71 protein-coding genes (1 of these 71 running past the window's edge) are annotated in these 94,129 nt (G+C 45.1%); 44 read left to right on the top strand and 27 right to left on the bottom strand.

Annotated features, from left to right (window positions below):
• The first annotated feature begins 155 nt into the window (after window positions 1-155).
• The 8 genes from LZG72_RS25255 to LZG72_RS25220 all read left to right on the top strand — a co-directional run bounded on the left by LZG72_RS25255 (window position 156) and on the right by LZG72_RS25220 (window position 15,953).
• Entirely contained in the window at window positions 156-2,546 is a 2,391-nt protein-coding gene (locus tag LZG72_RS25255; RefSeq protein ID WP_233877924.1) for an ABC transporter permease, read from the top strand.
• 125 nt (window positions 2,547-2,671) lie between these two features.
• Window positions 2,672-5,050 (top strand): ABC transporter permease, encoded by a 2,379-nt coding sequence (locus LZG72_RS25250; protein WP_233877923.1) that lies wholly within the window; start codon window positions 2,672-2,674, stop codon window positions 5,048-5,050.
• A gap of 76 nt (window positions 5,051-5,126) precedes the next feature.
• Window positions 5,127-5,354: a DUF433 domain-containing protein gene (locus LZG72_RS25245; protein WP_233877922.1), complete on the top strand. Its 228-nt coding sequence runs from the start codon at window positions 5,127-5,129 to the stop codon at window positions 5,352-5,354.
• Between the two features lie 14 nt (window positions 5,355-5,368).
• Window positions 5,369-5,719, top strand: coding sequence for a DUF5615 family PIN-like protein (locus LZG72_RS25240; protein ID WP_233877921.1), 351 nt, complete (start codon window positions 5,369-5,371; stop codon window positions 5,717-5,719).
• 171 nt (window positions 5,720-5,890) lie between these two features.
• The gene (locus LZG72_RS25235; protein ID WP_233877920.1) at window positions 5,891-8,350 is read left to right on the top strand and encodes an ABC transporter permease; all 2,460 of its coding nucleotides are present in this window, start codon (window positions 5,891-5,893) and stop codon (window positions 8,348-8,350) included.
• Between the two features lie 157 nt (window positions 8,351-8,507).
• Window positions 8,508-10,928 (top strand): ABC transporter permease, encoded by a 2,421-nt coding sequence (locus LZG72_RS25230; protein ID WP_233877919.1) that lies wholly within the window; start codon window positions 8,508-8,510, stop codon window positions 10,926-10,928.
• A gap of 34 nt (window positions 10,929-10,962) precedes the next feature.
• Window positions 10,963-13,377, top strand: a complete 2,415-nt coding sequence (locus tag LZG72_RS25225; protein ID WP_233877918.1) for an ABC transporter permease — start codon at window positions 10,963-10,965, stop codon at window positions 13,375-13,377.
• 200 nt (window positions 13,378-13,577) lie between these two features.
• On the top strand, window positions 13,578-15,953 hold the full coding sequence (locus LZG72_RS25220) for an ABC transporter permease (RefSeq protein WP_233877917.1): 2,376 nt from the start codon (window positions 13,578-13,580) through the stop codon (window positions 15,951-15,953).
• A gap of 69 nt (window positions 15,954-16,022) precedes the next feature.
• Here the strand turns inward: LZG72_RS25220 and LZG72_RS29525 are convergent, their stop codons facing one another.
• Together LZG72_RS29525 and LZG72_RS25215 are read right to left on the bottom strand one after the other, a co-directional pair.
• The gene (locus LZG72_RS29525; RefSeq protein WP_409017746.1) at window positions 16,023-16,184 is read right to left on the bottom strand and encodes a type II toxin-antitoxin system VapC family toxin; all 162 of its coding nucleotides are present in this window, start codon (window positions 16,182-16,184) and stop codon (window positions 16,023-16,025) included.
• Window positions 16,185-16,409, bottom strand: a complete 225-nt coding sequence (locus LZG72_RS25215; protein WP_233877916.1) for a DUF2281 domain-containing protein — start codon at window positions 16,407-16,409, stop codon at window positions 16,185-16,187.
• 210 nt (window positions 16,410-16,619) lie between these two features.
• Between LZG72_RS25215 and LZG72_RS25210 the strand changes: the two genes are divergently transcribed.
• On the top strand, window positions 16,620-16,994 hold the full coding sequence (locus LZG72_RS25210) for a hypothetical protein (RefSeq protein WP_233877915.1): 375 nt from the start codon (window positions 16,620-16,622) through the stop codon (window positions 16,992-16,994).
• A gap of 50 nt (window positions 16,995-17,044) precedes the next feature.
• Here the strand turns inward: LZG72_RS25210 and LZG72_RS25205 are convergent, their stop codons facing one another.
• A complete protein-coding gene (locus LZG72_RS25205; RefSeq protein ID WP_233877914.1) occupies window positions 17,045-17,566 on the bottom strand; it encodes a hypothetical protein in 522 nt (173 codons plus the stop codon).
• 8 nt (window positions 17,567-17,574) lie between these two features.
• A complete protein-coding gene (locus tag LZG72_RS25200; RefSeq protein WP_233877913.1) occupies window positions 17,575-18,126 on the bottom strand; it encodes an RNA polymerase sigma factor in 552 nt (183 codons plus the stop codon).
• Window positions 18,127-18,277: 151 nt separating this feature from the next.
• On the opposite strand from LZG72_RS25200, the gene LZG72_RS25195 reads away from it, so the two are divergent.
• Both LZG72_RS25195 and LZG72_RS25190 read left to right on the top strand, forming a co-directional pair.
• The gene (locus LZG72_RS25195) at window positions 18,278-18,616 is read left to right on the top strand and encodes a DUF6249 domain-containing protein (protein ID WP_233877912.1); all 339 of its coding nucleotides are present in this window, start codon (window positions 18,278-18,280) and stop codon (window positions 18,614-18,616) included.
• A gap of 240 nt (window positions 18,617-18,856) precedes the next feature.
• Window positions 18,857-21,298: an outer membrane beta-barrel family protein gene (locus tag LZG72_RS25190; protein ID WP_233877911.1), complete on the top strand. Its 2,442-nt coding sequence runs from the start codon at window positions 18,857-18,859 to the stop codon at window positions 21,296-21,298.
• 62 nt (window positions 21,299-21,360) lie between these two features.
• Here the strand turns inward: LZG72_RS25190 and LZG72_RS25185 are convergent, their stop codons facing one another.
• The gene (locus LZG72_RS25185) at window positions 21,361-22,566 is read right to left on the bottom strand and encodes an ATP-binding protein (protein ID WP_233877910.1); all 1,206 of its coding nucleotides are present in this window, start codon (window positions 22,564-22,566) and stop codon (window positions 21,361-21,363) included.
• Between the two features lie 347 nt (window positions 22,567-22,913).
• Between LZG72_RS25185 and LZG72_RS25180 the strand changes: the two genes are divergently transcribed.
• The 4 genes from LZG72_RS25180 (at window position 22,914) to LZG72_RS25165 (ending at window position 32,881) form a co-directional block, all read left to right on the top strand.
• Window positions 22,914-25,316, top strand: coding sequence for an ABC transporter permease (locus LZG72_RS25180; RefSeq protein ID WP_233877909.1), 2,403 nt, complete (start codon window positions 22,914-22,916; stop codon window positions 25,314-25,316).
• 109 nt (window positions 25,317-25,425) lie between these two features.
• The gene (locus LZG72_RS25175; RefSeq protein WP_233877908.1) at window positions 25,426-27,858 is read left to right on the top strand and encodes an ABC transporter permease; all 2,433 of its coding nucleotides are present in this window, start codon (window positions 25,426-25,428) and stop codon (window positions 27,856-27,858) included.
• Window positions 27,859-27,979: 121 nt separating this feature from the next.
• Window positions 27,980-30,349: an ABC transporter permease gene (locus LZG72_RS25170; protein WP_233877907.1), complete on the top strand. Its 2,370-nt coding sequence runs from the start codon at window positions 27,980-27,982 to the stop codon at window positions 30,347-30,349.
• A 150-nt stretch (window positions 30,350-30,499) separates the two neighbouring features.
• Window positions 30,500-32,881 (top strand): ABC transporter permease, encoded by a 2,382-nt coding sequence (locus tag LZG72_RS25165; protein ID WP_233877906.1) that lies wholly within the window; start codon window positions 30,500-30,502, stop codon window positions 32,879-32,881.
• A gap of 21 nt (window positions 32,882-32,902) precedes the next feature.
• On the opposite strand, the gene LZG72_RS25160 is transcribed toward LZG72_RS25165, so the two are convergent.
• Complete coding sequence (locus LZG72_RS25160; protein WP_233877905.1) at window positions 32,903-34,060, bottom strand: hypothetical protein; 1,158 nt, start codon at window positions 34,058-34,060, stop codon at window positions 32,903-32,905.
• A 389-nt stretch (window positions 34,061-34,449) separates the two neighbouring features.
• On the opposite strand from LZG72_RS25160, the gene LZG72_RS25155 reads away from it, so the two are divergent.
• The 10 genes from LZG72_RS25155 to LZG72_RS25110 all read left to right on the top strand — a co-directional run bounded on the left by LZG72_RS25155 (window position 34,450) and on the right by LZG72_RS25110 (window position 56,534).
• A complete protein-coding gene (locus tag LZG72_RS25155; protein ID WP_233877904.1) occupies window positions 34,450-36,849 on the top strand; it encodes an ABC transporter permease in 2,400 nt (799 codons plus the stop codon).
• A gap of 115 nt (window positions 36,850-36,964) precedes the next feature.
• Window positions 36,965-39,379, top strand: a complete 2,415-nt coding sequence (locus LZG72_RS25150; protein ID WP_233877903.1) for an ABC transporter permease — start codon at window positions 36,965-36,967, stop codon at window positions 39,377-39,379.
• A 135-nt stretch (window positions 39,380-39,514) separates the two neighbouring features.
• Window positions 39,515-41,944 carry an ABC transporter permease gene (locus LZG72_RS25145; protein ID WP_233877902.1) on the top strand — a complete coding sequence of 810 codons (2,430 nt, stop codon included), beginning with the start codon at window positions 39,515-39,517 and terminating at the stop codon, window positions 41,942-41,944.
• Between the two features lie 96 nt (window positions 41,945-42,040).
• A complete protein-coding gene (locus LZG72_RS25140) occupies window positions 42,041-44,419 on the top strand; it encodes an ABC transporter permease (RefSeq protein ID WP_233877901.1) in 2,379 nt (792 codons plus the stop codon).
• Window positions 44,420-44,581: 162 nt separating this feature from the next.
• Entirely contained in the window at window positions 44,582-46,966 is a 2,385-nt protein-coding gene (locus LZG72_RS25135) for an ABC transporter permease (RefSeq protein WP_233877900.1), read from the top strand.
• Between the two features lie 150 nt (window positions 46,967-47,116).
• Window positions 47,117-49,510 carry an ABC transporter permease gene (locus tag LZG72_RS25130; RefSeq protein WP_233877899.1) on the top strand — a complete coding sequence of 798 codons (2,394 nt, stop codon included), beginning with the start codon at window positions 47,117-47,119 and terminating at the stop codon, window positions 49,508-49,510.
• Between the two features lie 146 nt (window positions 49,511-49,656).
• Window positions 49,657-52,062 (top strand): ABC transporter permease, encoded by a 2,406-nt coding sequence (locus LZG72_RS25125; RefSeq protein ID WP_233877898.1) that lies wholly within the window; start codon window positions 49,657-49,659, stop codon window positions 52,060-52,062.
• A 66-nt stretch (window positions 52,063-52,128) separates the two neighbouring features.
• On the top strand, window positions 52,129-53,625 hold the full coding sequence (locus LZG72_RS25120) for a capsule assembly Wzi family protein (protein WP_233877897.1): 1,497 nt from the start codon (window positions 52,129-52,131) through the stop codon (window positions 53,623-53,625).
• Window positions 53,626-53,814: 189 nt separating this feature from the next.
• Complete coding sequence (locus tag LZG72_RS25115) at window positions 53,815-56,214, top strand: ABC transporter permease (RefSeq protein WP_233877896.1); 2,400 nt, start codon at window positions 53,815-53,817, stop codon at window positions 56,212-56,214.
• A 32-nt stretch (window positions 56,215-56,246) separates the two neighbouring features.
• On the top strand, window positions 56,247-56,534 hold the full coding sequence (locus tag LZG72_RS25110; protein WP_233877895.1) for a hypothetical protein: 288 nt from the start codon (window positions 56,247-56,249) through the stop codon (window positions 56,532-56,534).
• A gap of 170 nt (window positions 56,535-56,704) precedes the next feature.
• Here the strand turns inward: LZG72_RS25110 and LZG72_RS25105 are convergent, their stop codons facing one another.
• Together LZG72_RS25105 and LZG72_RS25100 are read right to left on the bottom strand one after the other, a co-directional pair.
• Window positions 56,705-57,175 (bottom strand): GNAT family N-acetyltransferase, encoded by a 471-nt coding sequence (locus tag LZG72_RS25105; protein ID WP_233877894.1) that lies wholly within the window; start codon window positions 57,173-57,175, stop codon window positions 56,705-56,707.
• 2 nt (window positions 57,176-57,177) lie between these two features.
• Complete coding sequence (locus LZG72_RS25100; protein WP_233877893.1) at window positions 57,178-58,461, bottom strand: hypothetical protein; 1,284 nt, start codon at window positions 58,459-58,461, stop codon at window positions 57,178-57,180.
• A 251-nt stretch (window positions 58,462-58,712) separates the two neighbouring features.
• Between LZG72_RS25100 and LZG72_RS25095 the strand changes: the two genes are divergently transcribed.
• The 4 genes from LZG72_RS25095 (at window position 58,713) to LZG72_RS25080 (ending at window position 64,315) form a co-directional block, all read left to right on the top strand.
• Complete coding sequence (locus LZG72_RS25095; protein ID WP_233877892.1) at window positions 58,713-59,282, top strand: RNA polymerase sigma factor; 570 nt, start codon at window positions 58,713-58,715, stop codon at window positions 59,280-59,282.
• Window positions 59,283-59,973: 691 nt separating this feature from the next.
• On the top strand, window positions 59,974-62,415 hold the full coding sequence (locus LZG72_RS25090; RefSeq protein WP_233877891.1) for a T9SS type A sorting domain-containing protein: 2,442 nt from the start codon (window positions 59,974-59,976) through the stop codon (window positions 62,413-62,415).
• Between the two features lie 110 nt (window positions 62,416-62,525).
• Window positions 62,526-63,962, top strand: a complete 1,437-nt coding sequence (locus tag LZG72_RS25085) for a GH1 family beta-glucosidase (protein WP_233877890.1) — start codon at window positions 62,526-62,528, stop codon at window positions 63,960-63,962.
• Entirely contained in the window at window positions 63,959-64,315 is a 357-nt protein-coding gene (locus LZG72_RS25080) for a hypothetical protein (RefSeq protein ID WP_233877889.1), read from the top strand. The genes LZG72_RS25085 and LZG72_RS25080 overlap by 4 nt, the downstream gene beginning before the upstream one ends.
• Before the next feature lie 11 nt (window positions 64,316-64,326).
• Here LZG72_RS25080 and LZG72_RS25075 read toward each other — a convergent pair whose 3' ends face one another.
• On the bottom strand, window positions 64,327-64,557 hold the full coding sequence (locus LZG72_RS25075) for a hypothetical protein (protein WP_233877888.1): 231 nt from the start codon (window positions 64,555-64,557) through the stop codon (window positions 64,327-64,329).
• Window positions 64,558-64,818: 261 nt separating this feature from the next.
• Between LZG72_RS25075 and LZG72_RS25070 the strand changes: the two genes are divergently transcribed.
• Together LZG72_RS25070 and LZG72_RS25065 are read left to right on the top strand one after the other, a co-directional pair.
• Window positions 64,819-65,862: a DUF4097 family beta strand repeat-containing protein gene (locus tag LZG72_RS25070; protein WP_233877887.1), complete on the top strand. Its 1,044-nt coding sequence runs from the start codon at window positions 64,819-64,821 to the stop codon at window positions 65,860-65,862.
• 134 nt (window positions 65,863-65,996) lie between these two features.
• Entirely contained in the window at window positions 65,997-66,956 is a 960-nt protein-coding gene (locus tag LZG72_RS25065) for a ComEA family DNA-binding protein (protein ID WP_233877886.1), read from the top strand.
• Between the two features lie 42 nt (window positions 66,957-66,998).
• Here LZG72_RS25065 and LZG72_RS25060 read toward each other — a convergent pair whose 3' ends face one another.
• Window positions 66,999-67,769: a TIGR00730 family Rossman fold protein gene (locus tag LZG72_RS25060; protein ID WP_233877885.1), complete on the bottom strand. Its 771-nt coding sequence runs from the start codon at window positions 67,767-67,769 to the stop codon at window positions 66,999-67,001.
• A 129-nt stretch (window positions 67,770-67,898) separates the two neighbouring features.
• On the opposite strand from LZG72_RS25060, the gene rpiB reads away from it, so the two are divergent.
• A complete protein-coding gene (gene rpiB, locus LZG72_RS25055; RefSeq protein ID WP_233877884.1) occupies window positions 67,899-68,330 on the top strand; it encodes a ribose 5-phosphate isomerase B in 432 nt (143 codons plus the stop codon).
• Here rpiB and LZG72_RS25050 read toward each other — a convergent pair.
• Complete coding sequence (locus tag LZG72_RS25050; protein WP_233877883.1) at window positions 68,327-69,742, bottom strand: hypothetical protein; 1,416 nt, start codon at window positions 69,740-69,742, stop codon at window positions 68,327-68,329. The genes rpiB and LZG72_RS25050 overlap by 4 nt on opposite strands.
• Window positions 69,743-69,872: 130 nt before the next feature.
• On the opposite strand from LZG72_RS25050, the gene rbfA reads away from it, so the two are divergent.
• From rbfA to LZG72_RS25035, 3 genes are all read left to right on the top strand, one after another.
• A complete protein-coding gene (rbfA, locus tag LZG72_RS25045; protein ID WP_233877882.1) occupies window positions 69,873-70,256 on the top strand; it encodes a 30S ribosome-binding factor RbfA in 384 nt (127 codons plus the stop codon).
• 18 nt (window positions 70,257-70,274) lie between these two features.
• Window positions 70,275-71,501, top strand: a complete 1,227-nt coding sequence (locus LZG72_RS25040; RefSeq protein WP_233877881.1) for an FtsX-like permease family protein — start codon at window positions 70,275-70,277, stop codon at window positions 71,499-71,501.
• A gap of 81 nt (window positions 71,502-71,582) precedes the next feature.
• Window positions 71,583-74,180, top strand: coding sequence for a M1 family aminopeptidase (locus LZG72_RS25035; RefSeq protein WP_233877880.1), 2,598 nt, complete (start codon window positions 71,583-71,585; stop codon window positions 74,178-74,180).
• 212 nt (window positions 74,181-74,392) lie between these two features.
• Here the strand turns inward: LZG72_RS25035 and LZG72_RS25030 are convergent, their stop codons facing one another.
• The 6 genes from LZG72_RS25030 to rplU form a co-directional block, all read right to left on the bottom strand.
• Window positions 74,393-75,454: a substrate-binding domain-containing protein gene (locus LZG72_RS25030; protein WP_233877879.1), complete on the bottom strand. Its 1,062-nt coding sequence runs from the start codon at window positions 75,452-75,454 to the stop codon at window positions 74,393-74,395.
• Window positions 75,455-75,864: 410 nt separating this feature from the next.
• Window positions 75,865-76,911: a ferredoxin--NADP reductase gene (locus tag LZG72_RS25025; RefSeq protein WP_233877878.1), complete on the bottom strand. Its 1,047-nt coding sequence runs from the start codon at window positions 76,909-76,911 to the stop codon at window positions 75,865-75,867.
• Between the two features lie 5 nt (window positions 76,912-76,916).
• Entirely contained in the window at window positions 76,917-78,026 is a 1,110-nt protein-coding gene (locus LZG72_RS25020; RefSeq protein ID WP_233877877.1) for a hypothetical protein, read from the bottom strand.
• An 80-nt stretch (window positions 78,027-78,106) separates the two neighbouring features.
• Window positions 78,107-78,703, bottom strand: coding sequence for a NifU family protein (locus tag LZG72_RS25015; protein ID WP_233877876.1), 597 nt, complete (start codon window positions 78,701-78,703; stop codon window positions 78,107-78,109).
• Window positions 78,704-78,854: 151 nt separating this feature from the next.
• On the bottom strand, window positions 78,855-79,142 hold the full coding sequence (gene rpmA / locus LZG72_RS25010; RefSeq protein ID WP_233877875.1) for a 50S ribosomal protein L27: 288 nt from the start codon (window positions 79,140-79,142) through the stop codon (window positions 78,855-78,857).
• A 73-nt stretch (window positions 79,143-79,215) separates the two neighbouring features.
• Window positions 79,216-79,527: a 50S ribosomal protein L21 gene (gene rplU, locus LZG72_RS25005; protein ID WP_233877874.1), complete on the bottom strand. Its 312-nt coding sequence runs from the start codon at window positions 79,525-79,527 to the stop codon at window positions 79,216-79,218.
• A gap of 286 nt (window positions 79,528-79,813) precedes the next feature.
• Here rplU and LZG72_RS25000 point away from each other — a divergent pair, with 286 nt between their 5' ends.
• The 6 genes from LZG72_RS25000 to LZG72_RS24975 all read left to right on the top strand — a co-directional run bounded on the left by LZG72_RS25000 (window position 79,814) and on the right by LZG72_RS24975 (window position 84,011).
• On the top strand, window positions 79,814-80,467 hold the full coding sequence (locus LZG72_RS25000; protein ID WP_233877873.1) for a thioredoxin family protein: 654 nt from the start codon (window positions 79,814-79,816) through the stop codon (window positions 80,465-80,467).
• A gap of 24 nt (window positions 80,468-80,491) precedes the next feature.
• The gene (locus LZG72_RS24995) at window positions 80,492-81,403 is read left to right on the top strand and encodes an SMP-30/gluconolactonase/LRE family protein (RefSeq protein WP_233877872.1); all 912 of its coding nucleotides are present in this window, start codon (window positions 80,492-80,494) and stop codon (window positions 81,401-81,403) included.
• A 92-nt stretch (window positions 81,404-81,495) separates the two neighbouring features.
• Window positions 81,496-82,179 carry a DUF1361 domain-containing protein gene (locus tag LZG72_RS24990; RefSeq protein ID WP_233877871.1) on the top strand — a complete coding sequence of 228 codons (684 nt, stop codon included), beginning with the start codon at window positions 81,496-81,498 and terminating at the stop codon, window positions 82,177-82,179.
• The gene (locus tag LZG72_RS24985) at window positions 82,154-82,528 is read left to right on the top strand and encodes a diacylglycerol kinase family protein (RefSeq protein WP_233877870.1); all 375 of its coding nucleotides are present in this window, start codon (window positions 82,154-82,156) and stop codon (window positions 82,526-82,528) included. The genes LZG72_RS24990 and LZG72_RS24985 overlap by 26 nt, the downstream gene beginning before the upstream one ends.
• A gap of 42 nt (window positions 82,529-82,570) precedes the next feature.
• Entirely contained in the window at window positions 82,571-83,683 is a 1,113-nt protein-coding gene (locus LZG72_RS29365) for a hypothetical protein (RefSeq protein ID WP_310590572.1), read from the top strand.
• Between the two features lie 31 nt (window positions 83,684-83,714).
• The gene (locus LZG72_RS24975; protein WP_233877869.1) at window positions 83,715-84,011 is read left to right on the top strand and encodes a transcriptional regulator; all 297 of its coding nucleotides are present in this window, start codon (window positions 83,715-83,717) and stop codon (window positions 84,009-84,011) included.
• Between the two features lie 132 nt (window positions 84,012-84,143).
• Here the strand turns inward: LZG72_RS24975 and LZG72_RS24970 are convergent, their stop codons facing one another.
• The gene (locus LZG72_RS24970; protein ID WP_233877868.1) at window positions 84,144-84,644 is read right to left on the bottom strand and encodes a DUF2911 domain-containing protein; all 501 of its coding nucleotides are present in this window, start codon (window positions 84,642-84,644) and stop codon (window positions 84,144-84,146) included.
• A 190-nt stretch (window positions 84,645-84,834) separates the two neighbouring features.
• On the opposite strand from LZG72_RS24970, the gene recG reads away from it, so the two are divergent.
• Entirely contained in the window at window positions 84,835-86,955 is a 2,121-nt protein-coding gene (gene recG, locus LZG72_RS24965) for an ATP-dependent DNA helicase RecG (protein ID WP_233877867.1), read from the top strand.
• Between the two features lie 3 nt (window positions 86,956-86,958).
• Here recG and LZG72_RS24960 read toward each other — a convergent pair whose 3' ends face one another.
• The 6 genes from LZG72_RS24960 to LZG72_RS24935 form a co-directional block, all read right to left on the bottom strand.
• Complete coding sequence (locus tag LZG72_RS24960; RefSeq protein WP_233877866.1) at window positions 86,959-88,302, bottom strand: FGGY-family carbohydrate kinase; 1,344 nt, start codon at window positions 88,300-88,302, stop codon at window positions 86,959-86,961.
• Between the two features lie 128 nt (window positions 88,303-88,430).
• On the bottom strand, window positions 88,431-89,126 hold the full coding sequence (locus tag LZG72_RS24955) for a GDSL-type esterase/lipase family protein (RefSeq protein WP_233877865.1): 696 nt from the start codon (window positions 89,124-89,126) through the stop codon (window positions 88,431-88,433).
• A gap of 72 nt (window positions 89,127-89,198) precedes the next feature.
• Window positions 89,199-89,894 carry a hypothetical protein gene (locus LZG72_RS24950; protein WP_233877864.1) on the bottom strand — a complete coding sequence of 232 codons (696 nt, stop codon included), beginning with the start codon at window positions 89,892-89,894 and terminating at the stop codon, window positions 89,199-89,201.
• Window positions 89,895-89,900: 6 nt separating this feature from the next.
• The gene (locus LZG72_RS24945; RefSeq protein ID WP_233877863.1) at window positions 89,901-90,578 is read right to left on the bottom strand and encodes a hypothetical protein; all 678 of its coding nucleotides are present in this window, start codon (window positions 90,576-90,578) and stop codon (window positions 89,901-89,903) included.
• Between the two features lie 181 nt (window positions 90,579-90,759).
• Window positions 90,760-92,070 (bottom strand): TolC family protein, encoded by a 1,311-nt coding sequence (locus LZG72_RS24940; protein WP_233877862.1) that lies wholly within the window; start codon window positions 92,068-92,070, stop codon window positions 90,760-90,762.
• Between the two features lie 17 nt (window positions 92,071-92,087).
• Complete coding sequence (locus LZG72_RS24935; protein WP_233877861.1) at window positions 92,088-92,750, bottom strand: ABC transporter ATP-binding protein; 663 nt, start codon at window positions 92,748-92,750, stop codon at window positions 92,088-92,090.
• A 274-nt stretch (window positions 92,751-93,024) separates the two neighbouring features.
• Here LZG72_RS24935 and LZG72_RS29205 point away from each other — a divergent pair, with 274 nt between their 5' ends.
• Complete coding sequence (locus LZG72_RS29205; RefSeq protein WP_255701108.1) at window positions 93,025-93,147, top strand: hypothetical protein; 123 nt, start codon at window positions 93,025-93,027, stop codon at window positions 93,145-93,147.
• 66 nt (window positions 93,148-93,213) lie between these two features.
• Here the strand turns inward: LZG72_RS29205 and LZG72_RS24930 are convergent, their stop codons facing one another.
• On the bottom strand, window positions 93,214-93,498 hold the full coding sequence (locus LZG72_RS24930) for a hypothetical protein (RefSeq protein ID WP_233877860.1): 285 nt from the start codon (window positions 93,496-93,498) through the stop codon (window positions 93,214-93,216).
• Window positions 93,395-93,814: an ABC transporter permease gene (locus tag LZG72_RS29520; RefSeq protein WP_409017747.1), complete on the bottom strand. Its 420-nt coding sequence runs from the start codon at window positions 93,812-93,814 to the stop codon at window positions 93,395-93,397. The genes LZG72_RS24930 and LZG72_RS29520 overlap by 104 nt, the downstream gene beginning before the upstream one ends.
• Before the next feature lie 107 nt (window positions 93,815-93,921).
• On the opposite strand from LZG72_RS29520, the gene LZG72_RS24920 reads away from it, so the two are divergent.
• Window positions 93,922-94,092, top strand: coding sequence for a hypothetical protein (locus tag LZG72_RS24920; protein WP_233877858.1), 171 nt, complete (start codon window positions 93,922-93,924; stop codon window positions 94,090-94,092).
• On the opposite strand, the gene LZG72_RS24915 is transcribed toward LZG72_RS24920, so the two are convergent.
• Window positions 94,082-94,129, bottom strand: partial view of a hypothetical protein gene (locus tag LZG72_RS24915; RefSeq protein WP_233877925.1) — the 3' portion only. Its footprint extends 27 nt past the window's final position; 48 of the gene's 75 nt are visible here — the last part of the coding sequence; its start codon lies off the right edge, out of view — the gene reads right to left on this strand; it ends in the stop codon at window positions 94,082-94,084. The two genes, LZG72_RS24920 and LZG72_RS24915, sit on opposite strands and share 11 nt — an antisense overlap.

The following is a 94,129-nucleotide window of genomic DNA, read 5'->3' as shown; positions in this document are numbered from 1 at the left end:
TCGCTGAAAATCCGATATTGACGGATCTTCAGTTTTGTACTTTTTTTCGAATTTAATTTTAAATCGCCCATGATAGTTTGCTCTCTGAAGGCAACCTATTTCAGGCAATGACAAAAAGCTAAAAGCTAAAAGCTAAAAGCTAAAAGCCAACAACCATGCTCAAAAACCACATCAAAATCGCCTTTCGGAATCTTTACAGTTCCCGACTTTTTACGGCTCTCAACATCATTGGACTCACCGGTGGGATGGTGGCGGGGGTTTTTATTCTGTTATGGGTTCAAAATGAGCTCAGTTTTGATACGTACCACAGAAAGTCGGACCGGATCAGCAGGATTATCACGCATTACTCGGTGAGCAAGCTGGAGACCTGGCACTGGCAGACCACGCCACTGCCGTTATCGGCGGAGGTAAAGAATTTACCCGAAATCGAATCGGTGACACGGGAAAGTTCTAAGGGGGACCTGTCTATGATCATCGATGGAAGAAAGGTCAACGGTGAAAATGCCACTTATGCAGATACGAACTGGTTCGAGACGTTTGATTACCAATTCGTGGACGGATCGCCAGCGGCATTCGCTTCCGGTATTCGAAATATAGCGATGACGGAGGCCAAGGCTATCCAGCTTTTTGGAAGGTCGAAAGTGGCCGGGGAAATTATCCGGATCGATACGCTGGACTACACGGTTTCGGCAGTTTACAAAAATAACCCCGCCAATTCCAGTTTTCAATATGACTTCATTTTGCCAATCTCGGCTTATCTGGCCAATCCTGAAACATTTAAAAGCGACAATACCTGGAACAACTTCAACTACCAGACTTTCATTGTCTTCAAGGAAAATACCGACCTGAAAAAGCTGGGCAAAAAGCTGACCGCTATCATCTCCAAGTTCAAAAAGAAAGACGACGGAAAATCGTCGACAGACACGGTATTGGAAGCCGAGTTGTTGACTGATATGCATTTCAACAACAATATTCAGAGCGCGGATCAAAGCAAGGGTGACCGGAAAACGGTCTATGTTTTCTTTGGTTTGGCATTTGTCATCCTACTTGTAGCCTGTATCAATTATGTAAATCTTACCACGGCCCGGGCGAGTGTGAGATCGAAAGAGGTAGGGGTTAAAAAGTTGCTTGGCGCAAAGCATTCGCATCTTTTTGGTCAATTTATGACCGAGTCGATTCTTACCTGCCTGATCGCATTGGTACTTTCCTTTTGTATGATTTATGTTCTGTTACCGGTTTTTAACAGCGTCACCGCGAAGACATTTGAAATATCATTTTTCAATCCGGTGTTGTGGGCCATTTTGTTGGGTACTACTCTTTTTGCTATCGTATTGACAGGCGTTTACCCATCGCTTTTGCTATCGTCCTTTAAACCTTTTGAGACCCTGAGAGGTACTAATGTACTAGGTGCCAGCAGTTCCGTTTTCAGAAAAGGATTGGTTGTCGTTCAGTTCACGGTTGCGATTGTTTTCCTTATTTCCATGCTGGTTGTGCAGAAGCAAATGAAGTTTATCCGGGAAAAGGAGCTGGGGTACGAACGTGCGCATACGTTTACATTCCGCCTGCCGTGGGGTATGCAACCGAAAATTGACCCGGCCACTGTGAAGGCCAGGTTACTCAATGAATCCAGCATTGCAGACGTCACCGTGAGCAGTCAGAGCATTGTCCAGATCGGCAGCAGTACTTCCGGTTCCTACGATTGGGACGGACGCCCGAAAGACTTTGCCCCAACCGTTTCGCAAATTGCCGTCGAAGATAATTTTCAAAAAATGTTTGGACTAAAACTGGTCGATGGCCGCTGGTTCGACGCAACCCGGCCCGGTGATAAAACCAATGTGGTACTGAATGAAACGGCCGTCAAAAAGCTCAATTTACCGAAGCCGGTGATCGGCCAAAGGTTTGACTTTCAGGGGATGAAGGGAAATGTGATCGGGGTTGTGAAGGATTTTCATTTCAAAAGTCTGCGGGAGAAAATCCAGCCGCTGGTTTTATTTAATAACACAAGCTGGAGTCTGGGGATTTATGTAAAAGCGCAGCCGGGAAAGGATGCGGAGGCCATTAAAGCGGCCGGCAAAGTATGGGACGAAATGGTCCCGAACTATGCATTGAACTACACGTTCCTGGACGAAACGTACGACAAGCTTTATAAAAATGAAGAGCGCACCGCTACGTTGTTCAACACCTTCACAGTCACTGCATTGCTAATCTCATGTCTTGGTTTATTCGGGTTGGCGACTTTCACGGCAGAGCGTCGGATCAAGGAAATCGGTATTCGTAAAGTACTTGGGGCATCGGTTACCGCAATCGTTTCGCTGCTTTCAGCGGATTTTATTATTTTGGTATTAATTTCAATCGCAATTGCCTCGCCAATAGGTTATTATGCCGTAAATAAATGGCTGCAAGGATTTGAATACCGAATTGAGATAAACTGGCCGATCTTCGCACTCGCCGCAGCTGCATCCATTATCATCGCAATGTTGACAATCAGTTATCAGAGTATAAAGGCAGCATTGATGAATCCGGTGAGGTCGCTGAGGAGCGATTAGCTGTTAGCTATTTGTCATTAGCTTTTAATCTTGCTTCTCGAAGCCGGCTAAGTACAAAATGTACAATGAAATAAACAAAGCTAACAGCTAACAGCTAAGGGCTGACAGCTAAAAAGCTAACCACCATGCTCCACAATTACTTCAAAATCGCCTTCCGTACTCTTTGGAAAAACCGGCTGTTTACCGGGATTAATTTGCTGGGGCTTTCGCTGGGGCTCGCCAGTGCCGGGGTGCTCATTCTTTTTATCCTGCGCGGACTTACCTGGGATACGTTTCATGAAGACAACGACCAGATCTATTTTGTCCAGACCGAGGGGAAAGATGGACGGTATAATCAGACTATGCACCCGATTCTTGGTCAACTGGTAAAAACGTATCCGGAAATAGAAACCGGTACTCATTTCCAGGGCTGGAATAACGTGTGGATCAATTACAAAGGCAAAGATATTCAGCGGAATACGAAATATGTGGATACGAGCTTTTTTGAGGTTTTTTCTTTTAAACTAAAATATGGGGATGCAAAAACGGCATTAAAAAGAAGAGAATCCATTGTCATCGATCAACAGGTTGCGCAAGCTCTTTTTGGTGAAAAAAACCCGGTGGGAGAGAATGTGGCGGTTAATGATACGCTGAATTTTACGGTTACCGGCGTTTTGGAACAGGTCCCTGAAAATTCATCCCTGCAATTTGATGTACTCCTGCCGATCTCGGTTTTGGAAGCAGATAAAAACTTCGCCGGCAGCGCCGACTGGTACAATACCTTCTCCACGGTGTATCTCAAACTGGATAAGAATGCGGATGTTACCAAGCTGGGAAAGCAGTTTCCACAGTTTGCCAAGGCACATTTTGGGTCAGAAACGAAGAGCCGGAAGTTGCATATTTTACCATTAACCGAATACATTCATCAGGAAAACCCTGGATTTAAATGGATGATTTATGGCGCCATCGCGATCTCTGTTTTTATTCTGTTGATTATCAGCATTAACCTGCTCAATCTAAATACTGCCATTGCATTCACCCGCGCGAAAGAAGTAGCGGTCCGGAAAGTGACGGGCTCGACTTTACAGCAGATCCTGTTTCAATTCTGGACGGAGTCGGGCATTGTGCTCGCTGCTTCTCTCGGACTCGCCATTCTCGTGGGCGTGACCTATCTCGTGCCGCAGTTCAACGAATTCCGGCAAGGCAGAATGCAGCTGGTATTAAGCTGGGAAAAGGATTATGCAACTTTTCTGACGCTGGCCGGAATGATCAGTCTGATCGCGGTCATCGCAGGGACTTACCCCGCCGTTTATCTTAATAAACTGGACTTACGAGATACCATTAAAGGGAAACTTTCGAATAAAACATCGTCAAAAGGCTGGACGCGCGGAACGCTGATCGTGGTTCAGTTTGTGATCGCATTCGGGCTGGTGATCGGTGCCATTACGGTGCGTAAACAGGTTAGTTTTATGCGCCAGGCCGATATGGGTTTCGAACACCGGGATGTGCTGGTGGTTTCTTCCAATCTGCAGTTTCGCAACGAGGAGTTGGCGACCAGCCAGTTCAAGCCCATTCTGGACGAGCTCAACCGGGATTCGCGGGTAAAAAGTGTGTCAACCTCAGGCGTAGTGCCGACCAAATACTGGAGTAATTACAACGTGTACCTGCCCGAGGGAGAAACGAATAAAGAAGTGCGGTTCAAACACGTCGGTGCGGGTGCGAGGTATGCGGAGACTTATGGAATTAAGATGGTTGAAGGGAGAGATTTTTCAGATGATATAGATCAAAAAGGAGAGAACCATCCGGTGGTGATCAACGAGTCGTCGATGAAAGCGATGGGCTGGAAAACGGCTGTCGGAAAACGGTTACGCCAGAAAAACAATCCCGAGGTGTACACGGTGATTGGAGTTATGAAGGATTTCCATTATCAGGAATTGAAGGAAAAGATCGAGCCGCTTTTACATTGGTATGAACCGACCGGGCTGAATTCCTATTTGAGTATCAAGCTGAATGATATCGGCCAGGCAAAAAGTATATTGGCAGGACTGGAAGCTAAAATGAAGAAAATTCCGGCCAGGAAACCGTTTTCGTCATTTTACGTGACAGACGAGCTGAGCAGGCAGTATAACCATCTCGACGGCATCTGGAAAATGGTCAATTTTGTGACTATTCTTTCCATTGTCATTGCACTGGCGGGTGTTTTTGGTCTGGTTACCCTGGCTGCAAACCAGCGTACCAAAGAAGTTGGGATCAGGAAAGTGCTCGGTGCAACTGTAAGTGAAATCGCATTGTTGCTGGCCCGTGATTTTGTGATTTTGGTTCTTTTATCGGTTTTAATTGGGTTGCCGGTTGCTTATAGTTTTGAGGTGAGCTATTTGCAAAGTTTTGATTATCATACATCTATCGGCTGGTATACCTACGCGATGGTGGGCGTCTCTGCTTTACTTTTAACTCTTTGCACGGTTGGTTTTCAAAGTATCCGGGCCGCGCTAATGGATCCGGTGAGGAGTTTGAAGAGTGAATGAAATAACATTTTGTTAGAAAGGAATAGAAAATTCCTTAATATCGTTGAGAGTATAGTTAATGTAAACAGTCAATGTCATGGAACTGAATCGTATAACATTTGATCCTCTCGTAATGGGTGGAAAGCCTACCATCAGAGGAATGAGAGTGACAGTAGGAACAATTGTTGGACTTGTTGCTTCTGGAATCAGTTTTGAAGAAATATTGATTGCCTACCCATATCTTGAAATGGAAGATTTGAGACAGGCACTTAGCTATGCGGCTTGGCGGTCAGAAGAAATCGAAGTTCCTTTTCAGGTAGCATGAAGGTTTTAATAGATATGAATCTGTCCCCACTATGGACAGATTTTTTTATTTTGAATAACATATATGCCGTTCATTGGTCGGCAGTTGGAATTGCGAAAGATCCGGACACACGTATTTTTGAATATGCACGCGTGAATAATTATGTCGTTTTTACAAATGATCTTGATTTTGGATCCATCCTCGCAGCTACAAATGCGAATGCTCCAAGTGTTTTTCAAATCCGAAGCCAAAATTTGATGCCCATTGCAGTTGGAAATGCGGTAGTAGCTTGTTTGGAAAATTACAAATCATATTTAGAGCAGGGAAGTTTAGTTACCTTCTTTGATCAGAAATCGAAGGTGAGAATTCGTCCACTCCGAGGTTAGCAGCCTGGCTCCCATTACCGAACAAAAGTGTCCGAAACCGGACACTTTTGTTGTTTTAAATGAAATATAAGTATCTGATAGATAAATATTTAAGGCCCCATTCGTATTTCTGGTATAATAATTCAATGCATGCTGACAGGACCTTTGCAAAGTCTTCTAGAACTGTTAGCCATGATCAGAAATTATTTGAAAATCGCGTGGAGAAATGTGCTTAAAAGCAAGCTTTTCTCTGCCATTAATGTCTTCGGGCTGTCCGTCGGGATGACCTGCTGTATGTTGTTGCTGCTCTACATTTTGAGTGAGGTTTCTTTTGACAGACATCAGGAATACGTCAATGACATCTATTTGCTGCGAAGTGAAAATGTGCAGCCGAATGGGGAGGTAATGGATAATCCGAGAGGCCCGGCTCCCTATGCGCAGACCGTGAAAGCGGAATTCCCTGAAGTAGTGCAGGTTACCAGGCTTTGGCAAAATTTCATGGAAGACAAGACTTTACTGAGAGTCGAAGAGTCGGGAAAAGCAGTAAAATCGTTTTACGAAACCAAAGGAACCAACGTCGATTCGACCTTCTTTGATGTTTTTACCTATCGTTTTCTCGAAGGCGATTCGCGGACTGCGTTAAATGATCCGCATTCTGTTGTGCTCTCGGAAGAAGTGGCGCATAAGTTGTTCGGAAATGAGCCCGCATTGAACAAAACGATCAAAATCGGTGGGAAAACCGGTAATAATGAGAATTTCAAAGTTACTGGTGTTTATGAAGACGAAAGTTCGCGTTCACATATTGATGCCCGTTACTTTGTTTCGCTGAAAGCGGGTTGGATAGGAGAATATCTGCGCCAATCGAACCTGGATTTTACCAGCAACAATATGTTTTACCATTATCTGCGTCTCCGGCCGGGTACAGATGCTGCCAAATTCAGTAAAAAGCTTCCTGGTTTCATCGAAAAATATGCTCGAAAAGATTTAAAGGCAGCAGGTTATGATAAGAAACTCGTGTTGCTTCCAGTGAAAGACATTCATCTTTTCAACAAAATCGACAGGATCGTATCTGCTACAATCAGCGCCACGTACCTGTATGTGCTGGCCTCTATCGCACTATTCACACTACTAATTGCCTGTATCAACTTTATGAACCTGGCTACTGCCCGGTCTGCGAAGCGTGCGGCGGAAGTAGGAATGCGTAAAGTAATGGGTGCCGGAAAAAGTGGATTGATTGGTCAGTTCCTGGGTGAATCCATGGTGCTGACTTTTATTGCATTGCTTGTTGCCGTGGTTTTCGTGGTATTGTTCCTGCCGGTTTTTAATCAACTATCGGATAAAACACTGAAAGTCTCAACCTTGTTTGAGCCTGAGATTGTACTTGCATTCATTGCACTTGCCTTAGTTACCGGCTTGTTGTCAGGAAGTTATCCTGCGTTTTATTTGTCGGTGTATAATCCTTTGGATGTGATAAAAGGCAAGTTTGTGAATTCGGTTTCAGCTTCCACACTTCGCCGCGGACTTGTGGTTTTTCAGTTTGTGATTTCGATCGGTCTGGTGGTTGCGACCATTGTTATTCAGGGACAGATCAAATTTATGCATGAGCAGCCGCTGGGTTTTAACAAAGATCAGCAGATCGTGATCCCATTCAGAAGCAAGGAGTCCAGAGAGGCTTATAGTGCTTTGCGGAACGAGTTATTACAGAACAATCAAATCAGCGCGGCATCGGGCACGTCGTACTATCCCGGTATTCTGAATCCCAGCGACATGTCGGTGTACCTGCCAGGACAAACTGTGAACGAGGATGGTCTGGTCAAAACGAACTGGGTAGCTCCGGATTTTATGAAAACAATGGGTTTTGAACTGAAAGCAGGAAGGATGTTTTCGGAAGAATTCCCCGCTGATACCAATATGAGGATCGTGGTAAATGAGGCAACTCTCCGGAAATTTGGCATACCCCTGGAAAAAGCGGTCGGCCAGAGACTCAACTTCGATGATCGTTACGACAATGTGACCAAAAGCATTGAGATCGTGGGTGTTGTGAAGGATTTTCATTTTCAGGATCTGCACCAGGTGATTGTGCCCTATGCGTTTTTCCTGAACCTGGATGGAAATCACAACTATATTGTCGCACACGTGAATACGAAAGATGTAACTCGCGTATTGCCATTTATTGAATCAAAATGGAAATCGCTGGTACCGGATGAGCCATTCACATACAGCTTTTTGAATGAGGATTTCCAACGGAATTATGCTGCCGACGCGCGTACTTCACGCATAGTGAATTCATTCACAGTGATTTCGATCCTGATTTCCTGTCTGGGATTATTTGGCCTCGCGGCATTTGCGGCCCAGCAGCGGATCAAAGAAATCGGCGTGAGAAAAGTGCTCGGCGCCTCTGTTTCAAGCATTGTAACATTGTTATCCGGCGATTTTATCAAACTGGTAATCATTTCAATCATCATCGCCACGCCGCTGACGTGGTATGTGATGAACAAATGGCTGCAGGATTTTGCTTATAAAATTTCCATTCAATGGTGGATGTTTGCCGCCGCAGGTGCGCTCGCCGTTGTGATCGCACTTTTAACAGTAAGCACGCAGGCCATAAAAGCAGCGATAACGAACCCGGTGAAGTCGTTGAAGAGTGAGTAGGTTTTTTTAGCTAATAGCTGTTAGCTGTTGGCCATTAGCTATCAGCACAACATTATCTGCGGATTACATAATGTCAAATAAAGACAGTTGCATTGCCAGGTTTAATAACAAACTTTTAAAAAGCTAAAAGCTAACGGCTAATAGCTAAAAGCTAAAAATGTTCAAAAACTACATAAAAATCGCTTTCCGAAACATCTGGAAAAGTAAAGGTTACGCCGTCATTAACATCGTCGGATTGTCAGTTGCATTCAGTATCAGCGTCTTTCTTTTCCTTACAGCATATTTTCAGCTGTCTTTCGACAATTTTCACAAGGATAAGGAGCGCATTTTCGCCACTTACTTTTTCTCCAATGATCCGGAAAGAGCATCAGGAACGAGCTCTATGCCGTTTCCACTCACGCCAGCATTAAAAGCGGAATTTCCTGAAATAGAAGGGATTACACGTGTAGTTAACGGAAGTGATGTGTTGGAATACAAGGGCAAATATTTTGATAAACAGGTCATGTTTATTGATCCTGATTTTCTAAAAATATTCTCTTTCCCGCTGGTCAAAGGCAGTGCTGAAACGGCGCTGCTGGACATGAGCAGCATCATTATCAGTGAAGAAATGGCGAAGGCTGTATTCGGGAAGGAAAATCCAGTCGGCAAATCAGTGCAGGTTGGGCTGGATGCAAAACGTAAGGAATATGTTGTGACCGGCGTCCTGAAAGATTTTCCCGAAAATTCATCGATCAAGTTTGATGCATTTGTGAGAACTGAAAATTCGGATGGTTACAAGCAATCGAAAGATCAATGGGACGCGCATTCACACCGCGTTTATTTAAAAATAAGCCCTAATGCCGATCCGATAGCTCTTGAAAAACGGCTGAAACCTTTTACAGCAAAATATTTCTCGGAGAGCATTGAAACTTTGAAAAAAAAGGGCGCAAAGCCTGATGATCAGGGGGACATATTTGCGCTGAGATTGCAGAATATCGAGAATCTGCATTTTGATACAAAACTTTCAGGTGGAGGAGCGGCCCCTATTGCGCTTGTCTATGCGTTGATGGGTATCGGGCTTTTTATTCTGTTAATCGCATGTATCAATTTTATTAATCTCAATGTAGCCAGATCGTTCATCCGCGCCCGCGAGGTAGGTGTCCGTAAGTCGCTTGGCGCATTGAAAAACCAGCTTTTCATTCAGATTTGGGGAGAAGCCGCGGTAATCTGCTTTTTTGGTTTTCTGACAGGCGTGGTACTTGCCGTCCTGCTTTTGCCGAGTTTCAATGCTACTTTCCAAAGCAAGTTGAGTCTGGATTACATGTTAGAACTCGATAAAATTGCGCTGCTTTTCGGGCTATTTGTTTTGGTAACCTTGATTGCTGGCGGTTATCCAGCCTGGCAAATGTCTAAATTTAATGCAGTTGAGGTGCTCAAAGGCAGGGTTACGCTGAAAAAACCGGGTATGCTCCGCAATTCGTTGATCGTTGCACAATTTACTTTATCGAGTTTGCTCATTTGCTGCACGATCGTGGCGATTCAGCAGGTGAATCATTTACGGAAACAACCTTTGGGCTTCCAAAAAGAAGAAGTGATCAGCATTCCGGTCGGTAATAAAATCGATGGTAAAAAAGTGTTGCAAAGAATGCGAAATGAGTTCAAATCCGATCCTAATGTACTGGGAGTGAGCGGAAGTGCTGTGAATCTGGGCGTCGGTATGGATAGGAGTACATCCAGAAGCGTAATAGGATTTACATATAAGGAAAAAGAAGTCGTAACTGACTGGCTATCCATTGACTACGAGTATATGAAGACATTGAACATCAGGCTGATTTCCGGGCGGGAGTTTAATCCGGCTTACCCCAGCGACTCTCTTGACCGTGTTATCGTTACGGAAAGCATGGCGAAAATGATTTCGGAAAAAGATCCGGTCGGTAAATACTTTCAAACCGATACTGCCGGCGTAAAATATCAGATCATTGGCCTGATTCCTGATTTTAGTTTGTACTCATCGAAAAATGAGAAGAAGCCGATCACCATGCATTTAGGTGGCGAAGGTTCGGTTAGGTATATTTTCGTAAGGATTACGCCGGAAAGTCTGAGTGTATCAATGGATAAATTGAAGGCGGTCTGGAAGAAAGTGGCGCCCGAAACAGAGTTTATCGGAACATTCGTGGATGAAAATACCAATGCCTGGTATAAAGAGGAGGAGAGGCTTTCGCAGGTTTTTAGTTTGGCGTCGGGAGTTGCAATTGTATTGTCTTGTCTGGGTTTGTTCGCTGTCGCGTTGATCGTTATGGAGCAACGTACCAAAGAAATTGGCGTGCGTAAGGTGCTGGGTGCGAGCATTTCAAATCTTGTATTTGTATTGTCAAAAGATTTTGTCAAGCTCGTGCTTATCGCAATACTTATCTCCACGCCGCTGGCCTGGTTCGCAATGCAAAAATGGCTTGATAATTACCCTTACCGCATTGAAATCAACCCATTGGTATTTGTTCTGGTCGGCCTGGCAGCTGTTTTCGTAGCAGTTGCAACTGTGAGTTTTCAAAGTATAAAAGCTGCATTGATGAATCCCGTGAAATCGCTAAAAAGTGAGTAGGATATAAAAGACAATATCAAAATTTCCCATAGCCATGATCAAAAATTATCTGATTACCTCGTTCCGGAATCTCCGGCGCAACTGGAATTTTACCATGATCAACATCGTCGGCCTGACGCTCGGCCTGGCCTGCTGCCTGCTCATTTTTTTTACCGTTCGCTATGAACTGAGTTTCGACCAGCACCATAGCCAGGTGGAACGGGTGTTCCGCATTGTGCAGCACAATAAGGAGGCTGGTGACAAGGGTTATAATGCAGGCATGTCGCTGCCTGCTCTTGCAGCGATCAAAAGCGACTACCCCGAAGTTAAAGATCTGATCTCCTGTACCTATGCGATGCGCGAAACGCTGATCACGATTGGTGAAGGTGCGGGACGCAAGAAGTTTTCAGAACCGTTTTACTCCGTATCTTTTATCGGTCCGGAATACTTCAAACTTTTTAACTACACCTGGTTAAAAGGTTCACCATCAACTTCATTGACCAACCCCGGCTCAGTTGTTCTCTCCGAAACGCAGGCAAAGAAATACTTTGGAAATGCTGATCCAATGGGTAAGACCATCCGTGTGTCCAATCGCAAGGATTTTGTGGTGACTGGCTTAGTTAAAGATTCGCCGCCCACTACCAGTTTTCCATTCAATACTTTGCTTTCTTTCTCATCTTTAAAAGATTACGGGTCATTTACAAACTGGGATGATTGGGTTAGCACATACGGGGGCGGACAAATGTACATGCGCTTGCCGGAGTCGCTCAGTAAGGAACGGATGGAACAAAATCTGGCGGCATTGTCCAAAAAATACAGAGATCCGAAGGATGCGGCGGAGACAGAAATAGTATTGCAGCCGGTAAATGACATTCATTTCGATAATCGTACGCAGAACTATGCGGGACGTACCATCAGCAAAGGTATGATCTGGTCTATGGTCCTGATTGGCGTATTCATTCTGGTAACAGCCTGTGTCAATTTTATTAACCTGGCAACTGCCCAGGCGCTGCGACGGGCCCGGGAAGTGGGCGTCCGGAAAGTGCTGGGAAGTACGCGTGGCCAGCTGCTCAGACAGTACTTTTCTGAAACCGGTATTTTAACGGTCATTTCGGTGTTACTTGCATTGCTCCTCGCCCAACTGACGCTCCCGTATGTGGCCGAGATATTGAACATCCAGTCCAAAGGTGTCATGTTCATTGCGGACCCGGTTATTCTCATATTCTTGCTCGTACTGGCAATTATTACGACGGTACTTTCCGGCGCATATCCGGCACTGGTAGTTTCCGGTTATCAGCCCATTCTTGCTTTGAAAGGTACGATGCGGGCAAGTGGAAACGGTCAGTCCAATCTGCGACGCGGGTTGATCGTACTCCAGTTTACCATTTCGCAGGTTGTTTTACTGGGAACATTGATCGCATACAGCCAGATGAAGTATTTCCGGACAATGGACCTGGGTTTTGAAAAAGATGCGATTGTAAGTATGCCCATTCCCGGACAAGGTCCCGGTCAACTTGAAACTTTGTATGCGAAGCTCAAATCGGAGCCGGGTATTAAGGATATGAGTTACAGTGCATTTACTCCCATGTCGAGGAGTAACTGGCAAACCGGCTTTACATTTGAAAACGATGCTGAAATGCTCGATTTCGAGGTGGTAATGCGGCCTGCGGATACGGCCTATGTCAAAACATATGGTTTGCAGATGATTGCCGGACGTATGTACCTGCCTGCCGATACCATGCGTGAATTTGTGATCAATGAGGCTTTTGTGCAGAAACTGGGATTCAAAAAGCCCGAAGAAGTGATCGGTAAGCGAATGGCAATCGGCGGATCAAGCGTGAAGCTGCCGATTGTGGGGGTCGTCAAGAATTTCAATACATATAGCCTGCACCGTGAAATTATCCCATGTGTGCTGACCACGGCCCGGGGCAACTATGGAACGCTTGGAATAAAGCTGGCTGCGGGCTCTAATCCTGCATTAATCGAAAAAATAGAAAAGGCGTGGTCCGCATCTTTCCCGGATTTTCTTTTTAAATATTCCTTTCTGGATGAAACATTAAACAGTTTTTACGAGAAAGAGGAAAAGCTGTTTGACTTGTTCAAAATACTTTCTGGCATTGCTATTTTCATCGGATGCCTGGGTTTATATGGCGTAGTCGCATTCATGGCAGAATCGCGAACAAAAGAAATGGGAATCCGTAAAGCAATCGGTGCAACGGCGTTCAATATTTTTAGTCTTTTCTCCGTGGATTTTGTAAAACTGGTTATCGTCGCCCTGATCATCGCCTCGCCCATTGCCTGGTATTTCATGAACGAATGGCAGCAGGACTTTACTTACAAAGTTAACATCAGCTGGTGGCTGTACGTCGCAGCAGGTATTTTCGCGATTGTAATCGCATTGGTTACCGTGAGTTTCCAGAGCATAAAAGCAGCATTGGTGAATCCCGTAAAGGCGCTGAGGAGTGAGTAGGTAATAGCTATTAGCTATTAGCTATTATCTGTTAGCAATTAGCCTTTAGCAATTAGCTTTTAGCTTTTAGCCCTTTTTTTTGATGAATATCATAAGTAAACGATACCAAAGAGACATTTTAAACAGCTAACAGCTAACAGCTAACAGCTAACAGCTAACAGCTAACAACTAACAGCTAACAGCTAACAGCCACCCCCGCCATGATCAGAAACTACCTCAAAATTGCCCTCCGAAACCTTTCTAAAAATAAGGTTTATTCATTTATTAATATCGTCGGACTTGCGGTTGGCATTGCGGTGGCGATGCTGATCGGGCTTTGGGTTTGGGATGAGCTGTCGTTTAACAAGTATCATAAAAACCATGATCGGATTGTTCAGGCGTGGATCAGCCAGACTTTTAACGAGCAAACCGGAAGTGGTACCGCGGTTTCTATCCCGGCGGTGACGGAAATGGCCACCAAGTATGGTTCGGATTTCAAATTCACCTCACTCGCTTCCTGGAACTTCGGGCATTTGCTGGCAAATGGGGATAAGAAGATCAATAAAACCGGAATGTGGGCGCAGCCTTCGTTACCTGAAATGCTGTCACTGAAAATGATACGGGGCGATTACAGCGCATTGAAAAATCCGGGTTCGATCGTGATCTCCGAATCGCTGGCGAAATCACTTTTTGGCGATCACGACCCGCTTAACAGAACCCTGAAACTAGATATCAAAAAGAATGTGAAAGTAACGGGCGTATATGAAGACATTCCGTTTAATTCTGCATTTAATGAGCTTTATCTAATACTGCCATGGAGTGATTATCTGAATGCGGAGAATTGGGTCAAAAGCGCTCAGGATCAATGGGGTAACCACTCGTTTCAGTTTTTTGCGCAAGTGGCCGATCATGCGGATATTGCCAAAGTATCGAGAAAAATCAGGGACGTGGAAATGCCCCATGCATTCTCCAAAACCGATAAGCCACAGTACTTTTTACATCCGATGAGCCGCTGGCATTTGTATTCGGACTTCAAAAATGGGCAGAATGTTGGTGGCGCCATTCAATTCGTTTGGCTGTTCAGCATTATCGGGATTTTTGTGTTGCTGCTGGCCTGCATCAATTTCATGAACCTGAGTACGGCGCGCTCCGAGAAACGCGCCAAAGAGGTAGGCATCCGAAAGTCGATCGGCTCCTTGAAAAGTCAGCTTGTATTCCAGTTTTTGAGCGAATCATTTCTCGTTGTCTCGTTTGCACTGGTACTGGCCATTTTGATTGTTCTTTTAGTACTTCCTGCATTCAATGATCTTTCTGGAAAACACGTCACGTTTCCATTTAACTACTATCAGTTCTGGCTCGCATTAATCATTTTCTCACTGTTTACCGGGCTCGTTTCCGGAAGTTACCCGGCATTCTATTTATCGTCTTTTAATCCGCTCGCGGTTTTGAAAGGCACATTTAAAGTAGGTAAATGGTCGGCGGTGCCGCGTAAAGTGATGGTGGTCATGCAGTTTACGGTCTCCATTACGCTCATTATCGGCACTATAATCGTATTTCAGCAAATTCAGCATGCGAAAGACAGGCCCGTTGGTTACGACAGGCAAGGATTGTTGCAGATCAGCATTTCACCAAATCTTTACGGGAAATATTATCCGCTGCGTGATGATCTTTTGAAATCCGGCGTGGTTTATGAAATGAGTGAATCTTCCAGTCCGACCACCGGAATTTATTCAAACCAGATCGGTTTTGAGTGGGAGGGAATGGAGGCAGGATCAGTTCCATTATTTGGTACCATTGCCTGCACTCATGATTTTGGTAAAACAATTGGCTGGAAAATTACCGACGGAAGAGACTTTTCACGCGATTTCTCTACCGATACTGCGGCATTTATTTTGAATGAATCGGCGGTGAAACTGACTGGCATTAAAGATATTGTTGGTAAAACGATCCGTTATAATGGCAAACCGAGACAGGTTGTGGGTGTGGTTAAAGATATGGTCATGCAATCGCCATATGAACCGGCAGTACCAACCATTTTTCTGATGGATTATGAATGGGCAAACCTGATCAACGTGAAATTGATTCCCGGCAAACCGGTGGATCAGGCATTAAAAAAGGTAGAAGCTATTTTCAGAAAATTTGATCCTGACTCTCCATTTGAATTCAAATTCGCTGACCAGGAATATGAGGCGAAGTTCAGGTCGGAGGAGCGCATTGGGAAACTTGCGAGGGTTTTCGCGGTGCTGGCCGTTTTCATTTCGTGTCTCGGCTTGTTCGGTCTCGCAGCCTACACTGCCGAGCAACGCACCAAAGAAATTGGGATACGTAAAGCACTGGGCGCCAGCGTCTCGCAAATGTGGGCGATGTTGTCCAAAGAGTTTATCTATCTCGTTTTGCTGTCCTGCGTGATCGCTTCACCCATTGCATTGTATTTTCTCAACGACTGGTTGAAAAAGTACGAATATCACATTGAGCTGAGCTGGGTTGTTTTTGCAATCTCCGCATTCCTCGCTGTCATCATTACTTTATTGACTGTCAGCTTTCAAGCGATCAAAGCAGCTTTGATGAATCCGGTTAAGTCGTTGCGTAGCGAGTGATGTGGTAAGTATCATGAACGTTATTTAAAGAAGATTTCACAATGGTTTCCGACAATGAATCAGGTAATTCTAATTTACCAATTGATAGTTAATAGAAATCTCAAACCAGGTTGCCGTACTGACGAAGACATTGTTCTTTATATCTTCAATTAAAAGCTTTGTTTTCTGGGAAAGTTTGGGATTGTCTTCAAGAAACCAAATTAGTGCGTGTGTATCTAAAAGTAAATTCATTTACATATAGTCATTAAGTTCAGTCAGGGGGTCATCAAAGTCGTCAGACATCTTCACTTTTCCGCTTGGCACGCCTGCCACACGCTTTTTTTGGATAGCTATTTTCTCGTCTATAAAGGTCACAATCACTTCCATACGCTTATTGACAGGCGGTTTTTCCAACAAAGTGATCTGGCCGTTTTCGAAAATCCCCTTAATAGCAGTTGACATTGTGGTATTGTTCATGTAGAAATCAAATATACAAATTATCTATTGTTGATACTTCAGAAGACAATAGATGCAGATTGGCAATGCATTAAGTAACCATTCGTCGATTAAAATGGGGTGACTGTCTGTAACTGTTTCCAGTTCGTAGATTGCGCTTAAAGTCGTTTAAACTTGAATGAGAAAATGGCCTCTAACCTACATTAACGAACAATTTTAAATTTAGAAACCATGAAAAAGACCATCTTAGCAATCGCGACAATTGTAACATTGACCATCGGAAACGGCTTTGCCCAACGTTACAAAAGCCATGAAATTCCGGCAACCGCTTCGAGAAATTCGAGAGTAGATAATTCCAATGAAGAGTTCCAGATCAATAAACTGGATAAGATCGTCGGACTTACCCGCAAGCAGGAAAACCAGATCAAGAAAATCGAGAACCAATATGACCGGCTGATGTCTTCAAACAGAAGATCCACCTACCAGAGTGTGCAGAGACTGGAAATGCAAAAAGAAAAAGAGATCCTTTCCGTTTTAACTCCGGTGCAGCGTCAGCGTTTGTACGCTTATCAGAATGCCGGAAAACGTAATACGTGGAGAGGATAAGCAAGAAATGCAGTCAGAATAAATTAGCCATGTAGTACTAGCCAGGTCCCTCAGGATCTGGCTAGTTTGTTGTTAACCGAAAATTTGTTGCGGAAAAAATAGTCGGCCAATATTAGTGCAGATAGGCCGATCAACGTCAGAATACCGATATGCAACGTACCTGTTTGGATATCCGGGATAGCCAGGATTGATGGCGTGCGTTTGCCGAGGAATGCAAGGAACTGCGGCATTGCTGCTGGTGTGGACGACGGGAACAAATAGCCTGCGAGCAATAATAACGTTACCGCAGCTGCAATTCCAAACCATGTTTTTACAGAAATGATCGGCTTGTAGTGAACCGAAGACGCTTTGGTGAGCTCATGAATGAGATTTACCCCGAAATCGGCAGAGGGTTGTTCGATCGCATTCTGCATCAGTACCAGTTTAAGTGACCATTCAGTTGCTGCCTGGATTTGTAGTTCAGTCTGAATACCTTTCAAAACATGCTCCGAAAAATGAAACGGAGCTCTTTCCTCACCGGCAGCCCGGAGCAGTTTCGATAAGTTTTCGTTCTTATTTTCCTCAGTCCCCATATCTGTCTTTATAATAGGAAATGTAACTCTTTCTCGAGAATCTTCCTCGCCCTGAATAACTTGACTTTCACGTTTGAAGCGGACAACCCTGTTATTTCGCTGATCTCCTCAACCGAATTCTCGCTCAGATAAAACAACGTAATTACGACTGACTCTGCTTTTGGAAGTCTTTGAATGGCTTCTTTTACAAATTTTTCCCTCTCGGCGGTCTGTAATTTTTCGATCGCATTTGACGAATAATCGTAAGCATACTCTTCACCTATTTCGTCATCCAGCGAGGCAAATTTAAACTTTCCTTGCTGCAATTTGGAAACCGCTGTGCGATACACAATGGTATAAAGCCAGGTCGAAAACTTGGATTTTCCCTGAAAGCTGCCAATCTGCAGATACGCTTTTATGAAACTTTCCTGCGCCACGTCCTCAGCCTCAAACGAATCGGACAAAATCCGCATGGCAATCGTGAATGCCATGTTTTTGTACTTATCAACAAGATACGTGTAGGAAGCCAGGTCTCCTCGTTTTACCTTTTCGATATAAGCCTGGTCATCCTTACTGGTCATGTATCAATACTTTGCTTTCGATGAGACTGGATAGTGGTTTGCCTGGTTACAATTCAGATGAATTTTTTTTAATAATTTTTTGCAAGAAACTGTAACCATTGATCCGTGAGTATTGTCCAATGGGCAGAACATCAATTTAAATTCAATCATCATGAATGGGGTAATCATATCGGTAGCGGCATTTTCGGCGATTTTCGGAATAGTATATGTTTTTCTTGTGTCGAGGCACAGAGAACGTATCGCTCTGATTGAAAAGGGACTTGACGCTTCGATTTTATCGGACAAAAATTACACATCTTATCCCACATTAAAATTCGGGATGCTTTTTGTTGGTATAGCGCTCGGAATCTTATTGGGAAACTGGCTGGACCATTATTATGATTTCAGTAAAGGCGTCGCTTTTCTGGCAATGGTATTTTTGTTGGGGGGAATTAGTCTCATTGTCAATTTCTTCATAGAGAGGAAATTAAGTAAAAAAAACCACGATTAGCTTTCATTTTTCCGTTCAAAAGCATAATACACCATCCGGTAAAAATAATTTCGCCTAGTACCTTGCATGACAAAGTACCTTACTATACATTTGTATTGTTAGTCCGTCTGACTATTGAGATCAATTTTTAAATACACCACCACTACCATCTGATTTTTAGTATCAAAGTTTTAAAAGAGCCAAAATCTCTTGCTGGAATTTCTTTGCCTTTTGAATCTATTAGCCATTTAAATCTTCATTATGAAAACATTACTCCTGTTCATCTTATCACTCCTGATCTCAGGACTGATTTGTATCAAGACTTCTTCCGCACAATCGGTACCGGCAGGCGGCCACATTAAAGGAATCGTCACAGACTCCGCCAACAACAAACCCATGGACTTCATTACGGTGAACCTGATGGTCGACAAAACCACAGCACTGAAAGCTGATTTCACCAAAACGGATGGGACATTTGCATTCGGTAAGCTCAAACCGGCAAAATATACAGTCGTAATAGTTGGTGTAGGTTATAAAACAAAAATGTTGGAAGCAGACCTCAGCGACAGCAGTAAAATCGGACTGGATCTCGGTACCGTTTCTCTGACTTCAACTGTGGTGGGATTAAAGGAAGTGACGGTGACAAGCGTTAAACAAATTGTGAAACAGGAAGTTGACCGGATCACCTATGACTTGCAGGCAGATCCTGAAAGTAAGATTTACAGTGTCCTCGATATGATGCGGAAAGTGCCATATCTGGCTGTGGATGCGGACGAAAATATCCAGTTAAAGGGAAATACGGATTTCAAAATCCTGATAAACGGGAAACCTTCGAGCATGATGGAGAGGAGTTACAAGGAAGTTTTGAGAAGCATGCCTGCATCGTCCATTGATCGCATTGAAGTGATTACAACGCCGCCTGCAAAGTATGACGCCGAAGGATTGGCGGGGATCATCAACATCATCACGCACAAGAAGATCGACAACGGGTACAATGGAACGGTGAATGTAAATGAGCGGTTTCCTGTCGGCGGGCCTGGATTTGGCGGGTCGTTTGCGGCTAAATTTGGAAAGCTGGGAATGACCGTACTTTTGGGAGGAAGCCAGTACCGCACACCCTCGACGATCAATCGTGTGGACAGAAACACTTTTGGTGACGGGGTAACAGATACATTTCAGGATGGTCTTGCCAAATCAGATAACAAAAACGGGTATGTGGGCTATGAGGTCAGTTATGAATTTGATACGCTGAATTTGTTGAGTGCCCAGATCAATGTGAATGGTAGTAAATCTGACGGTTCGGGTTACCAGGGCTCGCGCCTAAGCCGGAGCGGGGAAGTGCTGGAAGCTTACCGGGTCAGCAATATCAATTGGGGAGATGGCAATGGATTGGATGCCGCGGTCAATTTTCAGAGAACTGCCAAAGCTGATAAAAACAGGCTCCTCACTTTCTCTTACCGCTATTTTGGTTTCGACAACCAAAACAAAAGCAACCTGACCATTTCCGAACAGGTAAATTTCGACCTGCCAGATTACCGGCAGATCAACGCGCAAAGCTTTTCCGAGCATACGTTTCAGGTTGATTATGTATATCCTCTAAACAAATGGAGCATTGAGGCTGGTTTGAAAGGGATCATGCGGGACAACCGAAGTGATTTTCAGTACGATACTTATGATCCTGAAAGCGGCGAATACCAGATCAGTCCGGGGATGAGCAACAAATTCAATAATACCCAGAACGTTTTCGGGGCATATAATACTTATCAGTACAATTTGAAAAAATGGTCCTTTAAAGCGGGCGTGCGCATTGAGCAGACGGTGGTCGATGCGGATTTCATATCTACGGAATCAAAAGTGCGGCAGAACTATTTTAATGTCATACCTTCTGTTTCTATCAACCGGAAATTAAAAAATAACAATGCGTTGAACCTGGGTTATTCGCAGCGGATCCAGCGACCTGGTATCTGGCAGCTCAATCCGTTCATAGACCGGTCAAACCCGAATTTCGAAAGGACCGGTAACCCGAATTTGCGCCCCGCATTTGTGAATGACGTGCAGCTGGGGTATAGTATTAACAAAAAGGCTTCCGTGAATTTCGGGGTGGGCGTCACTGCATTCCGCGATCTGATCTTCCAGGTCGCAGTGTACAATCCGGAAACCAAGATTACCCGTAATTCTTTTGAGAACACCGGCACCGCCCGCCTGATCATGACGATGCTGAACGTGAATTATCCGATCACAAAAAAGTGGAATTTCAGTCTGAATATGCGTGCTGCACACGGAAAAGTGCAGGGAGTTGTAAACAACATTCCGGTTACAAACCAAGGCATTATGTCCCAGATCTCGGCTTCTACGGGCTATCGCCTCGAAAAGGACTGGCGGGTTAATGCAAATCTGAATTTCAACGGCCGGAGTATCAATTTACAAGGCATAAACAATTCAATGACAAGCTATTCGGTGAGTGTCAGCAAAGATATTATTAAGGATAAATTATCCCTTTCGGCGGCAGCCAACAACCCATTCACCAAGTTCAGAAACTTCCGGCGCGTCACGTCTGGCCCGGATTTCGATCAGGTTGATTACCGAAGAGATTATTTCCGGACCTTCAATTTTAGTCTTAACTACAAATTTGGAAAGCTGAAAGAAGCCATTAAAAAGAATAAAAGAGGCATTCGTAACGACGATGTGCAGAGCGGAAGTTAGTTAGTAGTTGGTAGTAGCAAACTTGGCAAGTCTTCATGACTTGCCAAGTTTTTTAATTTTTTTTACCCCAAAAAATCGTATGAAGGAATTGCTTTTACCACCTTCCCATTTCTTTCAAACAGGTCGCTTTGATGAAGTGTAATCAAAGACCCTTCTTTTAGTTTAAAAAAATCCATCGCCTCAAACAATCCGTCCAGCTCGCGGTCCAGATTGTCAGCTGATAATTCATAGCAAACCTGCACTAATTTTATTACAGTACCTTTTTGTACCACTACAAAATCGCATTCCCCTTTTTCGGAAAAGTAGTAGATCTCTCTGAAATCCCTGCGTAAATGCAAAAACACCATGTTCTCGAACTTTAGTCCGAAATCGTCGGAAAACGATCCCGAATTAGCATTAACCATACCGGTATCGGCCGCGTATATTTTCCGGGGGTTCACAAGTTGCTTTCTAGCCGAAGAGCTGAATTTCGGGATAAAATGAAAGAGGTAGGTGTATTCAAGATGCGAGAGATAATCCATGATCGTACTTGTCGACCCTACTTCAAACAAGCTCTTTAAGCGGTTGCCCGTCACAAGTTTACCCACATTCGAGACCAGGTATAACGCAAGCCTCTGCAACGTTTTTACATCACGGACTCCATAACGAACTGCAATATCTCTGATCAGTATGTCTTCAAAAAGATGATGCAGCACTTCTTCCAGTCCGAATTTTACATACTCAGGAAAACCACCGGTGTGGAGGTAAGCGAGAACAGTTTCTTCGGTTGATTCAGTTTTTCGAAAAGCTTTAAATTCATTGTATGAGAATGGGAACAGTTCCTTTGTAATGTGTCTGCCCGTCAATTTAGTACCCAGCTCACGGCTTAATAGCGAAGCATTCGAACCAGTGATCACCACTTTACAACCTTCGTCAAGTTTTTGTCTCACATACGTTTCCCAGCGATCTATGATCTGTATCTCGTCAAAAAACAAAACATTCGTTTCTGAATCCTTAATAATGGAGTCAAGTCGGGTAAAGTCGTTCGGCTCAAAATCATAAAGTCGGGTATCTTCAAAGTTGAGGTAAAGTGCTGCAGAATATTTTTCCTTTAGTAACTGATATAGCAAAGTACTTTTACCACAACGTCTTATGCCAGATACAATTAGGGCATGGGAAGTGATGTTTGGCAGCGTGTCAAGTGTTTCTCGTTTGAGGCCGGTATCCAGAATATCCAGGTTCGCTTTCTGCGCATCCATCACATGCGCGAGAACTGATTTAAGTATCATTTTGAAAGTATTTGATACAAAAATACAAACTTGTCTATTTCTATCAAACAATTTTGTCTATTACTATCGGACAGGTATGATGGGTCGGCAAACCTGGTAAGTCTTCAAGACTTGCCAGGTTCGCGTTCATCCGAAACAAAACTGTTCGATTTCGGACGTATAAATTATAGTAAATTTCTGTATTTGAGTTAGTTACGAGAGTGGCATAAATTTATTGTCTTTCTGGAAAGCTGTGCGTTAGCTTCTGGTTATCAGCCATTAGCTTTTGAGCCGGACAGTTCTTATTTTAAGATAATAACAAAATAGCTAGCAGCTAATCGCTAAAAGCTAACAGCCAAAACAAACTTATGCTCCGTAACTACTTCAAAATCGCAATCAGGACGCTTTTTAAGCATAAGACTTTCAGTTTTATCAACATATCCGGTGTGGCTCTTGGACTTACCTGTTTTTTGCTTCTGGCCATTTATGTCAAAGACGAACTGAGCTACGATCGTTACCACAAAAACGCCGACCGGATTTATCGTTTGTCGAGAACGTTCCTGTCAAAAGATGGAACGGAATCGCTGCGATTGGGGCATGCGGCACCGCCATTCGGGCCATTGATCCAGCAGGATTTTCCGGAGGTGGAGCAGGTTGTGAGGATGCTTGATGCCAGCTCACTGGTGAAATACAAGGAGAAGTCTTTTCAGGAGGAAAACATGTTCGCGGCCGAAAAGAACCTATTCAAAGTTTTTACTTTCAACGTCGAGGAAGGTAATCCCGACAAAGCATTGGAAAATCCGTTTTCCATTATGTTTTCAAGGCCTATGGCTGAGAAGTATTTTGGAAAAGAAGATCCGATCGGTAAGATTGTAAGATTGGATAACCAGCTGGATTACACCGTTACAGGCGTTTTTGAGCCACTTCCGGCACAGTCTCATTTTCATCCCAGTTTCCTTATATCATTTTCTACCCTGAATGACCCACGCGTTTACGGTGCCGAGGGGCTTCGTAACAATTGGGGGAACAACTCATTTTCGACTTTTTTGCTTCTGCCCCCGGGTTATGACCCTCAAAAGCTAACCAAGGCATTCCCTGCATTTCAAAACAAACATATTGACCAAAATGCGTCAACATACTCCGTATTGAATTTGATGAAACTGACTGATATCCACCTTTATTCACACCTGGATTCAGAAATAGAAGCAAATGGGGACATTCAATATGTATATCTGTTCTCGGCGATCGCGATTTTTATATTGATTATAGCCTGTATCAATTACATGAACCTGGCGACTGCCAAATCTGCGACCCGGGCCAAGGAAGTAGGTATGCGAAAAGTGATCGGAGCCGTACGTTCGCAGCTGATCAATCAGTTTCTGAGCGAGTCCATTATTCTGGTGTTTGTGTCGGTGGTGCTGGCCTTGTTGCTGGTGGTACTTTGCCTGCCCGCATTGAATAATTTTACTCAAAAAGAATTGACAATCAATGCGTTGCTTGATCCCGTTTTTCTGACGATCCTGCTAGGGATTACCCTTTTTACAGGAGTGATAGCAGGAAGTTATCCCGCATTTTTCATGACATCTTTCCAGCCGATCAGTGTTTTGAAAGGGAAAATTGCCTCTGCATTAAAAAACGGGAAGTTGCGCCAGAGCCTGGTTGTAATCCAGTTTGCGATCGCGGTTGTGCTCATTATCAGCACTACAGTTGTTTATAATCAAATGCGTTACATCCGGAATTACAAGCTGGGATATTCAAAAGATCAGATCATTACATTCAATATGCCGGACGATTCTGCGACTAATTTCGAAAGCGTCAGACAACGGTTCAAAGAAGATAACAGTATTAAAGAGGTGGGCCGTTCTTCACGCATCCCTTCCGGGCGTCTGCTCGATTCCTGGGAAGCGTATGTAATGAAAGGTGATTCGCTGGCACCGGCGGATATTACCATTAAATCGCTGTCCGTGGATGAAGATTTTATCCCGGCTTATCAGATTGAAATGGCCGCTGGCCGGAACTTCTCGCGAGATTATTCGACCGACAAAACGTCCGGTTTTGTGTTAAACGAAACGGCTGTGAAGTTACTCGGATACAAAAATCCGGCAGATGCAATTGGCGATCGGTTTGGATACGGAGAAGTTCGCGGCCAGATTATTGGTGTAACAAAAGACTATCATTTTGAATCCCTGCACCAGAAAGTCGCGCCGATCGCGATGTTCAACCAGCCTGGACGATTGAGCAGGATTTCGGTTCATGTCGCCGGTGCTAACCTGAAACGGGCGATTGGCCACATTGAATCCGTATGGAAAAGTCGTTTTCCTGAAATTCCATTTCAATATGAATTCCTGGATCAGCGATTCGGCCAGCTTTATGCGCGGGAACAAACGCAGCAGCTGCTTTTTGGAATATTCGCAGGCATTGCCATTTTCATTTCATGTCTGGGATTACTTGGTCTTTCGATGTTTATGGCCGAGCTGCGTACCAAAGAAATCGGCGTCCGAAAAGTACTTGGTGCATCTGTGGGCAGCATTGTAACGCTTTTGTCACAGGATTTCCTGAAACTGGTATTAATCGCCATCGTCATCGCCTCGCCGGTGGCCTGGTACGGAATGCGCAACTGGCTGCAGGATTTTGCATATCATACTGAAATAAACTGGTGGGTATTTGCACTGGCAGGTTTCGTCTCCATCGCCATCGCACTATTCACAATCAGTTTCCAAAGTATCAAAGCAGCATTGATGAATCCCGTAAAGTCGCTTAGGAGTGAATAGGAGCTGTTAGCTATTAGCAGTTAGCTTTTAGCTATTTGAAAAAAACAGGAAAATGTTTTAAACAAAAAAGCTAACAGCTAAAGGCTAATAGCTAAAAGCCATAACACCCATGTTCAAAAACCACCTAAAAATCGCTTTCCGGGCTCTGGTCCGCTATCGGAATTATACCGTTCTGAATATCCTTGGACTTTCTGTTGGTGTGGCGGCTTGTCTGCTTTTGTACGTCGTTTTTCACCATGAATCAGGTTTTGATAAGTTTCACAAAAACTACGACCGGATTTATCGCATTGTCCGGAAAACACAATTTGCAAACGGGCAGATCGATTATACTCCGGGCAGTCCACTTCCGTACGAAGCTGCATTAAAGGTCGATATCCCGCAGCTTGGAAAGATTGTCCCCGTTTACGGCACGGTCGACCCGCAGGTAACTGTGCTGGGGCAACGCACTGAGAGTCAGGTGGATGATAAAAAATTCAAGGAAGACAACGAGGGCTTAGTTACCGTTCCCGAATTTTTCGATTTGTTTGATTTTGCCTGGTTAATGGGTTCTAAAACCGTGCTGGCCGAACCAAATGTCATCGTGCTTTCTCAGAGAAAAGCGGAGAAATACTTCGGCAACTGGCAAAATGCGGTGGGTCAGTATGTGAAGATCAATAACAAAACCCTCATGAAAGTGGGTGGTATCCTGGCAAATCCGCCCTTGAATACGGATTTTCCGACCGATATTGTTATTTCATACGAATCAAAACGGAAACAGCCGCTTGCATTTGGCTGGGGTGGTTTCGACAGCTGGGGTGGCACCAGCAGCAACGATCAGCTTTTTATTCTCTTACCAGAAAAGGTCTCGGTTAAATCTATTGAAGATCAGTTTGTTAAGTTTATTGACAAACATTATAAAGACAAAAGTAACAACGCTAAAATCTCCCAGTTTCTCAGCCCGTTATCCGAATTGCATTTTGATAGCAAGCTCAGCAACTACTCCGATCACACGATCAGCAAAAATGTACTCTGGACCCTGGTCGTGATCGGAATTCTGATCATTTCGATGGCGTGTATCAACTTCATTAACCTGGCCACCGTGCAGTCTGCGCGCCGCTCGAAAGAAGTAGGCGTGCGAAAAGTGCTGGGAAGCAGCCGGAGGGAACTCATGCGCCAGTTTTTAAGCGAAACATTCCTGATTGTTACGTTTTCGGTTACACTGGGAGTGGTTATGGCCATGTTGTGCATGCCGCTGCTCGGTCGCATTTCCGAAGTTCCGGCCGGGCTGCCGGTTGTGAGTAATCCGGGTTTGTGGCTTTTTGTGCTGGCACTCGCACTGTTGGTCAGCTTCATTGCCGGGTTTTATCCAGCCGTGGTTATGTCTGGTTTTCAGCCGATCGAGGCGATCAAAAGTAAGGTTGGTACCCGCTCGCTCGGTGGGGTTTCTCTACAAAAACTGCTGATTATCGTGCAGTTTGGCGTTTCGCAGATCCTGGTGGTAGGCACTATTGTGACGATCACGCAAATGAATTTCGTGAGAGACCTGGATCTTGGTTTTGTAAAGGAAGGCGTCTATACCGTCGCGCTCGACGATGCATATAACAGCCGTCTACAAGCATTTAAAAATGAACTGATCAGCAATCCCGACATTCAGTCCGTCAGTTTTTCTTCCGATGTCCCATCTTCCGACGATAACTGGTCGGGGAATTTTGCATTTGGAAACCGGGGTAAGGATGAAGATTTTCAGATTTTCTACAAATTCGCCGATGAGGATTATTTGAAAACTTATGGCTTGCAATTCGTCGCAGGAAAAGGGTACGCAAAAGGCGACTCGATCGGTTCGTGCATAGTAAATGAAACTCTTCTTGCAAAGGTGGGGGTGAAAAACCCGCAGGATGCGATTGGTATGAATATCCAGCTTGGTCGCGGGAAATGGCAGCCGATCGTCGGCGTTGTCAAGGATTTTAAGGCTAATTCTGCGCGCGACGAGGCCAAACCCATGATGCTTGCACCAATGCCGGAATTTTACTGGAAGGGAGGGATCAAGATCCGCACCGGTAATTTGACCAAAGCTGTTGAAACCATTGAAAAAGCATATGCAAAGATCTTTCCTGAGGTCGCATTTCAGGGGAAGTTTTTCGATGAAAGCATTGAAGAATTTTACAAACAGGAAAAACAGTTGAGCCTCTTATACCAGATTTTTGCCGGACTTTCGATCTTCATCGCCTGCCTCGGATTGTTTGGTCTGGCCACGTTTATGGCGCAGCAGCGTATGAAAGAGATCGGTGTCAGAAAAGTGCTCGGGGCGTCGGTCGCTGGTATTGTAGGCTTGCTTTCCAAAGAATTTTTAATCCTGGTATTTATCGCCGTCGTAATCGCGTCACCGGTCGCCTGGTATGTGATGGATAAATGGCTGCAGGATTTCGAATACAAAATCAGCATCAGTTGGTGGATGTTCGCCGCGGGCGCATTCATGGCGACAGTAATTGCCTTTACAACAGTCAGTTTCCAAAGCATCAAAGCCGCGTTGATGAATCCCGTAAAGTCGCTTAAGAGTGAGTAGGGGCTGTTGGCTATTAGCTGTTAGCTGTTAGCTTTTATCAATTTGAGTAAGTAGGCACAGAATAATTACACTATAAAAAAGCTAAAAGCTAAAAGCTAAAAGCCACTAGCCAAAAAAAAGCATGCTAACCCACCATCTCAAAATCGCTTTTCGAAACCTTTTCAGGAATAAAACCTATTCGCTGATCAACATTGTCGGGCTGGCTTTGGGGATGGCGGTTTCGGTTTTGATACTGCTGTTTGTCATGCATGAATTCAGTTACGACAAATTTCATGCGAATCACGAAAAGACTTTCAGGATTTTGTCGAAGGTCAAGATGAATGGGAATGATCTGCAGCTGACCGGTTTTTCGCCGAATCTCGGACCGGCTTTGAAATCTTCAGGGTCAAATGTGAAGGATTTTGTGAGGGTTTTGCCTTCCTATGATAAAGTGGTGATCCGTAATCCGAAGAATAATCAGCTTTTCTACGAGGAGCATTTCATGTTTACCGATCCTTCTTTTTTCGATGTATTTTCTTTTAAATTAAAAGAAGGAAATGCGAAATCCATTCTGGAAAAGCCATTTACACTCATTATATCCGAACGCATTGCAAAGAAGTATTTCGGCAATGAAAATCCGATCGGGAAAACGCTTTTGTACGAGGGAAAACATCAGATGCAAATTGCAGGTATCGCCGAAGCCCCGCCTTCCAACTCCACCCTGGACTTTGATTTTATCACGTCGGTCGCAACTTATCCCCAGCTGAGTGAGCAAAACAAAAGCAATTTCGATACCTACGGCGTTTTCCTCACGTACCTTTTACTTGATTCGGAGAAATCCATTCCGGTAGTTGAAAAACTCATTCAAAAGCAGAATAAAGAGAAAGAAGCATTTGGAGAAACGGCGACTTATGCGCTGGAACCGCTCGCTACCATTCATTTAGGGAATAATTTTTCCGGTCCCGGCAACTCGGGCCTGATCTCGATCTTTGCTGGAATTGCAGTTCTGATCCTGTTTCTGGCTCTTTTCAATTATATGAGCCTTACCACGGCGCGGGCAACTTTACGCGCCAAAGAAGTTGGCGTTCGTAAAGTGGTGGGGTCGGGAAGGAAAGGACTGATGCAGCAGTTTTACACCGAGTCGGTTTTAGTCTGTCTCATTTCTTTTGCCTTGGCTTTTATTTTTGTTAAAATCCTGCAGCAGCCGTTTTACAATCTGCTAGACCTGCGCATTGATACCGCATTTCTGATTTCCCCCTCGTTTATCGGCCTGCTCGCTTCATTGCTGGCCATTACTGCATTACTGGCGGGAAGTTATCCGGCATTGATCCTATCGCGTTTTAGCCCATTGGAAGTATTGAAAGGCCGGTTTTCAGGAAGCCGGGGCGGGGCGACTTTACGCAAGGGTTTTTTGGTGTTTCAGTTTACGGTTTCCATTGCGCTCATTGTCTGCAGTCTCGTGGTAAGAAATCAGGTCAGTTTTATGCAAAACAAAAAACTCGGACTGTACAAAGACCAGGTTCTGGCAATCCCGATCACGCAGTCATTGCAAAAGCACTATTTCCCATTACGGGATGAAATTAGGGATCAGGCCGGGGTAATCAGCGTCTCGGCGACAAATTCGGGGCTTTTCAAAGGGTACAACTTGTGGTTTGTGAAGCATTTCACCACCAAGGCGGACGTGGGTTTAGTCAGTATGGTCACGGATAAAAACTTCGTGAATACACTCGATCTCAAATTTAAAATAGCCCCGATTGCCGGAAATTACAAAAACCGGAACTACGTGCTCCTTAATGAAATGGCGATCGAGGAACTGGGCATAAAAGGGGATCCCATCGGTCAGAAAGTAAATAATAGTGAGATCGCCGGGATCGTCCGGGATTTCGAATACGATTCTCCCAGACATGAAAAACGCGGTTTGGGGCTGTTCGTAATGGGCGACACCACCAATCTTTTCAATGCAGGTGGGGCACGTGGCGTCATATATGCGAGACTGGATACCAAAGCTAACATTCAGGAAAAGGTCGAAGCGATCGGGAAAATTTTCAAAAAATACGAGCTGGAAAAGCCCTATGAATACTACTTCCTGAACGACGCATTCAATGAGACTTTTGCGACCGAAATCAGAATGTCGAAGATGTTCTCCATTTTCACGGGGGTTGCGATTTTCATTGCCTGCATGGGATTGTTCGGCCTAGTTACATTCACAGCCGAAACACGGACCAAGGAAATCGGAATCCGGAAAGTATTAGGCGCCTCGGTGGCAGGCATCGTTGCATTACTTTCCAAAGATTTCATAAAACTCGTACTGATTTCGATCCTCATTGCATTACCCATTGCCGGTTATTTCATGGATAAATGGTTACAGGATTTTACCTATCGAATGACCATTCCAATGTGGATTTACCTGGCCGCCAGTACGTCGTCCATCGCAATAGCACTAGTGACAATTAGTTTCGAAAGTATAAAAGCAGCATTGGTAAACCCGGTGGAGTCGTTGAAGGGGGTGTAGGGGTTAGCTTGTAGCTATTAGCTGTTAGCCATTAGCTTTTTTACAATAGCTTTTAAGCAGCGAATTATAGGTCATTCATATAAGTGAATTAACAAGAGCTAAAGCTAACAGCCAAAAGCTAATAGCTAACAGCCAAACAGCCAAATAACCATGCTCACAACCTATGTCAAAATCTCCTGGCGGAACCTGATACGGGCCAAAGGGTATGCATTTATTAATCTTGCCGGCCTGGTGGTAGGCATGGCTGCTTCGGTTATGATCTTTTTGTGGATTCAAAGTGAACTGCAGTTTGATCGTTTTTATCCGAAAGCGGACCGGATTTACCAGATCTACAACCGCGATGCTTTCAATGGCGAACCGATGGTCTGGGGATCTACGCCGCCGCCGCTCGCACCTGAATTGAAAGCTACCTTCCCCGATATCGAAGGTGCGACACGTTATGCGCCCTTGACGTTGCTTTTGTCCGAAAAAGATAAAAATGTGAATGCCCGCGGAGCTTTTGCCGATCCGGACTTCCTCGAGATATTTGATTTTCCAGTAATCTCCGGAAATAAGAAGCAATTACTCAAGGAAACGAATGGCATTGTCATTACCAGAAAACTCGCGGAAAGCTTTTTCGGGACGCAGGATGTGATTGGTAAAACCATTCAGATGGATCATAAAGATAATTTCATGGTGCAGGGTGTTATAGAAAACCTTCCGCAAAATAGCCAGTTCAATGGGGTAGACTATTTATTGCCGTGGAGCTACTTTGTAAAACCTGGCTGGGCAACCATGGAATGGAACTCCAACAACTACCTCACATTCGTTGCTTTAAGAAAAGGAGTTTCGGAGGCATTGGTCAATCAAAAGATTAAAAAAGTCACGGCAAATCATCTGAAAGGCGCGATTGATAACGTCGCTAACCGGGAAATTTTTCTTCATCCTGCAAGTAAATGGCATTTATATTCCAAAGTTGAAAACGGACGATTGGTGGACGGCGGCATTGTTACCGTTCGACTTTTCGGGATCATTGCCGCATTTATCCTGCTGATTGCCTGCGTCAATTTTGTAAATCTGAGCACGGCCCGAAGTGAAAAACGTGCAAAAGAAGTCGGAGTCCGAAAAGTGGCCGGCGCGCCCAAAGGTTCACTCGTTTTACAATTCATTACTGAGTCGGTTATGCTCGCATTCATTGCGGGTTTAGGTGCGACTCTGGCCATTTTCGCCTTAACGCCCGCATTCAGTAATCTGGTCGGAAAACGTCTCAGTCCCGGTTTTGACTCCCCATACTTCTGGCTTTCCGCTGTTGGTTTCGTTCTTTTTACTGGCCTTCTGGCCGGAAGTTATCCCGCCTTTTTTCTTTCGTCATTTCAACCTGCCAAAGTACTTAAAGGCATTTACAAACAGGGTAATGCGGCGTTTTCGCCTCGAAAAGGCCTGGTTGTACTGCAATTTTCGTTTGCGATCATTCTCATTATTTCAACATTGGTGATCCGTAACCAGATCGATTACGGGCAGCAGCGCGACAATGGGTATGATAAAAACAATTTATTGATCACAGTACTGGCAGGTCAGCTGGAAGAGAATTACCAATTGGTCTGTCGGGAATTGATCGCCAGCGGGGCGGTGGTTTCGGCAACCAAATCGATGGGCCCGGCTATGTGCTTAAACACCCGCCAGTGGGGCGTCGCATTTCCCGGTAGTGTGGAAACGGATAAAAACGTCGAGTTCGACCTGTTCGGTGCAGATCAGAATTTCGTCAAAACTACCGGCGTAACATTGCTGGAAGGAAGGGAAATTGACATTGCCGGATTCCCGACCGATTCTACTGCCATTGTACTGAATGAAACAGCTGTAAAAGCAATGCGTTTGAAAAACGCGGTCGGTATGGTTGTCAACTATCAAAACATAGACTGGCACGTGGTGGGGGTAGTAAAAGACTTTATCTACGAATCACCTTATGCGCCGGTGAAACCGGCAATTATATCTGGTCCGGGCGGGGCGATCCCGCATCAATGGCTGAGTATGCGATTGAATCCCAAAAATACCGTTGCCGAAAATCTGAAAAAAGCCGAGGTGGTTTTCAAAAAATTCAACCCCGGATATCCGTTTGAATATTCTTTTGCGGATGATTCCTACAAAGCCAGGTTCGCCCAGGAGCAGCTTACTGGAACACTTACCGGAATTTTTACAGGTCTGGCGATTTTCATTTCGTGCCTGGGATTGTTCGGCCTCGCCGCCTACACTGCCCAGCAACGTACCAAGGAAATTGGTGTCAGAAAAGTACTCGGCGCGTCCGTAACCAGCGTAATTGCGCTGCTTACCAATGATTTCGTAAAACTTATCCTGATTTCCTTTTGCATTGCAGCGCCCATCGGCTGGTATGCAATGCAACAATGGCTGCTGGACTTCGACTACCGGATTACCATTGGCCCGGGAGTATTCGTTATCACCGTATTATCCTCGCTCCTGATTGTCATTCTCACAGTAAGTTTCCAGGCTATCAAAGCAGCATTAATGAACCCGGTGAAGAGTTTGCGGAGTGAGTAACAGCCAAAGGCTTCTTACTTCTCACTTCTTCCTTTTCAAACCAGCAACAACTTTATTTAAATCGAGAAAATAATGGAGACTAATTCGCGGGGCGGTAAAAAAACCGGATTCTGAGAAAACGGAATAGAAATTTGCAAAATGTCCTATTTCAAGGTTAATGCGTCGGTTATAGCTAATACCTCCCTGCATTCCAAGGAACATTTCCCTATGATTTTGATATACTCCGCTGTAATGAAAGCCAAGATAGGGCCGTATTTTACTTGATCCCATATAGCTCCCGAATGCTACTTCAAATGTTTTCAGGAATGTTTCCTCAGTGTAATTCCGATCATAACTGATCAGCACATTCGGTGTGAGGAAGATGTTAAATTTGAGATAACGGTTTTGAAATCTGCGGGGAAGATTAACCCTGATCCCTACTCCATAAGTAAATTTGTTTTTGATGTTCAAAGCATTTCCATTCCAATTTTCAAACCCGGCGTTGAAATCCAGATCATAAGTCAACCCGTTATCTTCTGCTTTGTAAATGGTGCTTATGTCCGAAAACGACTGGTTATACTTTTCGATGTATTGCTTTAAATGCTTTTCCTGATATGCGGGGACCGGGGTTTTAAATTTAGGAGCATCCCTGGACATTTCTGCCAGCTGTCTTTTGTACTCGTCATAGGTCAACAGATACTTTTTGTTGTCAACTTCTTTGTAAAACGGGTAGTTGTAAAGTTCTGTCAGTTGGTTATTCTTCTCGACAAAATAGTGAGATTGTTCCGCGGCGTTTACATACTCGTACAAAGTTGCTTTTTCACCTGCTACGATTTCCTGCAAAAAAAGACCGACCGAATCCCTGGTTTGTAACGAAGGCGCGGTTTTATAGATTTGGTCTAGCGAAATATTCAATAAGCCAATTCTTTTGCTTTTATAGATACTTTTGGCGGTCTCCATACCGAACGCCTGAATATCTTTGGTGAAAAACTCCACTTCTTCCGGTTCGTTTGCAGCCTTGAACCGAATCAGTGCGGGACTTTCCATCCAACCTTCATCTCTGACCAACCCACGAATGGTATCCTTTGTATTGGTGATGATGTAACCTTCAACCAACTTGCCTTGCGCGCTGAGCTCAACGGAACTAAGTAATTGAATTAATAAAAACAGAAAGGTAAAATAGTAAAATCGTCTTTTCATACAATGATGTTTAACAGGGCGGGGTTTAAACCTTTGATACGATAATGATGGAATGAGGGGCATTTACATGTAACCGGCAGCAAGTTAAAACTAAAGATGAACCTGCGTACGGAATTCCAACAAATATGAAAAGAGAATGCAGCCAATTCTTTGTTCCAAACCGGACAAATACTGTTCGATACTGAACAAGAAGATTTGAATGGTTTTTTGTTTAAAATATTGAGTATTAATAGGTTAAATGTATTTCTGATCTTGGCAAGCTATTTGACCTGGGGCGTATACAAGAGGTTGGCTATCGGCTCGCGGCCGTCTGCTATCAAATCGAATTGTCAGTGATTTTTTAATCCTAAAAAAGGCCGACAGCCGACAGCTGAAAGCCGACAGCCCCCATGCTCCAAAACTACCTCAAAATCGCTTTTCGCAGCCTGCAGAAAAACAAGGGATATTCTGCCATTAATATCGGCGGACTGGCAGTTGGCATGTCGGTAGCGATGCTGATCGGGCTGTGGGTTTATGATGAACTGACTTTCGACCGGTATCACCGCAATTATGAGCGGCTTGTGCAGGTGATGCAGCACCAGTCATTTAATGGAAGCAAAGGAACCGAGCGGTCGATCCCCATGCCGCTGGTTACGGAACTCCGCAACCGGTACGGCGCGGACTTCAAACATCTGGCGATGTCTTCCTGGCCGGGCGGGCATATCCTTTCTTATGGGGACAAAAAAATCTCGAAACCGGGAAATTACATGGATGTGGAAATGCCTGAAATGCTTTCCCTGGAAATGGTGAAAGGCGATTACAGTGCATTGAAAGAAACCAACTCCATTATGCTGTCCGCGAAAACAGTCGAAGCTCTGTTTGGATCAGCCGAACCCATGGGAAAGGTGATTAAAATGGACAACAAGCTGGACGTGCGGGTAACGGGAGTTTATAAAGACCTTCCATTTAATTCAGAGTTCCGGGACCTGACCATGATCGTTCCCTGGGAGCTTTTTATTGCATCACAACCGTGGGCTAAAAAGTCGCGGGATGAAGCTAAATGGGATAACAATTCCTATCAGCTCTATGCCGAAGTTGCGGATCACGTGGATGTGGAAAAGTTGAGTGCCAAGATCAAATTCGTAAAACTCAACCGGATGAAAAAGGATGAGATCGCCTCGAAGCCGGAGATTTTCCTTCATCCGATGAAAAACTGGCACCTGCGTTCCAACTGGGTCGAGGGAGAGAATACGAGCGGGTTTATACAATATGTCTGGCTGTTTTCCATTGTTGGATTGTTCGTTTTGCTACTAGCCTGTATCAATTTCATGAATCTCAGTACCGCCAGGTCCGAGAAACGGGCAAAAGAAGTCGGGATCCGGAAAGCAGTGGGCTCCCTGCGCAGCCAGCTTATCGGCCAGTTTTTCAGCGAATCTTTTCTGGTGGTGACCATCGCATTTTTCTGCGCCATAGTGCTGGCGACCAACCTGCTTCCGGCATTTAACGAGATTGCATCCAAGAAAATCGAATTCCCCTGGACACAGCCCGTTTTCTGGTTTATCAGCGCCGCATTTATCTTTACAACCGGCCTGCTGGCAGGGAGTTATCCGGCATTGTACCTTTCTTCATTTCAGCCGGTCAAAGTATTAAAAGGAGTAATCAGATCTGAGAGGTTTACTGCCGTTCCCAGGAAGGCGCTGGTTGTGGTCCAGTTTACAGTTTCCATCACGCTGATCATCGGTACCGTTATTGTTTATCAACAGATCCAGCATACCAAAAACCGTCCGATCGGCTATGATCACAATGGCTTGATTATGACCACCGTTGCTGCTCCGGAGTTTGCGCAGAAAGCGGATGTGATCCAGGAAGAGCTGATGAGTTCGGGTGCGATTGCCAACGTTGCATTGTCGTCCAGCCCACCTACCGGGATTTGGTCGAACAATGGCGGATTTAGCTGGAAAGGTATGGACCCGAACCTGCAGGCTGATTTCGGTACCGTATGGGTGACCAAAGATTTTGGGAAAACCGTTGGCTGGAAATTCAAAGAAGGCCGCGATTTTTCGAAGCAATTTTTAACGGATTCGACTGCGGTGGTCTTAAACGAAGCTGCCGTAAAATTCATGGGTATTAAAGATCCGGTCGGCAAAGTGGTACAATGGGGTTATGGAAAAGAGGCGGAGTTTTTCACGATTATCGGGGTAATCCAGGATATGCTCATGGAGTCACCATATGAGCCTGTAAAACAGGTCTTTTACTTCACCGGCAAGGCAACCAACTTTATGACTGTGAAGCTAAGTCCGGAAAAAAGTGCGACCGGGTCCATTGCGGTCGTTGAGTCGGTTTTGAAAAGACATGTTCCGGCTGCACCTTTCGAATACAAGTTTGTAAATGAAGAGTTTGGGAAGAAATTCGCCTCCGAGGAACGCATCGGAAAACTGGCCGCCATTTTCGCCGGACTGGCCATTTTTATATCCTGTCTCGGTTTGTTCGGTCTGGCTTCATTTGTGGCGGAGCAACGTGTGAAAGAAATCGGGGTGCGCAAAGTGCTGGGCGCGTCCATTCTGAATCTGTGGCAATTAATGTCCCAGGACTTTGTGGTACTGGTCGTTATTTCCTGCATCATCGCCAGCCCGATCGCCTATTACTTCCTGAACGACTGGCTTTTAACTTATAAATATCACACGACCGTGCAATGGTGGATCTTCCCCGCAGCAGCCGGATGTGCCATGCTAATCACCATCGCAACCGTAAGTTACCAGGCAATCAGAGCCGCATTAATAAATCCAGTGAAGTCGTTGAGAAGCGAATGAAAAATGGAGGAACGGGAGGAGGGAAAAAGGAAAGTCTTCTCATTTATCCTTTATCCCTTTTGTCCCTTCATCCCTTTTGTCCCTTCATCCCCTTCGTCCATTTTAACCTTTTTTTATGATCAAAAGCTACTTCAAAATTGCCCTCCGCAACCTGGCTAACAACAAGGTTTACAGCCTGATCAATATTCTTGGTCTGGCGATGGGGATTACTACTTGTATGTTGATATGCCTCTATGTGATCGATGAGGCCAGTTATGACAAGCAATTTGCGGATGGGGAACGTATTTTCAGGGTTGCTTCCGAAGTGAAAGGCGAGAAGTGGATGGCAGCTGCGGCTCCCGTTGCAGGCGGGTTGAAGAAAGATTACCCGGAAGTAGAGCAGGTGACGCGGCTTTTAAGAATGCCAGGTGTGGACAAGTTTCTGCTCAATTATGAGCCAAACCAAAAGAAATTTTACGAAACAAACGGATATTATGTCGACTCGACTTTTTTCCAGCTTTTTAATTACAACTTCAAATACGGCAGCAAGTTAACTGCATTCAACCAGCCCAACTCCATTGTTATATCCGAGGAAATTGCTTCCAAACTTTTCGGTAATACGGACCCCGTTGATAAAGTCATTAAAGTCACATTGCCATTCGGCGAGAGTAGTTATACCGTAAAAGGCGTGTTTGATAGTCAGGGTGGGAAGTCGCACATTCCGGCACACATGTTACTTTCGATGAATAACAGCGACGTGGGGCAATGGGTGAAAAGCCAGACCAGCTGGGCAAATAACAGCGTGTTTCATACCTACGTCAAATTAAAAAAAGCTGCTGATCCAGAGTCATTTGAAAGCAAACTGAGTGATTTTTTTGAACGAAACGGTATTCAGGAATTCAAAGCGGCGGGTTATACAAAAACCTTGTTCCTCCAACCTTTGCAGGACATTTACCTCCATTCGAACTTCGAATTTGAGATTGCGCCAAATGGCAATGTCAAATACCTCTACATTTTTGGCTCGGTAGCAGCCTTTTTGCTGTTTATTGCCTGCATTAACTTCATGAACCTGAGTACCGCGAGAAGTGAAAAGCGGGCGAAAGAAGTGGGGTTGAGAAAAACGATCGGCGCGGTAAAAAGTAGTCTGGTCGGACAATTTTTAGGTGAATCCATATTAATGAGCTTGTTGGCTCTGGTGATTTCGTTTGTTCTCATTCAGTCGCTCACGCCATTATTCAGTCAGGTCACCGGCAAGACGCTTTCCTTGTTCGATCATCCTGAAATATTTTCCTGGCTGCTGGCCCTCACATTGCTTACCGGCTTATTATCAGGCTTGTACCCGGCATTTTATCTCGCCTCGTTTACCCCGATCTCGGTTTTAAAAGGCAGATTGAAAAGTAGCTTTTCTGTGGTGATGATCCGAAAAGGCCTGGTGGTTTTTCAGTTCAGTATTTCAATGATCCTCATTCTTGGAGCCCTGCTCATAGGCCGGCAAATGGATTACCTGAGCAACCGGAATCTTGGTTTTGACAAAACTCAAAAACTCATTTTCCCACTACAAAGCATCGAAGCCGGTACGAACCTGAAAGTCCTGAAAAACGAGCTGGCTAACGATCCGGAAGTAATTTCATCTGCCAAAGGATCTACCTATCCGGGTATTGAAAACGTGCAGGGAATGCTTTTCTACGGCGAAGGAAAAGCGAGTGTGGAGAATTTTGAGATCAGCACGGCCAACATTGAAAACGACTACCTGCGTACACTCGGAATACAGCTTCTGAAAGGCCGCGGATTTTCTGAGGAATTCAAAGCCGATTCGAATGCCGTCGTTTTGAATGAAACTGCATTAGCTAAACTGGGCTATACCCCCGACAATGCAGTTGGGAAGAATATCTATTATGATTTTCAGGGCAAGCGTATTGCGATGAACATCATTGGTGTGGTCAAGGATTATCATTTTGAAGGCTTACAAAAGGAAATCCGGCCGCTCGCTCTCACGATTTCGCCGTTTTTCAGTGCGGCAAACAGTTACCTGATCGTAAATGTGAAAACCCGTGAATATTCGAAGTTGATCGGGAAGATTGGTCAGATCTGGCAAAAGGTAAACCCGAACACACCGTTTCAGTATTCTTTTCTGGATCAGGACTTTCAAAAAAACTATGAAAAAGAAGAACGTACCTCACAACTGATCAGCTACTTCGCATTCATCGGGATTTTCATTGCTTGTCTGGGATTGTTCGGGCTCGCTACTTTCACAGCGGAGCAGCGCACCAAAGAAATCGGCATCCGCAAAGTACTGGGCGCTTCCATATTCAGCATTACGACACTATTGTCCGGCGATTTTCTGAAACTCGTTTTCATTTCCATTCTCATCGCCTCGCCGCTGGCCTGGTGGGCAATGGATAAATGGCTGAACAATTTCGCATTCAAAACAACCATTTCCTGGCAGATTTTCATCATCGCCGGCACAATGCTGATTGCAATGGCATTGATTACAATTGGTTATCAGACAGTAAAGGCAGCGTTGAGGAATCCAGTTAGGAGTATCGGATGAGCAATCAGCTGTTAGCTATTAGCTAACAGCCATTAGCTGTTAGCTTTTTAAACAACAACACAAATAACTAAACGCTAAAACGCTAAACGCTAAACGCTAATCGCTAAACGCTAACAGCTAACAGCCCAAAAAACCATGCTCAAAACCACCCTCAAAATCTCCTTCCGCAACCTTATCAAAAACAAAGGCTACTCTGCCATTAACATCGGTGGGCTGGCTATTGGTATGGCTGTGGCCATGTTGATCGGGTTTTGGATCTTTGATGAGCTGTCATTCGACAAGTATCATAAAAATTACGACCGCATCGCGCAGATAATACAAAGCCAGGAGATACATGGCGAAAAAGAGACTTCGAAATCGCTTCCGTTCCCATTCGTAAATGAGCTGAAAACGAATTACGGAGAAAGCTTCAAACACATCGTTGCATCCACGCAAACCAGTGACTATGTGCTGTCTGCCGGAGAGAATAAAGTATCAAAAAAGGGGCTGTTTATGGAACAGGCTGCACCTGAAATGTTTTCCCTGGAAATGCTCGCCGGCTCCTGGGCTGGATTAAAGGAAATGCAGTCCATTTTGCTTTCTGAATCCACGGCAAAGGTTCTTTTTGGCAAAACCGATCCATTAAACCAGCTTGTTAAGATCGATACGGACAAGCATGTGCGGGTGACCGGGATCTATAAAGACCTGCCGCAAAATGCGAGGTTCCATGACATTCAGTTTCTGTCGACCTGGGATTATTTCCTGGCGACGAATGCCCACATGTCGAAAAAGAAATGGGATAATCATGCGCTTTGGGTTTTTGTAGAAATAAAACCCGAAACCAGCTTCGCCAAAGCTTCCGCTGCGATCCGCGACTCGGAATTGAATGCGATCCGTCATATGGATAATATGAAAGAAGAGGCAGCTACAAACCCGGAAATGTGGCTGCATCCGATGAGCAACTGGCATTTGTATTCGAATTTCAGAAACGGTGTGCCGGATAGCGGGCCGGTGCAATATGTATGGCTTGTGGCGCTGATCGGCTTTTTCGTATTGCTGCTCGCCTGTATCAATTTCATGAACCTGAGCACTGCGCGCTCCGAAAAGCGGGCGAAGGAAGTAGGTATCCGCAAGGCGATCGGCTCACTCCGCGGGCAACTGATCGGACAGTTTTTCAGCGAGTCTTTTGTGGTCGTTTTTATCGCATTTGGCATTGCGCTATTCCTTGCCGCAGTTTCTTTAAGCTGGTTTAATGAGCTGGCTGTCAAACAAATGACCATTCCCTGGTCGAATGCCTATTTCTGGTTATTCAGTCTGGGTTTTATTTTCATTACCGGCTTACTCGCGGGAAGTTACCCCGCATTGTACCTGACTTCCTTTCAGCCGGTAAAAGTTTTAAAAGGTACGACGATCCATTTCGGCAAATTTGCTTCCTTGCCGCGTAAGATATTGGTCTCCATGCAGTTTACAGTTTCCATTACACTGGTGATCTGTACCATTATCATTTATAGCCAGGTCCAATTTGCCAAAAACCGTCCGGTCGGCTATTCCCGTGATGGGCTGATGATGGTCTCCATGCGGACGGACGAATTTTCCAGCAAAACTGAACTGATCCAATCCGAACTTAAAAATACCGGCGTCGTCTCCGAAGTTGCATTATCCCAGAGCCCCACAACGGGTGTGTGGAGTGCGAATGACGGGTTTACCTGGAAAGGGAATGAGCAGGGAACCGATAATTTTGCTACGCTTACCGTTACACCGGAATATGCCAAAACGGTTGGCTGGGAGTTTCTGGCCGGGAGGAATTTGTCAAAGGCATTTGCCTCCGATTCGGCTGGTTTTGTGATTAATGAAACGGCTGCGAAACTTCTGGGTTTTTCGGGACAGAAAGTGGGTGAAGCAATCGGGCAAACGATCGACTGGAAAAGCAAATGGATGACCAATGATATTCAAAAGCATTTCAAGATCCTTGGTGTGGTGAAGGATATGGTCATGGAATCGCCTTTTGAGAAGATCAAACCAACTGTTTTCTTCCTTTTCGGGGATTCAAATTGGATTAATATCAAGATTAACCCTCATGTAAGCACCAGCGCTGCATTGCCTAAAATTGAAGCCGTTTTCAAAAAGCTCACACCGGGAACTCCATTTGAATATCAATTCGCCGACCAGGAATATGAGGCGAAGTTCAGGGCCGAAGAACGCATTGGCAAGCTATCCGGATTCTTCTCATTTCTCGCTATCCTGATTTCCTGTCTCGGACTTTTTGGACTGGCCTCTTTTGTAGCGGAGCAGCGCACCAAGGAAATCGGGATCAGGAAAGTGCTCGGTGCTTCTGTAGCAAATCTCTGGCAAATGCTTTCAAAGGATTTTGCATTACTGGTGACCCTATCCGCCATTCTCTCCATTCCCATTTCCTTATACGCCATGCAAGAATGGCTGTCGAAATACAATTACCGCACAGAAATATCCTGGTGGATTTTCGCCGCAGTCGGTTCCGGCGCATTACTATTGACATTAATGACAGTAAGTTACCAAGCAATCCGCGCCGCATTGCTGGATCCGGTGAAGACGTTGAGAAGTGAATGAATATTTTAGGAGGAATGGGAGAAAAGGAGAGGGGAGAAATCTAATCCCTTTTTACCCCTTCTTCCTTCCTCCGTTTCCTCCATTAACCTTTTTTTCATGCTCCCTACCTACCTTAAAATCTCCTTTCGCAACCTGCTCAAAGAGCGGCAGTTTACGGTTTTGAACCTGATCGGGCTTTCGACCGGATTGGCCTGTACTTTTCTGATTTACCTGTGGATCAATGATGAGTTGCATGTGGATAAATACAATGCAAAAGACACGCAGCTTTATCAGGTCATGGCCAATCATAAAAATCAGGACGGCATTAAAACGATAACGCACACGGCTGGCCTCCTTGCAGATGCATTGGCAGCAGAAATGCCGGAGGTGGAGCACGCGGTTACGGTGTTGCCGGCGTCCTGGTTTTCCAATAGTGGTACTGTCTCATTTGGCAATACGCATTTGAAAACGGGTGAGCAGTTTGTCGGGAAAGAGTATTTTAATGTATTCAGTTGTCCCATCGTCGAAGGCGACCGGAATTCCTTATTTCGTGACAATCAAACGATTGGAATCTCGGATGAAATGGCTTTGAAACTTTTCAGTACCACCGAAAATGTGATCGGTAAAACGGTTAAGTGGGAAAAAGACGAATTCAGTGGGTTGTACCATATTGGGCACGTTTTTAAGAAAAATCCGGCGAATGCAGTCGAGCGGTTCGATCTGCTGTTCAATTTCGCGCTGTATGCAGAAAAACGCCCTGGGATGAAAGAATGGGGCAATAGTGATCCCAGTACTTATTTGATTTTAAAAAAAGGAACGGATGTAGCCGCATTGAATGATAAGCTGAAAAACTTCCTGCTAACGAAACAAAAAAGTCTGGATGTCGAGTTATTCGCCATCAAATTTTCGGATAAATACCTGGACGGCCAATTTGAAAACGGTGTTCAGGCGGGCGGGCGGATTGTCTACGTAAAGCTATTTGGCATAATCGCACTATTTATATTATTGGTAGCCTGTATCAATTTCATGAATTTGTCGACTGCCCGCGCTTCGGGCCGTATGAAGGAAGTTGGCGTTAAAAAGACATTGGGCGCAGGGCGCAAGTCATTGGTCACGCAGTACCTGAGCGAGTCGGTGCTGATGGCTTTTTTGTCGCTCGTCATCGCCATTTTATTCGTTTTGCTCCTTTTGCCACAATTTAATAACCTGACTGGAAAGCAGATCGACCTGCAATTGGACCCGACGATGTTGGTGTACATTTTGACAATAACATTTGCAACCGGCCTTATCGCAGGCAGTTACCCTGCATTTTACTTATCCGGCTTTAATGCGATCTCGGTTTTAAAAGGGACGCTGCGGACTTCGGTGAGTGAATTACTGGTACGAAAAGGGCTTGTGGTGTTTCAGTTTGCTATTTCCATGATATTCATCGTGTCAGTGCTGGTCGTTTACAAGCAAATTGAATTTATCCAATCCAAAAACCTGGGTTACAATCGCGACAACATCATTCATTTTGAGATTCCGATGGAGACGGATTTAGTGAGCCTTAAATCTTCCGAAGCATTTCTAAATGAACTGAAAAATGTACCTGGCGTGGTCAGCGCTGCGAGTTACGGCCACAACCTGACAGGAGTACATGGGAGTATTTCGGGTTTTGAATGGCCTGGACGCCCGCCTGGGAAAGATATCGATTTCGCCAACCTGGAAGTCGGCTTCAATTTCATTGAAACGTTTGGGATCCAGTTGAAAGAAGGACGGAGTTTTTCGCAAAACCAAAATGCGGGCAACGAGATCGTCTTTAACGAATCGGCCATTAAGGCAATGGGATTAAAAGATCCGATTGGTAAAACGGTGAAGTTTTGGGGTAGGGAGCGGCAGATTGTGGGAGTGGTGAAGGATTTCAATTTCGAATCGCTTTATGAAAATGTAAAACCCTGCTTTTTTCAGGTGTATCCGGTAGTGCCGAATATCATGCTCAAAATTCAGGGTGGTGCGGAGCCTCAAACCATCGCCCGGGTTGAGAAAGCATTTAAGGAACATTACCAGGGTAATGCGTTTGAGTACGAGTTTATGGACGAAAATTACAAAGCGTTGTATGCCTCCGAGCGTCGGATCAGTGTTTTATCAAGATACTTCGCCGGACTTGCGGTGCTCATTTCCTGCCTCGGGCTTTTCGGACTAGCTGCATTTACCGCCCAGAGAAGACAAAAAGAAATCGGTATCCGGAAGGTGGTGGGCGCAACAATCAGCAACGTAGTCGTCATGCTTTCCGCGGATTTTCTCAAACTGATCGTCATCGCGATGGTTATCGCATTCCCGCTGATCGGCTGGGCAATGGACCAGTGGCTCCACGAATTCGCCTACCGCATCGACCTCCATATCAGTATTTTCATCTACTCAGGCCTGGCAATCGCAACGCTGGCGCTAGGAACAGTGGGTTACCAGGCGGTAAAAGCAGCGGTAATGGATCCGGTGAAGAGTTTGAGAAGTGAGTAGGGGGTTTGCTAGCTGTTAGCTGTTAGCTGTTAGCTGTTAGCTGTTAGCTGTTAGCCTTTAATTCTTTTAGCCCTCCTGTTAAATTTTTTATAATGAAAATCAAAACAAAAAAAGCTAAGAGCTAACAGCCAATAGCTAAAAAGCCGACAGCCCAAAAACGCCATGCTAAAAAACTATCTAAAAATCGCCTGTCGCAGTCTTGCGAAAAACAAAGGGTACTCCGCAATTAACATTGGTGGGCTTGCGCTGGGAATGTCCGTTGCGATGCTCATTGGTTTGTGGATCCAGGATGAGCTTTCGTATGATAAGTATCACAAAAATTACGACCGGGTTGCCCAGGTATGGCAGTACGTCACGTTCGATGTGGAAACCACGGCTTATGATGTTTCACCTATTCCGATGGCGGATGAGTTGCGCTCCAAGTACCCCGATTTTGAGAAAGTTTCGCTCGGGAAGGGTAGTCAATCCCTGTTGGTAGCCGGAGAAAAGAAAATCGAAATGGCCGGAAAGTACGTGGAGCCGGATTTTCTGGATATGATGACGGTAAAACTGCTCTCGGGAACGAACAAGGCATTGAACGATCCGGGCGCGATCCTGCTGTCGGAGTCGCTGGCGAAAACGCTTTTCGGCAGCCAGGACCCGATGGAAAAAGTGATTCGCATTGATAACAAAACCGATGTGAAAGTGGCAGGAGTGTATGAAGATTTTCCTGGCAACAGCAGCCTTAAAGAAACCACCTACCTGGTACCCTGGTCATTACTGATCTCGACGGATAAGTATGCAAAAGGTGCCTTGCAGCAATGGGACGAGAATTCGTGGCAGGTTTATGTGCAGTTGAAGGAAGGAGGTGACTTTGGGAAGGCATCAGCGAAGATCAAAGACATTCGCATGAAAAAAGAGAATCCTCCGGGTTACAAGCCACAGTATTTCCTGCATCCGATGCATAAATGGCACCTGTATTCGGACTTTGAAAATGGGCAGAATGTAGGTGGACTGATCACGTATGTATGGCTGTTTGGCATTATCGGTACGTTTGTTCTGCTGCTGGCTTGCATCAATTTCATGAATCTCAGCACAGCCAGATCCGAAAAACGCGCAAAAGAGGTGGGCGTGCGGAAGGCAATCGGTTCGTTACGCTCACAACTGGTCGGCCAGTTTTTCAGCGAATCGCTGCTGGTTGTATTCATGGCATTTTTAGTTGCCGTTTTGCTGGCTGCGGCAATGTTGCCATTCTTCAACGAGGTCGCCTACAAAACAATGACAATGCCATTTTTTGAACCGGTTTTCTGGCTTGCGGGATTGGCTTTCTGTCTGTTTACAGGACTGATCGCGGGCAGTTACCCTGCGCTGTATCTATCGTCTTTCAAGCCGGTTACGGTTTTGAAGGCCGGCAGCTCCACGTTCCGGGCCGGTTTTGGAAAGCTTGCTACATTGCCTCGCAAAGTGCTGGTAGTGATTCAGTTCACTGTTTCAGTTACGCTCATTATTGGTACGATCGTGGTGTTCAGGCAAATTCAGTTTGCGAAAAACAGACCTGTGGGATACGACCGAAATGGATTGATTGAGGTAGGCATGAACACGCCCGAACTTTACGGAAAGTACAGTGTGCTCCGGCAAGATTTGCTCAACACCGGCGCAGTCAGGGAAATGTCGGAGTCGTCGGGATCGGTGACGGTACAATATGGCGGTACCACGGATATGTCGTGGCCGGGTAAAAAGCCGGACGAGCATCCGCTGATCATGTCTAATTCCGTGAGTCATGAATATGGGAAAACCATTGGTTGGCAACTTGTTGCAGGCCGGGATTTCTCAAAGCAGTTCACAACCGACTCTTCGGCGATGATCCTCAATGAGGCAGCAGTAAAGTTAATGGGGTTGAAAAATCCAGTCGAAACAATTGTGAAAAGAGGAGGAAAGGATTTCAAAATCGTAGGCGTCGTGAAGGATATGATCCGGGAAAATCCTTTTTCACCAACCAGTCCCTCGTTTTTCGTGGTAAACGGCAATGTAAATACGATCAACATTCGTCTTGCGGCCGGCACAAGCCTGGCTGCGTCTCTCGCAAAAGTGGAGGCGGTTTTCGGGAAGCATAATCCGGGGAGCCCGTTTGTTTACAAATTTGTAGATGAAGAATATGCCAAAAAGTTCGGCGACGAAGCCCGCATTGGTAAGCTGTCTTCTTTCTTTGCCGTTTTAGCCATTTTTATTTCCTGCCTCGGACTGTTTGGTCTGGCTTCATTCATTGCCGAGCAGCGCACAAAAGAAATCGGAGTCCGCAAAGTGCTCGGCGCCTCGGTACTGAACCTCTGGCAGTTGATGTCAAAAGATTTCGTGTTACTGGTGATCATTTCCTGTCTCATCGCCTGCCCGATCGCGTGGTACCTGATGCACGGCTGGCTGGCGACATACACGCTCCACACCGAAATTTCCTGGTGGATTTTCGCCGCAACCGGTTTAGGCGCATTGGCGATCACGCTGCTCACCGTCAGTTTTCAGGCGATTAAAGCTGCATTAATCAATCCGGTGAGAAGTTTGCGGAGTGAGTAGGGGCTGTTAGCTTTTAGCGATTAGCTATTGGCTCTTTTACTTTAAATCAGTAAGGTTTTACAGTTTTAAATTTATCTCTAACAGCTAACAGCTAACAGCTAACAGCTAACAGCTAACAGCTAACATCTAACAGCTAACAACAACAACGCCATGCTAACAAATTATCTCAAAATCGCATTCAGGAATATCTTGAAAAGCAAAGGATATACACTGATCAATATTACCGGGCTTGCTGCTGGAATGGCTTGCGCGCTGGTGATCTTCCTGATTATTAATCATGAAACAGGTTACGATAAGTACCTGTCCGAGGGGGACCGCATCTTTCGGGTTGAGACAAAAAATCTGAAGGAAAGCAGGGAATTCCCGGGAACGTACACCGGAATGGTGAATGCGTTGCGCACGGAAGCGCCCGAAGCTGCTTTGGTGGCACCTTTATATGCTGTTCATGGGAGTGTATTTTACATTCCCGGGTCCGAATACAGGTTTAAAGAATCATTTGTATTTGCAGGAAATGAAACACTTCGTCTTCTGGACTATCACTGGATCTCCGGAAATGCCGGGAATTCGCTTTCACAGCCTAATAAAGTTGTGATCAGCCGCGCATATGCCATGAAGTATTTTGGAACGACGGCTGCGGTAGGAAAGTCGGTACGCATGAACGAAAAGCAGGATTTGCAGGTGGCGGGTGTTTTCGAGGATGCGCCGGCTCAAACCAGCTTTCCTTTTAACATGCTCGTTTCGTTTCCCACGCTGAAAAGTACGGATCCGGATTTTAACCTGGATCAATGGAACGGCTGGGGGGATAATTTTCAGGTGTATGTGAAGCTCGGAAAAGGCTCCGATTCGGTGGGGCTCGCCAGCAGATTTCCTGGTATCATTGAGAAACATATGGGAAAAGAAGCATTGTCGCAAAAGGATTTTGTGCTTAATCCGCTTTCTGAGCTGCATTATACCGGCAACCTGAGTGGCCGGTCTGCCAATGTTGAACTGCTCCAAATGTTATCGCTTATCGGGCTTTTCGTTTTGCTGATCGCCTGTTTTAATTTTATCAACCTCAGTACTGCCCAGGCTTTCAAACGAGGCAAGGAAGTTGGGTTGAGGAAAGCTGTCGGAAGCAGTCGTCTCTCACTCGTTTTTCAGTTTCTGACCGAGGCAGGCTTACTCACGTTTCTGGCAGTAGCAATCGCCATTATGCTTGTCCAGGTCTCGTTACCTTCCATTTCGGATATAATGGCGGTTCCGGTGAAAAATTCGGATCTTTTTACCTGGCAGACTGCATTATGTGTGACGATTCTGGCTACCGTTACCACCTTGCTAGCCGGGACATATCCTGCATTCAGACTGTCGGGCATGGCGCCGATCTGGGCATTGAAATCCAACGTGGTCCTGCCTGGAAAGCAACTTTTCAGCTTGCGGCAGGGATTGGTCGTTGTCCAGTTTACCATTTCCATTGTTCTGATCAGCAGTGCGGTCTTGGTGAACCAGCAGCTGAAATTCTTCAGGAATGCGGATCTGGGTTTTGATAAACAAGCGATTGTGACAGTAAGCTTGCCCGATAACAATCCTTCGAAGCTAACTTCCCTGCGGAGCAAGCTGACGGGCTCTTCGCAGATCAAGAATGTGAGTTTTTCATTTAATAGTGCTTCTGCCGAGAGTAACTGGATGCAAGCAATGCAATACCGGAAAGGTGCCGAGCCCACGATTGTCAAAACACAGATGAAAATGGTTGATCCGAATTTTCTGGAAACATATGGGATCAAGCTAATGGCTGGCCAGTTCCTTAACGACGGTGACACCATGACCAAAGTGGTCGTAAATGAAGTGTTTCTTTCCAGGATAGGGATTAAAAACCCGGAGGATGCGATTGGTCAGATGGTTTACTACGGCGACGAACAGGAATTTGCACATATTATTGGCGTTGTTGAGAATTTCAATGTAAACTCACTGCACCAAAAAATCGACCCGACCATCCTGTCCATTGCCCCCAAACATTTTTATCAGGCGGGAATTAAGCTGCAAAACGAAAATCTCACAACGGAAAGCATGGCGTCTGTTTTGGCACATATCGAAAAGGCCTGGAAACAGACCTATCCAAATCAGATCTACGAATATCAGTTTCTGGATGATACGCTGGCCGAAGCCTACCGGTCGGAAACACGGACCGGAGAACTTATACAAGCGTCCACGTTTCTGGCGGTGTTCATCGCCTGCCTCGGATTATTGGGGCTTGCCACATTTACGGCGGAACAAAAAACCAAAGAGATCGGAATCAGAAAAGTACTGGGAGCGTCCGTATCCAGCATTATTTCGCTGCTTTCCACTGAATTTTTGAAATTGCTGATTGTCGCAACCATCATCGCTTCCCCGCTGGCGTGGTGGGCCGTGGACGAATGGCTGAGCCACTTTGAATTCAGGATACAAATTCAATGGTGGATATTTGCCCTCACCGGAAGTTTAATGACGATATTGGCTTTAATAACCGTTTCTGCCCAGAGTATTAAAGCAGCATTGGTTAATCCGGTGAGGAGTTTGAGGAGTGAGTGACTTGGAGTGAGAAGTGAAATGTGAGATGTGAAAAGTTTAAATCAACAACCACTCACTGTTCACATATAACATCTCACAATCAATGTCTCACTTCTCACCTTTTACCATACAACATCTCACATTTAACATCTCACATCTCACATACAATGCTTTCCAACTACCTGAAAATCTCCTTCCGTAGCCTTTTAAAACACAAGACCCATGCATTGATCAATGTGGTTGGGCTGGCTGCCGGGATGGCGGTTGCTATGCTCATTGGGCTTTGGGTTTATGATGAACTTTCATTTAATAAAAATCATAAAAATTACGATCGGATCGTCCGTGTTCTGGAACAGCAGACGCTGGATGGTGAAATTCAGACCGGGCAAAACGTGGCGATTCCGGTGGCCGGGGAGTTGGAAAATAATTTTGGAGACGATTTTGAGCGTGTGATTTTGTCGTCCTGGACAACCAGACATGTTCTGAGTTATAAGGATACCAAGCTGGTGAAAACGGGCAACTTTATGTCAGCCAAAACTCCTGAAATGCTTTCGCTGGAAATGGTGAAAGGAAACTGGAATGCATTGGCCGAACCTGGTTCGGTCCTGCTTTCAGAATCGGTTGCAAAGGCGATGTTCGCCGGTGCGGACCCAGTAGGTAAAATGGTGAAGATCGATAATGAGCTGAATGTGCGGGTTACGGGCGTATACAAAGATCTGCCGTCCAATTCGGAGTTTTGGGAAGTCCGTTTTATAGCACCGTGGGAGTTATATGTTTCATCGGCAGACTGGGTGCGGAATGCCCGGGACAATCATGAATGGGCGAATAGTTCTTTTCAGATTTTTGCCGAATTAAAGGCAAATGCGGATCTCGAATCTGTTTCTGCAAAAATCAAAAATATGAAGCTGGACAAAGGCGATCGGGAAGAGCTGAAATTTAAGCCGCAAATCCTGATTCATCCGATGAGCCGGTGGCATTTACATTCGGAATGGAAAAATGGTATCAATGCCGGCGGTAAAATTGAAGTGGTGTTGCTTTTCAGCATCATCGGTGCATTTGTGCTGCTTCTTGCGTGCATTAACTTCATGAACCTGAGTACGGCACGTTCTGAAAAACGATCAAAAGAAGTTGGTGTCCGTAAAGCAATCGGCTCGGTGCGGTCGCAGCTGATCCTGCAGTTTTTCAGCGAGTCGTATCTCATCGTGATTTTTGCATTTGTTTTGGCAATCTCAATCGCCTTCCTGATCTTGCCCGTTTTCAATGAAATAGCCGATAAGGAAATGGTTATGCTGTGGACAAACCCGTGGTTTTGGCTCATTAGCATTGCTTTCTGCATCATTACCGGTCTTGTTGCCGGAAGTTATCCCGCATTTTATCTTTCGTCTTTCGCGCCTGTCAGGGCGCTGCGCGGATCCGCTCCGATGCGGGCTTTTGGCAGCTTAATTCATACTGCGCCGCGAAAAATCCTGGTTGTTTTGCAGTTTGCCGTTTCCGTTACGCTCATCATCGGTACCATTGTCATTTACCGCCAGATCCGTCATGGGCAGGAGCGGGCGGTGGGTTATGACCGGGAAGGGTTGGTGTCGCTGCATGTGAGCACGCCGGAAATCCACAAACATATGGATGCATTCCGCGACGACCTGCTAAATAGCGGGATGGTGACCGGGGTGTCGGAATCCAAAGGGCCGACTACGGATATAAGGTCGGTAAATAAGGATCTGAGCTGGAAAGGAAAGAACCCGGCGATGCAGGTCGACTTTGTAACGGTGGCCGTAGCGCACGATTTTGGCAAAACAGTAGGTTGGGAATTCGTGGAAGGCAGGGATTTTTCGAGATCATTTTCCACTGATTCTTCCGGTTTTGTGATCAATGAAACGGCGGCGAAGATGATGGGTTTTGCAGGTAGAGCGCCCGGCGAGTTTGTTCAATGGGGGGATAAAAATTTCAAGGTACTCGGGGTTGTTAAAGATATGATCATGGCTTCACCCTATGAACCCGTGAAACAGACGATCTTTTTTATCGGCCGGGGTGCAGGCGATTTTATTACCATCCGTATCAATCCCCGATCCAACGCACATCAGGCATTGCAGGAAATTGAAGCCGTTTTTAAGAAATATGGTCCTGCTTCACCTTTTCAGTATGATTTTGTGGACGACGAATATGCGCTGAAATTCGCGGACGAGCAGCGGATCGGGACATTAGCCACTTTTTTTGCTTCTCTCGCAATTCTCATTTCCTGTCTTGGACTTTTTGGACTGGCGTCTTTTACCGCCGAGCAGCGGACCAAGGAAATTGGTATACGGAAAGTGCTGGGAGCCTCCGTGGTCAATCTCTGGCTTTTGCTGTCACGGGATTTCGTGCTGCTGATCGTGATCGCTTTTGTGATATCGACGCCGGTATCCTGGTTTTTTATGAACAACTGGCTCGAAAAGTACTCATACCGCACCGAAATGTCGTGGTGGATCTTTGCAGCTACTGGCCTCGGGGCATTGAGCATTACGCTTCTTACCGTCAGTTTCCAGGCAATCCGGACAGCGCTGATCAATCCGGTAAGAAGTTTGAGAAGCGAGTGAAATTAGCCATCGGTGTGAGAATGCAACATTGGATTTCTATCTTGCATTTCAATATCAACGTTTGACATGCCTTTGCTCCGCACTTTTGCAATCACTGCTTTCCTGGTCACCGTTTTATGTTCGGAAGCTGTTTTCGCTCAGTCAGGTAATTTCAAATCAGCATTGAGGGGTAGTGTGGAGGCAGGCGGTTTTGTGTCGGATTCGGATAATACGCCGTTTTGGATCCGTACCAATCAGTTTGGTATCATTCCCAATTCCTCGCCCGGAGGCATTGTGCAGGGTGAAATTTCCAAAAAATACATGTTCTTTGACAGCCTTTCCAATCGTCCCAGGAAACTGGACTGGAGTGCTGCATTGAACCCGGTCGCGACTTTTGATAAAAGCAGTAAACAGCAATTTTTGTTGCCTGAGGCATTTGCAAGTGTGCGTTTCAAGCGTACTGAGCTGTACATCGGGAGGCGAAAGGAACTGATGGGACTTGGCGATTCCACATTATCGTCCGGCTTTTACTCGGGCTCGGGCAATGCGCTTCCGATCCCTAAAATCCAGATTGGAACGATTTCTTATGTCCCGCTGAAATTCACAAAGAGTTTTCTCGCCATCCACGCCGGATTTGCCCATGGCTGGTTCAACACATCTTACCTGGACGGTGTCCGGCTGCACCAGAAATTTCTCTATTTCCGGTTGGGTAAGCCAAAATCCGCTTCGAAATTCTACCTCGGGCTCAATCACAATGTGTTATGGGCCGGACATTCGGAGGCATTGAAGGCTCATCCCGAACTGGCCGTCGATGGTAAGTTACCGTCTTCCTGGAAATTTTATCCGAATGTCGTTCTTGCATATACCTCCAACAATTGGTTTGAAAAAAACGGCTACGGCTCCTTTGACAGTTACCGGTTAGGAAATCATTTGGGTAGCTATGATGTAGGATTCGAGACGAATATCCATGGGAAGAAGCTATTTATTTACCATCAGCACCCATTTGAAGACGTTTCAAGTATGCTTTTGAAAAATGTTCCGGATGGATTGTATGGCGTTAATCTGAAGTTCGGAAAGCCAGGCGGATTGTCGGGTTTCTTCCTCACACACCTCACATTTGAATATCTGACGACCAAGGATCAGTCGGGGTCGACATTTTTCATTCCGGGAAGCAAATATCAGGGTGCCGATAATTATTTCAACCATACTCAATATCAGGAAGGGTGGTCTTACGAGGGACGCACGGTGGGCACACCATTCATTATACCGAGTAAGGATATGGGCCACTCTCGGGCTAACGACCGCTTTTTTCCGAATAACCGATTGAATATGTGGTACCTGGGTGCTCAGGCTCAGGTGCGTAAGTCGCTGGCTCTCTCCCTGCGGACTTCATATAGCCGGAATTTCGGTACTCCGGGTGCAGATTTCAATCCGGTTCGGGGCCAGTTCTCTTCTCTGCTGGCCGCTCAATATCAATTGCCCCGCCTGAAAAGCACCGCAGTTATTGTCAGATTTGCTCTCGACCAAGGCGAAATTTTTACCAAAAATACCGGAGCGTATATGGGTTTGAAAAAGACCTGGTAACCACATTTCCTTTTCCGCATTACATTTTGTTCAGCGACGAACAGCAATGTCCGAAAATGGACGTTTCTCAACCTTTTTTCATGGTTAATGCATTGAATAATAATGAATTAGTTTGCTTGGCATAAATTTGTTGATTTGGGTTTGTTACAACCAGCAAGGGTCGTCACGGTACTCGAAACAACCAGCCTTATGTTAAAAAATTATTTCAAAATCGCCTTTCGTAACATTTGGAAAAACAAGGTTTTTTCGGCGATCAATATCCTGGGGTTGGCCGTAAGCATGGCCGCCTGCATCCTGATCCTGCTTTTTGTTTCCTACGAAAGGAGTTTTGATAAAATCCACTCCAAAAATCTTTACCGGCTCGACGAAGTGCAAAAGTTCGAGGGTATGGTGGCTCCGCAGAAAGTAGCATTATCCATGTATCCCATGGGGCCGGCGTTAAAAGAAGATTATCCGCAGATCCGTGATTTTACCAGGGTCAATTCTACTAAAAATTTAATGCTGACGGTCGGAGAGAAGAAGGTTGAGCTGCCTGACGTGCTTTGGGCCGATGCCAATTTTTTTCAGATGTTTGATTATGAACTTCTTGAAGGCGAGAGGGGGCAGGTTTTGAAGGAGCCGAATACGGTTGTGCTTTCGGAAAAAAGCGTAGCCAGTATTTTTGGTACTGAAAACCCGATCGGGAAATATGTGACGCATTATGGTAACGATACGCTCACGTTCAAAGTAAGTGGCGTTATGAAGAATGCGCCCGCGAATTCGCATTTACAGTTTGATGCATTATTGTCATTCAGTACGATCGCAAAACCGGACTTTCTCAATAACTGGGGCGGGAACTGGCTTGTTACCTACCTGGACCTTGCCCCCGGGACGAATGTCGCCACGCTGGAAAAGAAATTTCCTTCTTTTCTAAAAAAACACATGAAAAACGACGGCTGGAAATTTTATGAATTGTTTCTGCAGCCACTCCCGGCGGTGCATTCCAAATCGACGGATATTACGCACGATTATATCAATTTTCAGAAATTCGACCAATCTTATACATACGTTTTCTCCGTGATCGCGCTGATTGTGCTTGTGATCGCCTGCGTTAATTTTATGAATTTGTCAACTGCGCGGTCGACCGGGCGGGCCAGAGAAGTGGGCGTGAGGAAAGCGATCGGTGCGCAGCGAATGCAGCTGGCGGCACAATTTCTGGGAGAATCTGTTTTACTCTCCTTGATCGCGTTGATTCTTGCAGTTGCATTGGTGAAATTGCTATTGCCCTCCGTAATCCAGTTCAGTCAGCGCCAGCTCGATTTTTCAATCTTCACCCATCCATTGTTACTACTTTCCGTAGTGGGCGGAACAATCGTGATCGGCATTTTCTCGGGGTTATACCCGGCTGCTTTTCTCTCATCGTTTGAGCCGATCAAAGTTTTGAAAGGTACATTAATAGCCGGGAAAAGTTCTTTCAGGAATGCTTTGGTTATCGCTCAGTTTACCTGTGCCGTTTTCCTGATTATCGCCACTGGATTCGCAGTAATGCAGCTCCGTTTTATGATGGATAAAAACCCCGGATTTGATAAAGAGCAGGTGGTGATTATTCCGCTGGATTCAAAATCTGACAGGAAATACGACGCATTGAAACAGGAACTTTTGAGTAGCCCGTTCATTGCGGCGGTTACCGGTTCGCAGCAGCGTCTTGGTAATAATTTTCATCAGACCGGTGTGACTTTTCAGGAGAATGGACCGAAGCGGCAAATTACTTCTTCTCAGGTTGTTGTGGATCCGGACTATCTTTCTCTTTATAAAATCAAACTGATCGCGGGCCGTAATTTCACGAGTAGCCCATCGGACAATGCGAAAACATATATCATTAACAAGGCACTTGCGAAAGAACTTTTGAAAGAAGAGCCGACGCTGACGATGGAAACACTGATCGGGAAACGGTTTGGTTTTTCGGGAATGGATTCACTGTCGACCATTGTAGGTGTCAGCGAAGATTTCAATTTCAATTCGCTGCACCATAAGGTCGAAACGCTTTGTTTGTTCAACCAAAAAGATTGGAGTTACTCGGAAATTTCCGTGCGCATTAAAGGAAATGACACAAAAAAGGCCATCGCAGCCATGCAGTCCACCTGGAATCAGCTGATTCCGGACCAGCCTTTTACCTATTCATTTTTAGATGAGCATTTTGCCGAACTGTATCGCGCCGATAGTCAGGTGAGCAGGATTGTAGGAATTCTGGCCGCATTAGCCATTTTTATTTCCTGCCTGGGTTTATTCGGACTGGCTTCTTACTCTGCCGAAAGACGCATCAAGGAAATCGGATTAAGGAAAGTTATGGGCGCCTCTGTGGCAGGCATTGTTGCATTACTTTCGCGCGATTTTATAAAGCTCGTGCTGATTTCCATTCTCATCGCGTCCCCGGTTGCCTGGTGGGCGGTAAGTACCTGGCTGAACGACTTCGCGTACCGCATTGAAATACATTGGTGGATGTTCGCGGCGGCCGGCGTTTTGGCAGTCGCGGTAGCGCTGTTCACCATCAGTTTCCAGAGTATCAAAGCAGCATTGACCAATCCGGTGAAGTCGATCCGGGCGGAATAGCTGAAAGCTATAATCTAAACTACTAACATCCCATGAGCCACATTGCTATCCCTATCCCACCGCTTCAAGGCAAGCAGGAGATTAAAGTTGAAGTGACGATTAATGGAATAAAGCAGAACCTGTTTTATCGGGTTGAGCTGTTTTATTGGGAAGATTGTTCGAATCCGGTGGCGCACCGTGCCGACTGCATCAGCGAAATGCTTTCGCACCACGACCCGGATTGGACTGTCTACTACATCGGCGCCCCAACGGACGAATTCGTACCGATTACGTTTGTGAAAAAGGAAAGCAGGACCCTGTTGCGGGAGGCTATCGCGTGATCTGAAAAGACTCACCAGGTTTTTAAAACCTGGTGAGTCTTTTTCCCAAACCTATATCAGCGGAGAGGGAGTCCATAATGCTTTTTTCCAGGAACCTTTTAGGCTGGGAAGCAGCTTGTCCGACAACTCTATCAGGATAAAAACAAATCGCCAGAAAGGTAAGTAAGAGGTTAAAGTTCTTTTTCAAAATATAACACGCCTTCGTGAGGATTGAAATTGTAAGGTTTTGTTTCTTTAAAGCCGAATGACTGGTATAATCGCACTGCGGCGGGCATTTTCGGTCCGAGCGTATCCAGTTTAATGAGTTTGTAATTTAAAGCTTCGGCAGTTCCGATGATTTCGGACAATAAGCTTTTTCCGAGGCCTTTCCCCTGGTAACCCGGACGAATGTACATACGCTTCACCTCACACGTTGTGTCGTTTTCGATCCGTCTTAATCCTGCTACGCCTATAAATGCATCGGCATACTCCAGAAGAAATAAAGCGCCGGTTGGCGGCCCGTACATGTCGGGCAGGATCGTCAGCTCATTTTCAAAGCTCTGAAACGAAAGTGTGAAATCCAGGGAATCGGCATATTCCCGGAAAAGATCCGCCGCCGCTTCGTAATGCAGCGGCGTATTGGCCTGAATAATTTTGAACATGGTTATTTTTTTTCCAACAGGGCACTCGCCCTGACCTGATTGGTCAACAACTTCTCGAACAGTTGCCAGCGTAACTCGGGAGCGTCGGCGGTACCGCCCTGGCTTTCAATGTAATTTTTGACAAGATCCTGACCGTAATTGTAATTGATCACATAGCTGCGGTATTTTTTGACAAATCGCAGGTTATCAGCGGCACCTTTTTCGGTAAGAAGGCTGTAATCGGTGAGCCAGCGTTGCGCCTCGGCATCTGCCATCGACTTATTCAAAATCCCGCGGGCTACTTCGTTTCTCGCATAATTGAGCTGGGATTTTATTTCCAGAGCTTCGAAATAGGCATCTGTTTTCGATGTGTCCAGACCTGCGAGCGGCATCAGTACTTCTTTACAAAATTGCTTTTGCTCATCACCCGGAAAAGCCACCGAGATCCCGTAGTTCGCGCTGCCCTCGGCGATCAGCGATTGCGGACTAAAAAGCGGGTACAATGAAATTTCCGTCCAGCCTTTTTCTCTGAATAGCTTCTCTTCCAGCAAAGCATTGAAAACATGATGTCCCGGATACCCTTCATGACAGGCCAGGTCAATGGCGCGCTCAATGAATATGGGCTGGCTTACATTAATCTGGATCACACTGTTGTAATTGCCTTTGTACCAGTTATATCCCGACCACGGCTTGTCCGTCACATATTCCATGGTGAAGGTTTCGTTTGCCGGCATTTTGTAATGTTTCAGCGTCCGCTTTCTTGCTTCGGCAATCGCCGCCTGGAAAATGGTATCGATTTTATCTTTCGGGATCAGAAAATTGGCAGCCAGATTCTGAAACCGATCGGGGAGAGAACCTTTGCCGGGAAGGATACTGTCCAGCCGGGCGATCAGGTCCTGGAAATGTTTTTCGGAATGGACAGGTGCCACGGCGTCAAACAAGTCTTTGGATTCGGTATCAAACGGGGCATACTCTTCCGAGTAAATGCGGATTCTCCGTTCGAATGCAGTCAGCTGCGAGATAAGCCATTTCGCACGTCCGGAGATCGTATCGTTTTTGGACTTTGCTGCCAGGTCTGCCAGGTTTTTTTTCAGTTCTCCGGCTTTGGCCAGAAAGGTTTCTTTGGGGAATACGGAATCTGGTTTTGCTGTCGGTTTTAACGAGTCGGGGCCATAATATGCATCTACAAAATCGCCGTCATACTGACCGATTGAAAGTCCCAGTTTTACGTACTCTTGTGCAATTTGGTCTAATGCGTTGCTTTCGTCCGAATCGGAAGTACATGAAATTAGGAAGGCTGGAATCATTGCGAAAAGAATCGTTTTAAAGAGCATTGGAATGTCTTTATGGTTTGATTTTTAAAAGTACTGTTTTCTCTGCAAAAGGCGAAAATTGTAGACTAACACAGTTTTCGGGACAGTTGATCCATCTTCGTCTCCCCAAAATGTCCGTAAAGTTCCCAGGTAAAAGGAAGTCGGAGGTTGGTATAATAATGATAGGGCCAACCGCGCTCCGGTTTGGTAGTAAAACGCACATCCACAAACAGATAACCAGAACCATGAATAACAAGTCTACCTACACCGAGCTGGAATTGATCCAGTCGCTTAAACGCAACGACCGAGAGGCATTCGAGTATTTGTACGATCGTTATTCATCCGCATTGTACGGGATTATTTTACGCATTGTAAAAGACGAAGAAAGGGCAGCGGATGTGATGCAGGATGCATTTATTAAGGTTTGGAAAAGCATCGGTAGCTACAATTCTGAAAAAGGCACGCTGTTTACCTGGATCCTCAATGTAGTGAGGAACACCGCCATTGACAGGTTGCGGATGGAGGTAAAATTGGAAAGCCTGGTTGCGCTGGAACATGTTCTGGATGGTGAATTGGCAAGCGTAAGCAGTTATAATCCGTCGATAGTGACCATCGATTTGCGGGCTATTGTGGAGCGGCTGGTGCCGGAGCGTAAACTATTAATCGATCTCGTTTATTTTCAGGGTTATACCCATGAGGAGGTTTCTCAAAACCTCAGTCTCCCGCTGGGTACCGTTAAATCCCGCATTCGAAAAGGTCTGCAGGAATTAAGGGTCGTTTTCGGCGTTCAAAAGCTTGAATTTGCAGTGGCCTGACCCAATATCATGTAGTTACAATCCGCAATGGGTTAATAAAATATTTGCATTGACTTCGAAAGCCAATTTCTATTTGTAGAAGTTGGCTCTTTTGTGAAAAAAAATTTTGTCGAAATTCTTCAGTGCTCATTTTCAGTTATCCACAGCTGATTTCAGGATGTTCGACAAAGTCTACTTTTGATAAAAAGAGTTACAAATGAATATCCCGCAAACCTGGAATTTACCTGCATACGAATAAGGCCTACAACTCGTGTGCTCACTTATTCTGGGTTTTTCCAGCTATTCTACGATATAGTTCAATCTGATATTGGTTTACAGTCTTGTTTTTGGCGGTGCGCCGCCCGATTTATTACATGGCGCCCATTCTCCGATTCGCACTTTGCGTTGCTATCTGATCCGCAGCGCATTGAAATAATTATATTCCTGGCTCCTCCTGAATGTCGAACACGCCAAAATTGGTTGGAAGAATTATTTAACGATAAAGTCGCTTGAAAAGCGGAAAAAGGGCTTCGCAGAATTTAGAAATACTTTTAATTAGACTTATAAAAATACTTTGAAAATTGACTTATACCTAGTTCATTTTTAATTGTCATATAAAAAAAGTGCTATTTTTCATTGACCTAAACCATACTTTTGCAAGTACATTACACCGACTCACGTTCTACCTAATTACTTACAAATCAATTATGTTATGAAAACCTTTACGTTAGTATTAAGCCTACTTTTTCTTAGCCTGGGATTCGTTCAGGTTACAACCGGGGCTCCCACCTTTACCGGGGGAGATTGCGGATGCAAGGATTCGGATAATAAACTGAAAAATGGCGGATTTGAATCAGGAACTGCCAACTGGACCTTTACCGGTGACGGCTCATTCGGAACGGATACCAAATACAGTACTTGCGGCAGCAATAAAAATGGTCTGATGAATGGCTCCGGACTTGTTTATCAGGAAGTTAATATCGCAGGAGGCAGCAAGGTAAACTTTTCTGTTTACGGAGGAACGCACGAAACGGATTTCAGGCACCGGATCTTCCTCACATTCTACAATGGCAACACGTTGATCCCCGTCACGGAAAACGATCACAACATGGTGTCGATGAATTACAAAGTGACTCATGAGCATAAACTTCAGGAATATTCACTTTGGGAAAATGCGCCTGCAAATGCCAATAAAGTACGTGTCTCCTTTTCATCAAATGGAAATTATTTCAAGATAGACGCCGCCTGCATGTCGGTTGATCCTCCGGCGCCGGTAGCTGAATGCTGTAAGGATGAGGATAATGCGATAAAAAACGGAAGTTTTGAGGACGGTACCAAGTATTGGGAAAAAGGCGCGACGAATTTCGGTACAGACGAAGCGTTTAATATGTGCGGTTCAAAAAATGGGCTTATTACGGGTTCGGGAAGTGTTTATCAGGATGTGGCACTGGTTGGCGGAAGTAAAGTAAGCATCATTGCCTATGGCGGGACGCACGATACCAAAATAGAGCATTCGTTCAAAATGGAATTTTATGACGGGGACACAAAAGTCGCTTCCATTACTCCGGTTCCTATGGATTACAAAGTGACGGATAGTAACTTAAAAAAATTCACCATTTCCGGCGATGCTCCGCTGAATGCAACAAAGGTTCGCTTTATACTTTACTCGGCAGGCGACTTCTTCAAGGTAGATGTGGTATGTATGACCATTACACCTCCGCCGACAACCCCGTGTTCAGGCTGCGCGGATGCTGAAACAGTTTTAAAAAATCCCAGTTTCGAGAACGGAACGAACGATTGGGCCAAACTGGATGGAACAAGTTTCAGTACGCTCACAAAATCGTATGCATGTGGCACGAAGGTTGGTAAAATCGCGGGTGCAGGAACGGTTTATCAGGAGTACAGCGTCGTTCCGGGAACCGCTGTGAATCTTACAATCTCCGGGGCCACCGAAAATCCCGCTAAGAACAACAAGTTTTTGCTTTTGTTTTATAATTCTTCAAACGAGCTCATTCCCGGAGCTCACAACATTTCAAGAGATGTTGAAAAAAATTCGGCATCAGGATTGCAGCAGTATACATTGCCATCAACAGCCCCGGCAGGAACGGTGAAAGTAATCGTGGCGGCATCGTCGGATGGCAGTAATTTCTACTTCGATGCGGCTTGTATGTCAATTGTCCCACCTTCTCAATGCGAAACTTGCACGAACAACAGATTAGCAAATGCAGGTTTCGAAACGGGAACGAGCAGCTGGACTTCGGAAGGCAATGTGAGTTCTTCGCCCGATGCCAAAAACTGCGGGGATAACGGCTTGAAACTGATTGGCTCGGGCAAGTTTTATCAGAATATTGCATTTCAATCCGCGTGGGGAAGCTCGGTATCCTTAACAATCTGGGGTGCTAAAGAGGATAATGGCGGACAGAAGTTCCATATTTTCTTCTACGATGATTCAAACAAAGAATTAGGCAAGATCGAAAAAGACGTTTCCAAGATCTTTGGAACTGCGCCGACAGGCCTGGAAAAATATGTGCTCGCGGGCGCGATTCCAGCAGGTACCAAGGTGATCCGTATCCAGGGATCGGCGACAAGTGGCGTTTTCAGGGCCGACCAGGGTTGTCTCACATTCTCAGGCTCTCCGCTGCCTGTAACTCTTGCTGCATTCGATGTGAAAAAAGAAGGTAGTACTGCCTCATTAAACTGGTCAACTACCTACGAGACAAACTCAGATCATTTTGACATTCAACATAGTCAGGATGGCAAGATCTGGAATGCACTTACTACCATCCAGGCTCAGGGTGAAAGTAAGGGACTAATCACTTATCACTATACGCACACTAGCCCTCTCGCGGTTAATTTGTACCGACTGAAAATGGTCGATGCCGATGGGACGTTTGCTTACAGTTCGATCAGAAGCCTGAATTTCAATGGCGACCTGGAAGTGGCGATTTATCCAAACCCAACGTCGGACCGCATTAAATTCTCTGGAAACCAGGCCATTGAAAATGTGAAAATTTACAATGTGAGCGGAATCATGGTACTGAATGCGCTGCCAAATGCATCGAATGAAGTCGATCTTACAAAACTTACTCAGGGTACTTATTTTGTAAAAGTGAATAACAACCCGGTGTTGCGGAAAGTAGTAGTTGTAAAATAATTAAATGGAATAGCAGAGCTTTCTGTCATGCAGGACCCTTCGTCACCCGGGCGGAGGGTTTTTGTTTGCTGATATGTTCCTAACTTTCTGGAAACATCGCTTTTTAAGTTTTGAAACAAACAGAAAATACGGGTGAAACGCTTTCGGCAAATGCCTTCGGGGAGGATTTCCTTTGGGGGGTTGCGACGGCAGCTTATCAGATCGAGGGTGCAGTGCGTGAAGGTGGGAGAGGAGATTGTATCTGGGATGTGTTTGCAAAAAAGAAAGGGAAGATCAAAAATGGTGATCAGGCGGCGGTCGCATGCGATTTTTACAACCGTTATGAGGATGATCTGAATCAGGTTAAATCACTGGGATTCAAACAATTTCGGTTTTCCATTTCCTGGTCACGTATTCTTCCCGAAGGTGCCGGCGCTGTAAATCAAGAAGGAATCGATTTTTATAACCGGCTGATCAACAAATGCATTGAGCTCGAAATAGAACCCTGGATTACACTTTATCACTGGGACCTTCCGCAGGCGCTTGAACTGCTGGGCGGCTGGAAAAACAGAAAGATTATCGATTGGTTTGCTGCTTATACCACGATTTGTGCCGAGGCTTTCGGCGATCGCGTGCGTTCGTGGATCATTATGAACGAACCTATGGCAACTGCTGGCCTGGGTTATACGACCGGTGAACATGCGCCGGGAAAAAAAGGGAACTGGAACTTTCTTCCCGTGGTTCATCACCTGGCTTTGTGCCAGTCGGTGGGTGGCCGCATTGTGCGCAACCTGGTACCAAACGCATACATCGGCATTGCGCTTTCCTGTTCGTACGTTTTTCCGGATAGTGAAAAGCCGGCCGACCTGGGGGCTGCGCGTCGTGCCGATGCGCTGATGAACCGGCTTTTTATCGAGCCTGCTCTGGGCCTAGGTTACCCGGTGGATGGTTTTGGTTTTCTCTCCAATATCAACCGGTATATGCGAGCTGGCGATTACGAGCTCCTGAAATTTGATTTCGATTTTATCGGGTTGCAAAATTATTTTAGTGTCGTAGTCAGACATTCGTTTCTGGCACCGGTGATTTGGCTGAAAAATGTGCCGGCTGCATTAAGAAATGTTCCGACAACGGCGATGGGATGGGAAATAAATGCCGACGGAATGTACCGGATACTGAAACAATTCCAGCAATATAATGGAATTCGGGATATCGTCATTTCTGAAAACGGAGCAGCTTTTCAAGATCATTTAACCGATGGGGAAATCGCCGATTCCAAGCGTACTGCCTTTTTTCAGGATTACTTGTCTGCCGTGTTGAAAGCAAAACATGAAGGTGTAAATGTAAAGGGTTATTTTGCCTGGACTTTAATGGACAATTTCGAATGGGCGGAAGGCTATTCTGCACGATTTGGATTGATTTTTGTGGATTTTAAAAGCCAGGAGCGCATTGTAAAAGACTCTGGAAAATGGTTTGCTTCCTTCTTGAAAAACACATTAACGCAAAACCTTCCAACTAATCTGCGTGAAAATGTATCCTTGAAAAAAACGTATAAACAACCCGAAAAATGAAATTCCTGATTGTTGTATTTGGTCTGCTGGCCTGGATAGGCTGCCACGACGAAAGTAAAGTGTTAGATGAAGATCTTGTAGAATCGGACGCAACCTGGGTGAATATGCTCGCTTCCGATGGTTGTTCCTGGCATTTTTCAATTGTCTCCGGGGACTCAACAATATCTTATCTTCCTGACGAGAGTTCAATCGTTAAAATAGACAAAGAATTAGGCAAGATCGATAGCTATTACAGCTTTACCCCGGTGCGTTTGAAATATAGTAAAACCGGAAATAAAGGAACGGTACAATGCGGCTGGGGCCGTAATGCCACCTTCGATGAGATCAAAATCATCGCCATTTACAAAAAGTAAGGTTGAATGCATTACAGATTCAGAATATCCTTGGCTTCTTTTTCTGAATAAAATGGCGCCAGCTCGGACTCACCGATAATTTCCTGCACCTGCTCTTCTGTGGCAGGTGTTGTTTCTTCAGAGCTTTCAGAAGGATTTGTTTCTTCAAATGTGATAAACCCTCTCAGCTGCAAATTTTGGAGCACTTTTTCGATTACCTCACTTTCAGATTGTTTGATAATTTTTACCTGGAATGTCTTCATAAGATATAATAGTTGAGATTGCTGAGTAGAAAAAACCGTACCTGCAAACGGGGATCGGTGATTCGATAATTTCTTTTGTTCGGGTTGTCCGGTAATGAACAACTTTATTTAAGTAAGGCGTTGATAATCAGTAAGTTTGTTGATTGGTTCTATTTTTGATCAATGAATGGGTCTGTGGATAAAAGGAATCGGGCAATTTTCTCTTGCCCCGCGCAACTTTCACATCGGTTTAAACATCATTACGAAAACAAATCTATAATCATGAAAAAGAACAATCTACTTCTGATAATGCTTGCCTTGTTTGCTTCTGTGGCGGTTTTCGCGCAGTCGGAAAAGGACCAACCTTATGTTACCAAAAATTTCACCAATGCATCCCTGAAAGAACTATCTGTTGAAACTTCCGGCGGTTCCATTTCCGTGACCGGCGGCCAGGGTGCTGGCTTTAAAGTAGACATGTATGTGCGTCCGAACAACTGGAATGGGAAATCGGATCTTACAAAAGAGGAAATTGAAGACAGGCTTGAAGATTATGATATTCTGATCGGTACGGAAGGTAATCGGGTTGTGGCTACGGCAAAGCGCAAAAACAACATCAAATGGAATGACAAAACCAGCGTATCCATTGCGTTTAAAGTAACTACACCGAGAAATGTGGCTACCTATTTGAAAACCAGCGGAGGAAGCATTCACATTGCTTCGCTGACTGGGGAGCAAAACTTTTCAACCAGCGGAGGTAGCTTGAAAATCAATGATCTGGATGGCGCAATCCAGGGCCGCACGTCGGGCGGAAGTATTGAAGTAATGCATTGCCGCAACAATATTGAACTGCATACCAGTGGCGGAAGCATTAAGGCGGACGATCTGAAAGGGAATATCGAACTGAAAACATCTGGCGGGAGCATCGAACTGAACAACATGGACGGCGAAATCTACGCGCATACCAGCGGTGGAAGTGTTCGTGGCGAAAATATTTCAGGCGCATTGAATACCGGAACTTCCGGCGGGTCGGTTCGGTTGGCCAATGTTTCGGGAAGCCTAAAAGCAAATACCAGTGCCGGAAGCATTGAAGTGGAGCTTTCCAAACTGGGTAAATATGTTGAATTGTCCAGCTCCGCAGGCAGCGTGCGGGTTACTATGCCTTTGGATAAAGGTGTTGACCTGAACCTGAAAGGAAATCGCGTTTCGATTCCATTGAAAAATTTTGACGGTCAGGCAGAGAAAGATTTTGTTCGCGGAAGAATGAATGGCGGCGGGATCCCGGTTACACTTTCGGCGAGCGCAGGAAGTGTTTATGTGAATCAGTAAATACTTAGAATATATTGATAAAAAAGTCCCGGACTGGAAGTCCCGGACTTCCAGTCCGGGACTTTTTTATTGAACCTGCCGTTACTAAACGTTGAAAGCTACGTCAAAAGGAAAACCATTTTCTTTTTTGACGTATGTACCGAAAATTCATTGAGCGTTTGCAGGATTATTTTGGCATTTCCAGGAAGGAAGCCCGCGGCGCATTGGTTCTGCTTGTAATCTGCTCCTTTCTGATCTGGATGCCTTTTGTTTTCCGGCGATGGATATTGCCGTTAGTCTCCACGCCTGAGCCGATGAATATGCATTTGCTTGACAGCATGGCCGTTGAGCTGGAAAAGGAAGTGCAGCCCAAGCTTAAAAATCGCACATCCCACAAGAACGACGATTTCAAAAGCTCACCCAAAGTTCCTGTCCGCTATTTTGATTTTGACCCGAATACAGCATCTGTTGAATCGCTGACGCAACTGGGTGTCCCTGCTTTTCTGGCCAAACGCATTGATAAATTTCGTAGTAAAGGAGGAAAATTCCGGAAGAAGGAAGATTTGCTGAACATTTACGATTTTCCTTCAAACCTCTATGAGAAACTTGAAAAGCACATTGTATTGCCGGTTTCAAATGCGGCTCAGAAGGATCTGAATGTGAAGAAAAATGCATCGGATCCGCGTTCAATTCCCCGGGCGTATAACAAACCGGCCATTCAAGGTTTTGACATCAATACCGTTGATACGACCGAACTTGTGAAGCTAAAAGGCATTGGTACCAAGTTATCCATGCGTATCCTGAAATTTCGGGATGCACTAGGCGGGTTTTATTCGGAGAATCAGTACACTGAAATATTTGGTCTGGATTCGTTGGCTCTGAGCGAGCTGCGGAAGTATGCAAAGGTTTCTTGTCCGGTTAAAAAAATCAACATTAATGCGGTTACTGCGGCGGAACTTGGTCGTCACAGTTATATGAGGGATCGCAAAATCGTTTCGATCATTATCAATTACCGCAACCAGCACGGACCCTATCAGAACATCGAGGATCTTAAAAAATCGAAAGTGGTCGATGATGCATTTATCAAAAAAATAGAGCCTTACCTGGAATTTTGATACCGGACAAGGCTCTGTATTCGCGAATGTTCACGAATGAAATTAAAAGTTTGGCTTCAATAAATATTTGGAATAGAAGTTATCGATTACTCTGACAGCTTCGTCGGGTGTATCCACCACACTGATCAGTTTCAGATCTTCTGCATTGATATTATGCTCGGTGAGCATGGTGCCTTTGATCCAGTTCAGCAAACCGGACCAGTAGCTGCTCCCCACCAACACGATCGGAAAACGACCGATTTTTTTGGTTTGGATCAGGGTCATCGCCTCAAAAAGCTCATCAAGCGTACCAAATCCTCCGGGCATTACCACAAATCCCTGTGAGTATTTCACAAACATGACCTTTCTGACAAAGAAAAAATCGAAGTTAATGCTCTTGTCGTGGTCGATGTAGATGTTACTATGTTGTTCAAACGGTAACTTAATATTTAAACCGACGGACTTTCCACCTTGTTCGGAGGCGCCTTTATTACCTGCCTCCATGATCCCCGGGCCCCCGCCGGTGATCACACCGTAACCATGTCTTACCAGTTTCGCCGCGATTTCTTCTGCTGTTTTATAATGCGGATTGTCAGGTAATGTGCGGGCCGAACCAAAAAGGGAAACGCAGGGGCCAATCTTTGCGAGTTTATCAAAACCTTCGACAAATTCGGCCATTACCTTAAATATAACCCAGGAATCGGCGCTTTTGATCTCATTCCAGTTTCGGTCTTCAAATGCCTCTTTGATCCTTTTTTCATCTTCGGGAACCGCGGGGTTCAGGAGCGAAACGTCAATTAGCTCGGCATTGGTTGGTTTTACTTCTTCACTCATATTTCACGAACTCGATTTAGTTGTTGAATGAGATAATAGTAACTTTGGCTATTATCATTAAAAATAGAATCTTTTAATTTTATCTCCGGCCCGATTCAAATACGGCGGGTTATAGTTAACAACAAAGTAATGAGAAAAATTGCTATTGGAGGAGACCATGCCGGGTTTCCTTACAAAGAGCCGATCATAGAATGGCTTACTACAAATGGCTTTGAAGTGAAGGATTTCGGGACTTATAGTGCTGATTCGGCTGATTACGCGGATTTTGCGCATCCGGTATCCAATGCGGTGGAAAGCGGAGAATTTGAAAAAGGCGTTTTACTGTGCGGCAGCGGCCAGGGAGTTTGCATTACCGCAAATAAACACCAGGGGATCCGGGCGGCATTGGTTTGGGATTTGCCACTTGCGCCACTCGCCCGCCAGCATAACGATGCGAACGTAATTTGCTTTCCGGTAAGATTTATTGAATTAGAAACGGCATTGGCGAGCCTGGAAGCATTTCTGGCGACTGAATTTGAAGGTGGACGGCACCAGACGCGGGTTGATAAAATTTCGTGCTAAATGTCGGTTCGCTGATAAATGCCTTTCCATTGACTCAGGCCATATTGCTTTTTTAGTGCCGGAACGCGATTAAGAAGTTTCGGCATTATGTTAGCCTTGTCGACGACATAATCCGGGGGATCCTTTTTGAAATTGTCGTATACGTGGATTACACTGTCGAAATTGTCGAGATTTTGTAAATCGTAGCTTGCCAGCTCCCAGTTGAGGTACGGTGTTGCAGTAAGATTATTGATATATTCTCCGGAATGCTGACCGAGTACGAGAATGCGTTTGCCTGTAATCTGATCCGGCAGATCGGCAGGCTTTGCTCTCAGATTTTCAAGTTTCCCCATTGAAATCCCCGGAATCACTCCCCGCAATCCCTGATATTGGATTAAGATAATTACAGCGCTCATTAAGGTAAACTGTAATTCATCCGCCCAGCTGTTTTTCTTGAAACTCTGGAAATAATGGGTTGCAAAGAATGCGGCAGGCGGGACGAAGATCACAAATTGCATCGGCGCGAGAAACTGCATTAACGGAATTGTAAACACAGCTGCAATGAACCACAACGCCATTACCTGCTGAATCCTGGTCTGGTAGTTTACAAATCGCAGGGTAGTGAAAATCCGCATAAAACCCATTATCCCGAAACCCAGGGGCAAAAGTAACGAAGCCAGCAGGGAAGAGAAATCGTTGAGATTATATTGTTTCGCCTGAAAAACAGAGGTTAACAAGTTCCGGTTGAGGCTCTCGATTCCATTGTTGAGGTAGAAGAAAAGCACGACCATTAACAATGGGAAAACGGAGCCGAAAAAACCGAGCAGGTGGTGGCGAAATGTGGAGCCAGTATAAAACAGCAGCGCGAGAAAAGCCCAGATCATGAATAATGAAGCCGGCAGATAAAACAAGGTCGCGATACCAATATAAAGTCCCATCTCAAAAACCTGCGTGGTTACCTCTCTTCTGACCAGCATTTTCACGATCGACCCGAAGGCAAACAGCAGGAACGTATTCGCCATCAACATCGGAGAAAGTGTCCCCATGTCGAATGAAATGTTCAGAAAAAGTGCATACAATGCACCTGGGAGGAATGTGCGTTCCGGGAAAACCTCCCGCGAATGGATTACATAATTGAAATAAAGGATCTGGACGAGGGAAACGCCCATTGCCGCAAAGTGGTAGGCAAATGGCGTTCTCCCGAAAAGCGTGTCGATCAGCCAGTAGGTAAGGCCTGAAAACGGACTCACATTATCCCATACATCGCGGTAAAGCATAAATCCCCGGCCCATCTGCTCGCCCACAAGCATCCAGTTGAGCTCAGGTATAAGCAAAGGCGCACCACCCAGAAAAAAAGGCAGACGCAGCAGCAGAAAAAAAACGACTAAACTGATGGTCTGGTACCGTGCGTTGACGCGAAAAAAACTAAGCAAGTAGCATGCAGATTATGTAGCTAACGGGAATAACTTTCACGAAATTACAACTCCACTTTCTACAAAAACAAAATAAGTGCGGATATTTGTACTTGACGTAAAGAGTGAAGGGAGTGATTGAATTTAAGATATGGAATCGAAAAGACAACAAAAAGTAGGCAGGCAGATACAAAAGGACCTGGGGGAGATATTTCAGAAAGATGCTCAGCATTTAACCAATGGTTCGTTTGTGACGATCACCGCAGTGCGTGTAACGCCAGACCTGAGTATTGCCAGGGCATATCTCAGTTTTTTGCCCGATAATAAGAAGACGATTTTACTGGAAACGATAAAAGAAAATACCCGGTTTATTCGCCAGAAGCTGGCAGAAAGAGTCCGCCATCAGCTTCGCATTGTGCCGCATCTGCAGTTTTACATGGATGATACGGCGGAATATGCAGCTAAAATGGACCTACTGTTTTCAGATATCGTCATTCCGCCAGCGCAGCCCGACGAGGAAGAAGATTCCCATTGATTCCAATCCTCGCTGATCATGAATCTTTCTTACCGCATTGCCATCCGATACTTCTTTTCCCGCAACAAACGGAGTTTCATTAGCCTCATCGCACGTATTGCTATGGCTGGTGTAGCTGTCGGAACAATGGCTATGGTCGTTGTTTTGTCGGTTTTTAATGGAATGGAAGACTTGAACCGAAAGATCTTCAAAACATTCGATGCGGATGTGAAGGTTATGCCTTTCGAGGGAAAACGTTTCAAAATGACTGATTCGCTGCTGAACGCAGTCAGATCGGTGGAGGGAGTGAGGCTGGTAACGCAGGTGATCGAGGACAATGCGCTGGCAAGATATGGGAATCTGCAGATATATGTGCGGTTAAAAGGAGTTGACAGTACGTTTCAAAAGCAAGGCCAGCTCGACACGGCACTCGTAGAAGGGTCACTTCAGTTATATGGGTTTAAAGGAACACCTTATGCCATTATTTCAGAAGGAATCCGCAATTCATTGTCTATTTCGCTGGAAGATATCGCCGTGCCGCTGGAAGTTTTATACCCGCGCACTGATAAAAAAGTACTTAGTCTTACTTCGCCTGAGGCATTTAATCAATTATCGCTTCGTGCGGGCGGTGTTTTCTCCATTGAAGCGCGGTATGACGATTATGTGATCGCACCCATTGCCCTGGTGGATTCGCTGATGCAGTACCGAGGCTCGCGTTCGGCGCTGGAAGTATTTCTTACGCCGGGATTTAGTGAAGCAAAAGTAAGTGCCCAAATCGCTGAGAAAATAGGGGACAAGTTCGTTGTGAAAGACCGCGACTTTTTAAATGCAGATTTGCTCCGGGCAATCAAAATGGAGAAACTGTTCGTGGCGGTTACATTGTCGCTGATTATCCTCGTCGCTGCGATCAACATCTTCTTTTCGCTGAGTATGCTGGCCATCGAGAAGAAAAAGGACGTGTCGATGTTGTATGCATTGGGAGCAACACCTGCCCTGATACGGAAAATTTTCCTGGCTGAGGGAGCCATTGTCGCATTCTCGGGGGCGATATTCGGCATTTGCGCGGGGGTATTGTTATGCTGGGCGCAGATGAAATACGAACTTGTTTCAATGGGCATGGCGACGTCGCTGGTCGATGCATATCCTGTCAAATTAATCTGGGACGACATACTCTACACAGGTATTATCGTCGTTATGATTACTATGGTCGTATCCTACATTCCGGCCCGCAGGGCTGCCGATGCGGGTTTGATCTTAAGAGTTTAATAGCCGCAAGTATGCGGTACTAATGTTATATCTAATTAAATTACATTGATTTATACACGAGCACTCAATCGGAAAGCAGATATGACCGGTCACACTAAGCGTTTTTTATTGAACCGATTTATCTTTTCAATTTTTGGAATATTACTCCTTTTACCATTAATAAGTCAAGGCTCCAATCCAATTTCCCGGACAGATACCACGTATCGCAGAAATCCGGGAACAGTATCTCCAAAAGGACCTTATCGTCCGGCGCGGGCCAAGAAAAGCGAGATTATCTACACACGTCTGGACGTACAGTTTGATTGGGTAAAACAACAAGTGCCCGCTTCCGCAGTATTGAAATTCAAGCCTCATTTCTATCCACAAAACACCCTCGAACTCGATGCCAAAGGATTTGATATAAAAGGCGTGGTAATGCTCGATACCGTGGGTGATTATGGTTCTTTAACCACTGAGGAAATTGCGAAGAAAGTGGTCAAAAAGCTGGAATACAGCTATGATAAGCGAAAGCTGATCATCAAGCTTGGCCAGAACTACACGAAAAAAGATACACTTCTTGTCAAAATAGACTACACCGCCCGCCCGAATGACGTGCCCAGAGGAAAAGCAGATGATAGTGTAACAGATAAAGGCCTTTATTTCATTAATGCGGATGGGCTTGACGAAGGGAAGCCACGGCAGATCTGGACGCAAGGTGAGACCGAGGGGAGTTCATGCTGGTTTCCCACCATCGATGCGCCGAACCAGAAATTCACCCAGGATTTTTTCATTACCGTTGATAGCAGCTATGTGACTTTGTCAAACGGATTGCTTATCGACCAAAAGGAGGGTAAAAAAGGGACGCGCACGGATCACTGGAAACAGTCGTTGCCGCATGCGCCATATCTCGCGATGCTGGCGGTCGGAAACTTCGCGGTAGCGAAGGATATGATGCCAAACGGATTGGAACTGAGCTATTACGTGGAGCCAAAGTATGGGCCGGATGCACATGCGATTTTTGGGCGCACACCTGAGATGATCGGATTTTTTACAAACGTTTTCGGAGTACAATTCCCTTGGGAAAAGTATGCCCAGATTGCTGTGAGGGACTTTGTGGCAGGTGCAATGGAAAATACCACGGCGACGGTTCATGAAGAAGCTGTTCAGAACGATACAAAATCACTGGTAGACGGCAACTCGGATGCGGTAATCGCCCATGAGCTGGCGCATCATTGGTTTGGTAATTACGTTACCGCCGAAGAGTGGGGCCAGTTGCCTTTAAATGAGTCGTTTGCGAATTACTCCGAATATTTGTGGAGTGAGTACAATGATGGTAAGTACGAGGCTGATTGGGGAAATTTGCAGGAAATGAAGGCATATATGCTCGAATCGGAGACAAAGCAGGAGCCGATGATCCGGTATTTTTATAAAGACCGGGAGAATATGTTTGACAGCCATTCCTACGCAAAAGGCGGGCGAATTCTGCATATGCTGAGAAATTACGTTGGCGATGATGCATTCTTTGCCGCATTGCAGGATTACCTCAAAACGCATGCATTCGGAACCGCCGAAATCGATGACCTCAGAGAATCGTTTGAAAAGATTACAGGGCAAGATCTGAACTGGTTTTTTGATCAGTGGTTCCACCGCCCCGGCCATCCTGCGTTGAAAGTGCAGCAGGATTACGTGGCAGCGACCGGGAAGGTTACATTGAAAGTGAGACAGACACAAGATACGCTCGCAACAACGGTATATCGTTTGCCTTTGAAGGTGGATGTATGGGTGAGTGGTAAGAAAAACAGCTATGAAGTGCTGATTGAAAAGGCCAATCAAACACTGGAATTCCCGGCCGCAAAAAAGCCTGACCTGGTGATATTTGACTCCGACGCACAGTTGTTAGGTGTTGTAGAACACGAGAAGAACCGTCCGGAAATGCAGTTTCAGTATCTGAATGCGGACCGTTTTTTACACAAATATGAGGCGCTTTCGCAGCTTGAAGGTGCTATGGCTGATAGTACCGTAAAAAATATCATCGAAAAAGCGATGACCGATCCATTCTGGAAGTTCAGGCAAATGGCTGTCAGCAATTTCGCCGAATATGACGGGGTAGGGTTTGTGGATATTGAGAAGACGATACAAAGGCTGGCGGGCTCGGATCCGCATCCGCAGGTGAGGGCAGAAGCCATTATTACCCTCGCCTCTTTTGGCGATAACAACAGTGATCCTATTTTCAGGGCTGCATTGAGTGACAGTTCATACCAGGTTGTGTCGGTGGCTATTGAAAAGTACCTGATGGGCCAGCCAAATGATGCGAATGAAATTGCTGCCCAATTCGAGAATTCGCCGAATGATGCGATTGTGACCTCAGTAGCCAATTACTACGCCGGGCTCGCACAACCGGAACGATTTGACTGGTTCCTGCAAAAGATGAAGTCGATGATACCGACCGAGAAATACAATTTTTTGCAGGTTTTCGGAAAGTACCTGATCAAATCAAAGCAAGATATCCAGCGAAAAAGCATTCCCGTGCTCGAAGGTCTTGCAAGGGATAATACCTCGTATTTCGTTCGGTTCGGTGCATTTCAGGCACTCGGTCTGCTCACAGACATTCAGGGCGTGACTGCATTGCGTAAGGACATCCGCGCCAAGGAAACCGAGCCAAAGTTAAAGGAAATGTATAGCCAGTTTGGGGATTTGTAGGTTTTTTGGCGGGGGAGTTTGGTCAATTAATAGTCATTTGTTGTCACTTATGGTCATTCATTGTTGCGGTGATTTGGGTAGCGGTCATTACCTTAATCAATACGTATGACACTCAATGACAACAAAATGACAATCAATGACTACAAATGACTAACAATGACAACAAATGACGAGACACAACCCTCCCGAACCATTCCAAACCAGCTCCCCCGTCACTCCGGATTCAAATAATAATCCAGGTTTTCCCGGGTAATGATATCCAGTGGCAGAAACTTAATGGGTGGGATTTCCTTTTTGAAAACCAGGTGGTTAGCTAGCTGATGAATCCCCCAGTAACCTTGCCCGAGCGGGTTTTGATTGATCAGAAAACTGATTATTTCATTGTTCAGATAATGCAGGTTGGGCTCGATCAAATCATAACCGACCAGCTTAATGTTTGTCAGCTTTCTTTTTTCAAGATATTCCGCAACCTGAAATGCCTTTGAATTGGTAACGTATACTGCTTTGAGGTCTGGATTCGCAGCGGCGATTTTATCAAATTCTTCATCGATCGGCTCATGATCGGGGAAATGAATTTCCTGGCTGATGATCGAGAATCCGGTACCGGTCCCGGTATTAAAGTAATCCCTGAAACCTTCTTCTTTGGTAATTAAATGCGCTGAATTGGAAATATCCTCATTCACATGTGCAATCAAAATACTGCCCGGCGTCTGTAATCCAAAATGAAGGATTTTCGCAGCCAGGGAACCACTTCGGTAGGAATCCTGCCCAATGTAGCACAGTGGATTTACATGTTCGATCTGCGTATTAAAGAGTACGTACGGGATACCCATTTCCGCCCATTCTTTAAAGAACGGCAAAGCTTCTTTATAAAAGATCGGCGCAATTAATAACCCATCGGGTTTCTCTTCGGTAACCTCTTTCGCTTTCTCAATAAAAGACTTGTCGTCATGCGAATTGAAAATAAACGGGGTAATGTAAACGCCATATTGCCTCAGCTCCTTCTCCGCTTTTTCCAACCCGGTTTTTGGCGCAGCCCAGTACGAATCCAGGGCCGGATCGGGAATGAGAGCGGCCAGATTAAAAGTACGTTGCGATTTCAGCGATTGAGCGATGAAATTAGGCTCGTAATTCAATTCCTTAATAATACCCAAAATGCGTTCTCTGACATCATCAGCCACGCGCCCCCGGTTATGCAGCACACGATCTACCGTACCCTTAGAAGTCTGAGCCTTTTCGGCTATATCTTTTATTCTGACAATTCTTTTTTTCACAATGACCTATTTCGGAGACTTTCTATAAAAGCCTGCAAAACTAATAACTAATGATAAACCAGCGATAAAACGTCCAGCTTTGTCACCGATTTTCATATAAGATATTTTTCAAATTTTTTTTATAATAAATTTGAGATTATCATTTTATGGTTTAGTTTTACTATTGTACAAGAAAAAACAAGCCTTTCAAATCGGGTACGAACCCGGACGTATAAACCGCGTGTGTGTTCGAACACTTTTACAAGGTTTGTTAGGATTAATCAGTTTTACACTATATTTTGCATTGAAGATATTCGACGTTCCTTGCTCTTACACCTGAATCCTAACCTTTAACCTTTTCTTCATATTATTAAGTTTTGCTAATCCTAAATCCCGGGAAGCGTATGACAGAGCGTCGTACGCTTCTTTGTTTAAGGAATGTCAATGACAACGTCGTCGCTGTCCACATAAGCGGAGCAGGGAAGTATCCAGCCTTCATTCAGATCCCGATCCGTTAGTACTTCGTTTACACTCATGTGAACTTTTCCGGTTTTACATATACCAGCGCAGGTCGAGCAACGCCCGCCTTTGCAACTATATGGTAAATAAATATTCTGCGACAAGGCCGCGTCAAGCACGGTGGTATGTGCAGGAACAATTAACTGATATGTCTTTTGCCGAAAATGGAGCGTGATGGGATGTGGAAATGAAATGGGCGGTGGAGGCGGAGGTGCTGTAATCACGAAATTTTCCTTGCGGATCTGTTCATTTGAAAAACCCATAAAATGCAGAGTGATCTCCGCCGAACGCATGAGATCAAATGGCCCGCAAACATAGAAACGGGCATTTCGACGATCAAAACGAAGTGAGCGGTTAACGATCTGTTCCAGTCGGGTATTGTTGATCCTGCCCCGTATCCCGTTCCATTCATCTGCTGGCTGGCTGTGAATATGAATGACCTGTAACCGATCGGGATAGCGGTTATGCCAGTCAGTTATCTCTTGCCAAAACATAGTATGTGTCACATTCCGGCTTGCGTAAATCAGCGTAACGTGATTTTGTATGTTTTGGGTTAACGTTTGTTTTAGGATGGAAAAGAGCGGGGTTATGCCACTTCCTGCGCCGATTAAAAAAATGTCTTTTTGCACCTGATCGGATTCTTCGAGCACAAACCGTCCCGATGGCGCCAGGCTCCGAAATACGTCACCTTCTTTTACCGTATCAATCCAGAAACGGGATATTTCTCCATTTGGAACACGTTTGACCGTTATCGCAGGTAATGCATCGACGCCAGGTGCCGAGCTCATGGAATAGGAGCGGCGCACGTCATGCCCATGCATGGGGATCAGAAAGGTCAGGAACTGACCTGCTTTGTATGCTAATTCAAGACCATCTGTTCGCTCGAAAATGAATGTTTTAGCCTCCGGGCTTTCGGAGATAATGCTTTTTACCCGTAATGATATCGTGGTGTCAGCCATTTGGTTTAAATCGGATTTCCATGTTCAGACTGTTTCTGTACAGAATTGTTCCAGAGCACTTCATACTCGGCCAAAAGTGTCCAGCAATGTGCCTCGCAAATCCAATGCATGTGAAAAAGTGGGTTCGCCGATAATTTGTAGAGTACGGGATTTTCATATGCTGTCAATAATCCGGCTATAAAAAAATAGAAACCTTTGAAATCTTCGGCAGTAAAATGTTCAACCGGAATCCGCTCCGTTCTGGTCCCTAAGCGCATTAATGAAGTTGACAGGATTACCTTATCCATGTAACCGGAAGTTTCAGCAAGAAGTTGTTTTGAATCCTGGATCAGCTTCTCACGGATCGGTTTCAAAATTTCCGGATCAAATGCGGCGATCAGGCGGGTGACATGGTAAATAATCAGCGGGGTGCGGGGATATTGGTGCGCGCACCGAAACGGTGCATTTAAATAACGGTCCGTCTCGATGACCGAACGAATGTATTCCAGGCTGGCAGCATCATGCTCATTGAATGGCAGATTATAATGCAAAATGCAATACATGATATTACTCAAAACACTGACATCGAACTCGATATACATATTTTTCCCAAACCAGGTGGAGTAGGCAGCCAGCGATTTGTATTCAGGATAAGTATTTTTGATACGTTGTTTCTTCCCGTTTGCGTGGAGTGCCAGCTTGCTTTTAAGCCAGTTAACTTCATCGGATGAGGGGTTGGAAGTCAGGTATATAAAGGCGGTATCGTCTACATCGTCGGGTATCCGGAAATGTTCGAAATGCCTGAAAATGAACCCGCCTGGAAAATGTCTGGAAGGTTTTGTTTTCCAGAAGTTATAGGTTTTTAGCCCATCCTTATTTTGAAATTCGGGATAGTTGGCAATCACTTTTGCGCAAACCATATCCATTTTCTGCTGCATGTCCGGGTCGCAGCTTTTTCGAATGCATTGCAGGGTGAAGCAGATTATTGCAGAGTAGAATATCGTGGTGTCGGGGCGCTGGTAGCCGATCAGCGGGTTCACTCGTTTTGCAGGAAATATACCTTTCGGAAAAAGTCCGTCGCCATCGGACTGCAGGTTTTCGATCTTTTCAATAAACTTCCGCAAAGGCTGATCCATATCCCCGAAACTAACAAAACCCATTAAAAAAAGAAACCCCGCCAAATGACAGGGTTTCAAAATGCAAGAATCTGAAAAACTTAAATTCCTTCGGCGACAACCTCTTTTACATCGGGTACCATGCGTGTCAGCAAGTTTTCGATACCCGCTTTTAATGTAAGTGTAGATGACGGGCATCCGCTGCAGGAACCTTGTAGCAAGACTTTTACCACGCCTGAATCTTCATCAAACGAATGGAAGTTAATGGCGCCACCATCAGACTCCACTGCCGGACGAACGTATTGGTCTAATGCAGACTTAATTTTTTGAACCGTATCTGAATCTCTCGAGTCTACGATCAGTGTGTTTTTATCAATCGTTTTTTGTTCAAAAACCGGGTGGTTTTCTTCGAAGTATATTTTGATAAACTGTTTGGTATCGCGCAAAACTTCTTCCCAGGCATTGGTATCGTCTTTGGTAATCGTAATGAAATTGCTCGCGATGAACACCCTTTTCACGTGCGGAAACTGGAAAAGATCAGAGGCGAGCGGCGAAGCTTTTCCTTCTTCCAACGCAGCTTCCAGAGAAGGGTAATCGAATGAAAGCCCGTCGGGAACAAGTTCGAAGTTCAATACGAACTTCATTGAATTGGGGTTCGGGCTTAATTCTGTATATACAAAAACCGGGCGTGTCAACATGTTGAATATTTCTGATTTGGGTAAAATAACTCTTCTGGGAAACAACGAAAAGCCTCTTTTGGTTGCGGGATCCGGAAGCTTTAAAATAAAAAACCCGTCAGACACTTTGTCCAACGGGTTTTTAACTGATATAGTGAGTCAACTGAGTGACTTATGCTTCTGCAGCAGTTTCAGCAACAGCTTCTACGACTGGTTCGATGTGAACGTAAGACCTGTTCTCACGAGTTTTGCGGAAAACCACGTTTCCTGCAACCAGTGCAAACAAAGTATGGTCACGACCGATACCTACGTTTTTGCCAGGGTTGTGTTTTGTGCCACGCTGACGAACCAGAATGTTACCGGCTTTGGCAAGCTGGCCACCGAATAATTTTACTCCAAGACGCTTGCTTTCTGATTCACGTCCGTTTCTCGAGCTACCTACACCTTTCTTATGTGCCATGATATCTTAGTATTAATGATAATTTCCTGATTAAACTGAAAAGACTTTCCTCGCGGATTGTCAAAGCTAAAATTTAGGCAACGATTTCGTCGATGCTAATCTTGGTCAGATATTGACGGTGACCATTTTTAACCCGGTAGCCTTTACGTCTTTTCTTTTTGAAGACGATTACCTTTTCACCTTTAAGGTGTTCAAGTACAGTTACTTTTACAGAAGCTCCTGCTACTGTTGGAAGACCTACCTGTACTATGCCTTCGTTATCAACGAGAAGGACTTTGTCAAATACAAGTGCAGCGTTCACGTCACCTTCAAGCCTATGCGTGAAGATTTCGCGACCCTTTTCAACTTTAAATTGCTGACCTGCGATTTCTACGATTGCGTACATGTTAATAATTGATTGTATACTGGATTCAAAAACGAGGTGCAAAGATAATCAGCTAAATGCAGAATTACAACGCATTAGGCAGAATATTCCATGGCGAAACCCGGGCATGGAAATATTGGATACGCATAGTTAAAGGTAGCCAAAACTGTATCTTTATATGATTGATCAGGCCGCCAACGTTTAGACATCAAAGGTTTGTAGTATCTTAACAATCTTTAACAAGGTCGGATGTTACTTTTGGTGAGAAAATACGTCTGACCATAGAATGAATACTAAACACAAAGGAATGAAGATTTGTCTGTGGATTTCCATGTTGGTCAGTTTGAGTTTTCCTGGATTTTCGGACTCAGGAGACCCGAAAATAGTGGTCTCGATTGAGGAAAAGCAAAATCAGGCAGGTTATCAGATCGGGGATGGCGTCGCTAATTTTCGGTTGAAAAATACAGATGGAAATATGGTATCGCTGGCCGATTACGGGAATGTGAAAGGCGTGATCGTCATTTTTACCAGTAATCACTGTCCTTTCGCAAAAGCCTATGAGGATCGGATCATCGGATTGAATGCGAAATTTGCTTCACAAGGATTTCCTGTAATTGCCATTAATCCGAGCGATCCCGGAACGAACCAGGATGATACTTTTGAAAAAATGAAGGAACGTGCCCAGGCAAAAAGCTATGGCTACCCGTACCTCGCAGACGATGCTCAATCGGTGGCGAAAATATTTGGAGCGGGTCGCACGCCACAGGTTTATGTTTTGCAAAAAGCAGGGGCGAAGTTTACCGTACGTTATATGGGAATGATCGACGATAACCCGCAGGATCCGGCCGGGGTTACGAAACAATATGTGGAGGAAGCAGTCAGCAATTTAATTGGCGGAAAACCGGTGGTAACAACCATTACAAAGCCGGTTGGATGTGCGATCAAATGGAAAAACCCTTAAATTGACGGATCTTTTGAGTTAACTATGAACCGATTTACAACTCTCCTGATTCCTGCATTGCTTATTTTCGTGCAGTGCAGCTTTGCCCAGACTAAAAGCAAGAAATTTTCAAATGAAGGTGAATTTACTTCCAATTGTGAAGGCCCGGCGGTAGACGACGAAGGAAATGTATACGCTGTGAACTTTGCACGCGACGGTACGATCGCGCAACTGAGCCGAAAAGGAAATGCCAGTTTCTTTGTGACCTTGCCCAAGGGAAGTACCGGCAACGGAATACGTTTCTCAGATAAAAATACCTTTTTCGTCGCCGATTTTACCGGCCATAATATCCTCAAAGTAGACCTGATCACAAGGGGCATTTCGGTGTTTGCGAATGAACCTAAGATGAACCAGCCAAACGATCTTGCGATCACTGCATCAGGCCATATTTTTTGTTCAGACCCTAACTGGAAAGAGGGTACCGGCCAGATCTGGCATGTAACTCCGGAAGGAAAGGTGAGCCTGGCTGTCGGCGAAATGGGAACAACCAATGGGATTGACGTAAGCCCGGATGAAAAAAAACTGTATGTGAATGAAAGTGTTCAGCGGAATGTCTGGCAATTTGACCTCGCGGCTGACGGTACATTATCTAACAAAAAGCTCTTACATCACTTCGAGGACGGCGGAATGGACGGAATGCGTTGCGACGTAGAAGGGAATTTGTATATCGCAAGACATGGAAAAGGCGAGGTTGCGGTGCTTTCGCCGGAAGGAAAAGTGATCCAGGTGATCCAGACAATTGGAAAAAAAGTATCCAATATTTGCTTCGGTGGCCGCAATGGCAAAACCTGCTACATTACCCTGCAAGATCGGGGTTGTCTCGAAACTTTTTCAGCAAAAACCGCTGGCCGCGAATGGGCTATGATGAAAGCATTTGCCGAGAACAACAAGAAATAATCTGAATTTTCATTTTAAATAAAAGAGAATGCTTTGTTCGAAGCATTCTCTTTTATTACTTTGCTACTCAAAGTACTTTTAAATTTCAACTTATGAGACTGGAAGATTTAACACGTTACTTACAAAATAACCAAAAAGTAGCGCTGCTCGCATTCGTGTCTGCTGCGGCCATGACTTTACTTTCAATGCGGATACTGATTGAAGACTGGGGCTTCGTATTTCTTGCCTGGAATCTTTTTCTCGCCTGGATTCCCCTGGTTTTTATCAAATGGGTCTGGGAGAGAGAAGTCAGAAAAGCCGCGCCATTCTGGTTGCTGGCCATTTACCTGACCGTTTGGCTACTTTTTTTTCCGAATGCCCCCTACATCATCACCGATCTGAAACACCTTCGCGGCGTTCCGGAACATATGATCTGGTATGATGCACTCATGATCTTCACCTTTTCCGTTGCCGGTTTCTTGACAGGGCTTTACAGCATTCGCATTGTTCACCGGATTATTACATATAGGTGGAATGCCAGACTTGCCTGGCTGGTGATCATGATATCGATGTTTGCGAGTGGTTTTGGCGTATTTCTGGGTCGTTATGGTCGCTGGAATAGCTGGGATATCGTTACGCAGCCGGGATCGCTGGCGCGTGGTATATTTCATAGTATGCAGGATCCGCTGGCGATAAAACACACTTTCTCGTTTTCGTTCGTGCTCATGTTGTTGTACTTTGCGTTCCATATTTTTGCAGAATTAAAACAAAATGAAGCGACCCGTCGATATTCTTAAAGCCATTCGAAGCTTTCGCTATGCAGGCGTCGGGATTTATAGTTTGTTTCGATATGAGAATAATGCACGTATTCATTTGATAGCCTGCATTGTAGTGATCATTGCAGGTGTTTTTTTTCAAATTTCATCCATAGAATGGATGGTCATTGTGATCCTGATCGGCCTGGTATGGGCTGCGGAGGCATTTAATACGTCTATCGAGAAACTGGCTGATCTTGTTTCACCGGATTACCACCCTGTTATCAAAGTAGTGAAAGATACCGCTGCTGCCGGCGTTCTCATTCTGGCGATTTCCGCTGTCATCGTGGGCGGAGTGATTTTTATCCCAAAAGCATTGCTATATCTGTAATATGTACTCTATTTTATCAGGCATTCATCCCGAAACAGATCTATGAACTCAAATCAGGATTCGCTGCACACCTTGACCGAAATCCGTGACCTGATGGAGCGATCCTCCAAATTCCTGTCACTTAGCGGTCTGAGCGGCGTCTTTGCCGGCATTTTTGCACTGGCGGGTGCCGGAGCTGCCTACATCCGGTTCAAAACCGATTGGCTGGCGGGGATTCAGTCTCCATTGTCTTTTTATGACGGACGCTCCCGGCAGGATGTGATTGCGTTCGTTGTGGCCGATGGTTTTCTTGTCTTATTTTTCTCATTGATCGTGGGCATCGTTTTCACAGTCCGGAAAGGTCGGAAAAGGGGCCTGACTTTGTGGAATGGCAGTTCAAAAAGACTTTTAATCAGCATGCTGATCCCGTTGCTGACCGGGGGGGTATTTTGTCTGGCTATGCTGCATCACGGAATGATCTGGCTGGTTTTTCCGGCGACGTTATTTTTCTACGGACTTGCATTGGTGAATGCCAGCCGTTTTACCTACCCCGAAGTTTTCTATCTGGGTATTTCTGATATAATAATTGGTTGTATCGCACTTTTCTTTACTGCTTATTCGCTGCTTTTTTGGTCAATCGGTTTTGGTGTTTTGCATATTATTTATGGTCTGACGATGCACAATCGCTATGATCGGGAGAAGCTGAGTAAAGGCAATAAAGGAATTGCGGCGCTGGTCGTACTACTGTGCGTTCTGTTTTCTGTTGAAAGTAAAGCACAAATTGAGGTAGATACCGCCGCAAGCCGGGCCAGGAAATGGTACGATACGGAAACAATTTATATGCGGAATGGCAACGGTTTTGTCAAAAATAATGTAGCATATGCAGGCCAGAAGGCATTGCTGAGAGAGTTTGCGATTTCCCAGGAAGGAATGGGGCTGTACTTGCGGTCGCGACGGACGAGAAACATTGGGTTAGTAATATCAATTGCCGGATCAGCAGGCTCCATTATTTCACTGATTTCCGGGAATCGGGATAATTTGAAGAAGTTCTTCTGGGTTTCAGTAGGTACGGGCTTAGTTTCCTCCGTGCTGACGATGCAGGCAAATAATATGCGTGACCAGGCCGTCTGGATCCGGAACCGGGATGCGCTGCTGTTAATGGAAGCCAATCAATAACATATTCGACGTGGTAACAGAGGTTGGTAAAATGGAGTGGTTAGAAAAGTTCAATAAGGTTTTTGAAAGCAAAATCCGGCTCGGGCTCATGTCCGTGCTGGTGGTGAATGATAGCCTTAGTTTTAACGAATTGAAAGACCTTCTTCAGTTGACCGACGGAAACCTCGCCTCGCATTTAAAAGCATTGGAAGAAACGAAATACATCGAATTTCAAAAGCAGTTTTCCGGTCGCAAACCACTCACTACCTACAAAGCAACTGAAACGGGGCACAAAGCTTTCACGGATCATTTGCAGGTTTTGGAAAACATGATTAAGTCGAATTTGTGAAGGTACTTGTCAGCCTGAGCGGAGTCGAATTGTGAGGGAACTTGTCAGCCTGAGCGCAGTCGAAGGCACGTCACCGAGAAGTAGCGCGCCTTCGACCGCCCGGCGGCCCGGTGCGCTCAGGCTGACAAAGAATTAAAACTTCAAAGGAATTGAAAATCCTGCTTTATCCCACTGGAAATCAAGTGAGTTGTCTTTCACTGTAAATGTCAGTTTCTCTTGAGAAGCTGGATAGGTTTTGTTTGGAACAGTCACTTTCAAGACATCTTTACTTTTGATCTGTTCGTATTTGTACGCTCCCCATTGTTTCAGTTCGCTGTTCAGGATAATTGTCCAGTCTTTTTCAGTAGGTAATGCGAAGAAGGTATAGGTTCCAGCTTTTACAGCCTTTCCACCAAACATTCCATCTTTTTTGAAGGTGATTACTGTCGCGCTGTCCGCACCAATCCGCCATACTTTTCCAAAAGGTTCCAGGCTGCCGCTTCCAGCTTTTCCAAAGAGAACACGGCCTTTTTTAGAAGGCTGACCATATGTGATCTTTACATTTGCGCCTTCGGCAGAAACGTGAGGACTTTGTGCGGTAGCCCAGGTAAGTGCTAAAAACGTCAGAAAAAGCGAAAAAAGTGATGTTTTCATAGTTTAAACGAGAATTTAGTAAATTGAATTTGGTGGTTGAAAAATTTAATACTTTGCGAAATACGTAATTCAAAAGTTGTTAATCAAGGAAGGTCGCGCCGAAAAGGCTAATTCGCCGAGCCATTAACTTTGATTAACATATCGGTCTCCAAAACGAAAGCAATTTCGGATTTCACACTATATTTGACCAATGTCCACTGAACCAAATCCATCAGTAAGAACCCGTTTTTTCGATACTAAAATCGAATTCCTGAAAGGTGTCGGGCCGCAAAAAGCGGCCTTGCTTAATCAGGAGCTGAGTATTTTCACATATGGCGATCTGATCCAGCATTATCCGTTCCGCCACGAAGACCGGACTGTTTTTCATCAGATAAAAGGTTTGAATGAGACACTTGCGGCCGCTCAGATCAAAGGCAGGCTAAGGGAATGGACAACGATCGGGGAAGGTTCAAAAAAGCGATTGGTGGCTTATTTTTCAGATGGGACAGGATTGCTTGAATTGGTCTGGTTTCAAAACATTACCTGGTTCGAAAAAACCCTGAAAGTCGATGCCGAATACATTGTTTACGGCAAGCCGGCCTTTTTTGGTGGCAGATGGAGCATTACCCATCCCGAAGTCGACCTGGTAACCCATGAAAATGAACGCGGTGGCTATTTTCAACCCATTTATCCACTTACTGAAAAGCTTCGAAGGAAATTTGTAGACAGCAAAGCGATCGGGAGAATGATCCGGATTCTGCTGGATATTTCGAGGCCGTATATTCGTGAAACGCTTCCGGCAAATCTGGTTCAGAAGTATCGGCTCATCTCTAAAGCCGATGCATTATCTCATTTTCATTTGCCGCAAAGTCAGCAGGCGTTTCACCAGGCGCAACGCCGGCTGAAATTTGAGGAGCTTTTCTATAATCAGTTCAGGCTGATTAAGAATAAATTACTGCACAAAACGGAATATCCAGGGCTTGTTTTTTTGCATACAAACCTGGTGAAAGAATTTTACGACCATCATCTGCCATTTACACTCACGGGTGCGCAGATCCGGGTTTTGCAGGAAATCAGAGAAGATTTGAAGACCGGAAAGCAAATGAACCGGCTTTTGCAGGGAGATGTGGGGTCGGGTAAAACCATTGTTGCATTCATTACCATGCTTTTTGCACTTGATAATGATGCGCAGGCCTGCCTCATGGCACCCACCGAAATCCTCGCCGATCAACATTACCAGGGATTGAAAAAATTTGCGGATCTGCTCGGTGTAAACATCGGGAAACTCACCGGCTCTACGAAAAAGAAAGACCGGGAAATCATCCACAAACAACTTCTGGACGGTTCCATGCAAATCATCGTCGGTACGCACGCATTGATCGAAGACATTGTCCAATTCAAAAATCTCGGACTTTGCATTATTGATGAGCAACATCGGTTCGGGGTTGCGCAGCGGGCAAAACTTTGGGCTAAAAATGCGAAGATCAATCCGCATATGCTGGTAATGACAGCCACGCCCATTCCCCGGACATTAGCAATGACGCTTTACGGAGATCTCGATATTTCCGCGATCAATGAACTCCCGGCAGGCAGGAAGCCTATTAAAACAGTGCATCGGTATGACGCGCACCGGTTATCCGTTTTTGGTTTTTTGAAAGAAGAAATTGCAAAAGGACGACAGATATACATGGTTTATCCATTGATCGAAGAATCTGAAAAAATGGATTTGAAGGATCTGATGGATGGTTACGAGAGTGTATCCAGAGCATTTCCCGACGTGCCGCTCAGTATTTTGCATGGGAAAATGAAGTCGCAGGACAAGGATTATGAAATGGGGCGGTTTGTACGCGGGGAAACTAAAATCATGGTCGCTACCACCGTGATTGAGGTAGGAGTAAATGTTCCGAATGCTTCTGTAATGATTATTGAAAATGCGGAACGGTTTGGATTATCGCAATTGCATCAGTTGCGGGGCAGGGTAGGCCGCGGCGCCGAACAATCGTATTGTATTTTAATTACGGATTACAAAATCAGCAAGGATACGAAATTGCGGATTGAAACCATGTGCCGGACGAACGACGGTTTTGAAATCGCGGAAGTGGATCTGCAGTTGCGGGGGCCGGGAGATATTTCTGGAACGCAGCAAAGTGGTTTGGTGGATCTCCTGGTGGCAAACCTGGCTCAGGATGGTGAAATATTGAAAGCAGCCAGAGCGTCGGCAGAGGAGATTTTAACGGAAGATCCCGATCTGCACCAGCCAGTCAACGAGCCCATTCGCATTCATTTGCAGAATTTGCGAAAAGAGGAGACCAACTGGGGCAGGATCAGTTAATTATCAGGGATTAATTTCACGTATTTCTCCGGAAAAGTCGAAAGTCTGCGGACGGGTAACATGTAATGCGGCCCCGAGGGATGTCGCATATGGTAAATCGGTCGCGTACACTTTGTGGTTCGGGTAATGCCGGGCAATCAGCGCGGTGAAGATCTCATTGCGTGCAAAACCGCCGTCAATATAGATCGCCTTGACATCATTTACTGCCACAAGATCGAGGGACACGAACAATAATTCGGTGAGACCTTTCAACAAATGATGGTACGCGGATTCGGCAGAAGCAAATGCACTGATCTGCCATTCCTGTGGACTAGGCTCAGGGAACGGGCCATTACCAGTCATGCATGCCGTGAAAAATGGCGGTGTTTCTATTTTGAGAATATCTTCGTTAAATGTGACTTTTTTATAAAAATCCGGCTCGACGCGGAAATATTCAGCAATGCGCGCAGTCTGGAAATCATGTTCTCGTCCCAAAAACAACCGTGACGCCGTTACGCCACTTCCCTCCGGAGTAAGATAATTCATGCAGTCACGTTCAAGCTGATAATACGTCATCGGCTTGGATGCGAACGAATTGAAATTGATACACCAGGTTCCTGTTGATAGTAACACAAAAGGTGTTTTAACAGCCATCCGGTAAGGAATTAGTGCCGACGAACTGTCGTGCAATCCAAAACCTGACTGTATACCTTTGTCGCCATGGCGGTAGATAAAGGATGACGAAGCCAGTACCGGTGCGAGTTTCTTATGAATTCCCTCTGTTTTTACCCATTCATGATAATCCCACATTTCAAAGCTCCATAATGCGGTATGGCAGCCCAGCGACGTGTAATCGCTCACTTTTCTGCCAGTCAGCAGGTACAAAATGTACTGCGGCAAATGAAGAGTAGTTGCAATCTTTTGGTAAATCTCAGGCTTGGTGTATTTGAGCCAATAAAGCTGCATTCCGGAGTTCAGCATGCCCATGGAAGGCGAGCCGGTTTGAAGTGCAATGCGGGTAGGCTCGCCGTAAGTACTGTAAAACTGTCGCGAGAGGTCTTCGGGAAACGGTTTTAAGTAAGAGTAAAGCGGAGTTAATGGCTTGTTGGCGGCATCGAGATGCACGAGGCTTGCGCCATACGCTGCGACGTTTACTGCTTTTATGTCGTATTTTGGACTGGCAAGCAGGTCAGTCCAGCGATCCTGGACCCATTTGGTAAGCAATTCACAGTCCTCAGTCGGGAAGCCATCTTCATCAACAGTCTCCGGAAGTGACTCCGAAAATTCTTCAACAATCTCATACTTTTCGTTAAAAAGTACGTATTTCTTATTGGTCCTGCCAATGTCGAAAACCGCGGTTACTTTCATTATTGGAAATCTAGATCACTTGTTAATCCGGAAATATAATTTTCGGTTAATATAATGACTTTACGTTAAAACCTATACCCTTAATTGTTCTTTGTAAAATGTGTGCTGGCCGGTCGTATTTGAATGGACTAGGCGGTTTTTTCGAGGACTGGCTTCAACACCTTTGTCCATCTTTTATAACCTTCCTCATTCATATGCAAGCTATCACCGAGGAATATACTTCCGTCCGGACGGCCGTCTTTTAGCATCACCGGCCAAACATCGATATAACCGTGCTTTTTGTCTGTCTTGATAAAATCCTGGATCAGTTTATTGGCTTTGATCGTGTCATCTTTCCTATCCCAGCGGGAAGGAGACGGTTTCAGCGAAACACAGTATAACCTCACATCGGGAAGTTCAGTACGTATCTTTTTCACCAGCGTCACATAGGCATCACGAACCTGTTCCGGTGTTTTTTTCTTCTTGCCAAACATGTCGTTTTCGCAATAGATGACAACCGTTTTAGGCTTGTACTTGGTAACGGTGCGGTCTGCATAATAGATCACCTCGGGCAACGTGGAGCCTCCGAAGCCACGGTTAATAATGGGTAGCGGAGCAAGATCCTGCGCGGCCGACTGCCATTTTGTAAAAGAGGAGCTTCCTGTAAATACGATTCCACCAGGTGCGGGCATTTGCTGCGCGTCCTTTTTTTCAAACGCCAAAATGGAAGATTCACTCCGGTTTACCTGATAATCGGGCTCCCAGGGAGCGTCGAGGGTTGAATACTTGGGCTTCTGGCATGCACTGAACCCTATGATAATGAGGGCCAGAAAGATTTTTTTCATTAGTACTAAAAGTGGATATGCTTGAAAAAGGCATATCCACCGCGGTTTTAATGTATTTGATCCAATTATCTTTTATTTCATTCCACAAAAATACCGGAAACCCAAGCCGATACTCCCGGACGAAAGAGTGGGTGAGAACATGTATTTAAATGCAGTCCCTTTGGTTTCCAGATTGCCGCCAGCTGGATTTTGCTGCTGGTGATATTCAATGCTTTCGAACCCGTAGGATATGTTAATTGGGTTTGTAAACGCGAAACCTCCGTCAATCATCCACTTCGGTGAAATTCTCCATGAAATACCGGCGCCCAAACTCAGGCCTAAAACGATGCTATTCGTTTTGGTTTCATAATAGAGTTCATCATTTGATAACTGGTAAGTGTTTTTCAGGGTATAGCCCAGATTCCCGGATGGCCTCACATACAGGGCAAATTTGTCATTTAACGGCTTGTAATACTCCGCAAAACGCTCGATACCAATCCCAAATTCACTCAATGGCTTCCGGACAAAATCAAGTTCCCGGTTTTTGTAAGTGCTGAGAGTATGCGAAATACCCCAGCCGACAGCCCGGTTATTTTGAACAAATTTCCCAAATGAAACACCAATGTTGTGACTGTAATTATTCAGTGCAGCCTCTTCCTTCTTTTCTTTTACATTCGTTAGTCCATTGTAAAAGCTTCCGGAGATAAATTTCTCGCCCGCCTGAAATTGCGCTTCAGCAATGGTGCCGAAAAAAACAAGCAGTGTAAATGTCAGAATGATATTTTTCATGGCTTTTCAGTTTTTAGCGGAGATATACTTGGCGACACGCAGCGTAAAGAAGCTAGGAAACCCTGTAGAAATTCCGGTGTTGAGAGTGAAATAGCTGCCGACCTTATCCTTAAAAGGAAGATAGTTTGCATTTAGCGACAGAATGCTGGCATAACCTTCAATCGCCCAGCCACTTTTTGGAAATACATAAACCACTCCCGGATTAATACTCAGCCCATATTGCCAAAAATCTTCCTTGATAGTTCGTGTTTCCGCATCATTTGTTTCCTTCGATTTATTCCATTGAAATTGCGGCCCGATCTCGCCATGCAGGAAAACAGACCAGTTTTTGCCGAGTGACTTGTATTGGCGAATAAAGGGTAAAAAAGAGATTGTATTCGAGGTGCCGACACTTTTATAACCTCCCGGGTCGTAATTGGTGCGACTCATGGCAAATCTATGTTTCAGGCCAATGCCGAGCATGGTGTGTTCGCCGATGAATTTGCCCAGTTGCAGTTCGGGAGTGACAAAATGCGATCCGCGTTTATTGAAAATATCCGCATCCGATTTGTCTTCACTCCGGGAAGTCTCCCCGTCAAATTTCACAGTACCTCCCACGTAAACAGTGCCTTTCGGTATTTGCGCATGAACTTTGCCTGCCAGACTCAGTACTCCCAGCAGGCTCATTAGAAAAAGTTTCTTCATGACTATTGAGTTAGTTATATGTGCAGGCAAGGTAATAATCTTTATGTAACTGTATTATTATTTAGCTTTATTTAACAACCAACAAAAGAGGCAGCCACTGGATGACTGCCTCTAAGTATTACCGATACCAAATTTAACCTAACAATCTTGTCTAGCTAAAGGCTATTGGCTAATAGCTTTTTTAAAATACCCCCTGCCAGTTTCCCTGACGATAGTATTGTAATAATCTCTGTTGCATCAGGTAATCGTATTTTGCCTGGATTGCATTGCCTTGCGCTTTTGCCAGATTTGCTTTGGCGAGCGAATATTCGAATATGTTGGCGATACCTGCATTCAACTTACTTTCCACGACAGTAAAGGCTGCAGTAAGTGATTCGACCTGGATCTGGGCGGCGGCGTGCTTATCCGCCATTGCATTCAGATTGAGTACCGCGAGTTCAATGGATTGTCGTAATAATTGATTTGTCACATCGAGCGTATTCTGTGCCTGACGTTCCTGCACTTTCGCCAGCTCGACGCGCGGGCGTGTTACCCAGCGCCCCATGATCGGAATGTTGAGACTTAGCTGCACCGAGCCATTGCGGGTTGCATTCAACTGATTGAAGTAGTCCAGGCTTTTATTACTGGTCGCATAAAATGCCCCGATACCTGCACCCAGCGATACGGAAGGATAGTTCAGTGCTTTAATTGACTTCACCTGATAAGCGAAACTCTGGCGATACAGCTCGGCACTGCGTATTTCCGGAAAGCTCTTTTGTGCATCTTCATAAATATCCAATGCATCTTCAATGCGGGCGGTACTGTCTTTTGGTGCCAGGGCCTCAAATTGGATGTTATCGTCGGGATTAACATTCATTCGCTGAAACAATGCCAGCCGGGCAGTACGGTAGTTATTAAGTGCCGTAACCTGGGCGAACTTGTCATTGGCCAGCTGCGCTTTGATCTCATAGAGAAGGTTGGTACCGACTGTACCTGCATTCACCTGCTTTGAAACCCGGTCAACCTGCTGGGCCGAGGATTCAACCTGCTGGGTGGCTGCTTCAAGTAAGGCATTGGTGGCCAGTACATTCACATAACCTTGCATTAAAAGTACCGTTTGCGTATTCAGCACAGCAGTACGGTTTTCCATGGCCGATTCTTTCAGCAAAACGCCTTGCCGGATCTGGTTTTGTAATTTGAAACCCTGGAAAACGGGGATATCCAACCCGGTTCCGAGCGAATTATAACCGTAAACCTCATCTATATACGAATTGGTATATTGGTCAATGCTCCGGCCGATGTTCACACTTTGACTTGCCCGAATGTAGATTTGAGGAAGGATTTGCGACCTGGTTTGTCTCAATTGTGCCTGCGCAACCTCCGCCTGCAGGCTACCTGCCTGGTAGGTCAGGTTGTTTTTAATGAGCAGGTCGACGCATTGCTGCAAATTCAGGACATTCTGGGCCTGCGCCAGAAATGGCATCAGGCAAAGGAGTAATAAAAAACGTTTCATGGCTAATAGATGATTATTTAAGCTAACCAGCCGTCTTTCAAACGGACTACCCGGTTACCGTATCCGGCATTTATTTCTGAATGGGTTACCTGAACAATGGTGACCTTATCTTCCTGATTTAGTTTTTGGAACAGTTCCATAATTTCAATGGATTGCTCCGAATGCAAATTTCCGGTAGGTTCATCTGCGAAAATCACTTTGGGGTTATGCACGATCGCCCTGGCCACGCCCACCAGCTGTTGCTGACCTCCGGAAAGCTGATGCGGGAAAAGATCTTTTTTCGCGACCATATTAAAACGGTCCAGAAGCTCTGCAACCCGGCTTTTCCGTTCAGATGAAGCAGTTCCTTTGTACAAAAGTGGTGTTTCAATGTTCTCATAAACCGTCAGTTCGTCGATCAAATGATAAGCCTGAAAAACAAACCCGATGTGGTGGCGATGTAACTCAGTACGCTTTTTCTCAGACAGTTTTTGAACCGGTTCATCCAGGAAAAGATATTCACCTTCGGATGGTTCTTCCAGCAATCCGAGAATATGTAACAACGTCGATTTTCCTGAACCTGATGGTCCCATAATCGATACAAACTCGCCTTCTTTGATATGTAAATCAATGTGTCGCAAAACATACGTCTTGCCAAATCCTGCAGGGTAATACTTTGATATCTTTTCTAACTTAATCATAGAATTTTGGAGTTTAAGATTTCAGGTATAGATACGGACAACCCGTTTGAAAAACAACAGCTATTCCTGAACCTCTTATGCCAGTCCTATTTTAAAAAGCCTTGCCAATATTATAAGTTTTTGATATACAAATATTTATGTTTTAAATGCGAAGGTCAATCGTCCGAAATCGTACAAAATGTGTACGGTATCGAACGTGCGAACCGGACAGCCGAAATGCACGTTTTTCTACTCCGGTCGAAGGGAAATTACAGGGTTAAAAGATGCTGCGCGTATGCCCAGAAAGCCGACTGTCATGAGTGTAACCAGGATCGTGACAACACCGGAAAATGGCATCGTCCACCACGGAAACGAAATGCGGTATGCGAAATCCGCCAGCCAGAGGTTTATCAGATAATAACCAGCCGGACATGCAACAAGGAATGCTGCAATGATATTTTGATAAAATCCTTAGAAAATAACGTTACGATTTCGGCAGTCGTCGCTCCCAGCACAAGTCTGACGGCGCCTCGCGAATACCAAAATCTCCGGTGAGTGACAGTTGTTTGATGTGCAAGTTGTTCTTCATTTCTGACCCGAAATTTTCAAGGATCTGATGCACGTCCCTGGCTCCATTAATGTCGATTTTAATTATCTCAGTCGGATTATAACCTAGATTTTTGGAATGTATAAAATGCATTTGCTGGTAAAAAACAAGCGATGCAATGCTCAAAACAATGGCAGTGACAAACTGAAAGATGACCAGCAAACGTCCGGTTAAATGGCCCGGTGAGTTGCTGTTTTTTGTAAAGAACTTGAACGGGATTAAAGCCGGAAAGCAGATATGCGGGATAAGCTCCTGATAGTACTGTATTTAAAAGGAGAATGGCCGTAAACCAGCCAAGTAACCGCGGCCGGAGAAGTTCCTGCCAGCGTATGTGCTTGCCAGTCAGCTCGTTGAATGCAGGCAGAAATAAGATCCGTAAGATCAAGGCAATCAGAAATGCGGCTATACTGATGAATGCGGATTTGCCGATAAACTGAAGAAAGATCTCCGACCGTTTCGAGCCGGTGACTTTCCGGATCCCGATTTCCTTCGTTCGCTTAATGGAAGCCGCAATGCTGATGTTGATGAAGTTGATGCCTTGTCAACTGAACGTGTTGTGATCCGGTACAAATCTGGATTACGTTCGTGAAACTGATCAAAACTTTGTTCGTCGGATATGTAAATCGTGGCCAGCAACACACAGGCCATTCCGATCGCGAGTCCGGAAATAGTAATGCAGGCGTAGAGTTTCGTCCGCCACATGTGGCGGGAGGCGATTTTCAGGAAGGTTTTGAACATGTAGTAGTCAGGAAATAACCTCGAATCTGTACCCGACGCCGTGCACCGCGGCAAT

The sequence above is a fragment of the Dyadobacter sp. CY323 genome (assembly GCF_021390245.1).
Taxonomy (GTDB): Bacteria; Bacteroidota; Bacteroidia; order Cytophagales; family Spirosomataceae; genus Dyadobacter.
The sequence above is the reverse complement of the archived record's forward strand: the minus strand, read 5'-3'. Positions and strand labels throughout refer to the sequence as shown.

What these genes read in the sequence shown, in the direction of transcription:
- LZG72_RS25080 (WP_233877889.1), top strand. Translation starts at nt 63,959, where the DNA reads ATGAAATTCCTGATTGTTGTATTTGGTCTGCTGGCCTGGATAGGCTGC.
- LZG72_RS25020 (WP_233877877.1), bottom strand. Translation starts at nt 78,026, where the DNA reads ATGGATCAGCCTTTGCGGAAGTTTATTGAAAAGATCGAAAACCTGCAG.
- LZG72_RS29365 (WP_310590572.1), top strand. Translation starts at nt 82,571, where the DNA reads ATGAACTCAAATCAGGATTCGCTGCACACCTTGACCGAAATCCGTGAC.
- rpmA (WP_233877875.1), bottom strand. Translation starts at nt 79,142, where the DNA reads ATGGCACATAAGAAAGGTGTAGGTAGCTCGAGAAACGGACGTGAATCA.
- LZG72_RS25025 (WP_233877878.1), bottom strand. Translation starts at nt 76,911, where the DNA reads ATGGCTGACACCACGATATCATTACGGGTAAAAAGCATTATCTCCGAA.
- LZG72_RS25180 (WP_233877909.1), top strand. Translation starts at nt 22,914, where the DNA reads ATGCTCCGTAACTACTTCAAAATCGCAATCAGGACGCTTTTTAAGCAT.
- LZG72_RS25205 (WP_233877914.1), bottom strand. Translation starts at nt 17,566, where the DNA reads ATGGGGACTGAGGAAAATAAGAACGAAAACTTATCGAAACTGCTCCGG.
- LZG72_RS25070 (WP_233877887.1), top strand. Translation starts at nt 64,819, where the DNA reads ATGAAAAAGAACAATCTACTTCTGATAATGCTTGCCTTGTTTGCTTCT.
- LZG72_RS24975 (WP_233877869.1), top strand. Translation starts at nt 83,715, where the DNA reads ATGGAGTGGTTAGAAAAGTTCAATAAGGTTTTTGAAAGCAAAATCCGG.
- LZG72_RS25130 (WP_233877899.1), top strand. Translation starts at nt 47,117, where the DNA reads ATGCTAACAAATTATCTCAAAATCGCATTCAGGAATATCTTGAAAAGC.
- LZG72_RS25225 (WP_233877918.1), top strand. Translation starts at nt 10,963, where the DNA reads ATGATCAAAAATTATCTGATTACCTCGTTCCGGAATCTCCGGCGCAAC.
- LZG72_RS25105 (WP_233877894.1), bottom strand. Translation starts at nt 57,175, where the DNA reads ATGTTCAAAATTATTCAGGCCAATACGCCGCTGCATTACGAAGCGGCG.
- LZG72_RS25220 (WP_233877917.1), top strand. Translation starts at nt 13,578, where the DNA reads ATGATCAGAAACTACCTCAAAATTGCCCTCCGAAACCTTTCTAAAAAT.
- rplU (WP_233877874.1), bottom strand. Translation starts at nt 79,527, where the DNA reads ATGTACGCAATCGTAGAAATCGCAGGTCAGCAATTTAAAGTTGAAAAG.
- recG (WP_233877867.1), top strand. Translation starts at nt 84,835, where the DNA reads ATGTCCACTGAACCAAATCCATCAGTAAGAACCCGTTTTTTCGATACT.
- rbfA (WP_233877882.1), top strand. Translation starts at nt 69,873, where the DNA reads ATGGAATCGAAAAGACAACAAAAAGTAGGCAGGCAGATACAAAAGGAC.
- LZG72_RS29205 (WP_255701108.1), top strand. Translation starts at nt 93,025, where the DNA reads ATGCCCAGAAAGCCGACTGTCATGAGTGTAACCAGGATCGTGACAACA.
- LZG72_RS25145 (WP_233877902.1), top strand. Translation starts at nt 39,515, where the DNA reads ATGCTCAAAACCACCCTCAAAATCTCCTTCCGCAACCTTATCAAAAAC.
- LZG72_RS25095 (WP_233877892.1), top strand. Translation starts at nt 58,713, where the DNA reads ATGAATAACAAGTCTACCTACACCGAGCTGGAATTGATCCAGTCGCTT.
- LZG72_RS24990 (WP_233877871.1), top strand. Translation starts at nt 81,496, where the DNA reads ATGAGACTGGAAGATTTAACACGTTACTTACAAAATAACCAAAAAGTA.
- LZG72_RS24960 (WP_233877866.1), bottom strand. Translation starts at nt 88,302, where the DNA reads ATGAAAGTAACCGCGGTTTTCGACATTGGCAGGACCAATAAGAAATAC.
- LZG72_RS25175 (WP_233877908.1), top strand. Translation starts at nt 25,426, where the DNA reads ATGTTCAAAAACCACCTAAAAATCGCTTTCCGGGCTCTGGTCCGCTAT.
- LZG72_RS25135 (WP_233877900.1), top strand. Translation starts at nt 44,582, where the DNA reads ATGCTAAAAAACTATCTAAAAATCGCCTGTCGCAGTCTTGCGAAAAAC.
- LZG72_RS25100 (WP_233877893.1), bottom strand. Translation starts at nt 58,461, where the DNA reads ATGATTCCAGCCTTCCTAATTTCATGTACTTCCGATTCGGACGAAAGC.
- LZG72_RS25160 (WP_233877905.1), bottom strand. Translation starts at nt 34,060, where the DNA reads ATGAAAAGACGATTTTACTATTTTACCTTTCTGTTTTTATTAATTCAA.
- LZG72_RS25250 (WP_233877923.1), top strand. Translation starts at nt 2,672, where the DNA reads ATGCTCCACAATTACTTCAAAATCGCCTTCCGTACTCTTTGGAAAAAC.
- LZG72_RS25165 (WP_233877906.1), top strand. Translation starts at nt 30,500, where the DNA reads ATGCTCACAACCTATGTCAAAATCTCCTGGCGGAACCTGATACGGGCC.
- LZG72_RS25110 (WP_233877895.1), top strand. Translation starts at nt 56,247, where the DNA reads ATGAGCCACATTGCTATCCCTATCCCACCGCTTCAAGGCAAGCAGGAG.
- LZG72_RS25000 (WP_233877873.1), top strand. Translation starts at nt 79,814, where the DNA reads ATGAAGATTTGTCTGTGGATTTCCATGTTGGTCAGTTTGAGTTTTCCT.
- LZG72_RS25200 (WP_233877913.1), bottom strand. Translation starts at nt 18,126, where the DNA reads ATGACCAGTAAGGATGACCAGGCTTATATCGAAAAGGTAAAACGAGGA.
- LZG72_RS25185 (WP_233877910.1), bottom strand. Translation starts at nt 22,566, where the DNA reads ATGATACTTAAATCAGTTCTCGCGCATGTGATGGATGCGCAGAAAGCG.
- LZG72_RS25040 (WP_233877881.1), top strand. Translation starts at nt 70,275, where the DNA reads ATGAATCTTTCTTACCGCATTGCCATCCGATACTTCTTTTCCCGCAAC.
- rpiB (WP_233877884.1), top strand. Translation starts at nt 67,899, where the DNA reads ATGAGAAAAATTGCTATTGGAGGAGACCATGCCGGGTTTCCTTACAAA.
- LZG72_RS25230 (WP_233877919.1), top strand. Translation starts at nt 8,508, where the DNA reads ATGTTCAAAAACTACATAAAAATCGCTTTCCGAAACATCTGGAAAAGT.
- LZG72_RS24945 (WP_233877863.1), bottom strand. Translation starts at nt 90,578, where the DNA reads ATGAAGAAACTTTTTCTAATGAGCCTGCTGGGAGTACTGAGTCTGGCA.
- LZG72_RS24950 (WP_233877864.1), bottom strand. Translation starts at nt 89,894, where the DNA reads ATGAAAAATATCATTCTGACATTTACACTGCTTGTTTTTTTCGGCACC.
- LZG72_RS25190 (WP_233877911.1), top strand. Translation starts at nt 18,857, where the DNA reads ATGAAAACATTACTCCTGTTCATCTTATCACTCCTGATCTCAGGACTG.
- LZG72_RS25120 (WP_233877897.1), top strand. Translation starts at nt 52,129, where the DNA reads ATGCCTTTGCTCCGCACTTTTGCAATCACTGCTTTCCTGGTCACCGTT.
- LZG72_RS25155 (WP_233877904.1), top strand. Translation starts at nt 34,450, where the DNA reads ATGCTCCAAAACTACCTCAAAATCGCTTTTCGCAGCCTGCAGAAAAAC.
- LZG72_RS25035 (WP_233877880.1), top strand. Translation starts at nt 71,583, where the DNA reads ATGACCGGTCACACTAAGCGTTTTTTATTGAACCGATTTATCTTTTCA.
- LZG72_RS24955 (WP_233877865.1), bottom strand. Translation starts at nt 89,126, where the DNA reads ATGAAAAAAATCTTTCTGGCCCTCATTATCATAGGGTTCAGTGCATGC.
- LZG72_RS25060 (WP_233877885.1), bottom strand. Translation starts at nt 67,769, where the DNA reads ATGAGTGAAGAAGTAAAACCAACCAATGCCGAGCTAATTGACGTTTCG.
- LZG72_RS24970 (WP_233877868.1), bottom strand. Translation starts at nt 84,644, where the DNA reads ATGAAAACATCACTTTTTTCGCTTTTTCTGACGTTTTTAGCACTTACC.
- LZG72_RS25240 (WP_233877921.1), top strand. Translation starts at nt 5,369, where the DNA reads ATGAATCTGTCCCCACTATGGACAGATTTTTTTATTTTGAATAACATA.
- LZG72_RS25210 (WP_233877915.1), top strand. Translation starts at nt 16,620, where the DNA reads ATGAAAAAGACCATCTTAGCAATCGCGACAATTGTAACATTGACCATC.
- LZG72_RS25170 (WP_233877907.1), top strand. Translation starts at nt 27,980, where the DNA reads ATGCTAACCCACCATCTCAAAATCGCTTTTCGAAACCTTTTCAGGAAT.
- LZG72_RS25075 (WP_233877888.1), bottom strand. Translation starts at nt 64,557, where the DNA reads ATGAAGACATTCCAGGTAAAAATTATCAAACAATCTGAAAGTGAGGTA.
- LZG72_RS24940 (WP_233877862.1), bottom strand. Translation starts at nt 92,070, where the DNA reads ATGAAACGTTTTTTATTACTCCTTTGCCTGATGCCATTTCTGGCGCAG.
- LZG72_RS25115 (WP_233877896.1), top strand. Translation starts at nt 53,815, where the DNA reads ATGTTAAAAAATTATTTCAAAATCGCCTTTCGTAACATTTGGAAAAAC.
- LZG72_RS24985 (WP_233877870.1), top strand. Translation starts at nt 82,154, where the DNA reads ATGAAGCGACCCGTCGATATTCTTAAAGCCATTCGAAGCTTTCGCTAT.
- LZG72_RS25215 (WP_233877916.1), bottom strand. Translation starts at nt 16,409, where the DNA reads ATGAACAATACCACAATGTCAACTGCTATTAAGGGGATTTTCGAAAAC.
- LZG72_RS25255 (WP_233877924.1), top strand. Translation starts at nt 156, where the DNA reads ATGCTCAAAAACCACATCAAAATCGCCTTTCGGAATCTTTACAGTTCC.
- LZG72_RS25150 (WP_233877903.1), top strand. Translation starts at nt 36,965, where the DNA reads ATGATCAAAAGCTACTTCAAAATTGCCCTCCGCAACCTGGCTAACAAC.
- LZG72_RS25065 (WP_233877886.1), top strand. Translation starts at nt 65,997, where the DNA reads ATGTACCGAAAATTCATTGAGCGTTTGCAGGATTATTTTGGCATTTCC.
- LZG72_RS25090 (WP_233877891.1), top strand. Translation starts at nt 59,974, where the DNA reads ATGAAAACCTTTACGTTAGTATTAAGCCTACTTTTTCTTAGCCTGGGA.
- LZG72_RS25015 (WP_233877876.1), bottom strand. Translation starts at nt 78,703, where the DNA reads ATGTTGACACGCCCGGTTTTTGTATATACAGAATTAAGCCCGAACCCC.
- LZG72_RS25245 (WP_233877922.1), top strand. Translation starts at nt 5,127, where the DNA reads ATGGAACTGAATCGTATAACATTTGATCCTCTCGTAATGGGTGGAAAG.
- LZG72_RS25125 (WP_233877898.1), top strand. Translation starts at nt 49,657, where the DNA reads ATGCTTTCCAACTACCTGAAAATCTCCTTCCGTAGCCTTTTAAAACAC.
- LZG72_RS25235 (WP_233877920.1), top strand. Translation starts at nt 5,891, where the DNA reads ATGATCAGAAATTATTTGAAAATCGCGTGGAGAAATGTGCTTAAAAGC.
- LZG72_RS24995 (WP_233877872.1), top strand. Translation starts at nt 80,492, where the DNA reads ATGAACCGATTTACAACTCTCCTGATTCCTGCATTGCTTATTTTCGTG.
- LZG72_RS24935 (WP_233877861.1), bottom strand. Translation starts at nt 92,750, where the DNA reads ATGATTAAGTTAGAAAAGATATCAAAGTATTACCCTGCAGGATTTGGC.
- LZG72_RS29525 (WP_409017746.1), bottom strand. Translation starts at nt 16,184, where the DNA reads ATGAATTTACTTTTAGATACACACGCACTAATTTGGTTTCTTGAAGAC.
- LZG72_RS25140 (WP_233877901.1), top strand. Translation starts at nt 42,041, where the DNA reads ATGCTCCCTACCTACCTTAAAATCTCCTTTCGCAACCTGCTCAAAGAG.
- LZG72_RS25195 (WP_233877912.1), top strand. Translation starts at nt 18,278, where the DNA reads ATGAATGGGGTAATCATATCGGTAGCGGCATTTTCGGCGATTTTCGGA.